The sequence below is a fragment of the Flavitalea sp. genome, from assembly GCF_035489435.1.
Taxonomy (GTDB): Bacteria; Bacteroidota; Bacteroidia; order Chitinophagales; family Chitinophagaceae; genus DATHKG01.
Map to the genome: position 1 here is coordinate 1 of NZ_DATHKG010000090.1, position 115,343 is coordinate 115,343.

Annotated in this window: 93 protein-coding genes (1 of these 93 running past the window's edge); 51 read left to right on the top strand and 42 right to left on the bottom strand. The window is 41.7% G+C overall.

The annotated features are described in order from the left end of the window. From VK664_RS13535 to VK664_RS13545, 3 genes are all read right to left on the bottom strand, one after another. The coding region (locus tag VK664_RS13535) for a lactate utilization protein B (RefSeq protein ID WP_461399206.1) at nt 1-1,068 on the bottom strand (1,068 nt) is incomplete at its 3' end. Then, nucleotides 1,065-1,802 (bottom strand): (Fe-S)-binding protein, encoded by a 738-nt coding sequence (locus tag VK664_RS13540; RefSeq protein ID WP_461399207.1) that lies wholly within the window; start codon nt 1,800-1,802, stop codon nt 1,065-1,067. The genes VK664_RS13540 and VK664_RS13535, both read right to left, overlap by 4 nt. Before the next feature lie 29 nt (nt 1,803-1,831). Then, entirely contained in the window at nt 1,832-3,604 is a 1,773-nt protein-coding gene (locus VK664_RS13545) for an L-lactate permease (protein WP_461399208.1), read from the bottom strand. 628 nt (nt 3,605-4,232) lie between these two features. Here VK664_RS13545 and VK664_RS13550 point away from each other — a divergent pair. The 10 genes from VK664_RS13550 to VK664_RS13595 all read left to right on the top strand — a co-directional run bounded on the left by VK664_RS13550 (nt 4,233) and on the right by VK664_RS13595 (nt 17,687). Next, complete coding sequence (locus tag VK664_RS13550) at nt 4,233-6,464, top strand: GH92 family glycosyl hydrolase (protein WP_461399209.1); 2,232 nt, start codon at nt 4,233-4,235, stop codon at nt 6,462-6,464. Nucleotides 6,465-6,647: 183 nt separating this feature from the next. Beyond that, complete coding sequence (locus VK664_RS13555; RefSeq protein WP_461399210.1) at nt 6,648-9,815, top strand: SusC/RagA family TonB-linked outer membrane protein; 3,168 nt, start codon at nt 6,648-6,650, stop codon at nt 9,813-9,815. Between the two features lie 10 nt (nt 9,816-9,825). Beyond that, entirely contained in the window at nt 9,826-11,709 is a 1,884-nt protein-coding gene (locus VK664_RS13560) for a RagB/SusD family nutrient uptake outer membrane protein (protein WP_461399211.1), read from the top strand. A gap of 13 nt (nt 11,710-11,722) precedes the next feature. Further along, nucleotides 11,723-12,406: a DUF3823 domain-containing protein gene (locus VK664_RS13565; RefSeq protein ID WP_461399212.1), complete on the top strand. Its 684-nt coding sequence runs from the start codon at nt 11,723-11,725 to the stop codon at nt 12,404-12,406. Between the two features lie 54 nt (nt 12,407-12,460). Continuing rightward, on the top strand, nt 12,461-13,849 hold the full coding sequence (locus VK664_RS13570; protein ID WP_461399213.1) for a glycoside hydrolase family 71/99-like protein: 1,389 nt from the start codon (nt 12,461-12,463) through the stop codon (nt 13,847-13,849). 52 nt (nt 13,850-13,901) lie between these two features. After that, nucleotides 13,902-15,173, top strand: coding sequence for a glycoside hydrolase family 71/99-like protein (locus VK664_RS13575; RefSeq protein WP_461399214.1), 1,272 nt, complete (start codon nt 13,902-13,904; stop codon nt 15,171-15,173). Nucleotides 15,174-15,416: 243 nt separating this feature from the next. Beyond that, complete coding sequence (locus VK664_RS13580) at nt 15,417-15,713, top strand: hypothetical protein (protein ID WP_461399215.1); 297 nt, start codon at nt 15,417-15,419, stop codon at nt 15,711-15,713. After that, the gene (locus VK664_RS13585) at nt 15,665-16,000 is read left to right on the top strand and encodes an ABC transporter permease (RefSeq protein WP_461399217.1); all 336 of its coding nucleotides are present in this window, start codon (nt 15,665-15,667) and stop codon (nt 15,998-16,000) included. Before VK664_RS13580 ends, VK664_RS13585 begins: the two co-directional genes overlap by 49 nt. 213 nt (nt 16,001-16,213) lie before the next feature. Then, nucleotides 16,214-16,639 (top strand): MarR family winged helix-turn-helix transcriptional regulator, encoded by a 426-nt coding sequence (locus tag VK664_RS13590; protein ID WP_461399218.1) that lies wholly within the window; start codon nt 16,214-16,216, stop codon nt 16,637-16,639. A gap of 19 nt (nt 16,640-16,658) precedes the next feature. Then, on the top strand, nt 16,659-17,687 hold the full coding sequence (locus VK664_RS13595; protein ID WP_461399219.1) for a hypothetical protein: 1,029 nt from the start codon (nt 16,659-16,661) through the stop codon (nt 17,685-17,687). Nucleotides 17,688-17,796: 109 nt separating this feature from the next. Here VK664_RS13595 and VK664_RS13600 read toward each other — a convergent pair whose 3' ends face one another. The 4 genes from VK664_RS13600 to VK664_RS13615 all read right to left on the bottom strand — a co-directional run bounded on the left by VK664_RS13600 (nt 17,797) and on the right by VK664_RS13615 (nt 21,866). Then, on the bottom strand, nt 17,797-18,480 hold the full coding sequence (locus VK664_RS13600; RefSeq protein ID WP_461399220.1) for a hypothetical protein: 684 nt from the start codon (nt 18,478-18,480) through the stop codon (nt 17,797-17,799). Between the two features lie 126 nt (nt 18,481-18,606). Continuing rightward, nucleotides 18,607-18,786, bottom strand: a complete 180-nt coding sequence (locus VK664_RS13605; RefSeq protein ID WP_461399221.1) for a DUF3606 domain-containing protein — start codon at nt 18,784-18,786, stop codon at nt 18,607-18,609. A 74-nt stretch (nt 18,787-18,860) separates the two neighbouring features. Next, nucleotides 18,861-20,264 (bottom strand): hypothetical protein, encoded by a 1,404-nt coding sequence (locus VK664_RS13610; RefSeq protein ID WP_461399222.1) that lies wholly within the window; start codon nt 20,262-20,264, stop codon nt 18,861-18,863. A 51-nt stretch (nt 20,265-20,315) separates the two neighbouring features. Further along, a complete protein-coding gene (locus VK664_RS13615) occupies nt 20,316-21,866 on the bottom strand; it encodes a hypothetical protein (RefSeq protein ID WP_461399223.1) in 1,551 nt (516 codons plus the stop codon). Between the two features lie 194 nt (nt 21,867-22,060). On the opposite strand from VK664_RS13615, the gene VK664_RS13620 reads away from it, so the two are divergent. Next, on the top strand, nt 22,061-22,471 hold the full coding sequence (locus VK664_RS13620; protein ID WP_461399224.1) for a DUF1801 domain-containing protein: 411 nt from the start codon (nt 22,061-22,063) through the stop codon (nt 22,469-22,471). Nucleotides 22,472-22,476: 5 nt separating this feature from the next. Here VK664_RS13620 and VK664_RS13625 read toward each other — a convergent pair whose 3' ends face one another. Then, a complete protein-coding gene (locus VK664_RS13625; RefSeq protein WP_461399225.1) occupies nt 22,477-23,244 on the bottom strand; it encodes a methyltransferase domain-containing protein in 768 nt (255 codons plus the stop codon). Between the two features lie 163 nt (nt 23,245-23,407). On the opposite strand from VK664_RS13625, the gene VK664_RS13630 reads away from it, so the two are divergent. From VK664_RS13630 to VK664_RS13640, 3 genes are read left to right on the top strand one after another with little or no spacing between them, the layout of a single operon-like run. Next, entirely contained in the window at nt 23,408-23,935 is a 528-nt protein-coding gene (locus VK664_RS13630) for a response regulator (RefSeq protein WP_461399226.1), read from the top strand. 51 nt (nt 23,936-23,986) lie between these two features. Beyond that, entirely contained in the window at nt 23,987-24,808 is an 822-nt protein-coding gene (locus VK664_RS13635) for an N-acetylmuramoyl-L-alanine amidase (RefSeq protein WP_461399227.1), read from the top strand. Between the two features lie 51 nt (nt 24,809-24,859). After that, a complete protein-coding gene (locus tag VK664_RS13640) occupies nt 24,860-25,261 on the top strand; it encodes an iron chaperone (protein WP_461399228.1) in 402 nt (133 codons plus the stop codon). A 97-nt stretch (nt 25,262-25,358) separates the two neighbouring features. Here the strand turns inward: VK664_RS13640 and VK664_RS13645 are convergent, their stop codons facing one another. Beyond that, nucleotides 25,359-26,105, bottom strand: coding sequence for an ankyrin repeat domain-containing protein (locus VK664_RS13645; protein WP_461399229.1), 747 nt, complete (start codon nt 26,103-26,105; stop codon nt 25,359-25,361). Between the two features lie 175 nt (nt 26,106-26,280). Then, on the bottom strand, nt 26,281-27,315 hold the full coding sequence (locus VK664_RS13650; RefSeq protein WP_461399230.1) for a LacI family DNA-binding transcriptional regulator: 1,035 nt from the start codon (nt 27,313-27,315) through the stop codon (nt 26,281-26,283). 168 nt (nt 27,316-27,483) lie between these two features. Here VK664_RS13650 and VK664_RS13655 point away from each other — a divergent pair, with 168 nt between their 5' ends. The 6 genes from VK664_RS13655 to VK664_RS13680 all read left to right on the top strand — a co-directional run bounded on the left by VK664_RS13655 (nt 27,484) and on the right by VK664_RS13680 (nt 31,961). Further along, nucleotides 27,484-27,780, top strand: coding sequence for a hypothetical protein (locus VK664_RS13655; protein WP_461399231.1), 297 nt, complete (start codon nt 27,484-27,486; stop codon nt 27,778-27,780). A 137-nt stretch (nt 27,781-27,917) separates the two neighbouring features. Continuing rightward, nucleotides 27,918-28,376: a hypothetical protein gene (locus VK664_RS13660; protein ID WP_461399232.1), complete on the top strand. Its 459-nt coding sequence runs from the start codon at nt 27,918-27,920 to the stop codon at nt 28,374-28,376. 5 nt (nt 28,377-28,381) lie between these two features. Continuing rightward, a complete protein-coding gene (locus tag VK664_RS13665) occupies nt 28,382-28,615 on the top strand; it encodes a hypothetical protein (RefSeq protein ID WP_461399233.1) in 234 nt (77 codons plus the stop codon). A 164-nt stretch (nt 28,616-28,779) separates the two neighbouring features. Continuing rightward, nucleotides 28,780-30,204: an RtcB family protein gene (locus tag VK664_RS13670; protein WP_461399234.1), complete on the top strand. Its 1,425-nt coding sequence runs from the start codon at nt 28,780-28,782 to the stop codon at nt 30,202-30,204. 43 nt (nt 30,205-30,247) lie between these two features. Further along, nucleotides 30,248-31,441: a heparan-alpha-glucosaminide N-acetyltransferase domain-containing protein gene (locus tag VK664_RS13675; protein ID WP_461399235.1), complete on the top strand. Its 1,194-nt coding sequence runs from the start codon at nt 30,248-30,250 to the stop codon at nt 31,439-31,441. Between the two features lie 31 nt (nt 31,442-31,472). After that, nucleotides 31,473-31,961, top strand: coding sequence for a DUF1905 domain-containing protein (locus tag VK664_RS13680; protein ID WP_461399236.1), 489 nt, complete (start codon nt 31,473-31,475; stop codon nt 31,959-31,961). Between the two features lie 56 nt (nt 31,962-32,017). Here the strand turns inward: VK664_RS13680 and VK664_RS13685 are convergent, their stop codons facing one another. Next, nucleotides 32,018-33,010, bottom strand: coding sequence for a ligand-binding sensor domain-containing protein (locus VK664_RS13685; RefSeq protein ID WP_461399237.1), 993 nt, complete (start codon nt 33,008-33,010; stop codon nt 32,018-32,020). A gap of 179 nt (nt 33,011-33,189) precedes the next feature. On the opposite strand from VK664_RS13685, the gene VK664_RS13690 reads away from it, so the two are divergent. Then, nucleotides 33,190-33,549, top strand: coding sequence for an ABC transporter permease (locus VK664_RS13690; RefSeq protein WP_461399301.1), 360 nt, complete (start codon nt 33,190-33,192; stop codon nt 33,547-33,549). 107 nt (nt 33,550-33,656) lie between these two features. On the opposite strand, the gene VK664_RS13695 is transcribed toward VK664_RS13690, so the two are convergent. After that, the gene (locus VK664_RS13695; protein ID WP_461399238.1) at nt 33,657-33,992 is read right to left on the bottom strand and encodes a hypothetical protein; all 336 of its coding nucleotides are present in this window, start codon (nt 33,990-33,992) and stop codon (nt 33,657-33,659) included. 170 nt (nt 33,993-34,162) lie between these two features. Between VK664_RS13695 and VK664_RS13700 the strand changes: the two genes are divergently transcribed. The 4 genes from VK664_RS13700 to VK664_RS13715 all read left to right on the top strand — a co-directional run bounded on the left by VK664_RS13700 (nt 34,163) and on the right by VK664_RS13715 (nt 41,054). After that, entirely contained in the window at nt 34,163-34,759 is a 597-nt protein-coding gene (locus VK664_RS13700) for a TetR/AcrR family transcriptional regulator (RefSeq protein WP_461399239.1), read from the top strand. Nucleotides 34,760-34,876: 117 nt separating this feature from the next. Then, a complete protein-coding gene (locus VK664_RS13705) occupies nt 34,877-36,022 on the top strand; it encodes an efflux RND transporter periplasmic adaptor subunit (protein WP_461399240.1) in 1,146 nt (381 codons plus the stop codon). 288 nt (nt 36,023-36,310) lie between these two features. Then, nucleotides 36,311-39,499, top strand: a complete 3,189-nt coding sequence (locus tag VK664_RS13710; protein WP_461399241.1) for an efflux RND transporter permease subunit — start codon at nt 36,311-36,313, stop codon at nt 39,497-39,499. Between the two features lie 25 nt (nt 39,500-39,524). Continuing rightward, a complete protein-coding gene (locus tag VK664_RS13715; RefSeq protein WP_461399242.1) occupies nt 39,525-41,054 on the top strand; it encodes an efflux transporter outer membrane subunit in 1,530 nt (509 codons plus the stop codon). A gap of 122 nt (nt 41,055-41,176) precedes the next feature. Here the strand turns inward: VK664_RS13715 and VK664_RS13720 are convergent, their stop codons facing one another. Further along, nucleotides 41,177-43,684 carry a S9 family peptidase gene (locus tag VK664_RS13720; RefSeq protein WP_461399243.1) on the bottom strand — a complete coding sequence of 836 codons (2,508 nt, stop codon included), beginning with the start codon at nt 43,682-43,684 and terminating at the stop codon, nt 41,177-41,179. Between the two features lie 462 nt (nt 43,685-44,146). On the opposite strand from VK664_RS13720, the gene VK664_RS13725 reads away from it, so the two are divergent. Further along, the gene (locus VK664_RS13725) at nt 44,147-46,474 is read left to right on the top strand and encodes a S9 family peptidase (RefSeq protein WP_461399245.1); all 2,328 of its coding nucleotides are present in this window, start codon (nt 44,147-44,149) and stop codon (nt 46,472-46,474) included. On the opposite strand, the gene VK664_RS13730 is transcribed toward VK664_RS13725, so the two are convergent. Next, nucleotides 46,471-47,400 carry an NAD-dependent epimerase/dehydratase family protein gene (locus VK664_RS13730; RefSeq protein WP_461399246.1) on the bottom strand — a complete coding sequence of 310 codons (930 nt, stop codon included), beginning with the start codon at nt 47,398-47,400 and terminating at the stop codon, nt 46,471-46,473. The two genes, VK664_RS13725 and VK664_RS13730, sit on opposite strands and share 4 nt — an antisense overlap. Nucleotides 47,401-47,611: 211 nt before the next feature. Between VK664_RS13730 and VK664_RS13735 the strand changes: the two genes are divergently transcribed. The 3 genes from VK664_RS13735 (at nt 47,612) to VK664_RS13745 (ending at nt 51,239) form a co-directional block, all read left to right on the top strand. Further along, complete coding sequence (locus VK664_RS13735) at nt 47,612-47,932, top strand: hypothetical protein (protein ID WP_461399247.1); 321 nt, start codon at nt 47,612-47,614, stop codon at nt 47,930-47,932. 107 nt (nt 47,933-48,039) lie between these two features. Beyond that, nucleotides 48,040-49,356 carry a Gfo/Idh/MocA family protein gene (locus VK664_RS13740; protein WP_461399248.1) on the top strand — a complete coding sequence of 439 codons (1,317 nt, stop codon included), beginning with the start codon at nt 48,040-48,042 and terminating at the stop codon, nt 49,354-49,356. 1,394 nt (nt 49,357-50,750) lie between these two features. Continuing rightward, nucleotides 50,751-51,239 carry a DinB family protein gene (locus tag VK664_RS13745; RefSeq protein WP_461399249.1) on the top strand — a complete coding sequence of 163 codons (489 nt, stop codon included), beginning with the start codon at nt 50,751-50,753 and terminating at the stop codon, nt 51,237-51,239. A 159-nt stretch (nt 51,240-51,398) separates the two neighbouring features. On the opposite strand, the gene VK664_RS13750 is transcribed toward VK664_RS13745, so the two are convergent. After that, a complete protein-coding gene (locus VK664_RS13750; protein WP_461399250.1) occupies nt 51,399-53,138 on the bottom strand; it encodes an alpha-amylase in 1,740 nt (579 codons plus the stop codon). A 160-nt stretch (nt 53,139-53,298) separates the two neighbouring features. On the opposite strand from VK664_RS13750, the gene treY reads away from it, so the two are divergent. Beyond that, nucleotides 53,299-55,965, top strand: a complete 2,667-nt coding sequence (gene treY, locus VK664_RS13755) for a malto-oligosyltrehalose synthase (protein WP_461399251.1) — start codon at nt 53,299-53,301, stop codon at nt 55,963-55,965. A gap of 64 nt (nt 55,966-56,029) precedes the next feature. Continuing rightward, nucleotides 56,030-56,761, top strand: a complete 732-nt coding sequence (locus VK664_RS13760) for a metallophosphoesterase (protein ID WP_461399252.1) — start codon at nt 56,030-56,032, stop codon at nt 56,759-56,761. Between the two features lie 101 nt (nt 56,762-56,862). On the opposite strand, the gene VK664_RS13765 is transcribed toward VK664_RS13760, so the two are convergent. From VK664_RS13765 to VK664_RS13775, 3 genes are all read right to left on the bottom strand, one after another. After that, on the bottom strand, nt 56,863-57,306 hold the full coding sequence (locus tag VK664_RS13765; protein ID WP_461399253.1) for an ester cyclase: 444 nt from the start codon (nt 57,304-57,306) through the stop codon (nt 56,863-56,865). A 136-nt stretch (nt 57,307-57,442) separates the two neighbouring features. Next, nucleotides 57,443-58,270 carry a DUF6597 domain-containing transcriptional factor gene (locus tag VK664_RS13770; protein WP_461399254.1) on the bottom strand — a complete coding sequence of 276 codons (828 nt, stop codon included), beginning with the start codon at nt 58,268-58,270 and terminating at the stop codon, nt 57,443-57,445. Between the two features lie 109 nt (nt 58,271-58,379). Further along, a complete protein-coding gene (locus tag VK664_RS13775; protein ID WP_461399255.1) occupies nt 58,380-59,360 on the bottom strand; it encodes a GlxA family transcriptional regulator in 981 nt (326 codons plus the stop codon). 239 nt (nt 59,361-59,599) lie between these two features. On the opposite strand from VK664_RS13775, the gene VK664_RS13780 reads away from it, so the two are divergent. Beyond that, nucleotides 59,600-60,022, top strand: coding sequence for a VOC family protein (locus tag VK664_RS13780; RefSeq protein WP_461399256.1), 423 nt, complete (start codon nt 59,600-59,602; stop codon nt 60,020-60,022). A gap of 41 nt (nt 60,023-60,063) precedes the next feature. Here VK664_RS13780 and VK664_RS13785 read toward each other — a convergent pair whose 3' ends face one another. The 3 genes from VK664_RS13785 to VK664_RS13795 form a co-directional block, all read right to left on the bottom strand. Further along, the gene (locus VK664_RS13785; RefSeq protein ID WP_461399257.1) at nt 60,064-61,440 is read right to left on the bottom strand and encodes an undecaprenyl-phosphate glucose phosphotransferase; all 1,377 of its coding nucleotides are present in this window, start codon (nt 61,438-61,440) and stop codon (nt 60,064-60,066) included. Nucleotides 61,441-61,812: 372 nt separating this feature from the next. Beyond that, a complete protein-coding gene (locus tag VK664_RS13790; protein ID WP_461399258.1) occupies nt 61,813-62,838 on the bottom strand; it encodes a GHMP family kinase ATP-binding protein in 1,026 nt (341 codons plus the stop codon). Nucleotides 62,839-62,919: 81 nt separating this feature from the next. After that, a complete protein-coding gene (locus tag VK664_RS13795) occupies nt 62,920-63,501 on the bottom strand; it encodes a hypothetical protein (protein WP_461399259.1) in 582 nt (193 codons plus the stop codon). On the opposite strand from VK664_RS13795, the gene VK664_RS13800 reads away from it, so the two are divergent. After that, nucleotides 63,478-64,800: a DEAD/DEAH box helicase gene (locus VK664_RS13800; protein ID WP_461399260.1), complete on the top strand. Its 1,323-nt coding sequence runs from the start codon at nt 63,478-63,480 to the stop codon at nt 64,798-64,800. The two genes, VK664_RS13795 and VK664_RS13800, sit on opposite strands and share 24 nt — an antisense overlap. 53 nt (nt 64,801-64,853) lie before the next feature. Next, nucleotides 64,854-65,327 carry a DUF4920 domain-containing protein gene (locus tag VK664_RS13805; protein WP_461399261.1) on the top strand — a complete coding sequence of 158 codons (474 nt, stop codon included), beginning with the start codon at nt 64,854-64,856 and terminating at the stop codon, nt 65,325-65,327. 135 nt (nt 65,328-65,462) lie between these two features. On the opposite strand, the gene VK664_RS13810 is transcribed toward VK664_RS13805, so the two are convergent. After that, nucleotides 65,463-67,892 carry an outer membrane beta-barrel protein gene (locus VK664_RS13810; RefSeq protein WP_461399262.1) on the bottom strand — a complete coding sequence of 810 codons (2,430 nt, stop codon included), beginning with the start codon at nt 67,890-67,892 and terminating at the stop codon, nt 65,463-65,465. Between the two features lie 187 nt (nt 67,893-68,079). Between VK664_RS13810 and VK664_RS13815 the strand changes: the two genes are divergently transcribed. From VK664_RS13815 to VK664_RS13825, 3 genes are all read left to right on the top strand, one after another. Then, nucleotides 68,080-68,673: a peptidylprolyl isomerase gene (locus VK664_RS13815; protein ID WP_461399263.1), complete on the top strand. Its 594-nt coding sequence runs from the start codon at nt 68,080-68,082 to the stop codon at nt 68,671-68,673. A gap of 101 nt (nt 68,674-68,774) precedes the next feature. Next, nucleotides 68,775-69,014, top strand: a complete 240-nt coding sequence (locus VK664_RS13820) for a hypothetical protein (protein WP_461399264.1) — start codon at nt 68,775-68,777, stop codon at nt 69,012-69,014. A 319-nt stretch (nt 69,015-69,333) separates the two neighbouring features. Beyond that, a complete protein-coding gene (locus VK664_RS13825) occupies nt 69,334-71,697 on the top strand; it encodes a PAS domain-containing sensor histidine kinase (RefSeq protein WP_461399265.1) in 2,364 nt (787 codons plus the stop codon). Nucleotides 71,698-71,766: 69 nt separating this feature from the next. Here the strand turns inward: VK664_RS13825 and VK664_RS13830 are convergent, their stop codons facing one another. After that, on the bottom strand, nt 71,767-72,522 hold the full coding sequence (locus tag VK664_RS13830; protein WP_461399266.1) for a sulfite exporter TauE/SafE family protein: 756 nt from the start codon (nt 72,520-72,522) through the stop codon (nt 71,767-71,769). Nucleotides 72,523-72,870: 348 nt separating this feature from the next. Here VK664_RS13830 and VK664_RS13835 point away from each other — a divergent pair, with 348 nt between their 5' ends. Continuing rightward, nucleotides 72,871-73,341: a pyridoxamine 5'-phosphate oxidase family protein gene (locus VK664_RS13835; RefSeq protein WP_461399302.1), complete on the top strand. Its 471-nt coding sequence runs from the start codon at nt 72,871-72,873 to the stop codon at nt 73,339-73,341. Between the two features lie 139 nt (nt 73,342-73,480). After that, a complete protein-coding gene (locus tag VK664_RS13840) occupies nt 73,481-73,993 on the top strand; it encodes a hypothetical protein (RefSeq protein ID WP_461399267.1) in 513 nt (170 codons plus the stop codon). 71 nt (nt 73,994-74,064) lie between these two features. Here VK664_RS13840 and VK664_RS13845 read toward each other — a convergent pair whose 3' ends face one another. The 8 genes from VK664_RS13845 to VK664_RS13880 form a co-directional block, all read right to left on the bottom strand. Next, on the bottom strand, nt 74,065-75,210 hold the full coding sequence (locus VK664_RS13845) for a glycoside hydrolase family 5 protein (RefSeq protein ID WP_461399268.1): 1,146 nt from the start codon (nt 75,208-75,210) through the stop codon (nt 74,065-74,067). 177 nt (nt 75,211-75,387) lie between these two features. Further along, entirely contained in the window at nt 75,388-75,750 is a 363-nt protein-coding gene (locus VK664_RS13850; protein ID WP_461399269.1) for a DUF3127 domain-containing protein, read from the bottom strand. A 32-nt stretch (nt 75,751-75,782) separates the two neighbouring features. After that, on the bottom strand, nt 75,783-77,318 hold the full coding sequence (locus tag VK664_RS13855) for a TolB family protein (protein ID WP_461399270.1): 1,536 nt from the start codon (nt 77,316-77,318) through the stop codon (nt 75,783-75,785). An 87-nt stretch (nt 77,319-77,405) separates the two neighbouring features. Continuing rightward, entirely contained in the window at nt 77,406-78,425 is a 1,020-nt protein-coding gene (locus tag VK664_RS13860; RefSeq protein WP_461399271.1) for an MlaD family protein, read from the bottom strand. After that, nucleotides 78,425-79,204, bottom strand: a complete 780-nt coding sequence (locus VK664_RS13865; protein ID WP_461399272.1) for an ABC transporter ATP-binding protein — start codon at nt 79,202-79,204, stop codon at nt 78,425-78,427. The genes VK664_RS13860 and VK664_RS13865 overlap by 1 nt, the downstream gene beginning before the upstream one ends. 11 nt (nt 79,205-79,215) lie before the next feature. Further along, nucleotides 79,216-80,013 carry an MlaE family ABC transporter permease gene (locus tag VK664_RS13870; protein ID WP_461399273.1) on the bottom strand — a complete coding sequence of 266 codons (798 nt, stop codon included), beginning with the start codon at nt 80,011-80,013 and terminating at the stop codon, nt 79,216-79,218. A gap of 294 nt (nt 80,014-80,307) precedes the next feature. Next, on the bottom strand, nt 80,308-81,858 hold the full coding sequence (locus VK664_RS13875; RefSeq protein WP_461399274.1) for a hypothetical protein: 1,551 nt from the start codon (nt 81,856-81,858) through the stop codon (nt 80,308-80,310). 557 nt (nt 81,859-82,415) lie between these two features. Further along, nucleotides 82,416-83,099 (bottom strand): hypothetical protein, encoded by a 684-nt coding sequence (locus VK664_RS13880; RefSeq protein WP_461399275.1) that lies wholly within the window; start codon nt 83,097-83,099, stop codon nt 82,416-82,418. Between the two features lie 178 nt (nt 83,100-83,277). Between VK664_RS13880 and VK664_RS13885 the strand changes: the two genes are divergently transcribed. The 7 genes from VK664_RS13885 to VK664_RS13915 all read left to right on the top strand — a co-directional run bounded on the left by VK664_RS13885 (nt 83,278) and on the right by VK664_RS13915 (nt 93,943). Continuing rightward, complete coding sequence (locus VK664_RS13885) at nt 83,278-84,162, top strand: DnaJ C-terminal domain-containing protein (protein ID WP_461399276.1); 885 nt, start codon at nt 83,278-83,280, stop codon at nt 84,160-84,162. An 11-nt stretch (nt 84,163-84,173) separates the two neighbouring features. Continuing rightward, nucleotides 84,174-84,464, top strand: coding sequence for a chaperone modulator CbpM (locus VK664_RS13890; protein ID WP_461399277.1), 291 nt, complete (start codon nt 84,174-84,176; stop codon nt 84,462-84,464). A gap of 62 nt (nt 84,465-84,526) precedes the next feature. Next, on the top strand, nt 84,527-86,794 hold the full coding sequence (locus VK664_RS13895) for an FUSC family protein (RefSeq protein ID WP_461399278.1): 2,268 nt from the start codon (nt 84,527-84,529) through the stop codon (nt 86,792-86,794). Between the two features lie 85 nt (nt 86,795-86,879). Beyond that, nucleotides 86,880-87,647 carry a hypothetical protein gene (locus tag VK664_RS13900; RefSeq protein ID WP_461399279.1) on the top strand — a complete coding sequence of 256 codons (768 nt, stop codon included), beginning with the start codon at nt 86,880-86,882 and terminating at the stop codon, nt 87,645-87,647. A gap of 1 nt (nt 87,648) precedes the next feature. Beyond that, nucleotides 87,649-90,408 carry a TonB-dependent receptor domain-containing protein gene (locus tag VK664_RS13905; protein ID WP_461399280.1) on the top strand — a complete coding sequence of 920 codons (2,760 nt, stop codon included), beginning with the start codon at nt 87,649-87,651 and terminating at the stop codon, nt 90,406-90,408. A gap of 9 nt (nt 90,409-90,417) precedes the next feature. After that, complete coding sequence (locus tag VK664_RS13910) at nt 90,418-91,551, top strand: DUF4249 domain-containing protein (protein WP_461399281.1); 1,134 nt, start codon at nt 90,418-90,420, stop codon at nt 91,549-91,551. Between the two features lie 19 nt (nt 91,552-91,570). Next, nucleotides 91,571-93,943, top strand: coding sequence for a hypothetical protein (locus VK664_RS13915; protein ID WP_461399282.1), 2,373 nt, complete (start codon nt 91,571-91,573; stop codon nt 93,941-93,943). A 1-nt stretch (nt 93,944) separates the two neighbouring features. On the opposite strand, the gene VK664_RS13920 is transcribed toward VK664_RS13915, so the two are convergent. The 6 genes from VK664_RS13920 to VK664_RS13945 all read right to left on the bottom strand — a co-directional run bounded on the left by VK664_RS13920 (nt 93,945) and on the right by VK664_RS13945 (nt 104,940). Further along, nucleotides 93,945-94,541, bottom strand: coding sequence for a chemotaxis protein CheB (locus VK664_RS13920; RefSeq protein ID WP_461399283.1), 597 nt, complete (start codon nt 94,539-94,541; stop codon nt 93,945-93,947). Then, a complete protein-coding gene (locus tag VK664_RS13925) occupies nt 94,523-95,347 on the bottom strand; it encodes a CheR family methyltransferase (protein ID WP_461399284.1) in 825 nt (274 codons plus the stop codon). The genes VK664_RS13920 and VK664_RS13925 overlap by 19 nt, the downstream gene beginning before the upstream one ends. Before the next feature lie 59 nt (nt 95,348-95,406). Next, the gene (locus tag VK664_RS13930) at nt 95,407-95,784 is read right to left on the bottom strand and encodes a response regulator (protein WP_461399285.1); all 378 of its coding nucleotides are present in this window, start codon (nt 95,782-95,784) and stop codon (nt 95,407-95,409) included. 61 nt (nt 95,785-95,845) lie between these two features. Beyond that, nucleotides 95,846-99,466 (bottom strand): response regulator, encoded by a 3,621-nt coding sequence (locus VK664_RS13935; RefSeq protein ID WP_461399286.1) that lies wholly within the window; start codon nt 99,464-99,466, stop codon nt 95,846-95,848. A gap of 39 nt (nt 99,467-99,505) precedes the next feature. After that, on the bottom strand, nt 99,506-101,083 hold the full coding sequence (locus tag VK664_RS13940) for a hybrid sensor histidine kinase/response regulator (RefSeq protein WP_461399287.1): 1,578 nt from the start codon (nt 101,081-101,083) through the stop codon (nt 99,506-99,508). A gap of 86 nt (nt 101,084-101,169) precedes the next feature. Further along, nucleotides 101,170-104,940 carry a DEAD/DEAH box helicase gene (locus VK664_RS13945; protein WP_461399288.1) on the bottom strand — a complete coding sequence of 1,257 codons (3,771 nt, stop codon included), beginning with the start codon at nt 104,938-104,940 and terminating at the stop codon, nt 101,170-101,172. Between the two features lie 265 nt (nt 104,941-105,205). Here VK664_RS13945 and VK664_RS13950 point away from each other — a divergent pair, with 265 nt between their 5' ends. From VK664_RS13950 to VK664_RS13965, 4 genes are all read left to right on the top strand, one after another. Next, the gene (locus VK664_RS13950) at nt 105,206-106,855 is read left to right on the top strand and encodes a M20/M25/M40 family metallo-hydrolase (RefSeq protein ID WP_461399289.1); all 1,650 of its coding nucleotides are present in this window, start codon (nt 105,206-105,208) and stop codon (nt 106,853-106,855) included. Nucleotides 106,856-106,882: 27 nt separating this feature from the next. Beyond that, nucleotides 106,883-107,326 carry an IPExxxVDY family protein gene (locus tag VK664_RS13955; protein WP_461399290.1) on the top strand — a complete coding sequence of 148 codons (444 nt, stop codon included), beginning with the start codon at nt 106,883-106,885 and terminating at the stop codon, nt 107,324-107,326. Nucleotides 107,327-107,496: 170 nt separating this feature from the next. After that, nucleotides 107,497-107,733, top strand: a complete 237-nt coding sequence (locus tag VK664_RS13960; RefSeq protein ID WP_461399291.1) for a 4a-hydroxytetrahydrobiopterin dehydratase — start codon at nt 107,497-107,499, stop codon at nt 107,731-107,733. Between the two features lie 300 nt (nt 107,734-108,033). After that, nucleotides 108,034-108,885, top strand: a complete 852-nt coding sequence (locus VK664_RS13965; protein WP_461399292.1) for a hypothetical protein — start codon at nt 108,034-108,036, stop codon at nt 108,883-108,885. Between the two features lie 296 nt (nt 108,886-109,181). Here VK664_RS13965 and rho read toward each other — a convergent pair whose 3' ends face one another. From rho to gcvT, 5 genes are all read right to left on the bottom strand, one after another. Next, nucleotides 109,182-110,969 (bottom strand): transcription termination factor Rho, encoded by a 1,788-nt coding sequence (rho, locus tag VK664_RS13970; RefSeq protein ID WP_461399293.1) that lies wholly within the window; start codon nt 110,967-110,969, stop codon nt 109,182-109,184. A 241-nt stretch (nt 110,970-111,210) separates the two neighbouring features. After that, nucleotides 111,211-112,332, bottom strand: coding sequence for a mechanosensitive ion channel family protein (locus tag VK664_RS13975; protein WP_461399294.1), 1,122 nt, complete (start codon nt 112,330-112,332; stop codon nt 111,211-111,213). Between the two features lie 33 nt (nt 112,333-112,365). Beyond that, nucleotides 112,366-113,109, bottom strand: coding sequence for a 2-phosphosulfolactate phosphatase (locus VK664_RS13980; RefSeq protein WP_461399295.1), 744 nt, complete (start codon nt 113,107-113,109; stop codon nt 112,366-112,368). A 24-nt stretch (nt 113,110-113,133) separates the two neighbouring features. Further along, nucleotides 113,134-113,610: an SRPBCC family protein gene (locus tag VK664_RS13985; RefSeq protein WP_461399296.1), complete on the bottom strand. Its 477-nt coding sequence runs from the start codon at nt 113,608-113,610 to the stop codon at nt 113,134-113,136. A gap of 90 nt (nt 113,611-113,700) precedes the next feature. Then, the gene (gene gcvT, locus VK664_RS13990) at nt 113,701-114,786 is read right to left on the bottom strand and encodes a glycine cleavage system aminomethyltransferase GcvT (RefSeq protein ID WP_461399297.1); all 1,086 of its coding nucleotides are present in this window, start codon (nt 114,784-114,786) and stop codon (nt 113,701-113,703) included. A gap of 349 nt (nt 114,787-115,135) precedes the next feature. Between gcvT and VK664_RS13995 the strand changes: the two genes are divergently transcribed. Continuing rightward, nucleotides 115,136-115,343, top strand: the beginning of a protein-coding gene (locus tag VK664_RS13995) for an HAD family hydrolase (RefSeq protein ID WP_461399298.1). 530 nt of this gene lie beyond the right edge of the window; only the first 208 of its 738 coding nucleotides appear in the window; it begins with the start codon at nt 115,136-115,138; its stop codon lies off the right edge, out of view.

Sequence of the window (115,343 nt, forward strand, 5' to 3'; positions counted from 1 at the left end):
ATCGGCATGTTTTTTTATATCAAGATTTGGCGCAAGTATAGCGCCAATCGGACCCGAGATTGTATTATGATAACTCAGGCCCCCGCTTTTTCTATAAACAGGGCAGGTGTTCATGCATGCGCCACATTTTATACACTTTAACGAGTCTTTGAAATCGGAACGGCCCAACTGGCGGGTTCTTCCGGCATCTACCAGGATCAAATGCATTTCCTGTCCCTCGCGCGGCTTCTTATAGTGGCTTGAATAAATGGTTATTGGCTGACCTGTTGCGCTTCTGGCAAGCAATCTGAGGAAGACACCCAGGTGTTTTTTTTGAGGGATTAATTTTTCGAGGCCCATGGATGCAATTTGCACTTCCGACAAATGCGCCCCCATATCTGCATTGCCTTCGTTAGTGCAAACAACATATTCGCCGGTTTCGGCAACCGCAAAGTTTACGCCTGTAAGCGCAGCACGGCGGCTCAAAAATATATTGCGTAAATGCTTACGCGCAACCCGGGTTAATAAGGTCGGGTCTGATAATCCCTTTTCGGTTCCGAGGTGTTCGTGAAAGAGTTCACCAATTTCTTCTTTCCGTTTATGGATACAGGGTAATACTATGTGACTTGGAGGTTCATTATCAATTTGTTGAATGTATTCTCCAAGATCAGAATTTATTACATCAATACCACGTTCGGCCAGGTATTCATTCAATTGGCATTCCTCTGTAAGCATCGACTTACTCTTTACCATCTGATTGATTTCCTTTGCCTTTAAGATCGAGTATACTATCTCGTTATGTTCTTCCGCACTGTCTGCCCAATGAACTATAATACCGTTCTTAATAAGATTAGATTCAAACTGTAACAGGTAATTATGAAGGTTTGAAATTACATTGTTTTTGATTTCAGACGCAGCTTCACGTAATGACTCCCATTCCGGTATTTGCCTGGAAGCTATGTCACGCTTTTCCCTGATATACCATAGTGCACCATCATGCCAGTCAACGCGTTCTTCATCTTTAATAAAAGCTTCAGCCAATGAGGGATGGTCTTTTTTATCACCTTGCTTCATATTTCCATTCTTCATAATGTCGCATTTAAAATTTCGGCGATGTGTACGATTTTTACTTCACTTTTACTGCGGTGAAGAATTCCTTCCAGGTGCATCAGGCATGAGAGATCTGACGATGTAATATATTCTGCGCCGTTCTTTGTGTGATCTCTTACCCTGTCTTTTCCCATTTTTACCGAAACAGCTTCTTCGGAAACGCAAAACATTCCGCCAAATCCACAACATTCATCAGCACGATCCAATGAGACCTGTTGTAAACCCTTTACCATATCCAATAACCGTTGCGGTTTTGAATATGGTGGTGAATTTAACTCACTCATTTGAGCTAAATGTAACCCACGCAATCCATGACAACTATGATGAAGACTAACCTTATAAGGAAACGTGGCATCCAGTTTCTCAACATTCAGAATATCTGTTAAAAACTCAACCAACTCATAAACTTTATTCCGGATCGTTAAGGCCTGTTCTTCATTTTCATGTGAGTGAAGATGATCTTTGATATGCAGAACACAACTGGCCGAAGGAGCGACGATATAATCAAACCCAGAAAAATTTTCAATAAACAGGTCATTGCATCCCTGCGAAAGATGTTCGAAGCCGGAGTTAGCCATCGGTTGTCCGCAACAAGTTTGTTTGCGGGGATAGGTAACTTCAACCCCTAATTTTTGCAACAATTGTAATGTCGCTTTCCCCGCATCAGGATAGAATTGATTTACATAACAAGGTATAAAAAGTCCAACAGTCATATGGCGTTCTTTAGGTTAAATTTACCTTTTTATATTGGCTCAATTTTTTCATACTCTTCGTGCTTTTTTGTCACCCTTCTTACGGTGACGGCAATAACTGCTATTACCAATGCCAGTACAAACATATATATGTATCCTTTAAAAAAGTTTTGGGTTGATACGGTACTTTTGGAGTTGATGATCTGGTATTCAGGAATTATCCATTGAAAAACATAAGCCTGACCGAGAACAATAAGACAGATAAACAGCAGCATGATGAAACTATGTTTCACTGTAAATCTGAATAGTTCCGATTCTTTCCCAACAAGATTTCCAGCTGCAGCTGCAATTGCTATAGATTGTGGTGAGATCATTTTTCCAATAACACCACCCGACACATTTGCTGCAACAGTTAACACCGGATCTACCCCGATAGATGTGGCTGTAGCAGCCTGCAGTTTGCCGAACAGGGCGTTCGCGGAAGTATCTGAACCTGTGATGAAGACTCCCAGCCAGCCAAGCATCGGGGCAAAGAAAGGGAACAGGAAGCCTGTATTTGCAAGTGCTTCTGCCATGGTGATGGCTATACCGGAGTCGTTTACAATATAGGCAAAGCCTAAAACCGTTGCAATCGTGATAATCGGGAACTTCAGTTGCTTTATTGTCTTCAGAAATATTCTTACTGCATCCGCAAACTTTAAACCAACCAGTGGAATTGAAATGATTGCCGACAGTAAAATAGCTGTTCCCGAAGCAGATAAATAATTGAACTTAAATATGTGTGGAATTGGGTTTCCACTTTTGTCCGTTATTCTATTGTGCAGACCGGGAAATTCAAACTGAATTTGCCCCACTGAATTCAGCACATCTTTTATCGGTTGAACGCCCCAGGCAATGATTATCACTGTCAGAAGCATAAATGGCGACAATGCCCTGAGGATTTGTCCGTTTGTATAACTGATCGTATCCGAAATTGTTGGAACCGCTTCATTCGGAAATCGCCAGGTGTTTTTAGGTTTCCAGTATTTTAGAAAAATAACGAGGGATAAAATCGAACCGATTCCGGCCAGGACATCGGGTAGTGCAGGTCCGAGATAATTTGACGAGAACCACTGGATGATGGCAAAAGAACAACCGGACACCAGGATTGCCGGTAATACTTCTACCGACTTTTTAAACCCGGACATTAAAATGACGAGGTAAAAAGGGAGGATTACGGATAGGATTGGTAACGTTCGTCCTACCATTTGAGAAATTGCCATTTCAGGAATTGAAGTAACCTGTGACGCAACCGTTATCGGGATCCCAACCGCTCCAAAAGCTACAGGCGCGGTGTTGGCGATCAGGCAAATACCGGCTGCGTATAAGGGGTTAAAACCTAATCCGATCAACATTGCCGCAGTAATGGCAACCGGCGCACCAAAACCTGCGGTACCTTCCAAAAAAGAACCGAAGGAAAAAGCAATCAGCAATGCCTGTAATCTTCTGTCGGATGTAAGGGAGGCCATAAAATGCTTTATGACCTCAAATTGCCCGCTTTCTATTGTTATATTAAACAAAAAGACAGCTGTTATTACTATCCAGCAGATGGGAAACAATCCATATAACGCCCCGTTTGCAGTTGACAAGAATGCAAGGTTGACCGGCATACCATATACAAAAATGGCAATGAGTATTGCAATGGCAGTGGCTATTAAACTGGCCTTATACCCCTTCATTTTTTTAATGATCAATGCCCAGAATATGAACAGTATGGGTACCGCTGCCACCAGTGCTGATAAAGCGATATTGTTAAACGGGTCTATTAATTGTTTCCAGTTCATATATGCTCCTCGTTAGTTTAATGTCCAGTATGCCCCTTACTATTTTGAGCGACACCACTTACTTCACCGAAATTGTTATCTGCAGATAGCTTTAAAAATTTCTCAACTGGTTTCAATAACCATTGCACTGTATCATTTTGTTGAGCTGAAGCTGATCCCGTTTGAAGAAAAAATAAAAAGAAAATGATAATTCTGAAGTACATAAGCTATATGTGAATGACCCAACCCCTGGTTGTGGGAAAGCTACTTTTATAGTGATCTACGGAAACTATGATAAGGGGCAATATCCAACTGGCTTTGTGCAAAGCTGTTTAAAAAGAAACGTTTCTTCGAAAATATCATCGTCAGGCATGACATTAATCCGCGGTTCAATAGACATATGCAATCGTTTTCTTGAAGTTGAGATGCTAAATGAAGTCATTATTCGATAGCTAATTTAATTGCAATTAAATAGAATCGGAATTAATTTTTATTAAGAATGCTGATTTACCCCTCACAATTTTTACTCAAAAACGAATAATTCTTTAAAGAAATTAAAAATTAATGACTCTGTTAATCTCTTATTAGCTGTTTTATTAAGCCTGCTGATGCTTTATTGCATGTTCTAAGAACTAATCGATTGCCTGCAATGAAAAAGCTAACGCTGCTTATTTTGCTTGGATGGGCTACAACTTCCATCTTTGCCCAGACCAACTCCAGACCAGGAGCTGATCCGGAAACCAGGACGAACCTGGACTATATAGATCCAACTATTGGCAATATCGGGCAGCTTCTTGAGCCAACCCGGCCTTTAACCCATCTTCCGAACCAGGTTATCAGGTTTACACCACAAAGAAAAGATTACCTCGATCAACAGATCACCAGCTTTCCCTTAACTATTGTGTCGCATCGTCTTGGTCAGGTATTTTCAGTTAAGCCTTCTATTAACCCTCTTAAAAATGAGAACTGGAGAACTCCCATGAGATATGATCGGGATCTTGAGGTGAATCGTCCCTGGTACTATTCCACTTACCTGATTGATGATGATATAACTGTTGAATTTGCACCCGGGAAAAAAGCAGGGTTTCTACATTTCAGTTTTCCCGAAGCAGAGTCCAAAGCCATTTTGTTTGATGTTTATAATAATGGCAAATCAGCTTATGATTTTGTTGGGGATAACATCATCACCGGCATCGAAACCTACCATAATGACATTCCGGTCTATATGTACGGAAAATTTAGCGTCGCCGGCAAAACCCAGATTGATGGCAAACGCGCTTCCATTGTTTTTCCCGGATCAACAAAACAAGTTGATTTCCGGTATGCCATCAGTTTTATCAGTGCTGAGCAGGCTAAGAAAAATTTTACTGATGAGGTCAGCAACATTTCCTTCGCTCAACTTTCGTCTGCCGGTAAGAAAAACTGGGAAACCGTTATGTCCCAGATCCAGGTGGAAGGCGGAACCGAAGCTCAGAAACGATCCTTTTACACGGCTCTTTATCGCTGTTATGAAAGAATGGTGGACATTACCGAAGATGGCCAGTATTACAGTGGATATAATAAAAAGATCGTCAGGGACAGCCGCCCGTTCTATGTGGATGACTGGTCCTGGGATACTTATCTTGCCCATCACCCCCTGAGAACAATTCTGAATCCGGCACAACAGGAAGATATGCTGCAATCTTATGTCCGGATGTATGAACAAAGCGGATGGTTGCCGACTTTCCCGGTATTATTTGGTGATCATGCATGCATGAATGGATTTCATTCTTCCATCGTTTTCCTGGATAGCTACCGGAAGGGGCTCAGGCATTTTGATTTTGAAAAGGCCTATGAAGGCATGAAAAAAAATGCTATTAGCGCCACCATGATCCCATGGCGGAATGGCGAAAAAACATCCCTGGATGATTACTACCTGGCTAATGGTTATTTTCCTGGCCTTGCACCTGGCGAAAAAGAGCCTGTACCGACGGTAGATAAGTTTGAAAAACGACAGGCAGTAGCCGTAACACTAGGCCATAGCTACGATGACTGGGCTGTAGGTCAGCTGGCAAAAGACCTTGATAAGAACGATGATTTTGCAGCTTTTAATAAAAGGAGCAAAAATTTCAGAGCACTTTGGGATAGCAGCATGAAGCTCTTTATGCCCCGTGATGACAAAGGACGATGGATAAAAATCGATCCCAAATTTGATGGCGGACCCGGTGGTCGCGACTATTATGATGAAAACAATGGCTGGACTTATCAATGGGCGGTACAACATGATGTTCAGGGATTAATCTCCCTGATGGGTGATAAAAAAACCTTTGAAAACCGGCTTGACCAGCACTTCAGCGAAGGTCTTGGCCGCTCGAAACATGATTTTTGGAAGACCTTTCCCGATGCTACCGGACTGGTGGGTCAGTTTTCCATGGGTAACGAACCAAGTTTTCATATACCCTACTTGTATAACTACACCGATGCGCCCTGGAAAACACAACAGCGCATACGCAACCTGTTACATGTATGGTTCAAAGACAATGAATTTGGCATTCCTGGTGACGAAGACGGTGGCGGCATGTCGGCCTTTGTGGTGTTTTCATCAATGGGCTTCTATCCCATTACCCCGGGATTGCCTGTGTACACCATCGGCAGCCCGGTGTTTAGCAGTGTGACAATCAACCTGACGAATGGAAAAAAGTTCAGCCTTACAGCCCGTGGAGCTTCTGTTGTAAATAAGTACATACAAAGTGCTAAAATGAATGGGAAAGTGTTGAACACTCCCTGGTTTTCACATGAATTATTGATGGCCGGTGGCCACCTCGAACTACAGATGGGGCCCAGGCCCAATAAGAATTGGGGCATAACTGATAGCAAAAATCAGCACATCATAACTCATTAAGTCCAATCATTTATTTAACTCATTCACTCAAATCATTCATTCGTTCTCATTTACTCAAATCGTTCATTCATTCTCATTCACTAATCAAAACATAACTGCCATGCCAAACCGAATCCTTTTCCCGCCTTAGTTATGATTACCTGTTGAATTCACAGTAATCATTCACTTAATCAATCAAAACATATGAAACGACCATTTAAAGTTTCTGGTACTTTACTCCATTACATTTTGTTACTCATTTGCAGTTTTCCCCTGCTTGTATCTGCGCAACAGCGAACCATTACCGGCAAGGTTGTGGACCAGGCTTCCAACTCTCCGCTGACCGGCGTAACTGTATCAGTAAATGACACGACTTCAAATATTGCCGGTACCATCACGGATAATGATGGAAACTTCCGGATCACAGTCCCTTCTTCAGCACGACAACTGGTCTTTACTTTTGTTGGTAGAAATCCATTGACAGAACTGATCAATGCGCGTTCAGTTATAAACGCAGTTATGACCGCAGCAGACAGCGAACTCACCGGTGTTATAGTGGTGGGATATGGCACGCGTCGCAAAGAAACACTGACAGGTTCGGTGACCAATATTTCCAATAAAGAAATTCAAACCACTACGCACGTAAGTCTTGCGCAAAAATTACAAGGCAAAGTTGCCGGCCTGCAGATCCGCCAGCTGGGTGGTGAGCCAGGCACATTTGATAACATGATAAATATCCGTGGCTTTGGGACACCACTTTATGTTATCGACGGCATAGTACGCGATGGATCGTCAGAATTTCAACGTTTGAACCCTGATGATATTGAAAGCATATCATTTCTCAAAGATGCTTCTGCAGCCATCTATGGCTTCGGTTCTGCAAATGGTGTTGTGATTGTAACCACTAAAAAGGGAAATAAAGGCAGGGCAACATTCAACTATAATGGTGTTGTTGGTTTTCAAACACCCACAGATGTACCAAGAATGGCCAATGCCGCAGAGTGGATTCAAATGCGCAATGATGCCGCTCTCTATGGCACCGGTGCACCATTCGTAACCGATGAGGAAATACAGAAATATATTGATGGTGTGCCCGGATATGAAAGCACCGACTGGTATGATGTTGCTTTGAAGAAAAATGCGTTTCAGCAACAACACGCGCTTTCTGCTTCAGGAGGCAGCGAAAAAACCCAATACTATTTCGGTTTCGCGTATGTAGATGAAGGCAGTTTTTTGAGAAGTAACGATCTTAACTATAAGCGCTATAACTTAAGATCTAACATAACTACTGAACTCACCAAAAATGTAAAAGCAGAAATTTTCATCGGCGGTCGTTATGATAAACGAACCACACCCGGCGACAACTTCTTCAACATATTCAAGGGTACAAGAGTAACCCTTCCGACTGAAACTCCATATGCAAATAACAATCCAATGTATCCTGCTGTAGTTACACCATCTAATCAGAACCCGCTGATATTGTCTGACAGGGATATTACCGGCTATAGCGAAACAGTTAACAGGAATTTACAAACAACTGTAGCGCTGACTTATTCTGTGCCTTTTGTAAGAGGGTTATTCTTAAAAGGGGTCGCAGCTTACGACATGAATAGTTACCAGGGCAAGGATGTTGGAAAACCTTATAAGCTATACACCTATGTAAACGACCAATACATTGTGTCGCCCCAGCGTGTCGGTACTTCTTCGATCTCGAACAACTATGGAAACAGTAACCGGCTTACATTTCAGGCGCAGGCCGACTACAGCACAAAAATTGCTGGTGACCATGCTGTTTCCGGCACATTTGTATACGAGCAAAGACAGGACTGGAGCCGGGATGCGGGCCTGCGTCGTTTGTACGAGTTTTATACCATCGACCAGATCAATGCCGCCAGTGAAAATAATCAGACTAACAACGGATCAGAAGGACAAGCCGCATCTCAATCGATATTGGGGCGTGTAAACTATGACTACAAAGGAAAGTATCTCCTGGAACTTGCGTTTCGTTATATGGGCACCTATTCGTTTCCACCTGAGAGCCGGTGGGGATTTTTTCCAATTGTATCAGCCGGGTGGAGAATTTCAGAAGAGAAGTTCTTACAAGATCTTATACCGGCAATTTCAAACTTAAAGCTCCGGGGATCTTATGGCGAAGTAGGATCATTTGATGGCACCATTCCTTTCCAGTGGATACAGGGATTCACACTTGGCGGTGGTGGAAGATATGAATTCGAAAATGGAAGTTTAACAAACGGCGCTTCTTCGCCGGGTATTGTTAATCCAAACCTTAGCTGGGTCGCAGCAAAAACTGCAGATATCGGAATAGACATCGGCTTATGGCAAAACAAGCTGACGATCGAGTTTGATGTTTACCGTCGCGACCGTGAAGGACTGCTGGCTTACCGGAACCTTTCCCTGCCAAACACATTTGGAGCCTCTCTTCCACAGGAGAACCTGAACAGTGACCGTACACAAGGATATGATTTTACTATCGGTCACAACAACCGGGTTGGCAAATTTCAATATGGCATTTCTGCAAATTTCAATTATGCCCGCACCCAAAACCTCTATGTTGAAAGAGGACCGTTTACAAATAGCTACGATCGCTGGAGAAACGGCACAGCTGACAGGTATAACGATTTAGTATGGTCGTACACATACCTTGGACAATTTCAGAATTCAGAAGAGATCTCCAGCTATCCCATTCAAAATGGTGACCAGGCAAACAGACGGGAACTGCCTGGTGATTTCAAATACCAGGATGTAAATAATGATGGCGTGATTGATGACAAAGATATGCTACCGCTTTTCCTAGGAGCGAATGGAACAAATGATAACCAGAATCCGGCTGGCAAAAATCCAAAGATCAATTACGGGCTTTCATTTAATGTTTCTTACAAAGGCTTCGATGCAAATATACTCTTCCAGGGAGCAGCCATGTATACCGTAAGATTCAATGAAGTGTATGCCGAGGTGCTGGCATTCAGAGGTAATACGCCTGCTTATTTCTACGACAGATGGCACCAGACAGATCCGTTGGATCCAAAAAGTGAATGGATACCAGGTACCTGGCCCGCTTCAAGATTCAACGGCGATGTCGGCAGCATGTATAAAGAAAGTTCTGTCTGGCGTAAGGATGCATCTTATTTAAGATTAAAAAGCGCTGAGTTGGGTTATACTTTCAATCCCAGATTGTACAGCGGTGCCGGGATAAAAAAGATCCGCATATACGCAACAGGATTTAACCTGCTCACCTTTGCTGATTCTTTTGTAAAAGCATTTGATCCTGAAAGACTCGAAGGATTATTTAATGCTGGTTTTAACTATCCGCTTACCAAGACATTCAATTTCGGTGTTAACCTTAACTTTTAAAAAACTGGGTATGAAGAAATATATATGGTTGTGTTGCCTGGCCACTTTCAATTTTGCCGGTTGTAAAAAAATACTTGATCTGCAACCAACAGACAAGATACAGGCAAGTGTAATTTTTGGTGATCCGCAGGGAGTCAAAATCTACATGGCAAATCTGTACTTTCAATTACCGATTGAAGACTTCACATATTTCCGCCAGGGCTTCAATCAGAATGGTGGCGATCCGAACAACGGTGGTTTCTTACCGGCAATGGTAACGGATGAAGCTATGCACACAGAGTTTGGAGACTTTGTTGGTGATAATGATTTTCAATGGTGGGACCAGGGTTACAAGCTGATACGTGATGTGAACCTGCTCATCGATGTTATCCCGACCCTGGATATTGATGCAACGGAAAAAGCTGCCCTGACAGGTGAAAGCTCTTTCATAAAAGCCTTTGCATATTTTGCATTGGCAAAAAGATATGGCGGTGTTCCATTGATGAAGACCTCGCAGGTCTATGAAGGGGACGCTGATGCGCTGAAGGTTCCGAGGAGCACTGAAAAAGAGACATGGGATTATGTATTTGAACTCTGTGATCTTGCTATTCAAAATCTTGGTACTGAAAAAGGCAGGCGTGCTTCAAAATGGACAGCATATGCACTGAAATCCAGGGCCGCTTTGCATGCTGCTTCAATTGCAAAATTCGGCAATCTTGCGCCACTATCCGGCAACGCTGTTACACAGAAACTAGTTGGCCTCGAGGCCTCCGTTGCTAATGCGTACTACAAATTATCTATGGATGCTTCCCAGGCAATCATGACTTCGGGGCAGTATTCATTGTTTCGCCCCACACCAGCAAATCCTACAGAAGCTGCGGAAAACTATCGTATGATTTTTCAGGATCCTAACGGTGCATCTTCGGAAGCAATATTCATCAAAGGTTTTACTCTTCCCGGAAACAACCAGGGACACAATTATGATATCTGGTTTCAGCCCGCACAGGCTGCGAACGGCTGGCCGCATCCAGGTCGTATGAACCCTACTCTTGACCTGGTTGACGTTTATGAAAACTACACAACACCGGGATTGAGTTCACCCGTTGTAACGACCGTTGATGGTAATACCACGGATTATAATGGATACAGTGCCGCAAAAAATTATATCAGGTATGATAATACCAACGACATCTTTAAAGATAAAGATGCAAGATTGTGGGGCACAACCATTTTGCCGGGAACTAACTGGAAGAACACACCCATCATTATCCAGGCAGGATACGTAAAACCCGATGGCTCTGCAGTGATCAGGACCAAAGATCAGATTACCATTGGTACCGAAACTTTTCACACCTATGGCGCTGCTTCAACCAGTCAGTACTCAGGTTTTGACACCTATGGTGGCAACAATACACGCACGGGATTTTCATTCAGAAAATTCATGAATCAATCCGGTCCGATTGTGCCTGGCTGGAACCAAAGCACAACAGATTTTATTGAATTCAGGTATGCAGAGATTCTCCTGAACTACGCAGAGGCCGTTATAGAAAGCGGAACAGGAGATGTTACCACAGCAGCAAAAGCAATGAATGATATTCGCAAACGTGCCGGCCATACAGGAGATATACCTTTAACGAGCGCAAACCTTCAGCGCGAAAGAAGGGTTGAACTTGCTTTTGAAAACAAAAGATTCTGGGATCTGATCCGCAGAAGGGAATATCATTCCCAGTTTAATAACCGCATGATGCACTCCCTTTTGCCTTTACAAGACCTGCGGGCATTGCCGGCTAAGAAATACATATTCGTAAGAGTTAATGTTCCGAATTCGAATCCAAGAACATTCGAACCAAAATCGTATTACCGGTATATTCCAGGCATTGGTTCTAACGGGCTCGTACAAAATCCACAATACTGATAAAAAAAAATGTATGAAAAATATAATGCTGATTTCTTTAATAGTTGTTGTTGCATTTTCATCCTGTAAAAAGGACAACTACGATGGTCCAACCGCGGGCCTCTCAGGTAAATTTATCGATGCAAAAACAGGCGAACTGGTTCAACAGGATATCATCCGCGGAACGCAGATCGAAATGATTGAACATGGCTATGATCCGGTTTCGCCACAATTCCTTATCGTGAAAACAGATGGCACCTACGACAATAGCCTGCTGTTTGCAAATACCTATACCGTGCGCCCTGTCCGCGGAAACTTTATAACACTCGAATCACAAGAGTTGCCTATAACCGGGAAAACAGTGTTGGATTTTACAGTTACTCCTTATATCAGGGTGCTAAGTCCAAAGGTTGAGCGCGTTGGTACAAAGATCATTGCTACCTTTCGTTTAGAACAACAGGTCGTAAATGAAGTACAGAAGATCGGGTTGTATGCACACTCAGACTCGAGGGTGGGCGAACCGATGCGATTACTGGCATCAGAAAAACAGCTTAATGCAGTTTCAAACCCTGCAACAACATATTCCGTTGAAATTGATCTTCCTTCAAACAACACCACATTAAAAACGGGCAATTCTTATTATTTCCGGATTGGCGCATTGATCGGTGTGGGCGAAGCAAAATTAAATTATGCACCGGCCGTGAAGATCGCGATATAGATTTGCAAAGCTTTTATCCAAGTTGAATAGCCCTTCGATTTCAATTACTATTTCATGGAGCGTCTGTCGTTGGCTGCTGCTATCGCCAGCGCCCCTTCATCAAAACTCAGCATTTTGAAAACCATCATATCGGTATTGCTCGCTGTTTTTATCATCACAATAGCCTGCACAAAAAAGACCGGAGTAGACCAAACTCCCGGGGAGCCTGAGACACCCGTTGTACCTGAAGTAGTTTATGACGAAACAGGCTGTCTTTTCAAATCATATAGTAACCTGGTGATGGCGGGATACCAGGGCTGGTTCGCTGCTGAAGGCGACGAATCCCAAAGAGGATGGTATCATTATCAAAACCGGTCCTGTGGTGGATTAGCACCGGGCTGCTCGGGTGTTGACTTCTGGCCGGACATGACGGAATACACAAAAAAATATATATCTCCTTTTAAAAATGCAGATGGTTCCCCCACTTATTTGTATAGTCCGTACGATGAAGAAACAATAGATCTTCATTTTAAATGGATGAAAGATTATGGAATAGATGGCGTGTTTATGCAGCGATTCGTTGTTGAGATAAAAGAATCAAATCCAAAAGGAAAAAGGCATTTCAACAAGGTGCTGGCAAATGCGTTGAAGGCCGCAAAAAAATATGATCGCGCCATTTGTATCATGTATGATCTCAGTGGTTGTACATCTGAGGATGTAGCCTATGTGGAGCAGGATTGGAAAGAACTGCAACAGCTGTTTTCTATATTTGACAACAAACAGCATCCTACTTATATAAGACATAATGGTAAGCCCCTGCTTTCGATATGGGGAATAGGTTTTAATGATAACAGGAAATATACAATCGCCGATGTAGATAAACTTGTATCAAAAATCAAAGGACCAGATAAAAAGATTTCGCTGATGTTGGGTGTGCCTTATTACTGGCGTTCACTAAGTCGTGATACAGAAAATTCCTCATTACTTCATAACCTTATCAAAAAAGGAGACATCGTGATGCCGTGGGCAGTTGGAAGATATAGTAATGATAGTTACAGCAATATAGCCGGTGTTGAATTAGCCGGGGATATTTTATGGGCAAAAAATAATAAAATCGATTATGTGCCGCTGGTGTTTCCCGGTTTTAGCTGGGGAAACCTGAAAAATGATGAAGCCTCTTATAATTCTATTCCAAGACTTCAAGGTGAATTCTTATGGAAGCAGGTAGCCGGCGCCAAACTCGCCGGGGCTCAATCTTTATATGTAGCAATGTTTGATGAGATAGATGAAGGAACGGCTATATACAAATGCGCCAATGAGAAAGACCTACCATTGCATGGTACTAAGAAGTTTATTGGTATTGAAAATGATTTGAGCTCCGATTATTATCTGTGGCTCACGGGTAAAGCTGGTCAATGGTTTCATGGACAAGAAGGTTTTAGTGTTTCCAAACCTGTCAGGTGATGATATTTATCAGCCTTCATTTAACTTTTAGAGTAAATAATTATAAGCAGAAATGAACTATAAAATCTTCACGTTCCTTGGAATTTCGTTCTTATTGAACCAGGTTCTAATAGCACAGTCGAAACATAACATACAAACCAACTACCCTTCGTATAAGGGTCTCGTAATGGCTGGTTACCAGGGCTGGTTCCGTGCCCAGGGAGATGGTTCACAAACTAAAAATTTTGCTTATGGTAATGAGCAAAAATCGGGGATCGATATGTGGCCTGATTTGTCTGAATATGAAAAGACGTATGAAACTACATGGAAACTTTCCGATGGCAAAAATGCAAGATTTTTCAGCTCCCTTGATAAAAGCACTGTTGATCTGCATTTCAAATGGATGAAAGACTATGATGTTGATGGAGTGTTTATGCAAAGGTTTTTTAATAATGCAAAGAGGCAGGATCGCGAGTCAGCTTCGATTCTGCGGAATGCTTTTGCCGCTGCCTCGGCCAACAATCGCGCTATTGGAATTATGTATGACCTGTCTGGCCTGAAAGGCTCCGGCGAAGACTGTTCTGTGATAATTGAAGACTGGAAATATCTGGTGGACAGTTTAAGGGTCACCAACCAGGATGGTAATAAAACTTATATCCATCACAATGGAAAGCCTTTGGTCACTATCTGGGGTATAGGCTTTCCTGACCGGCCATACAATATCAGGAAAATAGGATTGGAAAAACTTATCGACTTTCTGAAAAATGATCCCGTCTACGGTGGTTGTTCAATTATGCTTGGCGTTCCGGCATTCTGGAGAACGTTAAACGCAGATTGCATTAGCGACCCATATCTGCATGACATTATAAAGTCAGCCGATATCGTTCTTCCCTGGAACGTGCAACGTTATTCTCCATTGCTACATAACGATATGGACAGATTGCGCGATAATATACTGGAAGATCTGAAATGGTGCAGACAAAACCAGGTTGATTATGTTCCTTGTATTAGTCCTGGTTTCAGTTGGCATAACCTGAGCAGGTACGAATTTCCTGACGATGTAAAACCTGTTGGCTCAATACCCAGGCAGGGTGGACGCTTTTATTGGCAACAAATTACTACGGCTTTGAATGCAGGTGCATCGATGTTATACGTGGCCATGTTTGATGAAGTGAATGAAGCAACTGCTATCTTTAAAACCACTGATACACCACCTGTAAGTAAGGTAACATCATTCATAACGATGGACGGTAAACCCTCGGATCACTATTTATGGCTGACCGGTGAAGCGGCAAAAATGTTACGAAACAAGAAACCGATAACGATGAAAATGCCGGAACGATGAATACTCTCTATCAATCAATGCGCTGCAATTGCAAATATTCAGACTGCAAAATTTCATAAAAGAACCAGCCGCATCATCAGTAAAAAGTAAATGGGTCCTTCCGCGCGTGGAAGGACCCATCTGTATGGTTGGATATAAAGATGAAAGAGGGTTGGCGCTTTTCTATGGATTTCCAGGCAGACAGCTTAACCGACGGTATTCCAGGAGGCCCACTGGAACAAACCTTTGGAAGCATCATACTAAATGAAGCAGGCTATAAAAGAACTAGGAATCAAGTCACCTGTTATTGGTAAACAAATACTTTGGGACCGGGTTGCGGATACAAGTTATTATCTTAATGTAGTTGGTGTAGCAAGGGATTTTAATTTCACTTCTTTGAGAAATACCATAAAACCATTTGGTTTTATGGTAAGTCCGCGAGCAAACGGAACCATGATTGTTAAACTCTCCGGAAAAAATATAACCACAACTTTGTCTGCAATCCAACAGAAATGGAAGGCCTGCTGGGCCTTGCGACCTTCGCCGCTCAACAACGCGTAAAGGAAATCGGGATCCGTAAAGTTCTGGGTGCATCTGTTGCAGGTGTGGTTGCTCTGCTTTCCAAAGACTTTCTCAAGCTCGTTTTTATTTCGTTCGTGATTGCGTTACCGGTTGGCTGGTACGCTGTAACGAAGTGGCTGCAGGATTTCGCTTACCGGGTTGAAGTGAAATGGTGGGTGTTCCCCGTAGCAGCAATCCTTGCTATCCTGGTTGCGGTTCTTACCATTTCGTTTCAAACTATAAAAGCCGCTTTAGCCAATCCTGTCAAAAATTTACGGACCGAGTAATTACATCTCAACTCCATATTTACTCAAGGAGGTCACAAAATGATTAACCATCTCTACCGGGGGCGGTCCCTGCAGCATTGGCTTCGCAAACCCACCCGGCGCCGGTTCGCTGTTATCCCAGAACCATTTGTCCAGCCTGGCAGTTAACCCGACTACAAAGTCAGTTTAACTTACTATATTTACAAAATCAATATTTATGAAACGGGATATTTTATGGATGAATATGTAAATACCGGTGTTTATCTGCGTATACTTTGGGATGAACTGCGTTATAATATGGAACTTCAACTAAACAAAAAAGGCTACCATGACGTGACGCCTTCACATGGATGGGTATTGCATAATATCAAAGATACAGGGAGCCGGGTTACCAAATTAGCGACGATGGCGAAGATCACGAAACAAAGTATGAGTGCACTGGCCTGGCAGATGGAAGAAGCCGGGTATATTAAACGAAAGCCAGACCCATCTGACAAAAGAGCTTCACTTTTGGTGCTTACCAGCAAAGGAAAAAAGATGAAAGAGTTAGGGCAGACAATCAACCGGGAATTTGAAGAACAGTGGCAGAAAAAATTGGGTGATAAAGATTATCACACATTAAGATTACTGTTACAAAAGCTTTCAGAAAACAATGTTTGACGAAATATAAATCCATTTTATGTTTAACAATGTTGTATTGGATGTTTTCATGGGTTTGATCTTTATTTACCTGCTTTATAGTTTATTAGCCAGCATCGTTCAGGAATTTATAGCAGGTCGCCTGAACCTGCGGGCAAGAATGTTGCAGAAAGCCATCAGGCGGATGTTGGAGGATCATGCATCTCCCACCGGTAATGCATTTCAGCGTTCCACTTTCTATAATTATTTTTTTGAACTCGTTGAAAACATAAGGCGGTTTTTTAAACCATTCCGTGATAATGAATTATTTGCCAGAAAATTTTACAATCAGCCTGGCATAAAATACCTGGGTGAGGACAAAGCGTTTAGCAAACCGGCATATCTGCGTCCACAAAATTTTTCATTCACCATTATCCGGTTGTTACGTGGACCCGATTATGATGGAAGTACTCAAAACGAAGCGGAGTTAATCAAAAATACACTTGACAAAAACACGCTTAATATAACAGCTGAAACGCTGTACCAGTTCCGGAGTTTATTCGCTGACGCAAGGCAGGATGTGTCTGAATTCAGGAACCGGCTTGATGAATGGTTTGATGAAACTATGCAGCGGACCAATGGTTGGTACAAGCAACAAACCCAGACTATATTACTTTTTATAGGTTTTTTTATTGCAGTTATATTTAATGTTGATACTGTTGCGATAACAAAAATACTTTCGAAAGATAAAAAAGTAAGAGAACAGATTGTTCAGCTTGCTTTTAACAATAAGATCAATCCTGATTCAGTTTATTTGATGCTGGCAGAGGACGCTTCTTCTACTCAACATCTTTTTGGTTTAGAACATTCCAACAGCCGGATTTACCAGGCTAACCCTGCTTTGAAGACTGGAGGCTGGATTATCACGGCATTGGCTATTTCCCTTGGAGCACCTTTCTGGTTTGATCTCTTAAATAAAGTAACACAGGTCCGTAGTTCAGGGTCCAGGGTTCCGACCGGTAAATTATCGTCCCATCAGCTACGAACAAACACTGAACCCGGGGACAACAGTAAAGAGGAAAGTCCGTGACTAATTTGAATTTCTATGCCCCGATCAATTGTCGCCAGATACCAGATATAACGATCGATAGACTCACGATCAGGTGTTATTTCTAAGCTGCATGAAGTTTTTCGTTCGATTAAGGTGTGCCTTCCACCACATCATCATTATTTTCACTGCCCAGACTATAGTAGTCATTTTCTTCGTCACCCTGTTCCAGTGCATCTCGTTTAGGATTGTTCGGTTTTTCTTCCGGCATATCAAGATCTTCGCCCGTTGAAGACATATCAGTTGCTGCTTCGTTCAGGGGCTCTCCATCGAAATCAGTATCATCGAGCCCGGCTTTAGCAGACATTTCATCATCTCCGTCATCCATATCCTGGTCCTTGTCGCCAAGAATAAGCAAATCCTCATTGGTGACATCAGCTTCAGTGCCCATAACAATTCCAAGATCGTCCTGATCCTCCAGTCCCTTTTCTCCCATAGTTACAACTTCACCCGGGGCAGTTTGCTTAGATTGATCAGCGGCCCCCACATCAGATTCGTTTAGCAACTCTTTGTTTCTTTTCCCTTCAGTTGTCTCACTGTTAACGGTATAGTTATCATCCTGCCCTAATCTTTGAGTATTGATTGTAGCACCGGTTGAATCTTTACTGTTGCCATCATTTATTATCGTATTTAGATCTTCTCCGTCGTTTGCAATATTCTCTTTCTCTACTTTATTCTCTTTCTCTGCCTTTTTTTCCTCGTTCGCTACTTTTTTATTCTCTTTCTCTCCTTTGTCGTTTTTACCCGCATCCTTCTTTTTTCCTTCGTTTTTCATAATTGATCTTTGATTAACAGCATAAAAAATTATGCCGGCCATAATGCACCAGCACTCATGTGCCGAACCATGTGCCGAACCTTGTTTGGCAAATCATTGTGAGCAGGAATGGAACCACGTAGTCGATTATTTCCCCTTAAGATATTCCTCCACCTTCATCCTGTCATTACCAACGGCCGCAATAGCTGCCTTAACTTCTTCCCTGCTTTTGCCGAGTTTTTCTTCCAGGTAGGAAAGTTCATAATTCTCGGTTGTGGAAACTTTGGCACGATCACGTTGATCTTTTATATTTTTATTGTCTGACATGGCTTAAGTTTTTTTATCGAACAAAAAGATCATGCCAGTTCCCACAGTTGCTTTTAAAAATGATTTCATATGCATTAGATTTTGGCAGCGTCCCTGCACGCGCGTCCTGCCGCTTCAAGATTTGCAATCATCATTTCAGAATATTTGCGGGAAAGGATCACGCCATCCGCACCACCTTTGAAAGCGGCAAGTGTAGCGTCATATGTATCCTGCGGCGAAGCCTTACGGCTATTTTTTCCCGTTGGAATGTTTACGTCTATTCCGGGTAAAATAAAGCTTTTGCCTTTCACTCCAGCTTTAGCTCTTTGAGTTTCGCGCATCACATAATCGGCGCTCAGCCCCATCTTTGGCAATTCTTCCATTGAAGCTTCATTGGCATAATTCAGCAGGTGATTGTTCATTTTCATCAACGCTTCTGGCGGCACATCGCGAAAAACAGTGGAAGAAATATTACGGATGAAATTGCGATACCTTTCGCCTCCGCAATTGTTATAGACCACAACCTTCAGAAAATCTGCCATAGTACCCAGATCGTCATAACTCCGGGCCGCACGGTACAAAGGATTAAACGAATTGGTGTGTTCGATGTGAAATCCTACCTGCAGATGGTTGCGTACTCCCTTTGTGGCTTTGTAAACATCTTTAAGAACCTGGTGTTTCCCCATATCAAACAACTGATTGTACGCCATGATTTCAGGGTATTCCAGTAAGAGCCGGCTGAACGCTACATAATAGCCATCGCCCGGTCTTTTTTCATTTAATGAATCCTGAACGTATTGATTCAATTTATTGTAACCCTCCTTGGCTCGTTTGAAGTCGATACCAGCGGTTTCCGCGGCCTTCTGATGATGTTCGCAGAAACAGGTTACTTTGGCAGAATCAATTCCCTGGGCATGACTAACTCCAATAGCATTCAGCAAAGGACCGTTGCGTTCGTTAAAAAGCAAAATACCGTCAATGTTATATGAAGAACAAAGATCAGTAACAACTGCTTTCCAGAATTCACGTACATCGGGCTGAAAAAAACACATGGCTCCGCCTTTTCGGCCCTGGAGATCAACTTCTGCAAAGTCTTTAAAAAAAGGCACATCGGCAGGATAATTGAAGCCATCCTGTACTGAACAAAACACTTTCATTCCCCTTTTCTTCGCAGCTGGCAATACTTCCGCAACCAGATCACGATCCCCAAAATCCGGGGCACGTAATTGTTCTCCCTTGATTTTAGTGTTCTTGTAATATTTCGCATGTGGGATAGCGTTATTGCCTCCATGAAAGGGTTTTTCTTTTGATTCCGGTTGGCCGTGATCAGGAATAGAATCGCCTGCAACCTGTCTTCCCGTGATTCCCCGGTCATAAGAAAATGTACTGAGATAGATTGTATTTACTGCACCTTTTTCCTGTAGGATGTCAAGCACTTTATCTATGCCTTCATCATAAAATGAATCTGCACCTATTTGTATACCGATAGTTTTCGCCATTATTATTGTATTAATGTTGAAGTATTCAATGTTAACATTGAAATACAAGGATTAAGCTTTTGAACCTTCTTTGATTGCCCTTCCGGCCGCATCAATATCTGCCAGATCCATCTCCGAGTATTTGCGGGAAAGGATCACTCCGTGGGAACCTGCTTTGTAAGCAGCCGCAGTTGCTGCATAAGCATCTTCAGGGGATCCCTTACGGCTGGTGGCTTTTGTTGGAATTCCAATATCAATACCGGGAAGAATCTTGCATTTCCCCTTCACACCGACGATTGCCCTTTGAGTTTCCCGAAAAACATAGTCTGCAGACAAACCCGCTGTCGGTAATTGTTCTATGGTAGCTTCATTACCATAATTCAGTAAGTGATTATTGAAGCGCATCAATTCTTCCATTGGAACGTCGCGGAAAATAGTCGACTGAATGTTTCGTATGAAATTGGCATATCTTTCACCACCGCAGTTATTATAAGCGACCACTTTCAGAAAATCAGCCTTGGCGGCAAGGTCTCCATAACTTCGGCTTGCCCGGAAGAAAGGATTAAATGAATTTACATGGTCAACATGGAAACCAACCTGCAGGTCCTTATTGACGGCTTTAACAGCAGCAAACACTTCTTCGAGCACCTGGTGTTTAGCCAAATCAAATAACTTATCCCAGGCAACGATTTCGGGATAATTTAATAGCAGGCGATTGAATTCAACATAGTATCCATCGCTTGGGCGTTCGCCTTTAATAGAAGATTTGACAAACTGATCAAGTTTGATATAACCTTCTTTTGCACGTTGAAAGTTGATGCCAAGTTTTTTTGCTTCGCGCTGATGATGTTGGCAAAAGCAAGTTGATTTGGTAGAATCGATCGTTTGGAAATGACTCGCACCTAAGGCGTTTAAAAGCGGACCATTGCGTTCATTGAAGAAAAGCACCCCGTCTATGTCATAAGACTTGCTGATATCAGTTGCCAGGCTCGTCCAGAAAGCACGTACATCCGGATGAAAGAGGCAAAGGGTATTGGACCGGCGTCCCAATAGGTCAACTTCAGTACAATCTATAATACCCGGTACATCTGAACGCCATTGGTCCTCAATAGAAGCAAATACTTTCATACCCCTTTTCTTTGCAGCTGGTATTACGGATGCCAGTATATCAAAATTGCCATGTTCAGTAGCACGGACCTCTTTTAGCTTTGTATTTTTATAAAATTCAGGATGAACCGTTGCATAGTTACCACCATGGAAGGTTTTGCTATCTGATTCCTGTGAACCATGGTCCGGAAACTTTTCACCTGGTAACTGTCTGCCTGCAAGGCCACGACCGTATGTAAAGACAGTAAGAAATAAAGTATTAACTCCTCCGCGTTTCTGAACAATATCCAATACCTGGTCTACTCCTTCATCAACAAATGAAACAGCCCCTATCTGGATACCATGCATCATATCGCCCACAGCTACCTTATCAGGGACAAAAGCGCTGAGGGGTGAAATCCCAACAAAAGGAGCTGCAGCAGCAAAGGCACCTAGCTTTGCTGTTTTTTTTATGAAATCGCGTCTTGAATTTTCCTCATCATTTGCTGGTCTCATTGATTCTTCGAAATTCCTCATCGGTTTGAATTTATAAGTTAATAGAATAATATACGCAATTAGATTCCTTATCGCTGTTTATCATATCCCGGGTTTTGAGGTAGCATAAGGAACACATCAGCATAACGGATCACTTTCCAATTCGCTTTGCTTGTTGCCGGGTTTAGCGGAAGAGCAATATAAAAATTTTACCGTTCTTGCGTTAAATTATAATCATGGCGAAGTCAAAGGACATCAACACTCCCGAACAGGTAACAGCATTTATCAAAAAACTTGAACCTGGATTAGCAGAAGTTGTTCAGGCTGTTCGCGAGGTCATATTGAGTGTCGATCCTTCAATAGGAGAACAGATCAAATGGAACTCTCCCAGCTTTTTTTATACCGGAGAGATGAAAGCCTTCGATCCAAAAGATTACAAAAGTGACCTGGTGGTGGTGAACGTTCATCGTGGCAATGCCTTACTGGTTTTCCCAACAGGAGCTATCATCAAAGACAAAAGCGGTGTGCTGGAAGGTGATTACAAAGATGGCCGCAGGGTGGTTAATATCAAAGACATAAAGGACCTGGCTGACAAAAAAAAATCTTTACAATTAGTTATACGCGAATGGTTGAAAATGATTGAATAAAAAGGTTAGAAGCTCGCAGACATAATAATTCGCTTAAATGGATAAAACACCGGAGACTGGCTGAAATGCCGTTTTAAACGCATCTTAAATTCAGCCACAAACGCGATCGCGGCATCATCATTCAATCTTTCCAGATATGGTATCAATGTAGTTCCGGAAACCCAATCATACAAATCATCTGAATCGTTAACAACTACGGGGTAAATTTTTTCGAACACCTGTATGTTTTGCCCTCCATTCCGAAACAGGATCTCACCATATTCACCTGGATCCAGTACTGGTGATCTGCGATTCCAGTTTTGCAATGCATCACAATAAGGCTTGGTGTCCGCAAGTTCAACCAGTATTCTATTGGTAATATTGTGGTATTGGGCTGGCATTTGTATTAAAAGCTGACCACCAGGTTTTAACCGCGAGATCATAATTGACATCAGGCTACGATGATCTGCTATCCATTGTATAGCCGCATGTGAAAATATAAGATCCCATTTCTTGTTATCCTTCAGCTGATCCTCAATACCACCTTGACGGAATGATAATTTATCATGTTTATACCTGGAAGATTCCAGCAGCATTTCTGCCGATGAGTCGACACCCAGAACCGTTTTTGGTTCAGGCAAATATTCTGCAAGTTTTAGGGTTAAGTCGCCCATCCCGCAACCGAGGTCAATAACATCCATTGATGGTCTCAGTTCAATTAATTGAACACAATCATAAAAAGGCCGCATGCGTTCAGACCTGAAATTATTATAAGTTCCGGGATTCCATTTCATAAATAAATTTGTTAAGAGAACACTCGATACATTTTATCAACTCATCAAGGGTCTTATTCAATGATTCATTATACTTTAAAAATAATGATTAACTTAATAGTAGCGTTCTTCTGAAATTCTGAAGCCCTTTCTTGCACGATACCAACCAATCAAAACCTGGAAAATGCCTAACCAAATATTGTATACTCTAATCGTCATCGTCCTATTTGTTATTCTGGTGAAGTTGGTGACAATATTTATCTACAAAGACAAAGAAAAAAGCAAATCAAAGAATTTAATGAGCATTGCCATAGTTGATAGCCATAAACTTTTCAGAAAAGCTATCAGCATGGCTTTATCAAGGCAGGGTTTTCAAATCCTCTTCGAAGCCTCAGACGGAAAGGAAGTAATTGACCTTTTAAAAAGTAATGTCAACCCTGATATTGCTTTGGTCTCAACTCATATTGGAGGGATGAATGCGATAGAAACCGTGAGACTGTTGCAGGAATTTAACCCGGAAATTAAGATCCTGGTTCTATATATGGATCCCCTCCATGAACGTCCGGAAAAAATGATTGAGGCTGGTGCCCATGGTTGTATAGCTAAAACAGCCGATCCTGAAGAAATAAGAATTGCCATTCTTGAAATTCTGAACAAAGGAATTTACAGACAACAAAGAAAATACGCTTACCGGGCCCTCAATAGTTTTTGAAAAACTTAAAACGGAACAGCCTTATCCCTCAAATCCTTTAAATTAATTCAAATGAAAATCACCAACCACCTACTGTTTGACAACATGAACAGACAGGTTGACTTTCATCTTACCCCAAATAAAGGCGGTAAAATTACGCCCGAATACCTGGTTATTCACTACACAGCTGCCACACAGGAAAAAGGTTCAATAAGCTGGTTCCTTAACAAAGAAGCTAAGGCTTCTGCACATTTGCTGATCGACCGGGATGGTTCGATCACACAGTTCGCACCGTTTAATGTGATGACATGGCATGCAGGACAAAGTGAATGGAATGGACTGAATGGCCTTAATAAATTCTCTGTTGGCATCGAATTGGTGAATGGTGGCAGACTTGTGAGATCGGGTGCAGCCTGGATCTGCGCGGTTGACAAAAAAGCTGTTATTGATTCCGATGTCGTATTGGCCACACATAAAAATGAGACAACAGAATCAGCCTGGCATGCATATACCGAGGTTCAGATGCAGGTAGCCGCACAAGTTTCGGCAGCCCTGGTAAAAACATATTCACTGAGAGATGTGCTAGGGCATGAAGATATCGCTCCTCATCGCAAATCCGATCCTGGCCCTGCATTTCCGATGGGAAGTTTCCGGTCGAAAGTGTTTGGAAGAAAGGATGATCTTTTAAAGGCCCATATAACCAGGGTAGCCGTTAACATCAGGGCGGGGGCAGGAACTCAATTTCTGACTGTAACTGATGTGCTGCCTCCCAATACCAGGGTCAGGGTATTGAAGCGCAATGGCAACTGGAGCTTCGTCGAGGCGCTCGAAACCGTTCACGGCCTTAACGACCTGGAAGGCTGGATCATGAGCAAATTCTTATTGGAAGAATAGGTTTTCGATAAATGATGTAAATTCCAATCCAACAAAACATATTCATTAGCGATGGCAAATACAATGGGACGAACCCAGGTTGAAACGATCGATAACTATATCGCTGGCTTTCCTGAAGATGTTCAGAAGCTATTAAAACAGATGAGAGAAATAATAAGCAAGGCTGCTCCAAAAGCGGAAGAAGCAATTAAGTATGCTATGCCAACCTTTACTCTTCATGGAAACCTTGTGCACTTCGCCGGTTATAAAAATCATATTGGATTTTATCCGGCACCATCCGGTATTGAATCTTTCAAAGAGGAACTTTCACAATATAAGAATTCAAAGGGTGCGGTTCAATTTCCACTTGACAAACCACTTCCCGTTGCATTGATTACAAAAATCGTAAAGTTTCGTGTTAAAGAAAGTATAGCAGCTGCTGAATTGAAAACACTAAGAAAAGCTAAACGTTAATTGTATTGACAATAACCTCATGAAAGCAAAACGTCAATTGTATTAACCATAACCAGTACCAGGTTACCAGTACTATTTCGGATAACCATAACAGTGATCAGGCATTGAGATAAGCGTTCGGAACATTAGATGGTTTGTAATCTATTCCATAAGCGTGTTTCATAAGTTCATTGACAACGGCATAAATATTTTCTTCTTTTCTCTGAAACTGGCGAAGCAGCCCCATCATTGCATAACTGATAGGATTCACAGCCGGAATAAAAGTTTCCCATTGATGCCCTTTACCCCAAATAAGGCCTTTTACGGTTGTGAAAAGTTCAGCACCATTTGATAATAGTAAACGCATCATATCGATGCATTTGTTTCCATTTTGATTTACCGTATGAAAGATAGGAGTGTGGCCACCAAAACCATTTTCATCTTCACCTGCTTTTTCATTAACCCCTGCACCGTTTTTCAATAACAATTCAGCACAAGCAACATGATTATACTCTGCACAAATATGCAGCAGGGTTGAATCGAATAGCGGGGTGAACGCACAGTCTAAATTATACCGTCGGGAAACTACCCCGCTATCAGCTGCTAATTGTTGTGCCAGTGCCTCAGCATTATTTGCCAAAACCGCCAGCAGTGTTTTGTCTTCAAACTCCAAACCATAATCGATAAATACCTGGATACACTGACTGAATGAAGGTCCCCGGCTGTATTCATTTATCATTTCATAAATAAGCGGCTTACCATTATAAACATCATTCGGACTTACCCCCTCATCAAAGCAAGCCCTGATTCCTTCCACAGAATGAATCTCGATTTCACCCACCATTTTATTTAAACCAAACGTCAAGAGAGATATGAATTATGAGTTATGAATTATGAAACTTAGTTATGAAATAAAGTTTTGAAATACAGTTATGAAACTTAGTTTTGAAATACAGTTATGAAATAAAGTTATTAAATAAAGTTATGAATTAACCATTCCCATTTCACATCTCTCCAACTAACCTTTCATAATTCATAACTCATAATTCATATCTCTCTTGATCGCTGCTTTTTCTGATCACCAGTTTCGCAGACAATCTCACCTGCTCGCATTTTTTGTTTGAATTGATATTATCCAGGAGGATCCTGGTTGCAGTTTGGCCGATCTCCATTAAAGGCTGACGGACATAGGTAATTGGTACACGGAAAAAATCGAAAATCTCAGTTTCATCAAAACCTACTATTGCCAGGGTTTCAGGCACTTTAATACCCAGTTCATCAATGTACTTCAGAGCAATAGCTGCAATGCGGTTTGAAGCAAATAATATTGAATCCACCGCAATACCGCGGGACAACAATTCGTCAACAGCAGCTCTTATTTCTTTTGGATCATTGTTGATTTTTACCTGCTTCAACCAGTTTTTCAAAGGTTTGATTTCAGCCGTTTTCAGTGCCGTCCAGTAACCTCTTATCCTGTCATTTAGATGCACCATCGATGTGCGGTAAGTTATCATGCCGATTTTCCTGCGCCCGGCATCTACAAGGTGTTGTATTGCATCAAAAGTAGCTTCATAATTATCCAGCGTCACCTGGTTTGTTTCAATCTCGGGGAAATAACGGTCTACCAACACAAATGGAATTTGTTGTTTTTTCAGTTGAATTATCTGTCCTGCCGAATCAGCGGGTGGAAATATGATAAGCCCATCCACCTGGCGGTTAACCAAAGTCTCTATAAGATTTTCACATCTCTCAGGCTTTTCATCAGAACTACCAAAGATCACGGTATAACCCTGCCTGTGTGCTTCATCTTCTATGATACGCGCAAGACTGGATGAAAACGGGTTGGAAATATCAGCCACAATCAGTCCGATTGTATTTGTTTTATTTGTTTTCAGACTTTTGGCTATCTGGTTGGGCTTATAGTTAAGTTTTAAAGCCATTGCCCGGATTTTTTCGGCCACTTCTTTCCGGATCCTACCCTCTTTTTTGTTATTAAGTACATAAGATACCAGGGCTGTTGACACTCCAACCGCTGTAGCAATATCTTTTAACGAAGTCTTTTTTTTAATCGGCAAGGTCTGTAATTGTATAAAGGTTAATCGATTGTATTTGCTGGTTGCAGGAATTGGGTAGTCAACCAGCCCCGAAAACATCGACAGTCTGTAAATTTAATCCTTTTTGTTTAATCGATTAAACAATTATCGTAACTTTGTGGCGTTGATACACATTAAAAACACGTGAATATGGAAACGACGATGAAATATGTAGGATTAATTGAGTGTGGAAACGCAACTATTCCATCTTTAGCTCAAGATGTGAGCCTTTCTAACGGCTACCAGGTAACGAAGATCCTGGCTAGCGGTAAAGCAACCAATAATTTAGTCAGGGATCATTATCCCGACGCCGAAATAGTGAATGATAGCAGCTCTATAATAAATGATTCAAACATCGAACTGGTAATAATTGCCGGGACAGCCAATGGAGACCTCGGTGTTGTAGCCCAGGCATTAGGCGCAGGTAAACAGGTAAGGGTTCTTTAACATACTCCTGTAATACAATTCCTGGTCTTCTTTTTTGCCGATGTTGAAATAACATCTATCCAAACTTATGTGATAACGATTCTTGCCTGCCATTAGTGCAGGTTTTTGTGATTCCACGTAACCCTAAAAAAATAAACATGAACAAACAATTGAACAAAACACCAAAAACAATCGCCATCGTAGTAGATGACGAAAATAGAAACAGACTGATTGAATGGTCTTATTTTAATAAAGCCTTGTTGCGCCAGCATAATATTGTTGCCAACGACGAGATAGCATTGATACTGACAGGCACGCTAACAGTTCCCGTAACATCATTGCCCCATGGCACCTTTGGCGGATACCGTCAGCTGGCGACTATGATCGAAAATAAAGAAATTGATTTCCTGATTTGCATGGGTTCAACTGAAAGGGGGAATAACTTCCAGACAGGTATCACCGATCTTATATCATTGGCCACTAAACATGATATCATGGTATCATCAAATGCAGCAACAGCAAAGGTAATCCTTGAATCTTTGGATATGCAGCAGGCTGAACCGGCCTATATTCCAGGCTCGCAATCAGTTCAATACAACTATTCAAATCCAAACTAAAATCTATGAAACTCTTATCTGTAAATAACATACGCAGGATGTTTATCAACCTGTTAACTGAAAACGGCAGATCTGCTGAATTGACCAATGCTTATCGTGCAGGAAATTTATCCGAAGATGGAAGAAGCTATTTCCAGGACACAAACAAAGCGAGCCTTAATGAATTGCAAAAACGCGCCCATACCGGTAATTTTTTAGCCGGTGCACAGGCAGGTTTGAATCCGGGGTTTTTTAAATGATGCTAGCACATTGACTTCAGGATAAAAAGACCTCAGGATAGATAAATGAACACAAGACAAATGAAGTCAGGATAAATGAGGGTCGATACAGGAAGTACAGATTTTGCATAACATGGTGATGTTGTAATTTGCTTAAGCGCAGTTAATGGATATAATGCATTGCCATGAAAAAAACAGTAACCGGAAAAGAACTGATACATATAGGCTACCGCGAAGGAAAAATCCTCGGACTCGCCAAACAATTGATTGCAACTACACTGGCAGGTATGGAAAAAACAAAGATCCTGCCTTTGTTGAAAAAAGCACTTGCCTATCCTGAACTTTTCCTGGAGGATGAAGCACTAAAGCCACTGGCTGTTGCACTTGTTGAGGAAAAGAATATTCCAGTAAACGAAAGCATTGCATTATCACAAGACCCCCCAGGTTACCAGGTTTATGGCGGCGACTTCATTGAAGATGGAGCCAAGGACCAGATGGCAATTGCCATGCGATTACCTGTAACCGTAGCCGGTGCCCTTATGCCTGATGCGCACCAGGGTTATGGACTTCCTATCGGCGGTGTACTGGCTACAAAAAATGCAATTATTCCCTATGGGGTTGGTGTTGACATTGGTTGCCGTATGGCCCTGTCGATATTTGACATTCCTGAAATTCATTTCTTATCGAACGAGTCGAAGTATAAACGGGAACTGGTTTCACATACAAAGTTTGGTGCTGGCGCAGCTTTTACCGGTAAGAATAAGGCGGATCATGAAGTACTCGACAGTCCTGTTTTTAAACTAATACCATTCATCAGGCACTTGCAGGACAAAGCGCACACCCAACTAGGTACTTCCGGCGGCGGTAATCATTTTGTGGAATGGGGGATCATTGAATTTTCAGAGCGTGACGAAAAACTGGATATTGAAAAAGGCAGATACCTCGCGTTATTATCGCACTCCGGATCTCGTGGGTTTGGTGCCACCATAGCCGGGCACTATACAAAACTAGCCAAACAGATCTGTCAATTACCAAAGGAAGCTGCTAACCTCGCTTATCTCGATTTGAAAAGTGAAGAGGGAAATGAATACTGGCTTGCCATGAACCTTGCCGGCGATTATGCTTCGGCTTGTCACGAGACTATTCATAACCGGATCACAAAAGCTATTGGTGGCAACCTTATCGTTAAGATTGAGAACCATCATAATTTCGCCTGGAAGGAAGTCTGGAACGGTGAAGATGTTTTGGTTCACCGAAAGGGCGCAACACCTGCAGGACAAGGTGTGATGGGTATAATACCTGGTAGCATGACGGCTCCCGGCTTCCTGGTTCGTGGACGAGGTGAAGAACAATCAATTAATTCAGCATCGCATGGTGCGGGCCGCCAGATGAGCCGTACAAAAGCAATTCAGAATATTTCAAGGACCGAAATGAATGCGATCTTAAAGGATCACCAGGTAACACTGATCGGCGCGGGACTTGATGAAGCACCTATGGCCTATAAAGATATCAACAAGGTAATGGCAGCTCAAACCCAACTCGTTGATGTGGTTGCAAAGTTTGTTCCCCGGATCGTAAGAATGGCAAATGATGGAAGCCGCGAAGATTAAATATCTTCAGCCGAGATTAGAACCATTTATGCAAACAACTCCTGTGCCGCGTATTTCTCCTTTAACGCGTATTTCTTCGATAGATATAATTCGTGCCATTACCATGGTGCTGATGATTTTTGTAAATGATCTCTGGTCATTAAAAGACATTCCTTTATGGCTTGAACATACAAAGGCCGAAGACGATGGTATGGGACTGGCAGATGTTGTGTTCCCCGCCTTCCTGGTGATAGTGGGAATGTCTGCTCCATTTTCAGTTGCGGGAAGAAGGGCGAGGGGCGAGGATAATTTCGCGATCGTAAAACACATATTGATCCGGTCATTTGCATTGATTGTAATGGGCGTATTCCTGGTGAATGGAGAAACAATTAATGCTGCGGCTACCGGTATTCCCCGGTGGACCTGGTTTCCCTTGTGTTGTCTTTGTTTTATTCTTATCTGGAATAATTATCCCAGGAGTATGAATAAAAAGCTGCGCCTGACTTTGCAGGTCGGGGCTTCTGTTATCCTGTTTTTACTGGCCTGGTTCTATCGTGGTGGTGAAGAAGGCAACGATCGCTTTTCTACTTCATGGTGGGGGATCCTTGGGCTGATTGGTTGGGCTTACTTTGTCAGTTCGCTGGCCTATACTTTTCTGGGTCATAACTTATGGCTTATGACAGGTTGCTGGTTACTATTTATTGGAATCAATACTGCCGCCCATGCACACCTGCTGCCCGCCGAAGGACCGATCAATCAATTATTTTCTCCTTTTGAAGAAGGTGCAATGCCGGCTTTTGTGACCGGTGGAATAATTTGTTCAATGCTATTGATAAGGCAAAAAAATGATAATAACCAGTTCCGTTTTATCTGGCTTTTGTTAGTTATCAGTGCTGTGTTATTCGTTGCCGGCTTTGCTGTTCGCCCGCTAGATGGCATCTCAAAAATAAAAGCTACGCCATCATGGGTACTGATTTGCACTGCCGTTACTTTCTTCACTTTTATATTGATTTACTGGTTATCAGATATCAGGAAAAAAGAATACTGGTTCAATATTATCAAACCAGCAGGCACAAACACATTAACCTGTTACCTTCTCCCATATTTTGCATACGGCCTGATGAATGCATTTGCTGTTTCATATCCATCCGTTGTTTCGTATGGATTTATAGGTTTGATAAAATCTTTCGTCTTCGCAATGTTGATCGTAATGGTCGGAGGTTGGCTCGGCAAAAAGGGAGTACAGGTAAAATTATAGCGTGTAACATATAACACACCATTTATAGGATATGAAAAATGATCATCAGCTTCTAAACTTCAAAGCAACCATTTATCGCATTGGAATTAACCTGGTGGTTGATGTTCCTGCAAAGGTGACAAACAAACTTAAAGCCACTAAAGGCCTGATAAAAGTACAGGGCACCATTAATAGTTTTCCTTTCCATACAACGTTGATGCCGGTAAAAGACAAACCATATATTTTGTATGTAAATACTCCTATGCTAAAAGGAACCGGGGCAGTTGAAGGGGATGCCGTAAAATTCAGCTTGGAGCAAGACCTGAATCACTATGAACATCACTATCCAATGCCTGCGATACTTGCGCGCAAACTCAAAGATGAAAAATTGCTTGATCAGTTCGAACAGTTGACCGAATCGCGTAAAAAAGATATCCTCAAATACCTTAGTTATGTAAAAACAGAGGAGACTTTGCTAAAGCATATTACAATATTGTTGCAGCGGCTAAGGGCTGGTGAAAAAAATATCCGCATACCATAGACGCTGATTACGCATCAAACAAGCGGGTAAATTTGAGAAAGCATTAACTCAACCGGCTATTGCCTGTAAACTGCCAGCCCGCCACCCAGCATGCCGATCCATTTTCCTCCTGTTTTATCCCTTGCAATTGCAAGTATCTGGTTATCTGTTCCAGGTATTTGTATCACATGCGAAGCGGTATTGCCAAACAATGAAAGATTCTTACCTCCGACCCAAATCTTATCCTCCTCAAGCAACAAGGTTTTCAATCCATGAGCATCTTTAGGTTTCGGAATTTCTTCAAACACCCCTCCATTTAAACGCACAACTGCGGAAACTGATGTTCCGGTTAATAATGCAATAACAACATTGTTTTTATCAACCGCGATTGAATAGGGATACGTTGATGTATAGCCGGCATCATTTAATTTATAAGCCGTCCAGGTATCCCCTTCAAGTTTTCTTATACGCCCCTGGAACTGGAAATGATTAAACGCCCCTATCCATAGATTTCCTTGTTGATCGGTAGCCATAGAGTATAATAGGTCGCCGCTTGTTTCATCATGTAGTTTCCAGTTTCCTGCATTCTCAATCCTTACCAATCCTTTAGATGTTCCAACCCAGATTCTGTCAAATTTTGAATCATGTGTGATACTCATAATTGGATTTTCAGGGAGCGCACTATTGCCGCTCGTGTAAACGTTCCAAACAGACCCACTATAACTTGCCAGGCCCTTGTCTGTGCCAACCCATAGGCTTCCATTTGGCTGTACAGCGAGTGCCTGTACAAATGACGATGGCAGGGGTGAATTTTCACTCGTGAAAACGGTCCATGCATTATCAATGATTCGTACCAATCCATTTGCAGTGCCAATCCATTTCACATTATCCTGGCCAATCACAATGCTGTTAACCTGGTTATCCGGAAGCTTTGAATTTGCAGAGCTATATAATTGCCATTCAGGCTTAGGCGGATCCGGCATTTCATCGTTAGCGTGCAGCTTATCTTTCTTACATGATGAACTGAGGAAGATGATCATGACAAGAACTAAAACTATTAAACGATTCATGTTTTTAATTTTTGAACAGACTTGCAAATTGAGGGTATAAACTTTGAGTTGAAAATGCCTGATGAATAAACTGTCAAAAACGAAGCATTGACTGTTAAGAAACTTTTGCTAATAACCTGAAATCGGAAGATTGAAATGTTTAAGATCAGCGTTGGCAAAAAATTATTACCGTATCCGCAATTCTCTCCATGATCATCTGTTGCCTTGGTCTTTTTGGATTGGCACATATATCTGCTCATCAAAGACAAAAAGAGATTGGCATAAGAAAGGTTCTCGGCGCTACTGCATTGCAGCTGGTCGCCCTGGTTTCATCACGTTTCCTTAAACTTGTTGTTATCGCTTTTGTGGTGGCTGTACCATTAGCCTGGCTCACGATGAACAAATGGCTGGAAAATTTTGCGTATCGTATAGATATCGGGGCAGGCATATTATTATTAGCTGCTATTGCTGCCGGACTAATGGCATTGCTTGCGATCGGTATGCAATCTGTAAAAGCTGCTCTTTCGAATCCGGTCGAGGCCATTCGTAGTGAAGCTTAAGAAGTAGCGAATCACAAGCAGTACTGAAGCTGACGAAGTAGCAAGGCTTATGAATATGCAAGTGAATCCATATTTTATTCTGATATACAAATTGGAAACGTGGTAATCTAATTCTTTGGATCCCTGAAAATATCCTTATCCCAATTCCTGAATTCATAGTATTTCGATTTGGGTTCCGCTGTCCACCCATTTATTCCCTTGCGTGGCAGATAAAATCCATGGATATATATGACAGGGATAGAGAAAACTGCCAGGAATATCATCGCAGTCATTCTGCCGGCATATACTGAGATCAATATCACTATTCCCATTGTAACAAGGTATTTTATCAGCTTCCTGGCTCTCGGCGTTCTCTCCTCGAATACCCCGAACAGAATATTTCCTGCTGCAAAAATGATACTTACAATCGCAATTTCAAACCATAAAGATTCAGTGTACCACATACATTTCGTTTTATGTCATGAAGTTAAGCAAGTGAAATATCTTTCATCTGTTTTCCAATTGTTATCGTAATGCAAAAAAAGGAACCATTTCTAAAAATAAATTTGGATTCGTTTGAAAACTAACTGTAACTTTACTTAACGGTGTTAGATTATTTATAGCCGTAAAGCAAATGGCAAGCAAGGACAGAATTTTGAGGTTAAAGGAAGAAACCAGGATTAATATCCTGGATGCAGCTTTTCATATTGTCAAAAAAGAGGGATGGCAGGCGCTGAGTATGCGAAAAATCGCCGAGGAAATTGAATATACCGCACCCATCATCTACGAATATTTTGCCAACAAGGAAGCAATCCTGGAAGCCCTAAGTAAAAAAGGCTTCCTCCTATTAACAAAGCAAATGCAGGAAGCGAGCGGTAAAGTTGATTCACCAGAAGAAAAAATCGAAGCTGTCTGGATGGCCTATTGGAACTTTGCATTTGCCGAAAAGGAATTCTACCAGTTAATGTTTGGCGTTTCGATGAATTGCTGTACGCAACAGAAAGGCCCTGAAATTGCCGGTCCTACTAACCTGGTTAACGACCTGATCAGTCAGTTAACCAGCGATAAAGGAGACGATGAATCAGAAGTGTGCAGATGGTACTATACCTATTGGTCCATTGTTCACGGGCTTATCTCCATAAATCTAACAAACCGCGGAACCTCAGACAAACTAAACCGAAGAATTCTCCAGGATGCCATCCGGGGAATCACGAAGGCCATAACAGCCTGACAGTCAGAAAGTAGCCCGATATTAGTAGCCTGACATTTAATTAACGATGCAAGCCGGTTGAAAAAACCGTTTTTTTTAAACTTTATTCTTAACAGTGTTAAATCGTTTAATGTAGTTATGAGAACTCCCATCATTTTAAGTCTTATCCTCGCACTTGCAGCAGCATGTTCAGACGATAAACCCCAGCAACCAGCTCCACCGCCGGTTGCAGAAGTAATAACAATTAATTCCTCCCCGGCCACAACAGGTCATGATTACACCGCATCCCTGCAGGGAAAAGTAGACGTTGAAATCAGACCACAGGTTGATGGATTTCTCGATAAGGTGCTGGTAGACGAAGGTGCTTTTGTAAAAGCCGGTCAATTGCTTTTTAAAATTAATGATCAGCCCTATCGCGAACAGTTAAACAATGCTATTGCTAACCTTAAATCAGCAGAAGCACAGTTAAACAATGCCGCGATTGAAATAGAAAAGCTTACACCCCTGGTTGAAAACAAAATCGTTTCAGATTATCAACTCAAGGTTGCAAAGTCAGCACACAATGGAGCGACTGCAAATGTTGAACAGGCAAAGGCGCTTGTGGCATCGGCTAAGATAAAACTCGGGTATACGAATGTAACGGCCCCGGTTAGTGGATATATAGGAAGGCTTCCGAAGAAACAAGGATCCCTGGTTTCACCTGCTGATCCCGAAGCATTAACCAATCTTTCAGATGTCCATGAAGTATATGCTTATTTCTCGCTCGGTGAAACAGACTTTATCAACTTCAAGTCGCAATATGAAGGTGCGACTATCAGCGATAAATTAAAAAATCTACCTGCTGTTTCATTGATACTGCCAGACAACTCGGTCTATCCTGTTACAGGAAAAATTGATATGGTCGATGGACGATTCGATAAAACAACCGGTGCAATCACATTGAGAGCAATCTTTTCTAACAGCAATAATTTGTTGAGATCAGGAAATACAGGAAAGATAAGATTACAGCAGGAGCACCTGAATGCGATACTGGTTCCACAATCAGCTACAGTTGAAGTACAGGACAAAATATTTGTTTATGCTGTGGGTGATAGTAACAAGGTGAGCAAACAGCCATTACAGGTGATAGGCAAAAGCGGTACCGATTATATTGTGAAAGAAGGAGTGAAAGCGGGCGACAGGATAGTGATCAATGGCCTGGAAAATCTAAGCGAGGACCTCGTAATCAAACCTGAGAGCCCGAAGACCAATACCCAGCTCTCAATGGCAGATAAGAAAAACTGAAGGACAGCGCTGAGGCGTATGCTTCATGCTGATGCCTTATTAGACCTTAGCTATTTTAGCTTAAAGGTTCATTGAGTAGCTAAGTTCATTGAGTAGCTAAGCTGGCTCATTGAGCAAACCGAATACCAACTTTAAACACCCTAGACTTAACCATCTCACCCTTCCCGGAATAACAAAAAACATATAGCAGCCTGTTTAGAATAACCAGCAGTAATTGATTGATTACTGAACAGGCAGGCTATGTGAATCAATCAACAAGAATCAATACAAAGAATCAATACAACCATCATGTTTAAGAAATTCATCGAAAGGCCGGTCATGGCAACCGTTATCTCTATACTCCTGGTAATGCTGGGAGTACTCGGCCTCTTCAAACTTCCGCTGGAACAATTCCCGGATATCGCTCCACCGGCTGTACAGGTTGCCGCTTTTTACCCGGGAGCAAATGCTGAAACTGTACTCAGATCCGTTGCGCCATCACTTGAAGAAAGTATCAATGGCGTAGAAAATATGAGTTATATGAGTTCAACTGCCAGCAATGACGGGTCACTTGTGATAACCATATACTTTAAGCTCGGTACCAATCCTGACCAGGCAGCAGTTAATGTGCAAAATCGGGTAGCACAGGCCACCAGCCAGCTTCCTGCAGAGGTGGTACAGGCAGGTATTACAACTTCCAAACAACAGAACAGTTTGTTGATGGTGGTTGATTTGTATGCAGAGGATGAAAAAAACTATGATCAGACTTTCCTGGCAAACTATGCACAAATCAATATCATCCCTGAGATAAAAAGAATCCAGGGAGTAGGGCAGGCACTGATCTTTGGTGGAAGCAAGGATTACTCAATGCGTGTCTGGCTGAAACCTGCACAGATGGCCGCATATAATCTTACACCGGGTGATGTCTTAGCGTCTATTCAAGATAAAAATCTTGAAGCAGCACCTGGAAAGTTTGGAGAAAGCAGCGGTGAAGCTTTTGAATATGTGATCAAATATAAAGGCAAACTGAATCAACCACTCGACTATGAAAACATAATAATCAGATCCAACCCTGATGGCTCAATGCTGCGACTGAAAGATGTTGCGAAAATTGAATTTGGTTCGTACACCTATGGAAACTATACCCGTGTAAATGGAAAGCCAGGAATTAACATTGCCTCCTTCCAGCTTTCAGGTTCAAACAGTAACGAGATACAGATTGCAATCGCAAAGTTTATGGATAAAGCTTCAAAGAGCTTTCCGAAAGGAGTCAAACACCTTATCCTGTATAATACTAAAAATTCACTTGACCAATCCATTAGCCAGGTGATTCATACGCTGATAGAAGCATTTATTCTTGTGTTCATAGTTGTGTTTTTATTCCTGCAGGATTTCCGTTCAACGTTGATTCCTGCGATAGCAGTGCCTGTGGCCATTATCGGGACCTTCTTTTTTATGAACCTGTTTGGCTTTTCAATCAACCTGCTTACTTTGTTTGCACTTGTGCTTGCCATCGGTATAGTGGTGGATGATGCCATCGTGGTAGTGGAAGCGGTGCATGCCAAGATGGAGAATGAACACCTGCCTCCAAAAGCCGCAACCGTTTCAGCCATGCGTGAGATCACCGGTGCTATCATTTCAATAACACTTGTGATGAGTGCGGTGTTTCTTCCGGTCGGTTTCATGGAAGGTTCAACGGGCGTATTTTACCGGCAGTTTGCGTTTACACTCGCCATTGCCATCGTGATATCGGCAGTAAATGCGTTGACGCTTAGTCCAGCATTGACGGCTTTGTTATTAAAGGATAAACACGGGAATAAGGCGGGTAACAAAAAACGCAGTTTCAAAGAAAAATTCTTCGATGGATTTAATACCGGCTTCAATTCATTATCCAATAAATACCTGGGCAGTATCAAGTTCCTGGTAAGATATAAATGGGTTGGCTTTGCAGGGCTTGCTATCGTGTTGGCATCTACAGCCTGGATGGTATCTAAAACAAAAACCGGTTTCATTCCTTCCGAGGATCAGGGCTTTATTGCAATTTCTCTTTCTATGCCAGCCGGAGCCTCACTGCAAAGGACAACCGAAGCGGTGAAAAAGACAGAAGCTGCACTTGGTGATCTTGAAGCGAGCCGCACACTCATGGGCCTTTCAGGATTTAATATGCTCACTCAATCTTCAAGTCCTTCAGCTGCTGTTGTATTTGTTCTTTTGAAAGAAGCAAAAGAAAGAGGAAAAATAAAAGACATCAATGCCATCATGAATGATATCAGGCAAAGACTCGCCGGTGTGAAAGATGGAAATTTCTTTGTGTTCACTTTCCCAACCGTGCCTGGATTTAGTAATATAGACGGACTAGATCTTGTATTGCAGGACAAAACCGGTGGCAAGCTTGATAAATTCAGCGGCGTTGCACAAAACTTCATCGGCGAATTGATGAAGCGCAAGGAAATCGCAATGGCTTTTACTTCATTTAAATCAGATTATCCACAACTTGACCTGGAAGTTGATGAGGTTAAAGCAGAACAACTTGGCGTAAATGTGAAGGACATATTACAGACTATGCAGGCCTATTATGGCAGCACCCAGGCATCAGATTTTAATCGTTTTGGCAAATACTACCGGGTTGTTATCCAGGCTGAAACCGGTTCCAGGGCTGAGCCATCTTCTGTAGAAGGAGTGTTTGTGAAAAACAGGAGCGGTGAAATGGTGCCAATTAATACCCTGGTCAAATTAAAAAGAGTTTTTGGACCGGAGACAGTATCACGTTACAATCTTTTTAATTCTATCGGGATCAATGCTATTACCAAACCAGGATTTAGTTCTGGTGATGCCATCAGGGCAGTTGAAGAAGTCGCCGCTGATAAATTACCTGAAGGATATGCTTTTGAATTTTCCGGGCTTACCCGCGAGGAAATCTCATCGGGCGGACAATCGGTTATCATTTTCGCACTCTGTCTGCTTTTTGTTTACTTCCTGCTGGCAGCACAGTATGAAAGTTATATCCTGCCACTATCAGTAATTTTTTCAATACCTGTCGGAGTATTTGGCGTATTCGCTGCGATCGGCTTAACAGGAATTGAAAATAACATTTATGTACAGGTGGCACTTGTGATGCTAATCGGCCTGCTTGCAAAAAATGCGATCCTGATTGTTGAATATGCGGTTCAAAGGAGAAGGGCCGGAAAAACTTTACTTGCTTCAGCAATGGAAGCTGCGAAACTCAGACTACGTCCCATCGTGATGACTTCGCTGGCCTTTGTTGCCGGATTGATTCCTATGATGACCGCAACGGGTCCTTCTGCACAGGGTAATCATTCGATCAGTATCGGCGCCGCAGGTGGAATGATCACCGGGGTTATTCTTGGAGTTTTGATCATACCTGTGCTGTTTATAGTTTTCCAGCATCTGCAGGAAAAGATCACCGGTAAACCGATTTTGAGAACTAACAATAAACAAAAAGAACACGAAAAAAATCATCAGCCGGTGATAGCATAACCATAAAACAATTAATAAAAAAGAAATGAAAAATTATATAGCACACATTATTTTACCATTGCTGCTTGCTTTTATTGCAGCATGTAATGTGTCGAAAGACAATGTAAAGCCGGAAGCAGCACTCCCGGTGAAGTTTAGAAATGATAACTTCTCTCAGGCAGTAAGGGATAGCCCGGTCAGGGCAACTGTCGATAAGTTGGCAATTATTGACAGCTCAACAGCTTCAGACAGATTAGGAGCTTCAGACAGCCTGGCGATTGATCGTAATACTCATGAGGGCAACAATATTGCAGATTTGTCCTGGAAGAATTTTTTTACAGACCCGGTGCTCCAGAAGCTGATTGATACCGCGATCGTAAAGAACTATGACATGCAACTGGCAATAAAAAATATCGAAACGGCACAGTTGCTTTTAAAACAAAGTCGCTGGGGCTATGTTCCAGACCTGAGCCTGCAAATTGGTGCAAGCTCCAACCGGCCTTCAGACAACAGCCTCAATGGTTTAAGTGCAAGCCAGTTCCTGGGAACAAAACATATCGAAGATTTTACTGCAAATATTTCGTTGTCATGGGAAGCAGATATCTGGGGAAAAATAAAAAACCGAAAGGCTGCAGCGCTGGCTGGTTATCTGCAATCAGAGGAAGTAAGGAAGGCTGTTCAAACTAATCTTGTGGCGAGCATATCTCAGGCTTATTACAATCTGTTAATGCTGGATGAACAACTCCTGATTGCCGAGAAAAATATCAGGTTGAGTGATAGCACATTGAGGATATTGAGATTTCAGTATAATGCCGGACAGGTTACCGCCCTCGCGGTTCAGCAGGCAGAAGCGCAACAAAATACTGCTACAGCTCTTCTGCCACAAATAGAAAAGGACATCGTGTTGCAGGAAAATGCACTGCGTGTTTTATCGGCAGAACTGCCTTCAGCCGTTCTTCGTCAGTCAACTTTGGCACAGGTAAATATTTCTGATAGTTTATCGGCCGGTGTACCCACGGAGATGCTTAGCCGCAGGCCCGATGTAAAAAGACAGGAACTTGAATTGAATATAGCAAATGCACAGGTCGGCATTACCCGGGCTAATATGTATCCGGCTTTAAAAATAACTGCAGCTGGTGGCCTGAATGCCTTTAAAGCAAGCAACTGGTTTAATATCCCGGCATCGCTGTATGGCGCAGTAACCGGGGGAATCGTTCAGCCCCTGATACTGAAAAAACAACTAAAAACGGAATATGAGATTGCAAAGGTTCGTCGCGAACAATCAGTTATTGAATTCCGTCAATCTGTGCTGTTTGCCGTTGGAGAAGTCTCCGATGCACTCGTAAGAATCGAAAAACTGGGTACTGAACAACGGATCGTGAGAGACAGGGTTGAATTGTTGCAAAAAGCCACCAGCAATGCACGCCAGCTTTTCAGTTCAGGCATGGCAAATTATCTGGAGGTTATTACAGCACAGGGCAATGTACTTCAAAGTGAACTGGAACTTGCTGCATTAACCCGGGAACACCTGGGAGCAAAGGTGGAACTGTATCGGTCGCTTGGAGGAGGATGGTGAAAGAGAATTATGAATTATGAGTTATGAATTATGAAAGCAGTTATGAAATTGAAACTATTGTATCTCATAACTGCTTTCATAATTCATAACTCATAATTCATAATTCTCTTAAAATGACTTTCTTAAATTCCTCTTCTTTTAGGGCCGGTTTGTTGGGTTTCGCGGTTCATTTCATTGATGTCGACAGGCTGTGAAAAATCTCCCAGTAGCCATTTTGCATAGTAGTCAGCAAGTACGTAGAAAAAATACTCGGTCATATCCGCATAGCCATGACGCTGACCAGGAAGTATAACCAGATCAAAACGTTTGTTCGCTTTTATCAGGGCATTGGCAACGCGGATAGTATTTGCAGGATGTACATTGTTGTCGATATCGCCGGTAGTCAGCATCAGGTGACCTTTCAGGTTCTTGGCCAGGTCCGGATTCTTATCGATATTATATACAAATGATGTGTCGCCGTTTTCCGCGATTTGTTCTTTCACACCATGATGTTTTTCACTCCACCAACGATTATAAATACTATTATCATGGTTACCGGAAGATGAAACTCCTACCTTAAAAAAGTCAGGGTAAACCAGCATTGCGGCAGTACTCATAAAGCCGCCACCGGAATGTCCATGTATCCCGACACGTTCAATATCAATATAAGAATGCCTGTCAGCAAGCTGTTCAATGGCCGCTTTCTTATCAGCTAGTCCGTAATCTCTTAGATTTCCATACCCATAGTTATGATACCATTTTGAACGTCCTGGATTTCCTCCGCGGTTACCAACGGTTACTACCAGAATTCCAAGTTGAGCTATCCGGTCGGTTCTTGCAGCGGGTTGTGTAAATGCCTTGTTCACTGCTTCAGTTTGAGGACCCGGATAAACATATTCAACAACAGGATACTTTTTTGTGCTGTCAAAATTGTAAGGCTTGTATAATACCCCATACAAATCAGTAATACCATCATCAGCCTTAACCTTAAATATTTCAGGGAACTTGTAGCCGGAGGCCATCAGTGAGCTGAAGTCAGCTGTTTCAAGATCAAGAATCTTTTTTCCTTCAACATTATAAAGGGCAGCTTTAGGTACAGTGTTAACCCTTGAATAGTTATCAACAAAAAAACGATTATTATCGTTCAGGCTTACCGAATGTTCAAACTCACCCTTGTCAAGAAGTCGCAGATCGGTACCATCAAAGTTGATTCTGTAAGTGTGCACATAATAGGGATCTTCATTTGGTTCACGTCCGTTACCTTCGAAATAAAGGATACGTTTCTTTTCGTCGATACCGATTATGTCTTCGCAATGAAACGGACCAGTTGTAATTTGATTTTTAAATTTACCATCGCCGTCATACAAATAAAAATGTGCCCAACCATCTCTTTCGCTCCACTCTATTAACTCAGTGCCACCATTAACAAGGCCAAGTCTTCTCAGTTCAACATAGGTGTTCATTCTTTCTTCTATGAGTGGTTTGACATTGCCAGTATTGATATCAACCACGCAGATGTCGATTCGTTTAAGGTCACGACTGGTACGATTGAAGTATAGCTTTTCGTTGGTGCCATGCCATAAAGACGGGCGCCAGTCATCGTCACGGTTGCTTTTCAACACCGGCGCCGACCAAAGACCGATATTCTGATCTTTAAATTGTTTAACATCGAGTTCCTTGCTTGTTTTTGCATTGATATCAAACACGAGCATGTGTTCAATAGGAGCTTCTTTTTCTCCAGGCATCTGGTATTTATATGTTTCCAGTGTTGGCCTGGGCTCCGCAACGCTGTTTATAACCCATAGTTCTTTAACACTGCGTTGATCCACACGATTTATCACAAAATGTTTAGAATCGGGTGACCATAAGATACCTGAGGGTTTGCGCTTATTTTTATTTTTTATCTTTTCAACATTGTTTTCATTACCCATGCCACCACCGCCATAAGAATAATACTCAACACCATCTGTTGTAAGTTTTGTTTCAGCAATGGTAGTATCGTCTTCATTTTTCATGGCCTTTTCATAGTTAGCCTGATCCATGAAATAGAGATTATTGTTTTTTGTGAAAACAATTGTTTTTTTATCTGGCGACACAGATGCCCACCGCTGATTTCTTTTCGGCTTTTTGTAGTCTGTCAGTTCAATTAATTTGCCGGTAGCCAGCTCGTACTCGAAATAAAATGTTTTTATCTCTTTTCTGCCGGGCACTTTCTTTTTTGAAGTAGTATCCTGTTTTACCGTTGAATCTTTTATTTCAACTTCAAGTGAACTCTTCACCTGGAACTGTATACTATTTTCATTTTTTATAAACTGGATACTATCAATAAGCAAGTGTTGTGCATCAAAAGGATCCCTCACAATCTTTGTTAATTCGGCAGCCATTTTATCGTTGTCGAACATTATCTTTTTCTGGCCGGTTACCGGGTCCACGATATACCATTTTTTTCCTTCAGTGGTTTCATAAGAATACCAAAAACGATCAGAACTCTTCAGCCAATGTGGATCTACAGAAGTACTGAAGACCATTCTTTCGAGTTTGCCGGTCGAAAATCTGGAAGCCAGCTGGTAGTTTGCTTTTTCAGCAGGTTGCTGTTGAGCGGTAGCAGACATACCTACGCTTAAAAGCATGATTGCAATTAATCTTTTCAAGAGAGTTATGAATTATGAGTTATGAATTATGAAAACTTAAATATGAATTAGGAGTTATGAATGTACTTCCTTATTCGGAATTTCCTGTTCGATAGTTAAATTTTATATAAGTCTGAGTTTAAATTTATTCGCGTCAGGCACAAATTAACCACTCGGCTTCACTCACCACTTACCACTCACAACTCACAACTTAGTCTACGTTGTTTCCGGGTTCCAGCACCTAAGTATTCTTATGTAAACGAATTATATATGACGATAAAGTGGAAAATATTCAAACATGTTAAAGCTCCGCAATAATTCAAATAAAAAAAATACTACATTCCGGGCACTACATATTCCGGGCACTTAGAGGTTAGCGCATAGGCCGGGAAACTTAATTATTCCTCTTATTGCGTATCTTTCAACCTTACACATTTCATTTTCAATCGGGTCTCCATCCCTTCTAAACAGTCACATATTCCAATGAATAAGCATCTGATTACGGCAGGCTTAATTGCCTTTTCAATTTCTGTATCCGCTCAATCACCCACAGTACTTACAGCAAAAGATTATCAACACGCGGAAAGCTTTCTTTCTTACAAAACCGAGTCATTGGTTTCAAGAAATAATCTACGCCCTAATTGGATGGCCGGAGATAAACTATGGTATCTCGTTACAACTGAGAAGGGTAATGAATTTGTAATGGTTGATCCAGCGAAAAAGACAAAATCTGCGGCCTTTGATCAAACGCAATTAGCAGCTGCGCTTTCAAAAGTTTCAGGCAAAACTTATGACGCACAAAAATTACCTTTCCAGGTTATCCTACCTTCTTCAGATGGAAAAAGCATTTCATTTGTTGCCGATGGCAAAAAATGGAAATTCGATCTTAAATCACATGAGATTACCACAGATACATCAGCATCAGTAATACCTGCACAGCCTGCGGTTATGGGAAGAAGGGCTGGCGGTAACGATGTTTTTTCTCCTGATGGCAAGAAAGCCGTCTTTATCAAAAACTGGAACCTTTGGGTACGTGATCTTGCAACGAAAAAAGAAACACAACTCACAACTGATGGCATTGAAAACTTCGGTTATGCCACTGACAATGCCGGCTGGTCAATGAGTGACAGGCCCGTTGTGAGATGGTCTCCTGATTCTAAGAAAGTAGCAACCTTTCAACAGGACCAGCGCAACATAAGTGACATGTACCTGGTTACAACAAATGTTGGAAAGCCGAACCTGAAGACGTGGAAATATCCTTTACCGGGCGATAAGAATATCGTAATGATTCATCGTGTTGTGATTGATGTTGAAAACGCAAAAGTGATTCGCTTCCAGATCCCACCTGATGCACATCGTGCAACTTTAAGCGATGATATTTCAAGCAGCGGAACATTCGATGATATAGACTGGAAGGCAGATGGTTCAGAAGTCGCATTTTTATCCACTTCCCGCGATCACAAACAGGAAAAGTTCAGGATTGCTGATGCTAATACCGGCGCTATCCGCGATGTTTTTGAAGAAGTTGTAAAAACACAATACGAGTCAGGCAGAGGTTTTATCAACTGGAGATACCTGCCCGCCAGCAATGAAATCCTTTGGTATTCCGAGCGTGACGACTGGGGTCATATGTATTTGTATGATGCGAAGACAGGACAGCTTAAAAACCAGGTTACAAAAGGAGAATTTGTTGTCGCCCGCCTGTTGGATGTTGATGAGAAGAACCGCCAGATCTTGTTTACAGCCGTTGGACGCGAACCGGGTAATCCTTATTTCCAGCATCTTTATCGAATTGGTTTTGATGGAAAAAATCTGAAGCACCTTACCCCGGTGAATGGTAACCACACAGTATCTCTTTCTCCTTCAAAAAAATATTTCATCGATACCTATTCACAACCCGATACCCCTTCAGTAACTGTATTAAGAGATTTAAACGGGAAGTTGATGGTTGAACTGGAAAAAGCAGATATTTCAAAACTGGTTGCACAGGGATGGAAGGCACCAAAGCCGGTTAAAGTAAAAGCAGGAGATGGAAAAACAGATATATATGGACTGGTATTCACTCCATCAAATATGGAAGCTGGCATTAAATATCCTGTTATCGATTATATCTATCCGGGCCCACAAGGCGGTAGTGTCGGCAGCTGGTCGTTCTCTGCTTCAAGAGGCGACCACCAGGCACTAGCTGAGTTGGGTTTTATAGTGGTGGTGATAGAAGGCACAAGTAATCCATATCGTTCAAAAAGCTTTCATGATATGAGCTATGGCAACATGGCCGAAAACACGCTGCCAGACCAGATTGCAGCAATCAGGCAACTATCAAAGCAATATCCAATTGATACGAATAAGGTTGGAATATGGGGACATTCCGGTGGAGGTTTTGCAACCGCTGCGGCCATGTTCCGTTACCCTGACTTTTTTAAAGTTGGCATTTCTGAATCAGGTAATCATGACAACAGGAACTATGAAGATGACTGGGGCGAGAGATACAATGGACTTGCTGAAAACTCAGATTATGAAGCACAGGCAAATCAGAACTATGCAAAAAATTTAAAAGGAAAGTTGATGCTGGCTCATGGTATGCTTGATAACAATGTACCGCCATACAATACCTTACTTGTTGTTGAAGCGCTGAATAAGGCAAACAAGGATTATGATCTTGTTATTTTCCCAAACAGCCCGCATGGATATGGACCATATTCTCCTTATATGATGCGACGTCGTTGGGATTATTTCGTAAAGCACCTCCGTGGAGTTGAGCCGCCAAAAGAATTTCAGTTTAATGCGCCTCAGTCACAAAGAGCTTTTTAATGTGTCAGATACCATTGTGCGGTCTTTTTAATTGCTTCCTCATAACTGGTTGGCTCCATCCTGAACTCGCGTTCGAATTTGGAAGAGTCAAATAGAAATGGAAATTCATCCTGGTAATGCATTTCATAGATTTCACGAAGAAATGGATTAAAGAAGCCAATTAATTTCAAAACGAACTTTGGTAAAACAGTGAACTTCTCTTCTGCACCCATATATTTTGCAGCAAGCTCTATAAATTCTTTTCCGGTTAAAGGAGGTTTTACTGCGGGAAGGTGCCAGACCTGCCCATAAGCTGATTCCGTCATTGCAAGTTTATATAGAGATTCTGCAGCATCCGGTACATAATTATAGGACCTTGGCACTTCAGCGTTGATAAACCACTGTGCTTTTTTCTTTTTCTTCATGTTGCTAAAAACGAGGGTTCCGGCAGCACTTTTATCAGTAACTCCAGGACCATAAAAGTCTACTGCGCGCGCAATGATGGCTTTAATTGTCCCCGCCTTCATTTCGTCCTGAAGCATAGTAGCAATCGCCGCCCTGACCTTGCCTTTCCGGCTGATGGGCTTGTATGGAGTTGTTTCGGATATATAACCATGCACGCGACCATACATATAAGCATTATCAAAGTATACCAGCTTTGCACCGCTTGCTTTACAAGCATCAATCACATTTCTCATGATCACCGGCCAGTCCCTTTCCCAGACCTTCGCTTCATATTTAAGCCCGATTAACAGGTATACTATATCTGCACCTTTTACTGCTTCAAAAACCTTATCCCGGTCCAATACATCAGCGGCAAAGGTTTCAGCGCCCTCAACCTGCATAGCACGTCTTGAAACCAGCCGCAAATCTTCGCCATTTTTTTGAATGAGAGGTATCAGCGCGTTTCCGATTGTCCCGTTTGCACCAAGTAAAATATGATTCAAGAGAATTATGAATTATGAGTTATGAATTATGAAACCAGTACAAGAGTTTAATAACAAGAAGCACTATGTAATATGCCAGATTGAAATTATCTTGTAACCATGATTTGCAAGCTCAGAAAATCTTCTTATCATAATATGCCAGGTTCTGATTAATTTCCTAAATCCAAAACTATCTCACAGTTTACAATATGCAAATAAAGAGTTTTTTAGTGTGTCTGATGGGATCATAGCTGGTTTTGTTTCAATCGGCATAATCACCACTTCAGTATATATAGGCTTAAGAAAACGCTCAGTATCAAAAGGCGTGAACGCATTTATTATGACTTGTACATCCCTGTTTGGAATAATCTCCGGGGGGATTTCAACCCTGGTATTGAACAAGATTTATACCTGGACTACTACAGGTCCGGCTATTGCCACCGGTATTGTGGCCGGCCTCCTGGGGGGATTGATCCTTGGCCTTTTTATCAACCGGATGTTCGCTCTTCTCATAAACTTCACAGATAAAAAATTCGGGATCACAGCGAAGTAATTTGGATTCGCAGCTAAATAATTGCGGCTTTTATTATTAAATAAATTGAAGATTATCACTTAGTTTCATCCCGGTTTATTCACTTTTATTGATTCAATTATTGCTGTATGAAAAAAACAAGAAGAGCATTCCTGACCGATTCTTCCAGGCTCCTCACCACTGGTGCTATCGCAAGTGTTTTCCCCCAATCAGGAATTGCCAGCTTAGGCGCTAACGAAAAAATCCGCATTGCATTAATCGGTGCCAACAGCCAGGGCAACTGGAACCTGGTGCAGGCATTAAAACAGCCTGATGTGGAATGCGCTGCCATTTGCGATATTGATGAATCAGTGTTGTCAAAACGTATAGATGAAATAACAAAACTGCAGGGCAAAAAACCACTGCAATACAGCGACTACCGAAAGATGCTTGAAAATAAAGACATTGATGCGGTCATCATCGGAACACCGGATCACTGGCATTGTCTTCAGTTGATAGATAGTGTAATGGCTGGCAAACATGTTTATGTGGAGAAGCCAATTGCCAACAGTGTTTATGAATGCGATCAGATGGTTAAAGCGGTCAGACGCTATAAAAAAATTGTACAGGTTGGACAGCAACAAAGAAGCGGTGACCATTGGAAGACTGCCATGGACTTTATGAAAGAAGGGAAATTAGGTGATCTCAGGAAAATAAATATCTGGGCAAACTTCAATTACGGTATTGGACAACCGAAGATGGCAGATTCCACTGTTCCGCCAGGTGTTGACTTTGATAAATGGCTCGGCCCGGCACCGGCCAGAAGATTTAATAAAAATCGTTTCCATGGCTCATGGCGAATGTTCTGGAACTATGGTGGTGGATTGATGACTGATTGGGGAGTGCACCTGATGGATATGGCTCTCTGGGCGAAAGACACAAAATCACTTCCGCTTAAAGTGTCTTCTACTGGCGGCAACTTTGCCTTCCCGGATCACGCCCATGAAACTTTTGATACCATGAGTGTTCAATATGCCATGCCTGGTTATAACATCAGCTACGAACATTCGGCAGGAATACAAACAGGTCCCTATGGCAAAAGTTATGGACTTTCATTCGTTGGTAATAATGGGACCATTGTAATTGATCGCGGATCATGGGACCTTATTCCTGAAGGTGAAAAAGATAAATTGAAGGTTCCGTCCATGCCACGACAAACAGGAACCGACTCTCATGGTATACATCTTAAAAATTGGATCGATTGTATGAGGTCGGGTAATGAGCCGATTTGCCCGATCGAAACAGGCAGGCTGGCCGCTGTTTATTGCCATATGGGAAATATAGCTTTGCGGTCCGGGTCCTCGCTTGTATGGGATGACAAGTCACAGAACTTTGGTGATAATAAAGCTGCGAATGCTTTGCTTAAACCGGTTTACAGAAAGCCTTATGTTTTGCCTCAGCTTTGATCGCTGTTCTGTTTTGAATTTTTGTATCGCCTCTTGCTGCAACAGTTTTATTGCATTCCTTCACTCCGTTGGGAGCGGGATTGTGCCGTTTTGCGGCTGTGTCCCGTGGTTAATACCTTTGCTCATGCCGTGAGTGGTTCTTGTCTTCGGTCTTCTGCGGGGCCCTGATCAGCTTTGTTAGGGTTTCTTCAAGTGCTGGTTGCAATATCCCCCTGATCGGCTTCAGTAACGCTGACCACGGTACGAAGGCCGCGCAAAGGCACAATCCCGCTCCCAACTAGCACATCCACTTGGGGGAATATCATACTAGTCATATCAATTCTTACCAGTCCGCTATAGCAGGCTTCACTGTCCCGTCATTCAATCAGCATCAAATCTTGTGTATAAGCCAATCACTTATTTAGCGAGAGAAGACAAAGTGAGTTGATATCCGGTTTTGCAATTCCCTTCCCGATCTAATATACAAACCAATCTCACCCTCACATTCCATTGGAGGAGATAACGCTGCCATCTGCAAAAAAACGCCGCGTGCAAATGCTGCCACCCGCAAACGCAGCCATCCGCAAACTTTGCTATCCGTAAACGTTGCTACCCATAAACGCTGTCATCCACAAGCACTAAATCATTACTGCGCTGAATCATTGCCAGGCTGGAACGAGCAATCGATACAATACCCATCGTTATTTTTTCCTTGACGCTATGGGAAATATTATTAATGCACTGTTACCAGATTGCTTGCGGATTAAAGATTGTTTGCCAATTAGATGAAAAGAGTGCAAATGCAGCGATGCGCAACCGAAATTTCGGTAGCTTAGATTGTTGCAAATGGATTTTGCCAATCGTTTTTCCGATAACCAGATGGCTGGCAACAGTAATTCAGAGAACGGTAACACAGCAATGTCATTTCAATTTCTGCAATGCCGATAATGTCAATGCCGGTTATTGCAATAAGTGAATGGCGAATTTTGTTGTACAAGTCGCGTATCCCCTAAGTGAACGAGACTAGAAGGTGCAGGATGGGCCTGAGGTTGGTTTGATTTGCCACATTCGATTCCTGGGCGGAGTTACTAAAGCTGATCAGGGCGGGACAGCAACTACCGCTGGAAGCATACCTAACAAAGCCGATCAAGGCACTAAAAGCTGACCGGAGACAACAGCAGCCACCGGCATGAGCAAACAAACTAAGCAGGAATCACAGTGGCAAATCAACCCAACCGAAAGGCCCATCCGGCGAAGTGAAGAACCGAGTGAACGCCATGAACGTGCACAATAAACGACTAACATTTTCAAAGCAGCCACAGAAAGCATCCACAGAAAGCAGCCATCTAAAAGAGCCAGGGGTGTACGCATACTTCCGAATGAACGCCTAACTTCGCTGCATAATCATAAAATAAATGACAAAAGAAATTTTCGTCCAGATGGCAATCAAATCCTGGAACATCCAGGTAAAAAATGCAAGCAAATTTTTTGAATCAGTAGATGAGGGATCGTTGAACCGGGAAGTAGCTCCGGGCAAAAATAGCATCCTTTATCTTTTGGGTCACCTGATCGCGGTGAATGACGGAATGATCAGTTTATTCGGCCTTGGTGAAAGGCAATATGCCCATCTTGATGAAGCATTTGTAAAGAACCCCGACAAGGCCGGCTTTGAAATGCCCGATGCCGCAACACTTAAAGCAGAATGGCGAAAATCCAATGAGACACTTTCAGCTTATTTTGAAAAGATGAGTGCGGATGATTGGTTTGCCAGGCATAACTCAATGACGGATCAGGATCTTATCAATGATCAGGGCAGAAACAAGCTTAGCGTCTTATTAAACCGAACCAACCATTTGTCCTATCATCTGGGGCAGCTAGTACTCGTCAACGAGAAAAATGATTGAGTTAGATTAACATGATTAAAGTTTAGATTAACATGATTGATACGTAGATTAATATGATTTATGTATAGATTATCATGATTGAAGCATGGATTAATATGATTTATGTATAGATTCAATGATTGATTGATGGATGTATAGATTAAAATAATTGAAGGATAATTAAACAGACCTGACATATACCGCTACACCAGCGCCTTCAACCCTGAATTTACCACAGCCATTTTTGTCTATGACAATCGGCGCGGCTTTCGGATCCAGAAAATCATGAAAGGTTGAACCCGCGAAATGCTGACCGACTATCATTTCTTTGGTAGCAGAACCTTTTTCACGGCTTCTGATAAGTACCGCGAGACCTGAACCAGGGTGATCATCATTTCCCGCCCTGGTCCAGCCGATACAGTTGGGCTCATCAAAATAATCAGTCTGTTTACCATAAGCATAGTCTACACGTAACTTCAGCAAAGCAGGTAGCACTGGTAATACAGGAAGTTCCACATCCAACATCTCATCTTTCTTATTTTTCCCGGAATACCTGGCGCCATAAATATCAGGATAAAATACGCATGGATAACCGCCCTCCCTCAGCAGTATCAGTGCATAACCATGCGGGCGAAACCAGGCCTGCGTATATTCTTCGAGGGATTGCAATGGTTGTGTATCATGATTGTCAACAAAAGTAACAGCCAGATCCGGATACACAGACACCAGCGTCTCATGAAAAATATTTCTCAGATCGAAATTTTCTTTTTCTTCGGATGCAATTGTAAGATTATGCTGCAGAGGAGCATCAAATAGATTCATCCGCTTGCCAATGGCATCAAGATATTTAATCAGGACAGACAAATCATCAGAGAGCCAGTATTCGCCGACAACATAAAGATCAGGATTCACTTCGGTAAGCAGAAAATCAATCCATTCAATAAAAAATGAAGGATTCATATGTTTAACAGCATCGAGACGCACACCATCAAAGGGAACAGTCTCATAATACCAACGGATCCATTTTTTAAACTCAGCTCTCACGCCTGGATTACGGGTTTCGACATCATCCAGAATCAGGTAATCGAAATTTCCTTTTTCATTGTCTACGACTGGTTCCCACTTATCACCGTATTCATTGATGATGTTGTAGATGGCTGGTCCCGGCCTCCCTAAGGCATGATCAACCCCGGTAAAACAATGATAATCCCATCCAAAATCAGAATAGGTGCCTTTGCGTCCGGGGAATTTAAACTTTGTAAATGCTTCGATTTCGATCTCATCGCTGATGAATTTTGTCCTGTTTGCCGGATCAACCTTTCTTGCGCGAAATTTTTCTGTCTCTTCGGCACCACCCATATGATTCAAAACCACATCAACATAAACTTTCAGTCCTGCTTCCCGGGCGCTCCATACCGCATTTATGTAATCTCCTTTTGAGCCATATTTTGTTGCAACAGTGCCTTTCTGGTCAAATTCGCCCAGGTCAAAAATGTCGTAGACATCGTATCCTTCTGACTCCTTGCCCCTCGTACCTTTATAAGCCGGAGGTAGCCAGGCCGCTGTAATTCCCATCGAAAGTAAACCCGGAACTGCTTCCTTAAAACGATTCCAATGATTGCCATCCGCAGGTATATACCATTCAAAAAACTGGATGATGGTTTTGTTTTTTTGTTTATTGAGTTGATTATTTTGATTCATCGGCGTCTTCTCTTCTTTGCTCATATTTTGGTATTCCGGCATCCTTTTTCCCTTAAGTTTCACTTGTTTTTTCGGAATCTTTTCTTCTTGTCGCATCTTCTCTTCTTGCCGAATCTTTTGTTTTTTCGGAATTTTCTCTACTTTCTGCATCTTTTCTTCCATTTGGTGAAAAGGTTCTAAAAAAAGCATTCCACCTGTCAATTCGAGTCCCTCTTCCACTTGTAAATTTGAATCGCTCTGTCGCCTATTAATTCGAATCCCCTTTCCACTTGTAATATTGAATCCTCTTCCAAAAAATTTTACAATTTTAATCCTAATAAAATCATTTTTGCCCGGTTGGCAGATAAATGGTAAAATAAGAATTGAAAATATTTTAGAAATGATAATACCCTCATCCACCTACCGGATTCAGTTTAACAGAAATTTTACATTCAACCATCTTTATAACATACTTGACTATCTTGAAGACCTTGGGATAACCACAATTTATGCTTCGCCCGTGTTGCAGGCTGCCAAAGGAAGCGAACATGGATATGACGGAATTGATGTAACGCGTATCAATGAAGAGTTGGGCACTGCAGAAGAGATGAGGCGCCTGTCCCAGGGGCTCAAAACAAAAGGGATTGGCTGGATCCAGGACATTGTTCCTAACCATCTTGCCTTCGATACAAACAATGTATGGTTGAAGGATGTGCTCGAACGAGGAATGAATTCCTCATACGCCACATATTTTGACATTGATTGGGAACACCCGTTTTACACACATAAGCTGATGGTTCCTTTCCTGGAGGCCCCGGTTTCGGATTGCCTGAAGCAGAATATTCTAAACGTCAGGTTCCGGGAAGACGGTTTTTTCCTTGCTTATCGGGATTTGTATTATCCCATAAGTCCTGAGACTTATCCTTTACTTATTTCCGGTTGCTTCAATGATGAATTTAATAATGTGAATTCACTGCTGAATGCCCTAATCAGCAATAATGGTCTTAGCTATGAGCAAAGTTGTGGAATCAAGTCGGAGTTGATGGCACAGCTGAATGACGAAACTGTCGCTTTCAATATAAATGAAAAAATCAAAGAGATCAATACAGATAATGAGTTGCTATTAAGCATAGTGAATTCGCAGCACTATGCCCTTTGTTATCATATGGATTCAAACACAAGCATAAATTATCGCAGGTTTTTTAATGTAAGTAGTTTGATCTGTCTCAGGATGGAAGATGAAGTTGTTTTTAACGCCTACCATGCATTTATTCATAAGCTATATGAGATGGGACATATCCAGGGGTTGAGAATTGACCATGTGGACGGACTACGCAATCCGGTGGAGTATGCGGACCGGTTAAGGGCACTTTTTGGCGAGGATTGCTATATCATCGTTGAAAAAATTCTGGATGATAAAGAGGAGCTACCCGAAATGAGTATCCAGGGAACAAGTGGTTATGAATTCCTGTCTTATATTAACCAGGTCATGACAGACAACAAGGGTTCTGAAAAATTGTTGAAAATCTACAACTCATATGTTCCTGAATTTAAGGATTATGATAAGATGGTTTTTGAAAAGAAGTTGTCGTTTCTTGAACCTTATCTGAATGGTGAATGGGACAACCTGCTTCGACTGCTTTTATCGTTGAGCCTGATAGAAGACGAAGAAATAAAAATGCCTGCATTAAAAAAAGCACTTGGTGTTTTTATGGCGGCCTTTCCCGTTTACCGCGCTTATGTTGAAAAGATGCCTTTGGATCCCAATGATGCGGAACTTGTGAAAGCCGGTTTTGACAAAGCGCTCAGGCTGTTTCCCGATCTTAGCTACGAACTTACTGTGCTTCAATCCTTGTTTGAACCACATGAAGACATTACAAAAACCAATAACAGGTTAACCTTCATTCAACGCCTTTTTCAGTTTACCGGCCCTTTGGCGGCTAAAGGCGTTGAAGACACAGCCTTTTACCTGTACAATCCGTTGATTTCGCATAATGAAGTGGGCGATCAGCCAAGGATACTTGGCATAGACATAAAGGATTTTCATCTTAAAATGCTGGAGCGTCAGGAAAAGAATCCATACTCTTTTAACTGCACTTCCACCCATGATACAAAAAGAGGCGAAGATGCGAGGGTCCGTATCAACATCATCAGTGAGATGGCAGACGAATGGAAAGAACTGGTGGCATACTGGCAAAAGATAAACGAACCATACAGGCAGGTTGTGGCTGGTGAAAAAGCGCCAATCGTTAATGATGAATATTATTTGTACCAGGCGATTATCGGAGGTTTTCCTGAAGACCTTAAAGTAAACAGGGACTTTGTTGAAAGAACGAAAATATTCTTTATCAAAGTGTTGCGTGAATCCAAACTCAGATCTGAATACATCAATCCAAATTATAGCTATGAGGCATCTGCGAGTGCTTTCATTGAACACTTGTTGAATTCGAAAGATTCTTTCCTGCCTTCATTAATGCCTTTTGTAAAAAAGATTATTCAGTTTGCTAATACTTATACAATGGTTCAGGTCATTATTAAGTGCGCCGCACCTGGAATTCCTGATATCTATCGCGGATGCGAGTTGTGGGATCTTAGTTATGTGGATCCTGATAACAGGCGTTATGTAAACTATGATCTCCGGAAACGATTGGTTCATGATATGAAAGCCAAAGACAAGGTGAGTCGCGATGCGTTGTTAGAATACGCAGAAAAAAACCACGAAATAGGAACTCAGAAAATGTTTGTAACCCGGGAAGTTTTATGTTTTCGCAAACAACATCCGGATCTGTTCACGAAAGGAGCATATATTCCTTTATATGGTGAAGGTTCAGAACGAAAGGTTTTAGCTTTTATGAGGAGGCATCAGAACGAATGGCTATTGGTGATTCTGCCGATGGGAATAGTGACTGATACAGGGAAAGCTCTTAATCTTGAACTGCCGGCAGACGCCCCGGCGAACTGGAGAAATCTTTTTACTCATGAGGAAGTCAGTGGACGGACTGTTGATGTCCACAAACTTCTCAAAAAGTTCCCGGTCGCGGTCTTAATACAGCAACCAGCACCTTAATACAATAACTTGCACCTTGCATGAATCAGGACGGGAGCTGCATCTGGCTAATTTAATTTTTACGATGGCAAGAACAATAGCAATCGGGGATATTCATGGCGCATTAAAGGCTTTGCAACAGGTGTTGGATGAGATCAGGCCTGAAAAGGATGATAAGTTTATTTTCCTCGGCGATTATGTTGATGGATGGCCTGATTCTGCACAGGTAGTCAGTTTCCTCATCAATTTTTCAACAGATAATCATTGCACTTTTATTAAAGGAAATCATGATTTGTGGTGCGAACGCTGGTTACATGGAAATAAGGCAGATTCAACCTGGTTGCATCATGGTGGAAAGGCGACAATTGAAAGCTATAAAAAATTGGAGGTTCCTGCCCGTCATGATCACCTTGAGTTTTTTGAGAAACTGGAGAATTATGTAGTTGACGAATCAAACCGACTTTTTATACATGCGGGCTATTCTACCCTGGAAGGTCCCGGATATGAATTCAGAGATGGCAGATATAACTGGGACCGTTCGCTTTGGCAAACCGGGTTAAAACTTGAACTGAAAAGTCGTTTAACGCGGGATCAATATCCTCCTGTGTTCCAGCTGTATAATGAAATCTACATTGGACATACTCCCACCATTTTTTACGATATCGATCGCCCGATCAGGGCGCTTAATATATGGAATATTGATACAGGTGCAGGCTTCGATGGAAAACTGAGTGCTGTTGAAATCAATACAGGTCAATTATGGCAAAGCCTTCGCATACCCGAACTTTATCCCGGTCTCCAGGGAAGAACAAGATGATAACCTGGTATGTTTAATAATTAGTTATGCCCGAAGTGTCAAATCATTTCGGGCATAATTATGATATGCAAACTTGTGACACAATTTGGGTCACCATTCATTTACATTTGTCCAAGTTGCTTTGAAAAATCAGTGTGATTCCAGCTGACGTTTATCCGGCTTATCATATTTTCTTCATTGATTTTGAAAATGAAGATATGATCGCTGTCAAAAGACTTACCCTGGTTGGTGATTCCTGCGAAATCTTTTTGTTGCTTACCACGAATCACTACCTGGCATCTTACAGTTGTTAAATCTTCCGCTACTGCTGCATCCAACGTGTTGTCGATATCGGGAAACGAATCGATCAATGCTGACCAAAGCCCTTTACCAAGTTCGTGAATCTTTCCCTTACCTGCATCGCCAAGTGGTTCAAAATAGATTTCACCTTCCTCGTCACAAAACGAGAGCATTTTTTGCACATTGCGTTGTTGGTAGGCAAGCAGGAACTGAACGCAAACATTTTTTACGCTAATGCCCTGGTGTTGAAGAATTGTTGATTCCATAAATAAAGTTTAATAGTTAAATACTGATAACAAGGCAAAGGTTCAAAAAAGTGATTGTCTGGCAATTGTAAAATTGCGTCAATCATGATTTTAGTCTTAATTAAATCCCTTTACTTTTCGTTAAATGATTTTATTCTTACAAATTTTCTGAAGAGGGTTTTCGGATGAAATTGGCAAGTTCCAGGTTCTCCTCCAGGTATTGCTGTGGGGTTCTTCCTGTGAATTCTAAAAAGTCCCTGATCAAATGAGAATGATCGTAGAAAGCAGCTTGTGTAAACATCTCGTTCCAGTCAACGGCTTTTTTTCCCGCTATAAGGTTTGCCAGGTAACCGATACGTCTTATCCGTGCATAGTACTTTGGGCTCAAACCAACCTTACGGAAAAAATTCCTTTCAAAGGTTCGCCTTGACATATAAATAGTGTTCAGCAATTCGGTAATGTTGAGCATCCCGTTTGTTTCAATAATCTTATTTGCCGCGATATCAATTGCGTCGATGGAGGGCTTGCGTATATTGTATTCTTCAAGTACAAAATGTTCCAGCAGCCTGGCTTTATCTTCCGCTGTCCCCTTTGCAATATTCCTGATAAACGGATCAAGAAATGCGTGTCGGAAAACTTTAGAGAGAGGTACACGTTCTTCCGTGTATTCATAAACCGGGATGCCATACAAAGTGTTAAGGGCTGCAGGCTTAAATACAATGCCGGCAATCATCACCGGGGCGGGCACATATAACTTATAAGAATAAATTGCCTGGCCGGCAATAAACTGGTCGGGAACTCTTAATCGCTCATATTTTGAATTGCCCAGGTAATAGGGTGTGCCGGAGTTGAAAACAATGGAACAAAATCCATTGGGAGGAGATTCAAATATTTTCCTTGGGTCATCATCGTAAGTTTCCCAAACATAATAACACTCCACGAGTGGTTCTAATTCCCTACATGGATTGAATTTCCGGTAAAGCATTGCCGTCTGTGTATTAGACCTTAAAATGACCAACCTATATCAACCAACCTTTATCAAATAGCCTATATCAACTAACCTATGTCACCTAGCCTTTATTAACTAGTCTCTATCAACTAACCTTCTGTTTGAACTTGGTGCGATACTGTATCGGCGAAAGACCGGTTATTTTTCTGAAAGTGGTACGGAATGCCTTTGTATCATTATATCCAACCTTGTACATAACTTCATTAACATTGTCATAAGATGATTCAAGACTGAACTTAGCCGCTTCTATTTTAACTCTTTGAATGTATTCGACTACTGTGTTAGATGTGGCTTTTTTAAATCTTCTTTCCAGATTTCTTCTTCCAAGTGCAAACATGGAAGCAAGCTCATCAACAGTAAGTTTTTCTGCGTAGTTTTTTTCAATAAAATTTTGCGCTTTGAGGATGGGTTCATCTTCATGGTCCTTCTGCGCTTTGAAAATTATAAACGGTGATTGCCTGTCCCGGTCTATATCTATCATAAAAGTTTTGGATGCCAGTATTGCAATGTCACGACCGGCATATTTTTCAATCAGGTATAGCAGCAGATTGGTAAAAGACAATGCTCCCCCGCTTGAATAAATTCCATTTTCATCAATCAGAATCTTTTCCGGAACCAGCTCCACATCAGGAAACATTTTACGGAAATGATTTGCAGCGCTCCAATGTGTGGTGCATTGCTTGTTCTTTAGCAATCCTGTAGATGCAAGTAAAAATGAACCAAGGCAGAGACTTGCTATTTCTGCTCCGCCACGGTGTTGTCCGAGCATCCAGCTTACAAAACCCTGGTTGAGTTGTACAGCCTTTTCCATATCAGCCCCTTGTAATGCAGGGATTATTATCAGATCCGTTTTCTTAATATCTGATATGGTTTTATCATGATGAACTGTATAAAAGCCCTTTTTTAAACCGGACTCTTTATTTAGTCCAACCAATTCGATCTTTAAGAGTGGATCGCGGTCCAGGTTCGCAAGAAAAACATTCACCTCTGAAAGAATCTGGTGACTAGCTTCTATATGGGTGATGCTGCAATCTCCCTCAGGTATTATTATCGAAATGTGTTTCATCCGTTCGTATTAATTTTTCTTTGGGAGTTGTGTCAAAAAGTTTGTCCTGGAAATTTTATATATCGAAGTTCAGCAAAACAATCGTCGCAATCAACCCCGCTTATTGTCGGAACCTGCCATACATAATTAATACAGGGCAAAGTAGCTTTGTATAAGCCCAAAAAGCTAAAATTAACAACAACTCTAAAAAGTGAATATATGAAAAAGACAAAAACTATCATTCAGAATAAAAACCTAATATGCTCACCGGCCTCGCTAGCATAACCGTCTATGTGTTAAATCTCGAGAACGCGCTGAAGTTTTATGTTGATCAACTTGGCTTCCAGGTTCATACAGATATCGTGATCGATACAGATAAACGGTGGGCTTCTGTTTGTATGCCTAATCAGCCTGAAAATCAATTGATGCTTATACCAGTTGAAGAAGGCCCAATATTTACCCGGAAACAGGTTGAAAATCTGCAGGACCTAATAAAGCATGAAATATTCAGTTATGGGGTGTTCAGATGCAGCAACCTGAATGAAACTTACCTTGAACTGCAAAAGAAGGGAGTTAAGTTCTTAATGAAACCAGGTGAAGGTTTTCTTGGCCAGTATGAAGCTGCATTTACTGATGATTCGGGCAATTGGTTCAGGCTTACGGAAGATCCTGATGCTGTGTAATAAATTTCGGGAAATTCGGAAAACTTAAGAAAAACACCAGGTTAAAAAGCATTCTTCTCACCCCTGATGGCGTTAAATACCGTCATAAAAATAATCCGGACATCAAGCCAAAGACTCCAGTTTTCCATATACCAAAGATCATGTTCAACTCTTTTCTCCATCTGCTCGAGCGACCTGGTTTCTCCCCGAAAACCGTTAACCTGCGCCCATCCTGTAATTCCGGGCTTCATGAACTGGCGAACCATATATTGCTCGATCTTTTTGGAATAACTTTCAGTATGTATAAGCATATGTGGTCTCGGTCCTACGATACTCATTTCACCGCGCAATACATTGATAAATTGAGGAAATTCATCAAGATTAGTCTTCCTTAAAAATTTGCCAACCCTGGTAAGCCTGTCATCATTTTTCGATACCTGGCGGGATTCGTGTTCATTGTCTACACGCATGCTCCGGAATTTGATGCAGGGAAATGGCTTATTGTTTTTACCGCTTCTCATCTGGATAAAAAAAATGGGGCCTTTCGATTCCAGCCAGATAAATAATGTAATGATCGGTATGAGCCATGACAGGATAAATACAGTTACAAACAGACTAATAGCAACATCAAAAATCCTTTTCCGGTACTGGCTCCGGGCACTTTCCAGTGGTTCGCTTCTGAACGACAGTACCGGCATATCCTTTACATAATTCAGATGCCCATGTTCTCCCCTGAATAAAGACATATCGGGAATCAGTTTAAAACGGATGCATTCCTGGTCTGCCTGCTGCATTATCTGGTAAACATGATCATTGTGTTCAGGTGCAATGGTTGAATAAATCTCATTAACCTCATACTTCCTGGTCATGTTCATAGCACCCGAGAAATCACTGAGGATAGGATAATGCGTTGGCTCCTTCACATTTTCATGTTTATCACAAAAACCAATTATTCGCGTATTGGAAGCTTCCTGCTCCAGGTATCCTGCAAGTTTTTTGGCCACATCATTGTAACCAAGTATCATCACATTTTTGACTGGCCGGCTGTTTGGATTTGGATACGTGGAAGTAAGAAAGATAAACCGGTTGAAAAGGATCAGCAATCCAAATCCCCCCATATTTACTGTAATGAATAATCTTGATAGCTCCATTTGCCGCCAAAAGAAAAGATAACCGAAAATGGTGATCGACCACGCAATGTATACATTCATCGAGCGCCGGCAAAATTGCTCAAAAGCAGAACTATAGGCATCCTTATAAAGTGAAAATATAAGGCTATGGGTAACCCAGGCTATATTCATGAAAAGATAAAACCTCAGATAAACTGATTCTGTCAGCGGGGTTAATTTGCTTTGAAAAATCTGTTCACAAGTAATAATTGCAACATTAAGGACTATAGTGTCCAGAAGTGCAATATGAATTCTGAGATTACGCAACATTTGTCATAAATATTGATGCTTATGCTGTTTCATTGTACCGGAACAGGATTGATACCCTGTTCTAATTACATGCCACACTTTTCTCATTACAGTTATGACGACAATTGTAAATGGTGACTAAGCAGAGTATACGAAGATCGTCATCTGGCGTCCAACAGAATAGCCAAAATTTTGGAAAACATACGGAGTTCACTGAATATACAAAATATGCTGTTACCCCAAATAGAATTTTATTTGGCAACTGAACTCCACAAATGAAAGAAATGGTTCACAAATGTCTGTAAATCAAAATAATACGAATAAGTGTTGGCCCCACGTCAAGATAAATTGATAAAAGAGTCTATTTTCCAGAATATGATGTTTTTGGCTGAATCATAGAATTTTCCAGCTGTTGGCACCTTTATTAAAAAAATGGAAATTCACAAATTCGCCTTCGAATGGAGATAATGCCTGCTTAATATTTAATCGTTTGAGTGGATCAACGAAAAACATCATAAAGCCACCTCCGCCGGCCCCGGAGATCTTACCGCTGTATGCCCCTGTACTAAGTGCAGTATTGTAAATCGCGTCAATATGTGAGTTTGAGATAGAATCTGAAGTACTCTTTTTGGCCGCCCATGAATCCTGCATAGTGAGAAACATTTTACTGAACTCGCCTTTGAGCAAATACTCCTTTAACAGATATGCATCGCTTTTTATCTGGTGCATTGCCTTCAACCTGTTTTCATTTGAGCTTTGCAGACTGTTTTTCTGGTCTTCAATGATTTTAGCAGAAGACCGTGACATGCCTGTATAATATAACATCATGGACGCTTCGAGTTCTTCTATGTGTTGTTCACGTATTCTCAGCGGATTTACAATAACCCTGTTGTCTGCATAAAATTCCATGAAATTGAAACCACCAAATGTTGCAGCGTACTGATCCTGCTTTCCACCACTCAAAGCAAGATCTTCCCGTTCAATTGAATAGGCCAGTTGGGCGATATCGTATTCACCCAATGGCAGATTGAGATATTCAACAAATGCCTGTAAAATCGATACAACCATTGTTGAAGAAGAACCTAATCCGGAACCGGATGGTGCATCGCTATGTGTTTTCATATCAAAGGCAAAGGGGTCAATATTAAATTCCCGGATAACGCGGTTATAAACGCCCTTGTGCAAATCAAGAAGGCCGTCGGTAACCAGGTTGTCTAATACCGGAGATTCAAAGATCTCATCCCGATCCAGTGCATGAAATGTTATCATACCGTTTTGTGTTGGAACAAGCGTGCAGTATGCAAAAAGGTCAATAGTTGCATTTAATATGCAGCCACCATAAACATCACAATAAGGGCTAACATCCGTTCCTCCACCTGCCAAACCTAACCTCAAAGGAACTTTCGACCTTACCTTCATAAACTGGTATTAATTTATATAATTGTCAAACTTAATCTTTTCCGGTTCATGGGAAAAGGGAAATCTGCAAGTTAGCCGGCGTTACCAGATTTCAAGGATGATATGCTCTAGTTTGTCAACAACAAACACTTCGCCTTCCGATTTTTTATGTAACAAATTATATAAAGGTGCTTCGTCGGAAACAAACAACACTGTACCATTATCCAATGTTTTTTTCCCAAGACCAACACAAATAAAAACACTAAGCTTATCCGTTATAACTACTGTTCCTTTTTTTATTATCCGGGGTTGAAGTTTTATTTCCGTCGACTTAGCCTTTAATAATTCATGACGAATCTTTTCTGCTTGTTGCTGGTACATTTCTTTTTGCAGGTGACCCATAGCGCGGCTTGTTTCATATTTATCCCCGGCAGAACTTTTGCCTTCATTATTTGCAGATTCCTGGGCTGTTACCACAAGTTTATCCACAGTTTCAAGGCGTTGTGCCAACAATTCCACGCAATAATCTTTTAACTTGTTTTTAAAGTTGATTTTTTCAGCTTCCATCATCATAACCCTTGGTAGTTGTTGATTTGCGAATGCCGGACCCCATCCAAAATCAATCCGGGCAATGGCTGAAACTATCTTAAATTTGCGGCAATGCAAAAAAACGTAATTTCTCATAAATCAATACTTTCCAATCTTGGCATTGACACATTCAATGACATGCAAATTGCTGCTGGCGAGGCAATTACGCAGAATAAAGATGTAATATTGCTATCAGCTACCGGTTCAGGAAAAACGCTGGCTTTCTTAATGCCGGTAATTGAAAAACTAGATCCTGAAAGCCGAATTACCCAGGCACTAATTATTGTGCCCTCCAGGGAGCTTGCCTTACAGATCGAACAGGTTTTTAAGTCCATGGGAACCGGGTTGAAAATTACCTGTTGTTACGGCGGTCATAAACGTGAAACTGAAGAGAACAATTTGTTGCAGGCACCTGCACTGATTGTAGGTACTCCGGGTCGTCTCGCCGATCATATCCGCCGTGAGAACATTCAAACAAAAAATATAGAAGTATTAATCCTGGACGAATTTGATAAGAGTCTTGAACTGGGCTTCCAGGAAGAAATGTCTTTTATCATTGGTTCCCTTCCCGGCCTCAGGCAAAGAATTCTCACATCGGCTACCGATGCCAGTGAGATTCCTGATTTTCTTGGTCTTACAGATCCCTTAAAAATCAATTTTCTTACTGGTGAACCTACTGAAGACCTGGCGGTTCAATATGTTGAGAGCGAGGACAAGGATAAACTTGATACACTGTTCAGACTTCTCTGCTTTCATGGCAGCCGTTCTTCAGTGATATTTTGCAACCATCGTGATGCTGTTGAAAGAACATCTGCCATGCTCACGGAAAAAGGCATTGTAAATGTATTTTATCACGGCGCTATGGAACAGCAGGAACGTGATAGTGCTTTATGCAAATTCAGGAACGGCACCTCCGATACACTGGTTACAACGGACCTGGCCTCCAGGGGGCTCGACATTCCTAATATCCGGTATATCATTCATTATCACCTGCCTAACAACGAGGAAACCTTCACCCACAGGAACGGGCGCACGGCAAGGATGGATGCAAGCGGTACAGCGGTATTCATACTGGGTCCCGAAGAAAAACTACCAGGCTATCTTGAAGCAGTACCCGAAAAACTTGAGCTGCCGGAACATACAGTGGTTCCTGAAAAGCCCAAATGGTCAACCCTGTTTATTGCTGCCGGCAAAAAAGACAAGGTGAACAAGATCGATATTGTAGGTTTCCTTGGTAATAAAGGAGAGCTTAAAAAAGAAGATATTGGACTGATAGAAGTGAAAGACTTCTTTTCATTTGTGGCGGTGCGTAAATCTAAAGTGGGAAGAACCCTGATGGCAATAAAAAATGAAAAGATAAAAAACAAAAAAGTTAAAATCGATATTGCCAAATAGGCTGGAATTTCTCAAAACTTAGGGTAATTTTGTTCAACACTCAATAACATCTCATGAAAAAAATATTCCTGCTTCTGACAATTTTATCTGCGGGCATTTTCGCTATGGCACAACCGCCCGCGGGAAAGGCCAGGGTTGGTAACACTTATGGAGAAGCTATCAGGGCGGATGGTGCAATAGCTATTTCCGAGCTTCCCAAAAAACTTGTGAATGAAGAACCTTTACCTACAAAGATCAAAGCGAAGGTAACCGATGTCTGTCCTAAAAAAGGCTGCTGGATATCGTTAGAGATGCCTGATAGCACTAAGGTGTTTGTAAAAATGAAGGATTACGGCTTTTTTGTTCCTACTGATATGATTGGAAAAACAGTGGTACTTGATGGCGAGGCAGTTATGAAAACAGCATCAGTTGCAGAATTACAGCACTATGCTGAAGATGCGAAAAAATCAAAAGAAGAAATTGCTGCGATTACAAAACCTCAGAAAGAAATCCGCTTTACTGCAAAGGGAATACTGGTAGTTGAATAATAAGAATCCCAGTCACCTGCAACAGGTAACTACTCATCCCCGATAGCTTACCTCTCATAATAGTTTCATCTAATTATCACTTACAACTCAACTTACCACTCATCACTCTTCACTCATAACTCATAACTAAATTACCTATCCTCCTGTACCGACCCGTTCAACTTCTTCGGTTGCACCCGTACGTTTGGCCGGGGCCTTAAAAGATTTTCCGAAACGATAAGAAAAGGCGACCGTAAGCACCCGCGAATCTCTTGTCAGTTTAAAATATTCAAATGCCTGCTCGAAATTGGTATCTCCTTTCATGGCCTGGGTATAAAAGATATCACGGAGAGTTAACCTTACAGAGCCCTTGTTTTTCAACACCTGTTTTGCGATCCCGACTGTTAACTGGCCGGTGGGATCAGTGATTTCCTGGAGCTCCTGTTCTTTTGTAACAAAAAATCCTGAAAGCTCGGCCGACCATCCTCTACCCAGCCGAAATTGATTATTCAGGTTCATGTTGAATTGAGTAAGCGCAGTTACTCTTTCATTCCAGACTACGCCTTCTATCTTCTTATTATACAAATTTGCCTGGGTACTTATTGACCACCATGTAGCTGCATCAAACTGACTGCTAACCGAGAGCCCTATATTACGCATTCTGCCCAGGTTGCCTTCTGAATAAATCAGGATGCCATCTGGCAAGGACAAAAAGATTTGGGAGAAGTAATCAGTTGTTACGCTGTAATTAACAGTTGTAATTAACAGCTGTTTGAGTTGATGACTTACCTGGAAATTCCAGGTATACTGAGGCCGGAAAAACGGGTTGCCCTGCTGGTAAGTATACTTGTTGATGACAAAAACAAAAGGATTAAGTTTTTGATAAGCCGGTCTGTCGATTCTTCTGCCGGCGCTAAGCGAAAAGCTGTGATTAGAGTCTGCTTTGTATTGCGCAAAAAGGGTAGGGAAGATACCATCATATTTCCTGCTGAACAGCGAGTCTTTACGTTGTATATTTCCTTTTTGTTCCGCGTTATATTCAGTGTTCTCATATCTCAGACCACCCTGCACTGTGAAGCTCTTAAATTTCGTTTCAGACGATGCATAAAAAGCATGAATTCTTTCCCGGTAAAGAAAATGATTTGTTTTATTATAATCAGTCTGCCATCTACTGCCGCCCTGCAGATAATATTGAGCGAGATTGTCAGTATTTACAAATGATGATTTATACCCTGCATCAAGTGTAACGGTATTGCCTACCTGCTGATGATAATCTGCTTTTGCAGAAAATATATTGATAGTCGAAGGAAGATTGCCTTTTACTGATTCCGTGTATTCAGTTGGCGTTCTTACAATGTTGTCAAAAAACTGGTTCCCTTGTATTGAATAATCGAGGTAATCAATATCTGCTGTTAGCTCCCTGCCTTTGGCAAACTCGTGTCTGAAATTCAGATTTCCCCCTGCATTACGGAATTTGTTACTGCTGGTACTCCGGGTAATTACCAATGAGTCAGTCACACCAGCAGGGTTCAACCACGAGCTTGTTGCATCGCCGGTACCATTGCGGTTCATTCTTATACCAGAGAGAGCAATACCAATCGTAGTGGACTTGTTGAGATAATAGTCTGCCCCTATCCTCACCGTATGATTTCTTAGTTTGGAGGTTAACCAGGTATCCTGGTTTAGCACCGCAATCGGCTTAACTGTATTGGCTTCATAGTAAGTTCTTAGAGCATACAGGTCTGTATATCCTTTATTAAACCCTGAACTGTAGGTGAAAAAAATATTGAACTTATCATGGCGGTAATTGAGGGAAAGGCTGTTATTATTTTTATAATAGTGTCCCTGGCCATAAGAACTGCTTATGTTACCGTTAAATCCGCGCTGCTTTAATTTTTTGGTGCGGAGATTAATAACACCGGCATTTCCCGAAGCATCATATTTTGCAGGAGGGTTATCCATTATTTCGACCTGGTCAATCAGGGAAGCGTTCATTCCTCCCAGCAGCTGAGCTATCTCAGCAGCAGGAAGATAAGTGGGCTTTCCATCAATAAGAATAAGCACATTCTGTTTGCCTTTAAGCGAAATGTTCCCGTCTTTGTCAACAGTAATTCCAGGAGATTTCTCCAGCACTTCCAATACAGTAGCACCGCTGTTTGAGATACCGGCCTCAACATTCACAATGGTTTTGTCGGGCATCAACTGGATAAATGGTTTCTTGCCTGTAACAGTGACTTCTGCCAGTATACCAACTGCCTGTTCCAGGAAAACGGGCTTCATTATTACCAGGTTATCGAGAACCTCCGCGACTTCGCTGTATTGCCCGATAAAACTGACTGCTGAAACCACCAGGAAATAACTGTCCCGGCTGAGTTCACTAAAAACTGCTATCCCGTTGGTGTCGGTCAAACATGTTTTCAATAATACTGAATCAATATAACGATGCAGTTCAACAGTAGCTCCCGGCAAAAATTTTTTATCAGTTGTTGAAACGGTAACGCTAATCTGGCCCTGCTTCGTTTCCTGGGCTTTCAGGTTCATTAAAATGAAACACGAGATGAAAAAGCAGGTTAGTCTGGTTCTCATATAAGGTTTACAAGATAATACCCATACTGATTAATTCTGCTGCAAATTGTTAAACGGCTTATTTATCAGACAAACGAACAAGCATGAGGGAGCTTATCGTTTGATGTAGATAAGCATGCGACCGGGATCAGTAAAATAGTAGTTGTACCTTGAAAATTAAAAAGGGACTTTGTTTAAATACAGAACTATGAAACTTGCATGTAAAGTGTTGACTTTGCTCTTTATTTTTTCGGTCAGCGCATGTTCGCGGCCGTCTTATAAAAACCCGCATATAGAAATCAGGACCAGGCTGGGCAATATTGAATTAGAATTATATCCTGAAAAAGCTGGCGCAACGGTGGCTGCCTTTTTATCATATATCGATTCAGGTTATTTTAAAAATTCAAGCTTTTACCGGGTCTTGAATGTCGATAACCAGCCTTCAGACGCACCAAAAGCTGAACTTATCCAGGGTGGGTTATTCAGATCCCCTGCGAAAAAGGGAATAAACCCGCCGGGTATTCCTCATGAATCAACTGATAAAACCGGGTTATTACATATTGATGGAACAATTTCTCTTGCAAGATTTAAACCTGGTTCTGCTAATACAGAATTTTTTATTTGTGTTGGAGATCAGCCTGGTTTTAATTTTGGTGGTGAAAACAATCCCGACGGGCAGGGGTATGCTGCATTCGGGCGGGTAGTTGAAGGATTAAATGTGGTAAGAAAAATTTATAATCAGCGCGAAAAAGATCAGTATTTTGATCCTCCTGTGATTATTTATGATGTCGTCAGGTTATAATATGTCAAAACATACTTTTATTGACTGTTAAGTTCGTTAAGTACGACCTCTGGCATGGCATCATTTTTTTGTAGTTATCTTGCATCCAATAAATAAATGTTATGTCAAAAAAACAAAGGCCATCAGGACCAGCAGAAATTCCTAATACTAAGCAACCGGCTGAAATAAATCCTGTTGACCCATCAGAAATTGAAGACAATCCCCTTGAGGAGCCGGAAATAAATCCGCTGGAAACGCCTGATATTGAACCTGATGAAGAACCTGAAATAAATCCCGAACAACCATACGAGCCTGAACCTGAAATACAACCGACTATTCCTGCGCCTACAAGGCCAATGTAATTAATACTTATTTATTGCGGTCGGCGGTATATTGATAAATAACAACTTAAGCAAGAATAAATAACAACTTCAACAAGTCATAAAGCAATTAAAGCAGGCGTTGATCAATGTGATTCACGATTAAATTAATCAAGTTTGATAAAAATTATAAAGCCGGGCAAGCCTGGCTTTTTACATTTCCAAAGTATAAAAACAACAAAATAAATTAAAAGCTGTAATATCCGCAACTAAGGGTCATTTAACCGTTAATCACTGCCTATTATTAGAGAAAATTTATATTTTTGTTTGAGAATTGCAACAACCCCTTAATCAAATTAACATGGCAAATGGAAAAGATGACATGATTTTTTCTTTTGCCCCAAACTTTGCAAGGTTCATATTGGAGAACCATCTGGAAGAATATCTTCGCAGGGAAGTATCCTTCTCAAGATCAATGAACATTCCGCTTTGGGAGCAATTTAAAGACAGCCGGGTCGAAGACGTTGTTGCCAATTCAAGGCATTATTATACTGAATTTCTGGAGGGAATAGCAAATAACAGTACCTGGCAGAATATCAATAAATGGGTTAATCAATACCGGCAGGATTTATTAGGGCACGTAAACAGGGCACAAATCTCTGCTGAAGATATCCTGCTGACCCATGCCGCACGGAGAAAAACCTTGTTATCCTTTCTTGGCGATTTTACAAATGATCCTACCCTGATTATACAGATAATCGGAGAACTGGACACATTATTCACGAGATATAATATCCTGGCTGCTCAGAATTTTATAGAGCAACTGAATCAAAAAGTACTAGAAGAGAAATCCATAAAGGATAAGCTGTTCACCACTTCTCCGGGGTATTATTATCTCCACGATATCCCCGGCGACACGCAGATTCTCCCTGCAGAAAAGCTGTTCTTCGAACTGGGTTATAACCGTTATGAATTTGCCGGCAACAATAAATTTTTCAGGCAGATCGTGCATCCCGAAGATCTTGCTAATGCAGATCACTACATCATGTCACTCGCAAACATGCAGGAAGGTGAAGTACGTTTTTTTGAATATCGTCTCCGTAACAGTAAAGGAGAATATCGCTGGATGAGGAACTATGAAACAGCGTACAAACGGGATTCTGAGGGTTTTCCGACTCAATTACTCGGGGTTGCTTTTGACATTACACAGGAACGTTTGTATGCAGAAGAACTCCAGGCAAAAGAAGAAGCTTTGCTGGAAGCTCAAAACCTTGCCAACATTGGCACCTTTACCTGGGATATCCTGGATAATAAGATTTGCGCATTTTCTAAGGACCTTGCCAGCCTTGGTTTACAGGCCGGCAGTTCTTTCGAGGAAATAATGACAAACGTTCACCCTTCTGATAAAATCCAGGTTATACAAATGTTTAATAAAGCCATCAATGGAACCCGGCCATATGAATGTGAATATCGTTGTACCGTTAACAATCGTGAACGGATACTTTGGTCGAAAGGAAAAGTGAAATTCATCGATGAAAAACCTGCTCAGCTAAATGCAACGATCATGGATGTGACTGATAAACATCAAATGATCCGGAAATTACAGCGCAGTGAGGAATTATATAAACAGGCCCAGGCACTTAACAGGATTGGTAACTGGTCATGGAACATTAGTTCAGACAGGGTGCAATGGTCTGATGAGTTATTTAATATTTATGGACTACCTGCGCAATCGGAACAAATAACTTTCGACCGGTATCTTTCCTTTGTTCATCCGGATGACAGGGAAGCGAGGAGCGCTGGAATCCAGGAGCAGATTAACAATCCAGGTCATCGTGAATACTATTTTCGAATTAAGACACCAGATGGTGCTGAAAAAATTCTTTACGGTCAAAGTGAGGTTCTCCTGAATGAAGATGAACTGCCTTTTAAAATGATAGGCACCTGCCAGGATGTAACAGCGCAAAAAACTCTTGAGAAAACGCTCTATGACCGCACCATTCAACTTCAGAAGTCAAATGCCAGTCTAAAGGTATTCGCATATATAAGTAGTCATGACCTGAAAGAACCGTTACGAAAAATCTCGCTATTCGGGGACAGGCTCCGTATGCTAAATGAATCCAGGCTGGATGAACAAAGCACTAACATCCTAAAAACAATTATTCAATCATCGCTTCGTCTTCAACAAATGATTGATGAAATTCTTTCGGTCTCGAAGATCAATACGGATGAACATTTTGAACATACCAGCCTCACGGAAATACTCGAAGATGTATTAATGAATATCGAACCACAAATAGAAGAGAAGGCTGCAGTGATTAACTATGAACCTTTGCCTTATGCTTTTGTTAACCCGATCCAGATACGGCAGTTGTTCACAAACCTTATTTCAAATTCTCTGAAATTCAGCCGGCCAAAAACGCCTCCGACAATTAATATCACTACTGATTTTCCTTCCATAAAAGAAATCACTGAGGCCGGACTTGAAAATTCAAAACGTTATTTGCGTATCAGGTTTTCAGACAATGGAATCGGCTTTCTTAATGACTATGCCGAAAAGATCTTCGCCATTTTTCAAAGACTGCACGATAAATCAACCTACAAGGGAACGGGGATTGGACTGGCCATCTGTCGTGAAATTGTGGCTCATCACGGTGGTGTCATCTCTGCAAAAGGAGCGCCGCAACAAGGAGCAACTTTTACTGTCATTTTACCAATGCAATAGTCCTGATAATGCAATAGTCCTGACATTAATGGTTTATTCTTTTATTGCTGCTAATATTAACAGCGCAAATCATCGCAGCAGCATAACAACTGCGGCGAGTAGTGTGGTTACAATGATGAATGTCCGATAAACTTTTTCTGACAGGTTTCGAACGATCACTATCCCAAGATAAGCACCCAACAGAATCGCTGGTAAACTCATAAGGTCAAGCAATAACACATCCGGTTTGATGGTTTTCCAAACAAATAAATGAAATGGTATTTTAAAAAAATTTACGACCGCAAAAAACCATGCGGTAGTGCCCACATAACTGTTTTTAGGAAGTCGCATCGACAGGAAGTATATAGCCATTACAGTGCCTGCGAGATTTCCAACCATTGATGTGAATCCTCCGGCAATACCAATCGCAATGGTAAAGCCAAGGCTGGCAGAGATATCCTTTGGCTTTGCTTTTTCAAGCCAAAGCATTATAATAATACTGATCGCGATAACGATGGCCATGATAAAACGGAACATCTCGTCATCAATATAATTTCCGGTGAATGTGCCAATCAAAACTCCAATAGCCGCCCAGGGGAAAAGAATCTTCAGATACTTCCATTCTGCATGGCGATGATAGTACCACACACCAAAAACATCTGCAAGAATCAGGATAGGCAACATCACTCCACTTGAGGCCTGGCCGCCGAAAACAAACACCAGTAACGGTACTGCTAACATCCCGGCTCCATGTACTCCCGTCTTTGCCATACCGGTAAGCATTGCAACAAGGGCGATGATCAGTAAATCAGTGTAGTGGAAGTTGAAGGATAAAAATTGAATCACAATGTTTAGTTTGGTTTGGTTCAAAAAAAAACCACTAAGAATTCTTAGTGGTTCCTGACTCTTGTCAGCAGATATTTTGATGGAGAAACCCGGTTAGGCGATACCAACCGAAGGTTTCCATGAATGATCTGTAGATTTCATGAATACCTCCTTTTCTTTGATGAATAACAAATTTACAAAAAAACCAAATATCAAAACAGTGTTTCCGGACCCTGGTTCTTAAAAATTTGCAAAGGATTTTTAATACTGAAGGCACACCAATTGATGATGCTTTATCACAAATCAAATTGCCAACAAATTAAAATTATCTAACATGGGAGACACAAAACCCTGTCTAATACAGAAGCGATAGAAAAGATCCAGGATATAGCCAGGGACGCGGACATCTGTTTGTTTGCCACTAATTTAACCAGGCTTCCGATCTCGGCCCGGCCCATGTCGACCCAAAAAGTGGATGACCAGGGCAACTTATGGTTCCTCAGCAGCAAGTCAAGCGTGCATAACGAAGATATCGGTAAGGATGGTCGCGTTCAGTTATTTTACACGCATAAAGGCAGTTCAGAATACCTGAGTGTATATGGCGAAGCAACAATCCTGGTAGACCGGGAAATTGCCAAAGAACTCTGGAGTCCAATAGTGAAAGCATGGTTTCCGGAAGGAGTTGATGATCCGGAACTCACCATTATTAAGGTTGTGCCTTCAGACGCATATTACTGGGATACAAAAAACAACAAAACGGTTTCTTTGCTGAAAATCATTGCAGGTGCAGTTACGGGCAAAACCATGGACGATGGTGTAAAGGGTAAAATATCTGTGTAGATATATCTCTGGATATACCCCGCATTGGGGAGCAATATTCCATTACTGTTTACAAACCGGTGATAGAATAACGCTATACCCTTACCCATAAAGAGGGAATGATTTTTAGACTTTAGTGCGTGGGAGAAAACGTTGTTTTATGTTAAAAGGAATCAAGCTCAGACCATATGCTATCCACTCACTTGTTGCAGCGCTACTTTATTGTTTACCGTTAATATTTTTTCTGAAGACGGCTGACTATACCAGGGCCTGGTTGCTGTATTTAGGCAACTTTCTTTTTATGCTGGTAATAATCTATTTTCTTTTTGTATTTAATGCAAAACGCGACGAAAACGCTGGAACGCTTGCTATGCTCACAGCCAGTTCTATTACGACTGTTATGGGGACCATAATGGCGGTGATACTATCACTGGTTTTGTTACTGGTATTTGTTCCCGGCCTTTTAAATTCCGGATCTCCAGCAAAACATTTGATCAACGAGCCTGCAAATAGTATTCAGGGTAAAACCGACGGCCTTGTTTTTATGATCATTGCCAACTCGATAATTGGCAATGTTTCATGCGGCCTGTTCGCCGCCATTATTTTTCCATTTAGCTTAAAGGGAGACCAGACGAAAGAGAAGGTCCCAAAGAAAAAACAAGCTGAATTATAAGGGCCTCAAAGAGGAATTGCAACGTTCGCGAGTTGCAATTCCTTTGCCGTGGCAACCCTGATTTGCAGAAATCAACTCCGCATCAACAGCTTCAGCAATTTTCCGTCCAGCTTCTGTCCATGCCAGTCTTCATAAGAGACATCCGCCCGGCCAGAATTGATTAGCCCAAAATCACCGTTGAATTCCCACAGTGCAAATCCGATATCATGCTGTTTTAGCACATCCAGCACATCGCCGAACCATGCCAAAAAAACATTATGGGGCGTTTTGTTCCAACATCCACATTCTCCGCAGTGTACACCGACACCTTTTTGGACGAGTTCAATCCACGGTTTGTAATATTTTTCAATTGCCTGTCTGTCTAAAGAGTTCGCTCCCGATTTTAAGGGCCAGGTTGGCGGTGGTGCGGCCATTGGATCTTTGTTTGCCCATGGTGCGCGAAAATGGGAGATTGCGCCAGGATAGTAACCGCGGCAACTTTGAGCTATATCCAGATCGGTAATTTCAGGTATTACGTTGTTTCCAACGCTGTTGCCATCTGCTATAACCAGGTGACCAGGGTTCTCTGTTCTTATTGATTCTGATGCAGCCTTAGCTACTTTTCTGTAAAGATCACCAGGCACAGGACCGGATTTCGAATGCTGATCATTCATATCTTCACGCATACTCGGTTCATTTACCAGGTCAAAACTGATTTTATCGGCTGCAGTATTTTTATAGATTTTTGCCCAATATGACCAGTGAAAGCAGAATGCCTTTAGCGCTTCATCATCTTTCCAAAGATTATAAGGTTCATGAAAGCCGGCATTGATACAATAACCCGGAGCGCGATGCAGATTCAGACTAACATGTAGCTTATGTTTATGGGCAAGAGCTACCAGTTTTTGTATTTTTTCAGTTTGTTTTTCATCGATCTTGTAAACCTCTTCTTTAGTGATATTCCTTGAACGATCGAAATCGAGGTACCATGGATAAGCTATTGGGATCCTTACAAAACTGAAACCCCAGTCATGCATCCATTTTAGATATTCTTCGGTTGTGGGTTTGCGGGAATTGGCAGGATCCGGGCTGAAAAAATCAAGCAGGTTGAAACCTTTCCAGCGGGGTAACTTATTGCCAGATTTAATAAATATACTTTCGGGAGAGATAAGCGAAGAGACAGATAATACGGCGCTTTGTTGAAGAAATTTTCTTCTTGAACTGTTATTGGTCGGCATGTGCCTAAATTACGAAAAGCATGCGATGCCAACCAAATATCAGGAACAAGGAATACAGCAAATTGCGCGATCATTATCCCCTAAGGACTGTGATCGCGCAATAAGAGTTCAATATCGGGCAGATTACGCTTTTAGGGCGCATCATATATTTATATTAGATCAGATATCTGCATGAGATCAGAAAGGCAGGTCATCATCGCCACCAGACATTGCATCAACCGGTGCAGGGGGCACATAACCGCCGCGGCTACCGCTGTCATTTGAATTGCCGCCTTCCTGTTTGCTGACTACCTTCCAGGCTTTTACATCTGTATACCAGCGACCGTTGTATTCACGACTTTCAACATCGAAAGAAACTTCGATAGAATCACCAACTTTGAAACTGCTCATATCTAGCTTATCACCCCAGGCAGCAATACAAACTTTTTTAGGGTATTGTCCGCCCAATTCGAGGATAAATTCCTGTTTTTTCCAGGTGCCGTTTTTACCCTGGCCAGTTTGCAAGGGAAGAAATTGAATTAGCTTACCACTGATTTCCATATCTGCTTTTTTTAGTGAGGCAAAATTACTTACTATTTGTCTTCATAGCGCTTCGAGTTACTCACAAAAGCGAGTCTTTTACTGTCAGGCGACCACGAGGGCACATTGATGGTCCCCTGGCCCCCATACAAATGCGCAATCACCTTTGGAGCTCCCCCCGAAGCGGGCATTAGCATCAGCCTGACTCTTTTATAAGAGGGGTGATCATTCGGAATAATTGTGGGTGGAAATGTAATAAATGCGATCCATTTTCCATCAGGTGAAATATGGGGAAACCAGTTGTTGTTTTCGTCGAATGTCACCTGTTCTTTCCCGGAACCATCGGGTTTCATCCGCCAGACCTGCATGGTCCCGCTTGCGCTTCCATTATAGTAAATATATTTTCCGTCCGGGGAATATTCCGGACCATCAACATGATGATCCTTATTATCGGTAAGCGCTACTTCTTCGCCTCCTTTAACAGATTTTTTATAAATATTATAGTTTTTACCATCTCGCATTCCGACATACAATACATGACTTCCGTCAGGAGCCCAGCCATGCCAATATGATGGTGTTTGTTCTGTGAGAAGCGTTGGTTCACCTCCGGATAACGGAAGTACATAGACGCTCGAACCTCCACCTGGCAACCCACTCCGGTGAGAGCTGATAGCAAGCATTTTTCCATTAAAAGAAATACCATGATCGTTGTTATTTTTGTCGGCTTTACCTGTATTCAATTTAACAGTGTCGCCACCATCAACGGGAATAGTATAAAGAGACCCATTTGCATTAAATAAAAGGCTTTTACCGTCAGGCATCCAGTTCGGCGCTTCAAATCTTCCCTTTGATTCGTGAATGATTTTTCGCTGCCCTGTAAATACATCAATTGTTTCGAGACGGCAACCAATAAATCCGGACCTGGAGGTTGAATAATTATCGGGTACCGGTTTATCTATCCGGACATTCCAAAACTGTGCGGCCTCTAATTTATCAGCATCATGAGAGGCCACGAAAAGACCTGCATAAACAGTATCAGGCATGTCTTTATATTCTTTCATAGCCACTACCTGTAATGGTTCCCCTGCATTTGCGATCCGCATTATAAACTGGTTACCGGATCGCTCAAGTTGAATTACATCCGTGCGTTTTTTTGGTGCACGAATTTCATCCTGGGGGTCGCGCATATATGAACCACGCAACGGCCTCGCCTGCATTGATATTAGTCCATCTTTATGAACTACCGCACTCACATGCGCCGCGGCATCGTCAAGAGATTCCCTGATCATCCAACCGGCCTTCTTGTGCATATTACCGGTGGTATCTGAGAATTTCAGATTAGTAGTCAGAATAAAATCCCCGTAAATCTTTGTAGGTAAATAACAAAACTCATCCCTGTTGAACCAGACATTGTAACCAGCTCCTTTGAGTGTATAGACCTGGGTGGCTTCATCAAATTGCATTGAGCCAGCCAGCTTAGGCTTGCCAATATCGAGTTGTTTATCTAATTCGCGTGTAAAAATTTCTTTGGTTGAAGTCTGGCCAAGCAAGCATTGGTGCATCAGCAAAAAAGCGAATAAAATTTTCATATTGCAGCAGGTTGTTATCAAATCAAGTTACTGGATTTTGTTGATCCCAATCGATTTTATCAACCCAACGCTAATCTAAGTGATTCCTTAATTGGTTTTTGAGCTTTGCTCTATTGCAGATTTTACTTGTTTTGCTTCCTTCGCTTCACGTTTGGCTTGTTTCTTAAAATAACCGCGGAACAAAAAATTATGTTTCAGTGCTTCAAGATTTTCGTCAAGCTTCTGGCTGCTGGTATTCAGGTTTTGAATCAGATCCTTGAACTCATTCCCGACTTCATCATCATTTAACAGCATACCCAAAGTATTATCAGTTGAGTTCAACTGTTTGCTTGACTTCTTAAGATTATCTGCAAATTCAGAAGCGCCGGCTGATGCCTGGTTAAGCTGGGTTACTGCCTGTTTCAGGCTAGTCATGATCGTAGTGTCATTTACCAATCCATCCGCAAGTGTACCAGGGGTTTCCAGTTTTGCGGTGAATTCAGCTATCCCCCCAGTCAGTTTCTGACTGTTTCTGGCAGCTATCTGCAAATTCACCATGGTTGCCTCAAGATTTTTAAATAGTTTATCATCCTGCAACAAAGCTCCTATGGTACCTTGTCCTTCTGCAAGTCTTTTACTGACCAGTTTGAAATCAGTGGTAATTGAAACCAGGTTTTCATTATTTTTCTGTAGAGTGGCCAGCATTTCATCGGTACTCATTGCCTTCTCCACAATCAGCGTTTCGCCCCCTTCAATTGGCTCTGCGGCAGGCGATCCTCCATAGATTACAATGATCTTATTACCAATTAATCCATCTGTTCCGATTTTTGCTTTTGCATCCTGCCTTATGAACTCCTTGGCCTTTTTTTCAATATGCAGTTGTACACGAACCTTTGAATCACCATAGAACTCTATTTTTTTTACAGTGCCTATCTTGACACCGGAGAAAAAAATGTTGTTCCCTATCTGGAGACCTGCCACGTCATCAAAGATGGCGCTGACATTGATCGCACGGACAAAACTTTTTTGCTGTCCCCCCAGGGTAAATATGCCAACCAGTAATATAATAAGACCGACAGCGACAAAAAGTCCTACGGTGACCGCGCGTTTATTTCTTTGTGTATTCATTAGTCAATAAAATTATAATCGTAAAAACTTTTGATTCTTTCATCCTTATCTTCAAATACTTCGTCAAAACTTCCTGTTTTCAGAAATTTCCCATCCATCAGGATGGCTATCCGGTCCGAAGTAGTTTTGGCACAAGTAAGGTCATGCGTTATTATTATTGAAGCAGTATTGTATTTCTGCTGAACTTCCTTAATAAGGTTATTGATCTCAATACTGGTTACGGGATCAAGCCCTGCTGTTGGCTCATCATACAACATGATCTGTGGCTGCATTATCAGGGTGCGGGCTATGCCTATTCTTTTTCTCTGACCGCCGGATAATTCAGAGGGATACTGATTTATTGTTTGTGAAAGCCCTACCGCGTCAAGAACGCCTTCGACTGCAGCATTAACATCTGTTTTTTTCCGGCTGCTTCCATTTCGAAGCAATGGAAACTCAAGATTCTCTCTTACTGTCATACTATCATATAAGGCACTGTTCTGAAAAGAGAATCCAATGTGCAATCGTAATTTCTCCAGGTCTTTAATATTGAGTTCAGCTACGTTTTCTCCAAGTACAATTACGGTTCCCTTATCTGGCTTTAACAACCCGGCAATGATCTTAATAAGTACTGATTTTCCAGTGCCAGATCTCCCAAGCACCGCCACGTTTTCGCCCTGGCGAACTTCAAGATCCACTCCCCTTAATACGTGATTAGTACCAAATGATTTTACCAGCCCACTGATGCGTATCACAGGATCTGAACTTCCATCAACCATATTCCTTCGGGTGTCCATCATCGTTATCGTTTTTACCTGAACCAGTTTACTACCTGCACTATTACTATCTCTTCAATAAAAATCAGGAACATGGAAATAACTACTGATGCATTCGCTGCTTTACCTACTCCCTGGGTTCCCTGTGATGCATGATAACCCTGGTAAGAACCGACAATACCTATCGTGAATCCAAAAATAAAAGACTTAATAATAGAGGACCAGATATCAATAAACCTGATACTATCAAAGGCTTTCTGAAAAAAAGTAACCAGGCTGGTTTGTTCATTTGCATTTACATTCAGGAACCCCCCAAACAGACCTATCATTGCTACATAAAGCATCAGAACCGGAACCATAAATGTGGTCGCTATTACCCTGGTTACAACCAGGAACTTAAAGGGATTGGTTGCCGAAACCTCCATAGCATCTATTTGTTCTGTTACCCTCATTGATCCAAGCTCTGCGCCAATATTTGATCCCACTTTACCTGCAGTAATCAGGGCTGTAATTAATGGTGCAAGTGCACGCAATATAGCAATGGAAACAAGGGATGGGAGCCAGGAGGTAGCACCAAATTCAGCAAGTGATGGACGCGATTGTTTTGTAAACACTATCCCTGTCACAAAGCCGGTAATAGATATAAGAGCCAGCGATTTATATCCTACCTCATAACATTGCCTTACAATTTCCCTGAATTCGAATGGTGGATGAAAAGCTTCTTTAAAGAACCTGATAATAAATATACAGGCATTATAAACTCCTGTGAAGAAATCATCAAGTCTCCTTGTAAGAAAATATTCCCGGGGCCGTTTTTGGTTTAGCTTCATCATTTAATCAAATATTTTGCGATATAGTGGGTAATTAAATCCCCACAGCAATTCCGGATTGATTTACAAAAGAAAACCTATGATTTTCCAAACTAACATGAAGCCGTCCGGTAAAGCGGCGATGACGTTTCGTGAATAAGGTATTTCTAATCTTATGCCATTTGAGTATGGGATTTCTTTAGAGAAGATTACAGGAATGCATAAACGAAAACACCCCCGCTCTGTTCAGAGGCATTTTACACATAATGAACGATTTGAATGTGTATAAGCGATTTAAATGAGTAAGCCCGGATTATGTTAATGCCTTTTATGGCTTTTAAGGAACTTTTCCCTGATCACTTCGCTCATTGTTTTTTGGGAAACTTTGCTTTCGACCCAGGATATTACATCCAGGTAAGCAAATGACCGGGTTTCAAAACGATTCTTCTCCAGAGCCTTTGTTTTATCCAGGAATTTTTCCAGTTCTTCCCTGAGCTTATGCCTTGAAACATGAAATGAATTCCTGAGAAATTTAAACATCTCTTCTTCAACGACGGTCAGGTTTTCCATTTTCGACATGAACCGGTACACGGACTTGGTCAGGTATTCCATCAACTCATAATTTTTGAGTTCATAGTGTGCCATCAGGTGCAGCAAACGTGCATAACATTGAAGATCGTTTCGCAACTCAACATTATCGTTTATGATTTTTTGCAGGTAGTCAATGCAGGTCTCAAAATCTCCGGATCCGAAATACAGCATGGCAATTTTATAATTGAGAACCATGATGCGGTGACTGTCGAGGAAAAGAGCGTACTCATTCAGCTTTTCATTGATGGAAGGCACCAGGGTCAGGCCTTCCTTGAAAGTGCCAAGCATAAAATGCTGGTTGATCTTTGCCGTTGTAATATAAATGAATGTCTGGATCCGGAAGTTGTCATGGTCCTGCACCCGGTCGGTCTGGCCAAAAAGCTCGAACTTCTTAAGATCCGCATCAAATTTCCGGTAGTTGCGTAAAACAAAATGCGCATTCATCAGGTTGTGCAGGCCTTTGATATAGTGACCTGTCTCCACCCGGATCATTAGAGGTTGTGCGTCAAAAATATCAACCCATTTTTGTCCATAACGGTAATACAGCAGGAAGTCCTGCCGGATAAACCCATACCAGGTATAACTTTGATACAGGTATAGCTTTTCATAAAAACCCGTTTGTGACAAGGCTTTTTCGGGAAGATTCTCGTAAAAGAAAAGTTTCACTCCAATTTCATCACGCTCATTCCTGGCGTGACCATTTTTAATGTACCAGCTATAAAGTTGGAGGGCCAGGTTAGACAGTCGGGCGACCATGTCTATATGATCGATAACCTCATTGGTTTCCGCGGCAAGTCGTTCAGCCCGGCTTTGCATTCCGCGGGTTATATGTAGTGCCTCAATTCTTTTTTCCAGGGCGATAACCTGGATCAGGAAATTGAATTTCTGATTTGCTTTGGCAATTTCTTTTGCCCGGTCAAGTATACGCAGGCTTTGGCTGAACAGGCCTTTTTTGTAAAGTATATGGGCATAGTCGAATTGCTCATTCAACTGGAGATCTATGCTATCGGTACTTTTCAGCAAACGAAGGCTGGCAAGTATTTCTTTGTACAGGTGACTTTTAAGATTGGAAAGTTGCGGTTTCTCGATTCCCGGAAGCTTTTTTAGCAACAATTTTTCGTCGTAGTCATCTAATTTGTCCAGCGCATCAAAAAGTTTTACAATTTTCAGGTCCTCTTTTGCGGAACTGCGCTTGATGTAAAGCTTAAAATGTCGTTTTTCGGACTTTTCGAGGGAATGAATTAAGGTAAATAAAGTATCCGTAAATCTGTTGGACATAATGAACAAATTATCCTGGGATGCAATACAGTAAAGACTTTCGAAATTGAAAAGTCCATTTTGGCGTAATTAAATCGCAAAATCATTGCTTAATAAAGATTGTAAGGCACCCTATCTTTGATATATCAAAATGAGTTAATCATACGGCAGCAATCGGAAAAGCAGGCAATCGTGAGACTTATTTTAAGTAAAGCTGTGATACTCAGCTCAAAGAATACTTCGAACTATTTTCATATGGCAAGCAATCGTTAGCGCCCTCTGTTTCTACACGGGGCTTTTTTTTTGCAATCTACTGAAGAAACTTAAAAATAGAAAAATTCTTTTAATTAATTCCCCAAATTAAAATCGATCCCTCATTTACTGTCTCCCCTCAAGCAAGCCGCATCTTATACTTTGACAATTAATTAATTGCAGCAAGGTTCCTATGAGGAATGACTCGCAAGGGAGCCGGTAAATGTTTGCAAGCGATTCAGAAATCTCTGGCAATGGAGGTGGAAACGGGCCTTGAAATGATTGAATTCAGGTCGCGGCTGGTTGAAGAAAAGCTCTGGAGTCTTCTAGTTGGATCCCGCAGTTTGCAAAGCTGTTTTGCGGTATTCTGGTTTGATACTGGGGCGGTTTGATTTTACCGCTGGCTTGAATGCGCTGCTCCTGTTTATGATTTTCTCGATCGCGTGCTGGTCCAGTGTATTTGAAGGGGCGTAAATTAGGTTACGTGCAAGGGAGTCGATCAATTTCCAGTTTTCGGGCCTGGTGAGGAAATAAGATAGAGACTGAACATTAAAAGCCCGGGTATATGGGTCAGCAGGTTCAGTGCTGAGCTTGTCATTAAATTTAGTAAGCCGGTCGATTGGTGCAGGTGGATGTTGTAACAGTTCCTCTCCCGCGCGAAACAGGCATTGCTCGCCGAGTTCCGACCTTCGTTGCGCGAGGTAACCTGAAGTAAGCATATTGATCAGCCTTTCGGTAACAATACCAGCTCTTTTTTGATGATATTCGGGTAAATTATCAAACAACACCGGATCGATCGAATAACTAACAATCCCTGCAACCAACATCAGATCTTCCTTGTAATGGATGTCGATATTCTCTATTTCTTTCAGATCTACCCGGTGACATGAGTAACCGTAACTATACGCTAATACGATATGACCACTTTTGTGGTACGCTGTCTGTATAAGATTATTGGAGAGTGCCGGGGCCAGATTTAAATAACGCCTGACGATGTTTGTAAAGATCATAAAGCAAATTAAAAAGAAACAAGAGGTTGTTCTAGCGTGTTATTCCTCCATTTTCGGGTAATGAAATAGGTATTTTTACGCTTTGTTTTAATTTTGCATTATGTAAAACCCGGTTTGAAATTTCAACCAGGAAACAGGAAAGGCCCTTTTTAGAAAGTAAAATATTAAAAGAAAGTACATGGATTATGTAGATTATTATAAGATTCTTGAGTTGGATAAATCTGCTACTACTGATCAGGTAAAAAAAGCTTACAGGAAACTGGCCAGGAAGTTCCATCCTGATCTGAACCCCGATAATAAGGAAGCAAATAAAATGTTTCAGCAGATCAATGAGGCCCATGAAGTGCTGAGTGATCCGGAGAAAAGAAAAAAGTATGACCAGTATGGCAAGGACTGGCAACATGCTGAGCAGTTTGAACAACAGCGTAACCGCCAGCAATACAGCGGCGGTGGCGGCCAGAGGTTTGAAGGAGATTTTGGAGATAGCGATTTTTCTTCCTTTTTTGAATCGATGTTCGGTCACCAGGAAAGCCAGTCGCGACATAGGAGATATAAGGGACAGGACTATCATGCAGAACTTCAGCTGAGCCTGGAAGATGTAGCTCAAACTCAGCCCCGTACCCTGAATGTAAATGGAAAGAATGTTCGGATAACTATACCGGGTGGTGTGGAAAACGGTCAGAAAATTAAACTGAAAGGCTATGGAGCGCCAGGCGTAAATGGAGGCCAGGCTGGCGATCTGATAATTACATTTTCAATTTTAGATCATCCAAGGTTTAAAAGATCCGGCAACGATCTTCATACAACAACTGACCTCGATCTTTATACAGCTGTGTTGGGAGGCGAAAAAACCATTGATACACTGGATGGAAAAATCAAACTTAAAATCGCCCCGGAAACGCAGAATGGAACTAAAACAAGGATCAGGGGAAAGGGTCTGCCGGTATACAAAAGCGAAGGACAAAATGGCGATTTATATGTGATGTTTAACATACTGATTCCAACAAATCTTACCGAAAAAGAAAGGGAGTTGTTCACTCAGCTGGCCAAATTGAAATCTTAAAAACGCTTGTCATGAATACTGAAAACCTGGTTACAGCCACCGATTTCTGCTCATGTCACCAAATTGAAATTTCCTTTATCAGGTCCCTGTCAGAATTTGGTCTGATAGAGACCACTGAAATTCAGCAGGAGGTTTATCTATCGCGCGACGAGCTCGAAAAACTTGAACATATTGTGGAGCTTCACTTTAATATGGACATCAACCTTGAAGGTGTTGAAGCTATCGGTCACCTGCTTGCCCGCATGCGGAGTTTACAGGACGAAGTGACGGCGTTAAAAAATAAGCTTCGGTTTTATGAATAAAGGGAATCGGATCTTCGCGTTCAGCGGTTTATGGCGGCATAAGAAAAGTATCTTTACCTGCCATGGATTATGTTAAGGAATACCGGAGCTTTATAAGCAGCCAATATCTCTATGAAGGTGTTAGGGTTACATCGGGTATCCTTATCCCTTCACTCACAATGGGGTATTTAGGTCATATTGAAACAGGCATCGCTATTTCGTTAGGAGCGCTTGCTGTAAGCATAGCAGACAACCCCGGTCCGATCCATCACCGGCGAAACGGCATGATTATATCCGGCGCCATTGCTTTCGTGATGGTGCTAATTAGTGGATACACTTCTTCAGTGCCCTGGTTGTTTTTCATCCTGTTACCGCTCTTTTGTTTTTTATTTTCAATGATTGGTGTTTATGGTACAAGGGCGACGTCGATCGGGATCGCTGCTTTATTAGTGCTGGTTCTTCAGACGCAACATCATTACCAGGGCAAAGAAATTTTGTTTAACGCTTTATACCTGCTGGCAGGGGCTGCCTGGTATCTCTTGCTGAGCCTCGGTCTTTATACCATTCGCCCTTACAAGCTTATACAGCAGGCCATGGGTGATTATGTAATGTCTGCCGCCCGTTATCTGCGGGCAAAAGCGAAATTTTATGTAGAAGACCTGGGAGCAGAAGACAATTTTGGGGACCTCTTACATGCACAAATCAGTGTACAGGAGAAACAAAACCTGATTGCAGAGCTGCTGTTTAAAACCAGGGGTCTGGTTAAAGAGTCGACAAATACCAGCCGGATCCTGATGATGAGCTTCCTGGACATAAGTGATCTTTTTGAACGGGCAATGACTGCACACCAGGACTATCAGAAATTGCATGCTTATTTTCGGGGAACGGGTATAATGCAGGAGTATATGGCCCTGATACTTGCACTTGCTGATGAACTCGACGAGATTGGCATCGCCCTTAAAAGCGGCCACCGTTCCAGGTATACGGACTCGGTTGATGCCCGCATACTTCAGGCAAGGAAACATCTGCAGGAAATGAGAACCATTGTGATGAACACATCTAACATTGATGGTTTTATCAGCCTGAGGCATATTCTTGACAGTATCGAAGATATAGCCGCCAGAATCCGGGTACTTCACCAGTACACATCTTACGATGAAAAGCTAAAGCGCAAAGGGAATGAGGCACCGAATCCGGAAAACTTCATCACCAGCGAGCACCTTGATCCCAAACTTTTTCGTCATAACCTGGCTTATCGTTCAAACATATTCCGCCATTCCATCCGTATCGCGCTGGCAGCATTAAGTGCCTACATAGTCGGGTTGTTTTTTCCGCTGGGTCATAGCTACTGGATACTGCTGACAGTAATTGTTATTCTTAAGCCGGCTTATGGGCTTACAAAAAAAAGAAATTTCGAACGCCTTCTTGGAACGTTGATAGGGGCTGGTTTGGGAGCTTTACTCCTTCTGCTCATAAAAGACAGAACTGCCATTCTGATCCTGATGGCAATAACAATGGCCGGCGCCTACAGTTTCCTCCGGACGCGATATTTCATAAGTATGGTCCTGATGACTCTTTACCTTCTGCTTATGTTTCACCTGCTTGATCCAAACGATTTTAATTCGATTTTGAAAGACAGGGTAATAGATACCGCTATTGGTTCAGCACTGGCATTTCTCTTCAGTTATTTACTGCCACCTATCTGGGAGCATGAACAAATAGATGAATTCATGACCCGCATGCTCCAGGACAACCAGGAATACTACGAATCACTTGCGGTTGCTTTTATCGGAAAGCCGGTAAACCATGGTTGGGCCGACCTTAAAAGAAAGGATAGCTGGGTTTCGCTGGCAAACCTGACTGATGCCTTTAACAGGATGCTTTCCGAACCGAAAAGCAAACAAAAAAACATCAGGCATATCCATCAGTTCGTAGTGTCAAATCATATGTTGACATCACATATTGCAACACTGGCTTATTATGCAGACAATCTTCAACCGGAATATATCAGCGAAGATTATCAGCCGGTAATCAAAGCAAGCATACGCTCTCTCAAACGTGCTGATGCTACGCTTGCCGGAAAATCAGAGTCAGGTACGGTTGAGACCGATCAAACCCAGGTAACTGTACTCGACAAAAAAGTCAATGCCCTGATGGTTGAGAGACAGAAAGAACTTGAACAGGGACGGCTTGAAACGACTACCAGGAAAATGCTTTCGGAATTCAAATCCATTACTGATCAGTTTTATTTTATTTATAAAACAACGATGGACATTGAAAAAATATCGAAAAAAATTAAATCTCCTGCCAATCGCCCTGTGCAGGATTTACCGGTAGCCGAAACATTATAATTTGATTAATTTATCCTTTCATTATTTTTTCATTGGCCTTCCAGCCGTGCACTCATTATAAAAATGTATATTTAAATTTCCTGTTGTGCCGTGTCTACATACCGGTATTGCAGTTGAACCAAATTCTAACGAGGTGAAAAAATTAATGCCTGTCCTGTTCTTTTTTTGCTATGGTAATTTATGTGCCCAGAGCAGCCTGGCTTTAAAAGATTCGCTGTCTGTGTCAGCGGACACCGCGGTTTCATTCTATTATAAGTTCACTGACCAAAGATCCCGGTTATATAACGGTAAAGAATACATTGGCTATCTTCCTATGGAAGGTCATGCCTTTTTTGCAGACCCTGATTTGCATCGGGGTTCCATTGAATATGACGGCTTGTTCTTCGATAGCGTTATCATGCAGTATGACCTTGTAAAAGACGAAGTGATCATTCAGCACTTCGATGTCTTCTTTAAAATCGTGCTTATTTCTTCTAAGGTTAAGGAGTTTACATTTTTAAACCATCATTACAGGAGAATGGTTAAAGACTCTATAAACCAGCTGCCGGTAGCAACCGGGTATTATGATTTTCTGCATGAAGGCAACATAACGCTGATCGCCAAACGAACAAAGCGCATTGACGAGATGGTTACAGACAAAATCATCAGGAAGATTGTAGAAAAGAACTTCTATTATGTGATCCGGGACAGTGTCTATTATCCAATCAGGACCTATAGATCGTTGTTGTCTGTCTTCAAGGACCGGTCAAAAGAAATAAGACAGGATCTGCGCAGAAATAAGCTGAAGTTCCGCAAGCACCGTGAGGAGGCCATTATCAGGGCAGTTAAATTTTACGATTCATCAAAAAAATAATATGACGAGGTTATTTATCCTGTTGGCATTATCCTTTTTATTCAGCCAACCTTCCTCTGCCCAGCCAAATGGCTTGCCAAGGGTTACCGTCACTATTCAGGATGCCACGATCTCTACATTTGTCCAGGAACTGGAAAAACAAACAAAGCTTTATTTCTATTATGATAAAGTTCAGTTCGACAGCTTAAGAATAAATATCTCAGCCAAAGATGCAACACTTGACAAGGTCCTGGACCAGGCATTTGCGAATACTGATTTTCGTTATACTATAGTTTCCGGCGAAGCCTATGTTCTGCTTACCAAAGGAGTGCGGATCACAGCCGAATTACCGGGCGATTTTTTTGCAAGAGGATCTAAAGATACCTCGAACCTGGCGCTCCCTGATTTCGGCGATAAAAAGATTATCAAGATTGATGCTTCAATCGAAAACAAAGTATTTGACATTGGAATAAAAACAAACAGTGGCGCAGGTGGCAAAACGATACTAGCCGGTTACGTGAGAGATGTAAAAACCGGTGAACCGATTCCAGGTGTATCAATTTTTACCAGTACAGGTTCTATTAGTGCGGTTACTGATCAATATGGTTATTACTCTCTTACCCTCCCCAAAGGTAGGAATATACTCAATATGCAGGCCCTGGGAATGAAAGATACCCGGAGGCAGTTGATCATGAATTCGGATGGAAAGTTTGATATCTTAATGGAGGAGCGTGTCGTATCGCTGAAGGAAGTAATTGTGTCGGCGCAAAAGCTGAACAATATCCGCAGCCCTCAAATGGGTATGGATCGATTAAACATTAAGACCATCAGGCAGGTGCCGGCATTGTTCGGCGAGTCGGATATTATGCGTGTAATGCTTACACTGCCGGGTGTAAAAACAGCCGGTGAAGCCAGCACAGGTTTTAATGTACGTGGTGGCTCAACTGACCAGAACCTGATCTTATTTAATGATGCCACGATCTATAACCCTTCGCATTTTTTCGGGTTCTTTTCTGCTTTCAATCCAGATGTTGTAAAAGATGTTGAACTCTATAAAAGCAGTATCCCGGCAAAATATGGCGGACGCCTTTCATCCGTGCTGGACATCAGCAGCAGGGAAGGGAACAAAAAGAAAATTACCGGGTCAGCAGGTCTTGGGATTGTAACCAGCAGGTTTAACATTGAAGGTCCGCTTATCAAGGATAAAACTTCATTTATACTTGGTGCAAGAGCAACTTATGCCGATTGGTTATTAAAGTTATTGCCGGCAGAATATGAAAACAGCAAGGCCGGATTCTATGATGTTAACCTGCAGATCAGTCACCAGTTCAATCCGAAAAACAATCTTTATATCAGCGGATATTACAGTCGTGATAAATTTAGTCTGAATAATGATACAACATTCAGCTATAGCAACAGGAACCTTTCCATAAAATACAAACATATATTTAATAATAAATGGAGCGCTACCGTTGTTGCAGGTTATGATGGATATGAATACCAGATCGCGAGTGAAAAAGACAAGATCAACGCGCATGAACTGAAATTTGATATTCAGCAATTAAACTTCAAAGCGGATTTTACGCATTATCTTTCTAACCATACTATCGAGTTTGGTGTAAGCACAATCAACTATAAACTCAATCCCGGTTCTTATCAACCAAAATCCCCTGAATCACTTATAGTGCCGGATGTTTTACAAACCGAGAATGCAGAAGAGTCTGCAGCATATCTGTCAGACAAATGGAGCATTACTCCGAACCTTACTTTACAGGCGGGAATCCGGTATTCACTATATAATTTTCTCGGGCCAAAAGATGTAAACTCATATGCGCCAGGGTTACCTAAAGAACCCGATAACCTGTTAGAAACAACAAGTTATGGTAGCGGTAAAGTAATAAAGACCTATCATGGACCGGAATACAGGCTCGGCCTGAGATACAGCCTTACCGAAAGTTTCTCTGTGAAGGCTGGTTACAATTCATTGCGGCAGTACATTCATATGTTATCAAACACCACCTCTATCTCACCTACTGATATCTGGAAACTTAGTGATCCCAATATCAGGCCCCAGTATGGAGATCAGTTTTCACTCGGGTTCTATAAGAACTATAAGAATAACACCATTGAAACCTCAGTAGAAGTATATTATAAAAGAATCAAAGATTACCTCGATTACAAAAGCGGCGCAGAGCTTATCATGAATCACACAATTGAAACTGATGTGATCAATACGAAAGGAAAGGCTTATGGGATTGAACTGATGGTGAAAAAGCCAACAGGCAAGCTGAATGGCTGGATAAGCTATACCTATTCAAGAATTTTGTTGAAAATGGATGATCCGAATGCGGGTGAGATCATTAATGGTGGCGATTATTATCCTGCCAATTATGACAAACCGCATGACCTTACTGTTGTGAGCAATTACCGTTTCACTCACCGTTTCAGCATTTCATTAACTTCAACTTATAGCACCGGCAGGCCCATCACTGTACCAATCGGAAGGTATTACTATGGCGGATCTCAACGTGCTTTGTTTGCTGACAGAAATCAATATCGAATTCCTGATTATTTCAGAATGGATCTGTCTATGAACCTTGACGGAAACCACAAGGTGAAACAAAAGACTCACAATTCCTGGACCTTTGGAATATATAATCTTACCGGCAGGAGAAATCCTTATTCGGTTTATTTCGTTTCAGAAAATGGATTTATCAATGGATATCGTTTATCAATTTTTGGCAGTTTAATTCCATTTGTAAATTATACGGTCAGGTTTTAATTATTTACGATGAAAAAACTATTTAATGTTTTTCTGGCCCTGCTGGCTTTGAGTTGCAAAGATTCATACGATCTACCTGTGAATATACCAGCTACGGGCTACCTGGTTGTTGATGGAACCATAAACAGCGGCCAGGGAGCGACCTATATCAATCTTTCAAAAACAGTTAGACTGGTTGATTCGTTTAACGTCAATTATGTAACCAATGCAATCGTAACTGTCGAAGGGGAAGACAACTCGAAATTTACGCTTGCGCACAAGAGCAACGGACAATATATCAATAACCAGTTGAATCTCAACAGGGCGATAAAATACCGGCTTCGCATCAGATCGGATAATAAAGAATATCTGTCATCTTATATCCCGGTAAAGCAATCTCCGGCAATTGACAGTGTTAACTGGGAAAAAACTGATAACGGAGTTGATATTTATGTGGATGCTAAAGGTAATTCGAATACCTCTGGTTACTATCGATGGGATTATGATGAAGATTGGGAATTTACATCGTCCTATGCTCCCACCCTCAGGTATAATACAACACCGCTTGCTGAATATATCTACCGGGACCAGTCAGCCGACCTCACCAAATACGTTTGCTACCAGGCTGCAAGATCAACTACGATAGAAATTCTTTCCACTGCCAGGTTAAGCCGGGATACAACACATTACAGGGTAACCACAGTACCCATGGCAAGCTGGAAATTAAGTGTGTTGTATAGCATCCTTGTCCGCCAGTATTCTATCAGTAAGGAAGGTTTCGAATATCTGTCCAGGATGAAGAAAAATACTGAGCAGACAGGATCCATATTTGACGCACAGCCATCAGAACTTAAAGGAAATATCACCTGTTCTACAAATCCTGCTGAGCCGGTAATTGGTTTTGTGGAAATTTCAGAAATGTATTCTAAAAGGATATTTATCAAAAATTCACAGGTTACTCCCTGGGGTTATACCCAGGGTTGTACACTAATGTCCCTGAGAAACAATCCAGACTCTATTAGAGGTGCCGGCTATCCGACACCGGTTATACCTGAAGAGACATCACCACTAACGGGAGTAATTACCCGGTTATATACCACCGATATCTCATGTATTGATTGTACTCTCCGTGGAACATTGACCAAGCCAAGTTTCTGGCCATGAGCAGTTATCATTAAATAATATGAAAAGAATCTTATCAATCTTATTGGTTTGCGGCAGCCTGTCAACCCAGGCACAGTCATCTGGCGACTTGCCCGTTGTTCAGCAGTTTGCATCTTTCAACAGAAATAATATCCAGGAAAAGATTTTTGTGCATACTGATAAAGACTTTTACCTGGCTGGTGAGATTGTCTGGTATAAGATCTATTACATGGATGGAACCTTTCATCGCCCGCTTGATCTGAGTAAACTTGCCTATGTAGAAATCATTGATCAAAATAACAAGCCTGTAATGCAGGCAAAAAATGCCATCAAAAACAGCACTGGGAAAGGATCCTTTTATCTTCCATCTTCAGTGAGCTCAGGAAACTTCAAGTTAAGAGCCTATACCAATTGGATGAAAAATTCCGATGCCGGTTATTTTTTCGAGAAAAATATCTGCATTGTCAATTCACTTAAACCATTGAACCTGCCATCAGCCGCGCCAGCCAAAAAATACGAAGTTCAGTTTTTTCCTGAAGGTGGTAATCTTGTAAATGATCTTGAGAACAGAATTGCATTCAAGGTTAACGACCAGTTTGGAAGCGGTGTCGAGTGCTCGGGTTTAATTGCAGATGAAAAAGGCGATACGTTGATCCGGTTCCCGACTTTTAAATTCGGCATGGGCAGCTTTCTTTTTAAGCCGGCAGCGGGGCATAACTATAAAGCAATATTAACTACTACCGCCGGCAATTTGATTTCAAAGGATCTTCCGCTTGCTACAACTAGTGGTTATATTATGCGTGCGAATGAAAATGCAGGCACGATAACCATTACCGTCTCAACAAACCTGGTTAATAAGATGAACGGTGGAGAAATTTTCCTGCTGGCTCATACAAGACAGACGATCCGACAGGCAGAGAAAAAAACAATTGAAAATGGTTCCGCGAATTTTATTATAAAAAAAGATGGACTGGGTGAGGGGATTTCGCATGTCACCATATTCAACAGTGAACAACAACCTGTATGTGAACGCTTGCTTTTTCAGGCACCAAAAAACGCTCTTAAACTTAAGGCATCAACCAGTAGTGTCCGTATTGCAAGAAGAAATAAAGTGGATGTTGATATTAGCACTGATTTTGATGGAAAGGCGGTGCCCACAAAGCTTTCCCTTTCAGTTTACCAGGTGGATTCACTCTCTGGGGCTTCGGTTCCTGATATGCAGACTTACCTCTTATTAACTTCGGATCTCAGGGGCAGTGTTGAATCTCCCTCTTATTATTTTTCCAACAATACAGAAGCAATAACTGCTGCAGACAACCTGATGATGACTCAGGGTTGGCGGAGGTTTAACTGGAACCAACCTTTTAGAAAAACTGCGACCACTCCTAAGTTTCCCCCTGAATTCGATGGGCATCTAGTTGGCGCCACTATTACTTATAACAAAGGACAGCAGCCTGTTGCCGGGGCCAAGGCTTATTTGTCTGTTCCTGGTACCAAAACCCAGTTCTATCCGTCGATGACAGACCAGGAAGGCAAAGCTTATTTTGACATTCGCGACTATTATGGAAAAAACGAATTAGTGGTTCAAACTGAGGTACTCAAAGACAGTAATTATCGCATCGATATATCAGATCCATTTTCAGACAGGTATTCAGATAAACCATTGTTACCCTTTAACATTGATCGGTCCCAGGCCAACACGATAATAAATCATAGTGTTGCCGTTCAAACTCTCAATGCCTACATGAATGATTCACTTACCCGTTTTGATTTACCGGTACTTGACTCAAGTCCATTTTACGGAAGGTATTCAAAACGGTATTTGCTGGATGATTATGTAAGATTTACAACTATGGAAGAGGTATTACGTGAATATGTTCCGGAAGTCGGTATCAGACGTACATCGGGACAATCCAGGCTTAGGATCTCTGACTGGGAGCAAACAAAATACCTGGATGGTGAACCTTTACTGCTCCTTGATGGTGTGCCTGTAACGCATAAGCAGATTCTCAGTTATGATCCCATGAAGGTTCGTACACTGGAAGTTGTGACCAATCGTTATATCAGCGGAAAATTTGTATTTGATGGGATAGCGAGTTTCACCAGCTACGCCGGCAATATGCCTGAATTTGTGTTTGATCCAAAAACGGTAATCCTGGATTATGAAGGACTGCAGCTAGAACGCGAATTTTATGCACCGGTTTACGAAACAGAAAGTCAGAAATCAAGCCGCCTTCCAGACTTCCGGGATCTGCTTACCTGGCAGCCGGATCTTCAAACAAACGCTGCGGGCAAAACAAAAGTGCAGTTTTATACTTCTGACAGAACTGGAAATTTTGTAGGTATCATTCATGGTATTGATGCACAAGGCAATGCCGCAACCCAGGTCTTCAATATCCAGGTTACAAAATAATTTATCGGCCTTTCGGGTAACCAAGCTGGTTGATCAGGTTGCCGAGTTCTTCAGGTGCAAGAATCAAATCAACAGCAACTTTGTTAATGGCATGCTGTGGCATATAGGCCACCGATGCTGTTTTGGGGTCCTGTACTATGGTAAGCCCACCGGATGATTTTACTTTTCTTAATCCTTCCACGCCGTCATCATTTGCGCCAGATAACAGGATTGCTGCAAGCGTTGAATGGTATACGTCAGCAGCTGATTCATAAGTAACATCGATACTTGGCCGGCTGTAATTTACTTTTTCGGAAACATCCAGTGAGATTGTATGATCCTTTTCAATCAGCAGGTGATAGTCTGCTGGTGCGAGGTAAATATGATCGTGTTTCAGTACCTGTTTTTCGTCGGCTTCCAACACATTCCATTTTGTTTTAGATGCAAGTAAATCTGATAAAGAAAAATCATAGGTGATTTTCCGGTGCATAACAATTATGATTGATGCGCTACTGCCGGGTTTCAGCTGTGGCAATATCTTAAGTACCACTTCCAGGCTACCCGCTGAACCCCCTATTACAACAAGATTATAAGTATTGTTCAGATAACTTTGCGCCATATCTTTTCCTTGTTTTCCAGTTGAAGATATTTTTTACCAATCACAGAAAACTTCAGGTTTTCTTTTGAACCAAGTGCGAGAAATCCCAGTTTTTCCAGGCTGTCATCAAATAAAGTCAGCGTTTTATCCTGTAGGTCCTTATCGAAATAGATCATTACATTCCGACACATGATTAGCTGAAATTCATTGAACGATCTGTCAGAAACAAGATTATGTGTTGATGAGATCATCTTCCGGCTCAGATTTTCATCAAATTTGGCATGGTCATATTTCGCGGTGTAGTAATCTGAGAAATCTTTTTTTCCTCCCGATGCCATGTAATTTTCAGAATACTGTTTCATTTGCCTTAATGGAAATATTCCTTTTCGTAGTTTTTCAACTACGCGTGGGTTGATGTCGGTTGCGTATAACAGTGACTTTTGGAGTAAATTCGCTTCCTGTAATAAAATAGCCATTGAAAAAACTTCCTCACCTGTTGAACATCCTGCATGCCAGATCCTGATAAAGGGATGTGTAGCAAGAACCGGTAACACCTGTTCGCGGATAGTGCGGTAGAATATGGGATCCCGGAACATCTCAGTTACATTAACGGTAATCTCTTCTACCATCCGTCGCAGATAATCCTGGTCGGAAATCAATCGGTATCTGAATTCGGCAATACTGGGAAAGCGGTCAAGTACAAAAAGCCTGTTGATCCTTCTTTTGAGCGAAGCACGGGAATATTCAGTAAAGTCATAACCATATAGATCCAGTAAATCGGCGAGCAAAACATCTATATCTTCATCTGTGACTATATGTCTTTCCACTTCACAAAATTTATAGCAGACCGTCCAAGTACAGGTCAGCGGAATCAATGAAGATTGTGTTATCCAATGTATTGCTTTAATAAGGTCATCAGCAAATCTACGTCCACGGGTTTGGCAATATAGCCATCCGCACCTGCTGCAAGGCATCTCTCTTTATCACCTACCATAGCCTGCGCTGTTACAGCAATGATGGGAATTTTTTGTCCTTCTTCGAGGTTTTTGATTCTTGGGATAGCTTCATATCCATCCATGTCCGGCATCATCATGTCCATTAATATAATTCCTATGCCAGTGCCGGACTTAATAATTTCTACAGCATCGGACACAGTTCCTGACGACACGCAATTATACCCTTTTGAACGTAATACGGCTGACAGGGCAAAAATATTCCGGGTATCGTCATCAACTATCAATATTTTTTTTTCTGAGGTTTGCATAATCTGGTCTTCCGCTTTAAAAAATTGATGGGTATAATTAATATAATCCCTGGATGGATAGTTATTCGCTCCTGTCATATAACCATACACGTAGCAGGGAAAGTAACTGATCTATATCCACCGGCTTTGTAATATAGTCAGATGCCCCTGCATTAATACATTTTTCACGGTCTCCGGTCATTGCCTTTGCCGTTACTGCAATAATTGACAGCGTTTTGAATTTGCGGTTTTCCCTGATGCGTCTGATCGTTTCATACCCATCCATTTCAGGCATCATCATATCCATCAACACTATGTCTAATCCGGGATTTTCATTGAGTTGCTTAACAGCTTCTTTGCCATCGATTGCTGTAAGCACGTTCATTCCATAGGCCTCGAGCGCCTTGGTAAGTGAAAAAATATTTCTTACATCATCATCCGCTATCAGCACTGTTTTTCCTTTCAACACTTCATTGAGCGCGCCTAGCTTTTTATATCTCCCGCCAGAACCTTCCGGCTTATTGTTTTCTTCCACGAGGTGCATAAACAATGAAACTTCATCTAGTATGCGTTGATAAGAATGTGCAGTCTTAATTACAATCGAATCTGCGTATTGCTTTATCTTAAACTCTTCTGTTTTGGAAAGACTCTTTCCGGTAAAAATGATAATAGGAATGTTTTCAAGACCCGGACTTTTTTTAACTTCCTCGAGTGTTTCATAAGACTTCTGATCTGGTATTCCCATGTCGAGAATTACGCAATCGACCACGTCTTTATTGAGCGATTTAATCCCATCCTGCACGTTGTTTTGAATCTCAGAATTAATATTGAAAGTTTCGAGATAAAAGGCCAGCGCTTTTGCGTGCATGAGATTTTCCTCAACGATCAATACTTTCTTTGATTCATTGTTCAGAACGTGCTCGATTCTTTTAAATATCTGCTGCATCTGGTCGAAAGCAACCGGCTTGTTTATAAAGTCCACTGCTCCTGATGAAATGCTTTTATTCTTAACCTCGTAACTCGACATAATATGTACCGGTATATGCCTGGTTGCCGGATTGGTTTTGAGCTCTTTCATAACATCCCAACCGCTTTTTACAGGCAGCTGAATGTCTAGCAGGATACCCAGCGGTCTATATTTCAGCGCCATTTGCAAACCGAGGTCCCCTCTTACCGTGACAATGCCCTTATAATTTTTTTTCCTGGTAAAATCCAGCAATGACCTGGCAAAACTGGTATCGTCCTCAATGATCAGGATGATCCGGTCACCCTCATTAATATTATCACGATCATCAGGCACATCCTGGGGAATGATTGAACTTATATAGATGTTTTCTTCCCGGGTTAGCCCGGGTTGAGATTTTTCTTCTTTGACCGGTTCCTCCATACCCGGCTTCTGAGCTAAAGGGATTTCATTTTTCGCGATTTGGGTTTCTACTTTAGTGAGCGGAACATATAGCGTGAATGCGCTGCCCTTGTCCATTTCACTTTCAAGTTTAATTTCACCGTTCAACAAACGTGAAAGCTCACGACTTATAGAAAGACCGAGGCCGGTTCCACCATATTTTCGCCTTGTGGACCCGTCTGCCTGTTGAAATGCTTCAAAGATAAGTTGTTGTTTGTTCAACGGAATTCCAATACCCGAGTCTTGGACGGAGAACTGCAGAAAACCCGGTTTCTCAACTGGCATTTTTATTATGAGTTTTACAAATCCTTTCGGAGTAAACTTAAGCGCATTGGAGATGAAGTTTTTGAGTATCTGTTCCAGTCTTAACTTATCGGTTTCAAATTTTTCCGGCACGGAAGCGTCCTTTTCGATCGCAAATTGAATACGCTTTTCTGCCGCCATCGGTATAAACATAGAGTTGAGGTCATGAACAATCTCCTGCACAGGTACCTCACGGTATTCCAGTTCCATTTTACCTGATTCGATTTTTGAAAGATCCAGTATCTCATCAATCAACGAAAGCAGTCCGTTGCCTGAACTTTGGATAACTTTTGCATATTCCACCTGGTCATTCGTAAGATTAGTTTCAGTGTTCTCCGATAATAATCTTGATAAGAGCAGTATCGAATTAAGTGGCGTACGGAGCTCATGTGACATATTAGCCAGGAACTCCGACTTGTACTTTGTACTTACAGCGAGTTCTTCTGCTTTTTGCTGGATCTCAAGATTGCGTTCAACAATAAGTTCATTTCTTTCTTCCAGCAATCTTGTTCTTTCTTCCAGTTCCTGGTTTGCTTGTAACAATTCCTCCTGCTGAACCCTGAGTTCTTCTTCGGAAGCCTGGAGCTTTTCGGATTGCATTTCCAGCTCTCCATTCATGTTCTCGAGCTCGCGGTGCTGAACCTGCAACTCTTCGGACTGCGACTGGGTTTCTTCCAGTAATGCCTGGAGTTTCGTACGGTTTTGGGCGGTATTAACTACAATACCCGCACTCTCGGAAACTGCCTGCAGGTATAACTTTTGTTTTTTAGTGTAGCCATTAACTGAAGCCAGCTCCAGCACTCCTTTTACCAAACCGTCAAAAAACAATGGTATTACTGCCACTGATTTAGGCTTCAACTCCCCCGCAGCAATACTTATCATCACATCTTCGTAAGCCAGATCAGACAAGGTTATCATCTTTCCATCCAGCGCGGCCTGACCAACTAATCCTTCCCCGAGATTTATTGTTGGCCTGATCTTATTTCCCGGCAACGTATAACCGCTTACCAGTTTTAAGTGTTTGTCGGATTGCAAAATGTATAATGCAGCAACCTGGCTTGATGAATAATCTGCGACATTTTCAACGATCGCCTTTCCGAGCTCATTGATGTCTTTTTCTCCGAGCATTTTATCGTTTAGGCCTGCAATGCCAGCCTGCAGCCACTCTTTCTCAGACAATTCGTTGAAAGCGGATTCAAGTGAAGCAGCCATTTTATTAAGAGCACCGGAAAGTTCACCGAGATCATCTCCTTCATTCTCGACTGCCCGGACGGAATAATCGCCAGCCGATATTTTACTGGCAACTTCCCTGGTAAGATTAATTCGCCTGCGCATGCTGGCATCCTTCGCCTCCAGCTCTTGCTGTAATATGGCCTTTTTTTTGAAGTCGTTGTTCACACGGGCGAAAGACACTATTGTAATAACAAGGGATAAGAGGGCGGCAATAACAATCAGGATAGGTGTGAAGGTCGAGTACTTATTGAGGCTAAAATTCCTTTCCTTTAGTAATTCCCTTTCCTGCAATTGCATGTTGGATACCTGCAATCTTATCTGATCCATAGACTGTTTACCTTTTTCAAGATCGAGTCCGGTGATGGTGTAGTTTTGTCGCTTCATATCAATCAGTTGCTGCAGCATATTCATACGGGAATTGACTAAGTTCCTGAGTGTATCAGCATCTGCCCGCTGTGAGCTCGTGGTTGCTGCATTCCTGACTTTTGCCTGAGCAGCCAAAGCTTTTTCATGAGATCCCTCATATGGCTCCAGGAACCTGGGGTCACCTGAAAGCAGGTACCCGCGCTGGCCTGTTTCCGCATCTTTTAAAGAAGAAATCACGTTTTCCAGGCTGATGATCGTTTCATTTGTCTTTTCCACTTCCTGCGAGCTCTTCAGCAGGTTTACAATACTGAGATAAGACGCTACTGAACTAATGATCAGCAATAGTAAAGACAAGCTAAAGCTGATGATCAGATTACCCTTGAAAGTGGATCTCATTCAAATAAATTTAACTATGAAGTTTGTGCTGTTCGTTTGTTAGAAACTATTTTCCTGTATGGCTGGCAGAACTATGATAAATGTGGCTCCGTTATTTTCTGTGCTTCTTGCAGTGATGATGCCGTTATGTTTGTCGATTATTTTTTTTACGATCGCCAGTCCGATTCCCGTCCCTTCATATTCCTCTTTCGAATTGAGTCTTTGAAAGATCGTAAAAATTTTATCGAGATAAATTTCATCAAAGCCGATACCATTATCTGCGATTGTGAGACGGCAATATTTACCGTTGGCTAAAGCCGGGGCGTCAAATGATTTAGATTGTACATTTTCGGAACTTACCTTAATCACCGGTGCGACATCCTTTTTTGAGAATTTCAGCGCATTACTGATAATGTTCTGGAACACCTGTCTTATCAGGCCAGGGATTACTTCTATCTCACTGAGCCCGGTTACAACAATGAGGGCATTTTTTTCCTTCACAAGCAGTTCCAGATCTGAAAGAATTTCATTGACTATTACATTCAGATCAAATATGCTAAACCTGCCACCATCTGAGAGTCCTGAATAACTCAGCAGATCATTGATGAGGCTTGTCATTCGTTCTGAAGAAAGAATTATCCGGTTGATATAAGACAGCGCATCTTTGTTTTCATGAAGATGTTTATCCCTGATCATCCTGCTAAAAACCTGGATCTTCCTCAGGGGCTCCTTAAGATCATGTGAGGCTATCGACGCGTATTGCTGCAGATCATGATTACTGGTTTCGAGTTCAAAGTTTGTTTTTTGCAGCTCCCAGGTTCTTTGCAACACTCTTTGTTCAAGCAGTTGGTTTGCCATGCGTTGCTCATGTATATCAGTGAAAACCCCTACCCATTTAGAAACAGTTTTTTCGTTTTTAACCGGCGTCATGGTGAGCACATGATAGCGATACTGATTGCTGTTAAGGGGTTTTATGCTGATCTCGAACTGAAGCTGTTCGCCGCCCCTGATCGCTTTTTGCAAGCAAAATTCAACAGTTAGTCCATTGTCATCAGCCTGGGGAAACAGATCTTTGCTGGTTGTATAGTTAAACCAATGTTCATTAACAAATTCAATTTCACCATTTACATTGGTGGTAAAAGCAATCTGGGGAATTGATTCAAGTATGGATCGAAGCTCCTCCAGGTTATGAGATAATTTGCTTTCCGCTTCTTTCCTGAAATCATTTTCAACCTTAAGTGCGCGATGTGTCTCATTAAGTTCACGCGCCTGTTCTGACAACCTGTAAAAGCTTTTTACTTTCAGCAGCATCAGGTCGGGGTCGAAGGGTTTAGTTATATAATCGATCCCGCCAGAGGTATAACCTTTGGTGATAAACTTTTTCTCGGTGTTTACGGCTGAAAGGAAGATGATTGGGATATCCCTGGTTTTGCTATGGCCGGATATTGCTTCAGCCACTTCAAAGCCATCCATCCCGGGCATTTGAACATCAAGTATGATGAGAGAGTAAGTGGATTTAAGTATTTTTTTCAGTGCATCTTCGCCTGACATCGCCGTATCAACACTGAAGTTGTGTAACTCCAGCAAACTTTTCAAAGAGAAGATGTTTTCTTTTTTGTCATCTACGATCAATATCATTGCTGAAAATGGATATTTGAATCATTTGTGAGTCAGTGTAAGGCGAATATACGCAAATCGGGCTGTGATAGATTATATAACGATCTCTAACTGAACAGGTATTCAACATCTGCACGTGTAAGGCTTTTTACAAATCCTTCATCATCTGTGATCAAATCCCGTGCGAGCAGGCGTTTTCTTTCCTGTAACTGGAGGATTTTATCCTCGATGGTATCTTTACAAATCATCCTGTAAGCAAAAATGTTTTTCGTCTGACCAATACGGTGTGTACGGTCAATGGCCTGCTGTTCAACAGCGGGATTCCACCAGGGATCTACTATATAAACATAGTCTGCAGCCGTTAAGTTAAGACCCACTCCACCGGCTTTCAGAGAGATTAGAAATACGCGGCAGTTCTCGTCGTTCTGAAATCGCTGGATAGCTTTTTCACGGTCAACAGCTGTTGTGCTGCCGTCAAAATATTCATAATCCACCCCAAGCTCTGTAAGTTTAGTTCGAATCAGCGCAAGCATCCCCAGGAACTGTGAAAAAATCAATGCCTTATGATTGCCCATATTTTCAGTGAGCTCGCGGCCTATCTCTTCCAGTTTTATAGAATGGTTCGGGAATTTTTCCTGCTCATTTAGTATGGCTGGTGAATCACAGATCTGGCGAAGTTTCATAAGACCCTGCAGGATGGTTAACTGGGAGCGCTGTATACCCTGTTGTTCTATCGTGCCAAGAATCTTGTCCCTGAAATCATTTCTATACGCATCATAAATATTACGCTGTTCATCATCCATCTCGCAGAAAAGAATGGTCTCAACTTTTTCCGGGAGATCCTTTGCTACCTGCTCTTTCGTACGTCTTAATATAAAAGGATAAAGCAGTTTCCTTAAATGATCTTTACGATCCGGTTCACCGAATTTATCAATAGGTATTGAAAATTCCTGGCGGAAAAATTCAATGCTGCCAAGCATACCCGGATTCAGAAAGTTCATCTGTGCAAAAATGTCAAAAGTGTTATTCTGTAATGGAGTACCACTAAGGCAAAGACGGTTGCGGGTGTTAAGCAGGCAAGCCGCTTTGGTGACCTTGCTTGCCGGGTTTTTTATTGCCTGCGATTCATCCAGGATAACATAGTCGAAAGGCACATCAACAATCATCTTGATATCACTGCGCAATGTGCCATAAGTAGTGATAACAATGTTCGTATTCAGGAACATATTTTTGTCCCTGGTTCTTTCTCCGCCATGATGAATTAGGTATTTTAATTCAGGTGCGAATTTTTTTATTTCATTTTCCCAGTTAAACATCAGCGTGGTGGGGCAAACCACCATGGCATTGAGCTTACCGTTTTTCTTGAGATAATAATGCATGTAAGACAGGGTCTGTACGGTTTTACCAAGACCCATATCATCAGCCAGGATTCCACCCCAGCCTATATCCTGCAGATAGTTCAACCAGTAAAAACCATGTTCCTGGTATGGCCTTAGAATGTTTTTAAGGTGTTCGGGAACGGGGATCTCCGCGATCTTATTAAAATTTCTGAGTGTTTCGTATTTTTCTTCGAGTTTAATAACAAGTTCTTCTTCGCTCCGGTTATCATATAATTCATCGATCACACTCATGTGATATTTCGAAAGACGCAGCTGGTTTTGTTTGCCTTCACCCACACGGAACAACAATGAATATTTTTTGATCCATTCTTCAGGCAGAATACCAAGCGTGCCGTCGTTCAATTGTACAAACTGCTGGCGGTTTGCAAGCGCTTTCTTTACATCAGCGATTGTGACCTTCTGATCTCCGAATACGATATCAACCCTGGCATCAAACCAATCGGTATTACTACTGATATGAATTTTAGTCTGCGGTTTAGCAGTATTAAATCTGAAATTTTTAAGTGCCTCAAATCCATAGACCGGCACCTTCAGATCTTTCATGGCATCTATAAAAAGAAAAAACCAGTTATTTTTCAATACATCGGTTCCCTTAAGCGCCAGTTGTTCCGCACCATCCGGACGGATGAAATTTGAGTGGAGTGCTTCAAGCTTTTGGAGGAACAAGCCTTCTTTTTCACGATCGCGATGAACAGCAAGTACACGATCCCCGTCCGGAATAATAAGTTCATCCTTACCCCCGGGTTTGGTTTCGAAGCCTTTGTAGGAAAACAAAGGTTGGAATACGAGGTAATCTCCTTTTTCCTGCAACAGGATCCGCTTTTCCGGATCACCGTCCTTCACTTCACTGATAAGAGAAGATGCAAATTCAACATTATATTGTTTTGTAAGGGGCAGTATAAATGAGCGCATTTGTTCGGGCCAGGCCGACTTGCTGATTGTCATCCTGCCTTTTGACAGGAACCTGTCGACCAGCATTACATCCTCAGACTTCTCCCACAGGTACAGGTTTTCATTGTAGAAAAACAGAACGCTGCTGCTAAGTTCATTTTCCGTGATCTGAACATGCTGTCCGCTAAGTTTCACCCAGCATTCTATCTGGTAATCCTTACCATGCTGTTCAATCTTGAAATACGGGGAGATGAGATCAGTTACGATCCCGATTGATTTCAGGTTATCAGTCCTGAATGCTTTTTTCTCACCCAGTTGAAATACAAAAGGGCTCGCCGCAATATCAATAAAAAGCTTCTTAAGTTTTGGATGAAGATATTCAACCATTAGTGCCTTGGTTTCCTCAGGCAGGTCATCTTCTTCATGATGAATGATATTCTCCCACATACCGCTGAACGGCGAATTGCGGTTTAAATATTTTGTGATCTCTGATTCCTGCATTTTGCGCAGGGGAGCAATCAGCTGTTTATCGTTTTCGTTGTAAAGCTCAATGTTTACGAACTTAGCAAGATCAAGCTTTTCAACCTTACCGACATAAGCGCTAACGGCTTCATTTGATTCGCCCGTTACGGCATCAATTGTAAAGCCCGGGTAAGATGGATGATTGAAATTGAAAACAATGCCGAGTCTTTGAGCCGGATCTTCTGCTTTTTCTGTTACCGGCGTGTCGACCTCCGGCATCATTCCATAATGGAGAGGGTTCTCGCGGGTTTTAGAACGACCCGCATCCTGTGGAGAAATCCTTTTAATGGATGTATCCAGCAGGCGCAGAAAAGGTTTGCCTTCCTTATAAGTGAATTCAAACTTTCCTGTCAGGTCATCATCCAGGGTAAACCCGTACATCTCCAGTAATTTATTTTTCTCCTTATCCCAGTTTCTTATGGTATCGAAATAGTAGCTGCCGTACATTTTGAGCAGCTGGAGAAACACGATTACTTTAGGCAAACAAAGCGGGTGCTGTGTATCAGGATATTCGCAACTTGTATCGAAGTTTCTTTCTTCATTTTTTCGTATCACTACTTTGTATGGAACCCCTTCCAGTTCCACCGTGGCTTTCACTACCTCGTCTTTCGCAGATTCAATTACAGCTTTGCTTTTCGTAAGAAATTCCTCTGCAGCCAAGTAAGATTCAGGTGAACATAAAAGGCGGATGGATTTGTGATCAATGAACTTCATTTTGATCACCGTATGCATTTGGTCATATTCAACTTTTTCAGCCTTCAGCTGGTTCCTGTCCAGCATTTCCTGAAGTTGGATAAGTGCAGCGGCTTCATGACGACATATATCACCCAAATTATAGGGACATGCGCAGCGTAACGAAAGGGTCTTAGGATCCTTGAACTTTTGAATGTTTACCTTATAGTAAGTAGAGTAACTATCGTCTTTTACCCGGAAGGTTACCGAATCAAGCAGCTCATCATAATCAACAAGTTCAACATATCCGATCGCATGTATCTTTTTACCTCTTCTGATCACTTCATCAGTACCGTTGGTATATACATACTTAATTAGATGGGGTAAGGCCAAGCGATTTTAATTTTAATGGTTTAATCCCGGTGATTAACAACTGAACATCCACTTTGTTAATCAGTTTTCATCCCGCCGGTGCGGCCCTTTCCGGCTTCCGGATCAGACAAGGCCAATTGGCAAAAGTAAAGGAAAAAAATCGAGGAAACCCGCCAGAAAAACAGATTTCTGCATTAAACAATTGGTATAGCCTTTGCCAAATGTACCTTTGCAACCACTCAACGTTTTACTGACTGTTCGCCGCAAAGAAACTAAACTACTATATATGACCCGGAGCACCTGTTCCATCATCCTGGTTACCATCTTAACGTCTTCTGTTTCAGCCCAAAAGCTGACCCGGGCCGATAAAGCGATTGTTTCCGGTCTCAAAACCCATATTAGCTTCCTGGCCGACGATAAACTCGAAGGCAGAAGAGCTGGCACATCCGGGGAAAAACTGGCAATGGATTATATCAGCAGCCAGTTTGCCAGGGCGGGCCTGACTCCAAAAGGTGATAGTAGCTGGTTTCAGAAATTCGACATTTATGATGGTAAAGAGATCAGCCCGGCCACGCATTTTATCGTAAATGGTAATGATCTCAAATTGAACAGTGAGTATTTTCCGCTTGCTTTCAGTGCGAATAAAACTTCCAATGCCGCGGTCGAAATGGCCCTGTTGGAAAGCGGGGTCCCCTGGTTTATAGATATCGCTGACATTCTTGAGCAAAACAAAGACAACCCTCATTACGACCTCGAAAATGAGATTCGCAGCCGTGCTACCAAGGCAGCCCAGAAAGGGGCAACTGCTTTAATACTTTTCAATGATTCTGAACTTAAGGATGGTCTGAGTTTTAATGCAAAGGACCGTTCAGAAACCAGTGTCATCCCTGTATTTTATCTTTCCCGGCCTGCAAAACTTCAGTATTTTAAAGATGAGGATGCCACTTATGATCTCCAATTAAAAAGTGAGATTGGTAACAAGGCCCGGTCCGGAACCAATGTTATAGGATATATTGATAACGGTGCGCCCTCAACTATTGTATTAGGCGCCCATTTTGACCACCTTGGCTACGGAGAAGACAATAACTCCATGTTGCGCAATTCAACCGAAAAAATGATTCATAATGGTGCTGATGACAATGCCAGTGGAACCGCCGCACTCATTGAATTAAGTAAACTGCTCAGGAAATCGAAATCAAAAGCAAATAACTACCTCTTCATTGCTTTCTCAGCAGAAGAACTGGGCCTGAACGGTTCGAAATATTTTACGGAGCACCCTACTATTGATATTAAATCTGTCAATTTTATGGTAAACATGGATATGGTTGGACGATTAAGCGATAGTTCAAAGACGCTGACTGTTGGTGGTTATGGTACTTCACCGGCATGGGATGGAATATTGAAAAGCAACAATCCAAAATACCTGAAGATAAAATATGATTCAAGCGGCACCGGACCCAGTGATCACAGTTCTTTTTACAGGAAAGATTTGCCTGTTCTTTTTCTTTTCACCGGCCTTCATACGGATTATCACAAACCTTCCGATGATGCTGATAAAATCAATTATAACGGCGAATTACTGATCCTTCAGTATTTGACCAAAGTGCTTGAAACTGCGGCTGGAAAAGGCAAACTTGCCTTTACTAAAACCAGGGAACAACAAACCGGCACATCAGCAAGATGGACTGTTTCACTTGGAATCATGCCCGATTATACTTTCAGCGGAACCGGTATCCGTGTAGATGGGGTAAGCGATGACCGCCCCGCAAAAAAAGCTGGCATACAAACAGGTGATATCATTCTCCAGCTTGGCGATTTCAATACTTCTTCCATGGAAAATTATATGCAGGCGCTTTCGAAGTTTAAGACAGGTGACAAAGCAAAAGTTAAAGCGAAGAGAGGTGAAGGGCTATTGGAAGTAGATGTTGTATTTTAGCGCAACATAAATATTTTGTCCTGCCTTATGTCGAAGCACAAACTCGATATGGGGGATCTTACAGAAAATTTTTTTGAAGAGACCCGTTTATTAGGATTGGTGGCTCCTGTCAGTGACTATCAACTCTGCTGGCACCTGAACAATGAACTGCGTTTTAATTTTCGTAACAACCCCGACATAACCATCCCACTTAAGAAAAAGAACCTGGATACCATCTTCTATTTCACAGTGTCGGAATGCCGTGAACAGTACAGCGCACTGGCACATTATTTATACAATAATCATTTCAAGGGCGAATACCTGTTGCCTGATATGAAAAAGCTTGATTATATCTGGCTGATGAAAGGAGATACTGTTTCAGATGAATTCATAACTAACCTCGTGGAAATGGTAACAGAGCTGAGTTGCGTAAGGCTGGTAGTAGAGTTGAATCCTGGCACAATGAAAAATAGAGGGAATCTTATTTTTTAATACGAATCGTATTTTCTAAATGAACTTTTATTTTTAAGAGGGAACCTCAGCTTAAAGAGGGAATCTCCGTTTAAAGAGGGAATCTAATTTTAAAGGAAATTTTCATTTTTGAGAGGGAAACTCATTTTTTAAGAGGGGATTTCATTTTTTAATTTGATCAATTTGTTCTTATGTGGAAGGAAGAAAACAACTCATTACATCAGACCTTCGAATTCAAGGATTTCTCTGAAGCTTTTGCTTTTATGACAAGAGTGGCGCTGGAAGCAGAAAAGATGAATCATCATCCAGCCTGGGCAAACACCTACAATAAGGTTGAGATCCGCCTTTCAACACATGACGCCGGGAATACAGTAACAGAGAGGGATCATAAGCTTTCGAAAAAAATCGATGCTATCCTTGTGAAGTAAATGTCTTCTGGCAATCTAAGTAGTAGCTTCGGTCAAATTAAGTAATGGCTTCGTTCAAACTAAGTATTGGCTTCGTTCAATTGCCGGAATAAATGATTGCTCAAGAGATCACAGATGCCCGGCTACAGGTGTATGGTTTTAAACGCTTGGTTATAGATGCCTGATTAAAGATGCATGTTTTTAGACTCCTGGTTATAGATGCCCGGCTATAGGTGCATGGTTTTAGATGCTTGGTTATAGAGGTCAGTATACTGGATATAAATGCCACTATAGATGCCGGATTCAATGAAAAAATCTACAATGAAGAACTCGTTTACTAAGAAGAACCCATTAGCCTTCAAAAACTGGTTAACCCTGAAGAATTCGTTTACCCTGAGCAACTCATTTACTCAAAAGAATTCATCAATTCTGAAGAGCTCGTTCACTCTGTTGAACTCATTTGCCCTGAAGAATTCGTCAATCATAGCATTTCTCGCGGTTTGCATTTTTGCTTCCTGCGAAGACAAACCGGAACCGGACCGGGTTGCTCCGGCATCTCAAACTGCAGCTGAAGATTCTGTTGCCAACGAAAACATAGACACTGTTTTATCAGATGAAACAATTGCCCTGTTTAATCAATCGGGGTTTTCAACATTTGCGAAGTCAAAGTCGCCGGCTTTCGACTGGAGCAAGTTTCGGATGATGAACAGCTGGAAAGAAGATTCATTGTACATCACTCCCTTTGAACCGGCCAGTAATTTCTATGAAATTTATAAACCTTACCTGAAATATTCGCCTGATGGTTCGATGTTTATTGATCTCGACAGTTATAATCTCGCCCTTGAAAAAGATGAAAACGGTCGCCAGGTTGCCATAGAATCGGGGCCTGATACAGAGGTTAGCCTTGTGAATGTAAAGGACAAGAAAAAGACCAGGCTAGTTTTCCTCGGTCCGGGTAGTTCAATTGAAGACGGATCATGGATAGATAACGACAACCTTATCCTGCTTGGCTTCCAGGAGAGCGGTGATGCCGGCAACAAGTTGCCGGTAATCTGGAGATATCATTTGCCTACCACTACATTTTATATCTACGAAATGCCCGATCCTGCAGTAGCCAAACAACTGATGGGTCAATGGCGAAAAGAACGACTTAAGGGTTTAACAATTAAATAAGTTAAACAAAATCACTTCAACACAATTTCAACACAATTTCAAAACAAATCCTTTCAACAAAAATCCTTTTAACGAAAGCATTGGCACACAAAATCCTTCCAACAAAACTATCTCAACGAAATTCTTTCCAAACTTTACACATACGATCCCAAAAAAAAAGCAGCCTCATCTGAGACTGCTTTACTATTACATCAATTTATTAATTGTCTAATTGACTCACGAACAACTAACTCATAATTCCCTCTCTCACTCACTCATCACTCATAACTCATAATTCATAATTCATAATTCTCTTCTCAGCCGTTCATCGAAGCAAGAAATTCTTCGTTGCTCTTAGTTCCGCGCATACGACGAAGTAATTCATGCATTGCTTCTTCAGTGTTCATGTCATTCAGATAAACTCTAAGCAAATTCATCCGCTGAAGTACTTCTTTTTCAAGCAACAGATCATCACGGCGAGTTGATGAAGCTACCAGGTCGATTGCAGGGAACACGCGACGATTAGCGAGTCTCCTGTCGAGCTGAAGTTCCATGTTACCGGTACCTTTGAATTCTTCAAATATCACTTCATCCATTTTTGATCCGGTATCGATCAGGGCTGTTGCAAGAATGGTAAGGGATCCGCCATTTTCAATTTTTCTGGCAGCACCAAAAAACTGTTTTGGTTTCTGCATCGCGTTGGCTTCAACACCACCAGACAATACTTTACCAGATGAAGGAGCAACAGTATTATGTGCACGTGCGAGACGTGTAATAGAATCAAGGAGAATAATTACATCATGTCCACATTCTACAAGCCTTTTGGCTTTCGAAAGCGCGATGGTGGATACTTTAACATGTTTTTCAGCCGGTTCATCAAATGTTGAAGCAATAACTTCTGCTTTAACACTCCGTTCCATATCTGTAACCTCTTCAGGCCTTTCATCTACAAGCACCACAATCAGGTAACATTCCGGATGATTAGCGGCAATTGCATTTGCTACTTCTTTCAAAAGTACCGTTTTACCGGTTTTGGGCTGGGCAACGATAAGTCCACGCTGACCTTTACCTATCGGGGTAAACAGGTCCATGATCCGGGTGCTATAACTATTGGGAGTTGTAAAGAGGTTCAGCTTTTCGTAAGGGAATAGGGGTGTGAGATAGTCGAAAGGCACACGGTCGCGCACATCTTCCGGACTTTTACCATTTATTGTTTCAACTTTAAGAAGCGCAAAATATTTTTCGCCTTCTTTTGGAGGTCTTACGGCTCCGTAAACGGTATCCCCTGTTTTTAAACCAAAAAGTTTTATTTGTGAGGGTGATACATAAATATCATCTGGTGAGCTAAGATAATTGTAATCACTGCTTCTTAAAAAGCCGTAACCGTCGGGCATCATTTCCAATACTCCTTCAGCATTGATAACACCGTCAAATTCAATGTTAAAATTTGCTTCCCGGCGAGGAGGATAAGGTCGTTGTGGTTCGCTGGTGTTTACATTACCATTTGCGTTGCCATTTCCGTTACCATTGCCATTTGTATTTTGTGGCTGTTCTGATACAGGAGGTTGTGCAACTGTTTTTGGAGTACCTGATAATTCTTCCTGCATGTTGCCGGAAAAAGATGAATCATCGTTCGAAGACTGTTCAGATGATTGTTCGTTTTCATCCTGATCTTCTTCTGCTTTCCGTTTTCCTTTCTTGACGATTGGTTGTGGAGCACGGTTGGTTTTTTCAGATGATGCAGCGGTTGCAGTATTGGCATTAGCTGCAGCAGCTGCAGTTGTTGCAACGGACGCAGCAGTTGCGGCAGTTCTCTTCTTAGGAGCTTCCTTCTTTACTTCTTTCGCAGCTTTTTCCTCATGATCACTCTCAACAATTGCTTCTTCTGTAGCATTGGAAGTGCTCGTTTTCACGACGCGCTTTCGTTTTCCTTTTTCTTCACCTGGCGCAGCCTTTTCGGAGCTGCTATTTACAGCCTGTTTATCCAATATTTTATAGATTAACTCTTGTTTATCTAATTTCTTTGAATTGGTGAGTTTTAACTGCTCGGCTATATCCAGCAGCTCAGGAACGAGCATGTCGTTCAATTGCAGAATGTCGTACATAAAAAAACTTGAGAGTTTAACACTTGATCCAAACAACCAATCTTAGTCGGTGAAATAATCTTAATGAAAATCTTAATGAATTGAAATTTTACCCGTAAGAAAAAACTGATGAGCTTGAGAGAATCGGGTATCTTATCAGCCTTATTCCTGCACAATAATACGTCAAATTTGCAAAAAGCAAAAATATTTAAGCCTTAACCGTCTGAAATTTAAGTATCTTTTGTATTATTCCCGCTGATTTTCAACGATTCCCGTCATTGCTTCCAGAATTCGCATTCATATCAACTGTTTTAGCTACCTGTTCAGTTTCTTCCTGTGGTTTGTCAATATAGAGCCTTTGTGTTGGATATGCAAATTCGATTCCACGAACATGGAAAGCTTCCATTATTTTCAGCAGAACTGATTGCTGAGTGTCCATATACTTCCCAAATTCCGGCGAATCCACTATATACACCACTTCATAGTTTACACTTGAACTGCCAAGACTTGAAAGATGTGCCCTGTCAAAAGTTGTTAACTCGTGAGAACTAACAATATCTTTCACTATGGTGGGTATTTGTTTCAGCAGATCTGTTTTTGTTGAATAAACTACCTGTAATGTAAATACCGACCTTCTTTTCTCCAGCCGCTTATAGTTACGAATGGTTGATTTTGTGAGATCCGTGTTTGACATTACAAGTTGTTCACCATCAAGACTTCTCAGCCTGGTAGTTTTAATCCCTATTTGTTCAACAACACCCGAAGCTGTTGGAGTTGTCACGTAGTCGCCAATCTCGAACGGTTTGTCAAAGAAAATCACGAAATAACTGAAAAGATCCACCAACACTGTTTGAGCGGCAAGCGCGATGGCTATACCACCAACACCAAGACCAGCGATAAAAGTCCGCACATCATATCCTAGATTTCCCAGTAACACGATGAAGCCGGTAATCCATACCAGGGCTTTCACAACCCCCAACAGTCCGGTTAACTGACGGATACGCTCAGCCGATTCGTTTCTCCGCCGCATGAAGCCGGTCACCATTAATTGTATTGCATGGTTGATTACCCTGACCAGGAAATAAATGGTAATCACTGCCATTGCAACAGTAAGTATTTTCTGTAGCCGGTGACTAAGATTAAGCTGGTTTATTATCTGGTAGTTGATAAAAAGATAAGCATAGGGTAAAATATATTTCCGGATCTCACTGAGTATTACATCATCGTAGGTTGAATTTGACTTTGATATCCAACGGGTGACGTGGGTCATAACAAATCCGCGTAGTATACGAATAATGACCCAGCTAACAAATATGCCTGCTAATGCGATGAAGTAAGATTGTACTGTATTGCCCCAGTAGACTTTATCCAGATATGAATCCATGATAAAAATTTTTATTATCCGTACCGGGTTGTCCTATTTTCTATGGATTACCAGTTTGCCTTCCTGGTAAAACGGCAATACGTTTGCCACATCATTGGTTAAGCAATATCGAATATCTTTTTCGAGATCGTAGCCCATAAGTCGCAGATAATGGGAAGCCTCTTTCTGTTTCATATATTCAAAGAGATCAGGCTTCGCCACATCATAAAGAGTTTCTGCAATTTTTGAAGAGTCACAATTGATCGCGAAATGGTCTTTGACCCGGTTGATAACTGCCCCGGCAAAAAGCATGTCTTCAATATTTACACGGTCCTTCCAGGCGGCACAGCCAAGTACTACATTTTGATGACGGCTTAACAGGAATTCACAGACCGCTGTAAGATTTGGGAATGATCCTGTTATAATCTGGCCTGCACCACGTTCCAGGGCCATATGCAGGAGCTTGGTACCATTGGTGGTGGTTAACACTAAAGTTTTGTTGCCGATAAATTCTTTTGAATATTCAAAGGGCGAATTACCATACTGGAGTCCTTCGGCAATCAGGCCATCCCGCTCTCCTGCTGTAATACAGTCTATCTTCCTGCCGAACTCCATGCATTTTGCAACACTGTCAACTGGTATCACAGCCTTGGCTCCATTAAACAATGCCGTAGCAATGGTTGAGGTTGCTCTTAATATATCAATGATAACAACAACTGTATTGTTGAGATCATATAAATGAAGAAGTGCTGGCGAGAAACAGGTATATAATGTAGGTTTTGAGTTGTTTTGATTCATAAATTTCATGTAACGAAAAAAAACCTACTTATCCAGGAGGTCTTTCCATTTGTTGGATTCCGCAAAGTTCCTGATAAATTCATTACGGCTTTCCAGCAGAGTACGCAGATATTTCGTAAGGTATATTGAGTTTAGCAGTTTTCCGATCTTTCCATAAGGCGATTCGAAGTCAACGATATCAATCATAAAGATACCATTATCTATTTGCTTGAAGTGATGTTGATGCCTGAAGGATTTAAAATCCCCTTCCACCATTTCATCAACAAAAGATACCGGTCTGTTCATGTCTGAAATCCTGATTTTCATGATCCTCGTTTTCATGAGGTGTTTTGCCTTCCAGGTAACCGTTTCACCTGTACCTATCAAACCCATCGTAGTGCCAGCTACGGCCTGCTCTCCTGTTTGAGCCATCGATTTTTTGTGAAGATCAATACTTCTCGCGAGATCGAATACCCGTTCAAGCGGGGCAGCTATAAAGGTGGTAAGATGGATATTGGGCATCGGGTTAAGACAATTTACTAGGCGGAAGTCAATCAAAAATCAAGCCTGCATTTGCTCATAACAACTTACGCAAAATTATATTTTATTGTGTCAGATAAAAGGAAATTTTACAATTTTTGCCTTTAGCTGTTTATCCCTTACGCTGATGTATATTTCATTGTCTATCGCCGACTGATCAATGGTGACATATCCCATTCCAATTGCTTTTTGCAAAGAGGGCGATTGGGTTCCAGACGTGACATATCCTATGTTAGTTCCATTGATATCACAGATATTGTAGTGATGTCGGGGTATACCCTTATCCACCATTTCGAAACCCACTAGTTTGCGTGTGACTCCTTCGTTTTTTTGTTTTTCAAATATAGGCCTGGCATTGAATTCCTTGGTAAACTTTGTTACCCAGCCTAAGCCAGCCTCCAGTGGAGATGTGGTATCGTCAATATCATTTCCATAAAGACAATATCCCATTTCGAGCCTGAGCGTGTCCCTCGCACCGAGCCCGATGGGTTTTAATCCCTGCCCTGATCCTGCATTGAAAATTGCATCCCATATTTTATCTGCAGCGCCATCGCTATCCTCAAAATAGATCTCAACACCACCAGCGCCGGTATAACCCGTCGCGCTTATAAGTACGTTTTTTACCCCGGCAAACACACCTTTAGTGAATGTATAATACTTCAGGTTCATCAGGTCTGTGTCAGTAAGCGTTTGAAGAATTTTCGTAGCCGCTGGTCCCTGGATTGCCAGAAGGCAGGTTTTGTCTGATATATTATGCATCTCAACATTTTTAGTGTTAAAAGATGAGATCCAGTTCCAGTCTTTTTCAATATTGGATGCATTCACAACCAGCATATAGGCCTTGTTTTCTTCCAGGCAATAAACGAGCAGGTCATCAACTATACCACCTGCATTGTTGGGGAGACAACTGTATTGTGCCTTACCGGCCACTAATTTTGATGCATCATTTGTGGTTACACGTTGTATCAGATCCAATGCATTTTCCCCTTTTAAGATAAACTCTCCCATATGACTCACATCAAATATTCCGGCATTTTTGCGAACGGCAGCATGTTCATCATTTATACCTGTATACGATATGGGCATGTTGTAACCAGCAAATTCAGCCATCTTTGCTCCCAATGCAATGTGTTTGTCTGTAAAAGGGGTGTTTTTCATCCTGAAAATATTATATTAAGTGCCTGCAAATGTAACAGAATCACCTAATAAGTTGCTTTTTTTAATGGCCAAACCATTACAATCAGGACAGCAACAGCGCTTTAGGATAATTTTCAATTAAGCGTTGGCTCGCCCGACATAAGGGTTTAACTTTACATCTTAATCAAACGAACAAACGCAGTTTGATGCAGCGTTTAGGCACGGGCGAAAGCTTCAACAATTCTGTACTAACAATTCTGTACTAACAATTCTGTACTAACAACTGAAACAGTACGTTTAATTGTTTTATTGTCTTGATACGCAACATAAATGCATCTGCGCAACGGGTTTAAGTCCCGCTTTTTAAATTATGTTATTATTAGCGACTGATCTCGACGGAACGTTTTTAGGCGGCACAAACGCTCACAAACAACAACTTTACCGGCTTATCCTGGAAACCCCTGGGTTAAAGCTGATTTTTGTAACCGGCCGCGGGCTTGGGTCGGTGATGCCTTTGCTTCATGATGCAGAAATTCCAACTCCGGATTATATCATCTGCGACGTTGGTGCCACAGTAT

Coding starts and splice junctions, on each gene's coding strand:
- VK664_RS13855 (WP_461399270.1), bottom strand. CDS start 77,318: ATGAAAATTTTATTCGCTTTTTTGCTGATGCACCAATGCTTGCTTGGC.
- VK664_RS13580 (WP_461399215.1), top strand. CDS start 15,417: ATGAAGCAGGCTATAAAAGAACTAGGAATCAAGTCACCTGTTATTGGT.
- VK664_RS13695 (WP_461399238.1), bottom strand. CDS start 33,992: ATGTGGTACACTGAATCTTTATGGTTTGAAATTGCGATTGTAAGTATC.
- VK664_RS13540 (WP_461399207.1), bottom strand. CDS start 1,802: ATGACTGTTGGACTTTTTATACCTTGTTATGTAAATCAATTCTATCCT.
- VK664_RS13915 (WP_461399282.1), top strand. CDS start 91,571: ATGAAAAGAATCTTATCAATCTTATTGGTTTGCGGCAGCCTGTCAACC.
- VK664_RS13770 (WP_461399254.1), bottom strand. CDS start 58,270: ATGCTTTACCGGAAATTCAATCCATGTAGGGAATTAGAACCACTCGTG.
- VK664_RS13825 (WP_461399265.1), top strand. CDS start 69,334: ATGGCAAATGGAAAAGATGACATGATTTTTTCTTTTGCCCCAAACTTT.
- VK664_RS13965 (WP_461399292.1), top strand. CDS start 108,034: ATGAAGAACTCGTTTACTAAGAAGAACCCATTAGCCTTCAAAAACTGG.
- rho (WP_461399293.1), bottom strand. CDS start 110,969: ATGTACGACATTCTGCAATTGAACGACATGCTCGTTCCTGAGCTGCTG.
- gcvT (WP_461399297.1), bottom strand. CDS start 114,786: ATGAAAAACACCCCTTTTACAGACAAACACATTGCATTGGGAGCAAAG.
- VK664_RS13680 (WP_461399236.1), top strand. CDS start 31,473: ATGAAAAATGATCATCAGCTTCTAAACTTCAAAGCAACCATTTATCGC.
- VK664_RS13590 (WP_461399218.1), top strand. CDS start 16,214: ATGGATGAATATGTAAATACCGGTGTTTATCTGCGTATACTTTGGGAT.
- VK664_RS13665 (WP_461399233.1), top strand. CDS start 28,382: ATGAAACTCTTATCTGTAAATAACATACGCAGGATGTTTATCAACCTG.
- VK664_RS13805 (WP_461399261.1), top strand. CDS start 64,854: ATGAAAAAAATATTCCTGCTTCTGACAATTTTATCTGCGGGCATTTTC.
- VK664_RS13600 (WP_461399220.1), bottom strand. CDS start 18,480: ATGAAAAACGAAGGAAAAAAGAAGGATGCGGGTAAAAACGACAAAGGA.
- VK664_RS13910 (WP_461399281.1), top strand. CDS start 90,418: ATGAAAAAACTATTTAATGTTTTTCTGGCCCTGCTGGCTTTGAGTTGC.
- VK664_RS13845 (WP_461399268.1), bottom strand. CDS start 75,210: ATGCCGACCAATAACAGTTCAAGAAGAAAATTTCTTCAACAAAGCGCC.
- VK664_RS13725 (WP_461399245.1), top strand. CDS start 44,147: ATGAATAAGCATCTGATTACGGCAGGCTTAATTGCCTTTTCAATTTCT.
- VK664_RS13935 (WP_461399286.1), bottom strand. CDS start 99,466: ATGAGATCCACTTTCAAGGGTAATCTGATCATCAGCTTTAGCTTGTCT.
- VK664_RS13570 (WP_461399213.1), top strand. CDS start 12,461: ATGGAGCGTCTGTCGTTGGCTGCTGCTATCGCCAGCGCCCCTTCATCA.
- VK664_RS13710 (WP_461399241.1), top strand. CDS start 36,311: ATGTTTAAGAAATTCATCGAAAGGCCGGTCATGGCAACCGTTATCTCT.
- VK664_RS13875 (WP_461399274.1), bottom strand. CDS start 81,858: ATGTCCAACAGATTTACGGATACTTTATTTACCTTAATTCATTCCCTC.
- VK664_RS13740 (WP_461399248.1), top strand. CDS start 48,040: ATGAAAAAAACAAGAAGAGCATTCCTGACCGATTCTTCCAGGCTCCTC.
- VK664_RS13860 (WP_461399271.1), bottom strand. CDS start 78,425: ATGAATACACAAAGAAATAAACGCGCGGTCACCGTAGGACTTTTTGTC.
- VK664_RS13840 (WP_461399267.1), top strand. CDS start 73,481: ATGTTAAAAGGAATCAAGCTCAGACCATATGCTATCCACTCACTTGTT.
- VK664_RS13980 (WP_461399295.1), bottom strand. CDS start 113,109: ATGAATCAAAACAACTCAAAACCTACATTATATACCTGTTTCTCGCCA.
- VK664_RS13685 (WP_461399237.1), bottom strand. CDS start 33,010: ATGAATCGTTTAATAGTTTTAGTTCTTGTCATGATCATCTTCCTCAGT.
- VK664_RS13975 (WP_461399294.1), bottom strand. CDS start 112,332: ATGGATTCATATCTGGATAAAGTCTACTGGGGCAATACAGTACAATCT.
- VK664_RS13760 (WP_461399252.1), top strand. CDS start 56,030: ATGGCAAGAACAATAGCAATCGGGGATATTCATGGCGCATTAAAGGCT.
- VK664_RS13955 (WP_461399290.1), top strand. CDS start 106,883: ATGTCGAAGCACAAACTCGATATGGGGGATCTTACAGAAAATTTTTTT.
- VK664_RS13610 (WP_461399222.1), bottom strand. CDS start 20,264: ATGGCGAAAACTATCGGTATACAAATAGGTGCAGATTCATTTTATGAT.
- VK664_RS13560 (WP_461399211.1), top strand. CDS start 9,826: ATGAAGAAATATATATGGTTGTGTTGCCTGGCCACTTTCAATTTTGCC.
- VK664_RS13890 (WP_461399277.1), top strand. CDS start 84,174: ATGAATACTGAAAACCTGGTTACAGCCACCGATTTCTGCTCATGTCAC.
- VK664_RS13550 (WP_461399209.1), top strand. CDS start 4,233: ATGAAAAAGCTAACGCTGCTTATTTTGCTTGGATGGGCTACAACTTCC.
- VK664_RS13765 (WP_461399253.1), bottom strand. CDS start 57,306: ATGGAATCAACAATTCTTCAACACCAGGGCATTAGCGTAAAAAATGTT.
- VK664_RS13715 (WP_461399242.1), top strand. CDS start 39,525: ATGAAAAATTATATAGCACACATTATTTTACCATTGCTGCTTGCTTTT.
- VK664_RS13885 (WP_461399276.1), top strand. CDS start 83,278: ATGGATTATGTAGATTATTATAAGATTCTTGAGTTGGATAAATCTGCT.
- VK664_RS13635 (WP_461399227.1), top strand. CDS start 23,987: ATGAAAATCACCAACCACCTACTGTTTGACAACATGAACAGACAGGTT.
- treY (WP_461399251.1), top strand. CDS start 53,299: ATGATAATACCCTCATCCACCTACCGGATTCAGTTTAACAGAAATTTT.
- VK664_RS13880 (WP_461399275.1), bottom strand. CDS start 83,099: ATGATCTTTACAAACATCGTCAGGCGTTATTTAAATCTGGCCCCGGCA.
- VK664_RS13565 (WP_461399212.1), top strand. CDS start 11,723: ATGAAAAATATAATGCTGATTTCTTTAATAGTTGTTGTTGCATTTTCA.
- VK664_RS13920 (WP_461399283.1), bottom strand. CDS start 94,541: ATGGCGCAAAGTTATCTGAACAATACTTATAATCTTGTTGTAATAGGG.
- VK664_RS13700 (WP_461399239.1), top strand. CDS start 34,163: ATGGCAAGCAAGGACAGAATTTTGAGGTTAAAGGAAGAAACCAGGATT.
- VK664_RS13820 (WP_461399264.1), top strand. CDS start 68,775: ATGTCAAAAAAACAAAGGCCATCAGGACCAGCAGAAATTCCTAATACT.
- VK664_RS13745 (WP_461399249.1), top strand. CDS start 50,751: ATGACAAAAGAAATTTTCGTCCAGATGGCAATCAAATCCTGGAACATC.
- VK664_RS13850 (WP_461399269.1), bottom strand. CDS start 75,750: ATGGAAATCAGTGGTAAGCTAATTCAATTTCTTCCCTTGCAAACTGGC.
- VK664_RS13810 (WP_461399262.1), bottom strand. CDS start 67,892: ATGAGAACCAGACTAACCTGCTTTTTCATCTCGTGTTTCATTTTAATG.
- VK664_RS13790 (WP_461399258.1), bottom strand. CDS start 62,838: ATGAAGGTAAGGTCGAAAGTTCCTTTGAGGTTAGGTTTGGCAGGTGGA.
- VK664_RS13605 (WP_461399221.1), bottom strand. CDS start 18,786: ATGTCAGACAATAAAAATATAAAAGATCAACGTGATCGTGCCAAAGTT.
- VK664_RS13930 (WP_461399285.1), bottom strand. CDS start 95,784: ATGCAAACCTCAGAAAAAAAAATATTGATAGTTGATGACGATACCCGG.
- VK664_RS13705 (WP_461399240.1), top strand. CDS start 34,877: ATGAGAACTCCCATCATTTTAAGTCTTATCCTCGCACTTGCAGCAGCA.
- VK664_RS13960 (WP_461399291.1), top strand. CDS start 107,497: ATGTGGAAGGAAGAAAACAACTCATTACATCAGACCTTCGAATTCAAG.
- VK664_RS13895 (WP_461399278.1), top strand. CDS start 84,527: ATGGATTATGTTAAGGAATACCGGAGCTTTATAAGCAGCCAATATCTC.
- VK664_RS13575 (WP_461399214.1), top strand. CDS start 13,902: ATGAACTATAAAATCTTCACGTTCCTTGGAATTTCGTTCTTATTGAAC.
- VK664_RS13940 (WP_461399287.1), bottom strand. CDS start 101,083: ATGATATTGATCGTAGATGACAAAAAAGAAAACATCTTCTCTTTGAAA.
- VK664_RS13775 (WP_461399255.1), bottom strand. CDS start 59,360: ATGAAACACATTTCGATAATAATACCTGAGGGAGATTGCAGCATCACC.
- VK664_RS13630 (WP_461399226.1), top strand. CDS start 23,408: ATGCCTAACCAAATATTGTATACTCTAATCGTCATCGTCCTATTTGTT.
- VK664_RS13870 (WP_461399273.1), bottom strand. CDS start 80,013: ATGATGAAGCTAAACCAAAAACGGCCCCGGGAATATTTTCTTACAAGG.
- VK664_RS13660 (WP_461399232.1), top strand. CDS start 27,918: ATGAACAAACAATTGAACAAAACACCAAAAACAATCGCCATCGTAGTA.
- VK664_RS13655 (WP_461399231.1), top strand. CDS start 27,484: ATGGAAACGACGATGAAATATGTAGGATTAATTGAGTGTGGAAACGCA.
- VK664_RS13780 (WP_461399256.1), top strand. CDS start 59,600: ATGCTCACCGGCCTCGCTAGCATAACCGTCTATGTGTTAAATCTCGAG.
- VK664_RS13545 (WP_461399208.1), bottom strand. CDS start 3,604: ATGAACTGGAAACAATTAATAGACCCGTTTAACAATATCGCTTTATCA.
- VK664_RS13785 (WP_461399257.1), bottom strand. CDS start 61,440: ATGTTGCGTAATCTCAGAATTCATATTGCACTTCTGGACACTATAGTC.
- VK664_RS13555 (WP_461399210.1), top strand. CDS start 6,648: ATGAAACGACCATTTAAAGTTTCTGGTACTTTACTCCATTACATTTTG.
- VK664_RS13615 (WP_461399223.1), bottom strand. CDS start 21,866: ATGAGGAATTTCGAAGAATCAATGAGACCAGCAAATGATGAGGAAAAT.
- VK664_RS13625 (WP_461399225.1), bottom strand. CDS start 23,244: ATGAAATGGAATCCCGGAACTTATAATAATTTCAGGTCTGAACGCATG.
- VK664_RS13800 (WP_461399260.1), top strand. CDS start 63,478: ATGCAAAAAAACGTAATTTCTCATAAATCAATACTTTCCAATCTTGGC.
- VK664_RS13905 (WP_461399280.1), top strand. CDS start 87,649: ATGACGAGGTTATTTATCCTGTTGGCATTATCCTTTTTATTCAGCCAA.
- VK664_RS13585 (WP_461399217.1), top strand. CDS start 15,665: ATGGAAGGCCTGCTGGGCCTTGCGACCTTCGCCGCTCAACAACGCGTA.
- VK664_RS13985 (WP_461399296.1), bottom strand. CDS start 113,610: ATGCCCAATATCCATCTTACCACCTTTATAGCTGCCCCGCTTGAACGG.
- VK664_RS13640 (WP_461399228.1), top strand. CDS start 24,860: ATGGCAAATACAATGGGACGAACCCAGGTTGAAACGATCGATAACTAT.
- VK664_RS13670 (WP_461399234.1), top strand. CDS start 28,780: ATGAAAAAAACAGTAACCGGAAAAGAACTGATACATATAGGCTACCGC.
- VK664_RS13815 (WP_461399263.1), top strand. CDS start 68,080: ATGAAACTTGCATGTAAAGTGTTGACTTTGCTCTTTATTTTTTCGGTC.
- VK664_RS13865 (WP_461399272.1), bottom strand. CDS start 79,204: ATGATGGACACCCGAAGGAATATGGTTGATGGAAGTTCAGATCCTGTG.
- VK664_RS13795 (WP_461399259.1), bottom strand. CDS start 63,501: ATGAGAAATTACGTTTTTTTGCATTGCCGCAAATTTAAGATAGTTTCA.
- VK664_RS13595 (WP_461399219.1), top strand. CDS start 16,659: ATGTTTAACAATGTTGTATTGGATGTTTTCATGGGTTTGATCTTTATT.
- VK664_RS13620 (WP_461399224.1), top strand. CDS start 22,061: ATGGCGAAGTCAAAGGACATCAACACTCCCGAACAGGTAACAGCATTT.
- VK664_RS13950 (WP_461399289.1), top strand. CDS start 105,206: ATGACCCGGAGCACCTGTTCCATCATCCTGGTTACCATCTTAACGTCT.